The organism is Nocardioides silvaticus (assembly GCF_003160695.1).
Classification (GTDB): domain Bacteria; phylum Actinomycetota; class Actinomycetes; order Propionibacteriales; family Nocardioidaceae; genus Nocardioides; species Nocardioides silvaticus.
Genome location: NZ_QGDD01000001.1, coordinates 342908 through 454718, shown reverse-complemented (window position 1 = coordinate 454718; position 111811 = coordinate 342908). Strand labels below are relative to the sequence as shown.

The following is a 111811-nucleotide window of genomic DNA, read 5'->3' as shown; positions in this document are numbered from 1 at the left end:
TCGCCCCGGTCTCCGGCCGGAAGCTGAAGGTGGTCGTCGACGCCGGCAACGGCATGGCCGGCCACACCGCGCCGGCCGTCTTCGACCGGCTCGCCGACCAGGTCGAGCTGGTGCCGATGTACTTCGACCTCGACGGCACGTTCCCCAACCACGAGGCCAACCCGATCGACGAGACCAACCTGGCCGATCTCAAGCACCGGGTCGTGGCCGAGAAGGCCGACATCGGGCTCGCGTTCGACGGCGACGCCGACCGCTGCTTCCTCGTGGACGAGCGCGGCCGGGCCGTCTCCCCGTCGACGTTGACCGCCCTCATCGCGGCCCGCGAGCTCGCCAAGGAGCCGGGTGCCACGATCATCCACAACCTGATCACCAGCCGGGCAGTGCCGGAGATCGTCGAGGAGCTCGGCGGCAAGCCGGTGCGCACCCGTGTCGGCCACTCCTTCATCAAGGGGACGATGGCCGAGACCGACGCCGTCTTCGGCGGCGAGCACAGCGGCCACTTCTACTTCCGTGACTTCTGGCGTGCCGACTCCGGCATGCTCGCCGCGCTGCACGCGCTCGCGGCGCTGGCGGAGACCGACGGCACCCTGTCGGAGCTGCTCGCCGAGTACGAGCGCTACCCGATGAGCGGCGAGATCAACTCCGAGGTCGCCGACCAGGGCGCGGTGCTGGCCGAGCTCGAGACGACGTACGGCGCCCGCGACGGGGTCGAGGTCGACCACCTCGACGGTCTCAGCGTGACCAGCGCCGACTGGGCGTTCAACGTGCGTGCCTCCAACACCGAGCCGCTGCTGCGGCTCAACGCCGAGGGGAAGGACACCGAGACCATGGCTGCCATCCGCGACGAGGTCCTCAGCATCATCAGGAGCGGCAAGTGAGCGGCGCGGAGGTGTCGCCCGAGCTGCTCGCCATCATCGTCTGCCCCGCGTGCCACGGGGAGCTGGCGCTGACGGCCGGCGGCGACCGGTCCGAGCTGGTCTGCCAGGGCTGCGGACTGGCCTACCCCGTCCGTGACGGGATCCCCGTGCTCCTCGTCGACGAGGCGCGGTCCACCCGCTGAGAGCGAAGGCCGTTCGATGACCTGGTTCGACGAGTCCCGGCTCGACGACGAGATCGCGCTCGGCAGCGCCGACCTGCGGCTCCGCACGTTGGCCGAGTCCGGGTCGCGGGTACGACGCGAGGCCGGTGCCGCGACGGACGCGATCGCCGAGGCGGTCGCCCGGGCCTCCGACGCCCGTCCCCGCGCGGTGATCGCGGCGGGTCCCGACTCCCGGCTGCTCCGCGCGGTCCTCGAGCCCTGGTGCCCGGTGCCGTTCGTGGCCTGGCCGTCGGCGGGCCTGCCCGGCTGGGCCGGCAGCCTCGACCTGGTGGTGGTGCTCGCGCCCGACGGCTCCGACACCGGCACGGCATCGGCCGTCGCCGAGGCGGCGCGCCGCGGTTGCCAGGTGGTCGTCGCCTGCCCGGCCGAGTCCAGCGTCGCCGAGCACGCCGCGGGGCGGTACACCACGATCCTGCCCACGAGCACCGGCGACCAGCTCGCCACCGCGGTCGTCATGCTGTCCTTCCTCCACCAGATCGCGCTCGGGCCGTCCTGCGGTCCCGACTCCGTGGCCCACGCGCTCGACGAGGTCGCCATCGCGTGCTCCCCGCAGCGGGACATCTCGATCAATCCCGCCAAGATGCTCGCGATCTGCCTCGCCGACGCCGCGCCGCTGGTGTGGGGCGGGTCGGTGCTCGCGGCGCGCGCGGCGCGCCGGGTGGCAGAGTCGATCCGTCGTACGTCGGGACGCACCGCACTCGCCGGCGACGCCGAGCACCTGCTGCCCGTGATCGAGCTCGCGCGGCAGCGTGACGTCTTCGCCGACCCCTACGCCGACGGCAGCGGGGAGCGGCGGCCGGTGCTCATCGTCCTCGACGACGGCGCCGAGGACCCCGCCCTGCTGGAGCAGCGGGGCCGACTCGAGGACGCCGCCCGGACCCGCGAGGTCCGTGTGGAGACGGTCACGACCGACGCCGACGGCGAGGTGGCGCGGTACGCGTCGTTGCTGCTCAACGGCACCTATGCCGCCGAGTACCTCCGGCTCGGGCTCGTCGAGGATTGACAGACGATTCGGCTAGGCCGCCCCTGAACGGGTAGCACGAGAGGTGATGCCCGCGCCTTCTCCTCCTGCCCGTGACCCCTGGCTCGACAACGCCAAGATGGCGCTCGTCACCCTCGTCGTCGTCGGCCACGGGATCGCGCTGCTGCCCGCCGACGGCTGGGTCGGCCGCTTCTACGACTTCCTCTACGCCTGGCACATGCCGGCGTTCGTGCTGGTGACCGGCTACCTGTCCCGCGCGTTCACCTACGCCCCCGAGCGGCTCTGGCAGCTGGTCCGCACGGTCGCCGTGCCGTACCTGGTCTTCGAGTGCCTGATGGCGCTCTTCCGGCTCCACTTCGGCGGCGAGGAGCTGGTGGACCTGTTCACGGATCCGCACTGGCCGCTGTGGTTCCTCCCTGCGCTCATCTGCTGGCGGTTGGTCACCCCGCTGTTCCGCGCGCTCCCCGCGCTGACCGCCGTCGTGCTCGCGGCCGGCCTCAGCGTGTGGTCGGGGACGATCCAGGGTGACACCGCGGAGCTGTTCGACCTGACCCGGATGCTCGGCTTCCTGCCGTTCTTCGTGCTGGGGCTGCACCTGACGCCGGAGCGGCTCGAGCGCCTGCGCGCGCCCGGCGCCCGTTGGCTCGCGGCTGCCGCGCTCGGCGGGCTGTGGCTGCTCGCGGCTCACATCGACGACCTGGCCGCGACCCACTGGCTCTACTGGGCGACGCCGTACGCCGAGCTCGGCGCCTCCGACCTCCGCGGCACCGTCACCCGGCTGGTCCTCTTCGGCATCGGCGTCGTCGGCACGCTGGCGTTCCTCGCGCTGGTGCCGCGCCTGTCGGGCTGGTTCAGCAGGATGGGTGCGGCGACCCTCGTGGTCTACCTGTGCCACGGGTTCTTCGTCCGCGGCCTGGAGTTCTCCGGCTACGGCGAGTGGGCCGCCGACCACCCCGCCATGGCCCCGCTGCTGACCATCGGCGGCGGCGTGCTGCTCTCGCTCACACTGGCCGCGCCGCCGGTCTCGCGTCGGCTGATGATCCTCGTCGACCCGTTCGGGCGGGCCGAGCAGCAGGTGAAGGAGGCGGTCCAGCTCAGCGTCGTCGCGCAGGAGACCGGTAATCTTCCGGCCATGCAGACCCCGCTGGCCGAGAACGTGACCCGATGAGCGCTGGCCTCTTCGGGCTCCTCGACGACGTCGCCGCGATCGCCCGACTGGCCGCTGCGTCCGTCGACGACGTCGGTGCCGCCGCGGGCCGGGCGACCACCAAGGCCGCGGGCGTGGTCATCGACGACACCGCGGTGACGCCGCAGTACGTGCACGGCATCGCCGCCGAGCGCGAGCTGCCGATCGTCAAGCGGATCGCCATCGGCTCGATCCGCAACAAGCTGCTGATCATCCTGCCGGCGGCGCTGCTGCTCAACGCGGTCCTGCCCGACCTGCTGCCGGTCATCCTGATGGCCGGCGGTACCTTCCTCTGCTACGAGGGGGCGCACAAGGTCTGGGGCATGGTCGCGGGCCACCACGACCACGACCGCCCGGTCGCCGAGATCGGCCCGGAGGCCGAGAAGCAGATGGTGTCGGGCGCCGTCCGCACCGACCTGATCCTGTCGGCCGAGATCATGGTGATCGCCCTCAACGAGGTTGCGGAGGAGAGCTTCTGGTCGCAGCTCGCGATCCTGCTCGTCGTCGCCGTCGTCATCACGATCGCGGTGTACGGCGTCGTCGCGCTCATCGTGAAGATGGACGACGCCGGTCTGCTGCTCACCCAGCGGGAGTCGGGCTTCGCCCAGCGCGTCGGCCGCGCGCTCGTCGCGGGCATGCCGAAGCTGCTGACCGTCATCTCCCTGGTCGGCACCGTCGCCATGCTCTGGGTCGGCGGCCACATCCTGCTGGTGAACCTCGCCGAGGTCGACTGGTGGCACGCGCCGTACGACTGGGTCCACCACCGCGAGGAGGACGTCCACCACGCCGTCGACGTCGCGGTGCTCGGACCCACGCTGGCGTGGCTGACCAACACGTTCTTCTCCGCGCTGGTCGGGCTGCTGGTGGGTGCGGTCGTGCTGGCCGTCGTTACCGTGCTGCCGTTCGGGAAGAAGCACGGCGAGGACGCGGCCCCTGCCGTCACCGAGCCGGCGGACGACTCGTCGGCCCCGCCTGCCGATCCGCACTAGTCCTCCCGAGTTCTTCCGGGATTCCTCGGGCGTCCGGACCCGCTTGTAGGGTGGGTACCAGTCCTGTGCGGGAGATCCCGACGAAGCGCAGATGCGCCGCAGAGACAGCCTCCGGAAGTCATCGAGGAAGAACTTTCATGGACTACAAGGTTGCTGACCTGAGCCTGGCCGAATTCGGCCGCAAGGAGCTCACCCTGGCCGAGCACGAGATGCCCGGCCTGATGGAGATGCGGGCGCGCTACGGCGACTCCAAGCCGCTGGCCGGCGCGCGCATCGCGGGCTCGCTGCACATGACCATCCAGACCGGCGTGCTCATCGAGACGCTGACCGCGCTCGGCGCCGACGTGCGCTGGGCCACCTGCAACATCTTCTCCACGCAGGACCACGCCGCTGCCGCGGTCGTCGTCGGCCCGAACGGCACCGTCGACAACCCCTCCGGCACGCCCGTGTTCGCCTGGAAGGGCGAGACCCTCGCGGAGTACTGGGACGAGGCCGAGAAGGTCTTCGACTTCACCGACGCCGACGGCAACCGGGTCGGCCCCAACATGCTGCTCGACGACGGCGGCGACATCACGCTGCTCGTCCACAAGGGTGTCGAGTTCGAGAAGGCCGGCGCCGTGCCGAGCCAGGACTCGACCGACAACGAGGAGTACAAGGAGGTCCTCCGGGTCCTCGCGCGTTCCCTCGAGAACGACCCGCAGCGGTGGACCAACATCGCCAACGGCATCAAGGGCGTCACCGAGGAGACCACCACCGGTGTGCACCGCCTCTACGAGCGCTTCCGCGAGGGCTCGCTGCTCTTCCCGGCGATCAACGTCAACGACTCGGTCACCAAGTCGAAGTTCGACAACAAGTACGGCTGCCGCCACTCGCTCATCGACGGCATCAACCGCGCCACCGACGTGATGATCGCCGGCAAGACCGCGGTCGTCTGCGGCTACGGCGACGTGGGCAAGGGCTCCGCTGAGTCGCTGCGCGGCCAGGGCGCCAAGGTCGTCATCACCGAGATCGACCCGATCTGCGCGCTGCAGGCGGCGATGGACGGCTACGAGGTCAAGCGCCTCGAGTCGGTCGTCGACTACGCCGACATCTTCATCACCACGACGGGCAACTTCGACATCATCAAGGTCGAGCACTTCGAGCGGATGAAGAACCAGGCCATCGTCGGCAACATCGGCCACTTCGACAACGAGATCGACATGGCCGGCCTCGCCCGGATCCCGGGCATCGTCAAGGACGAGATCAAGCCCCAGGTCCACCAGTGGATCTTCCCCGACGGCAAGAAGGTCATCGTGCTGTCGGAGGGCCGCCTGCTCAACCTCGGCAACGCGACCGGCCACCCGTCGTTCGTGATGTCGAACTCCTTCACCAACCAGGTGCTGGCCCAGGTCGAGCTGTTCACCAAGACCGACGACTACGAGGTCGGCGTCTACGTCCTCCCCAAGCACCTCGACGAGGAGGTCGCCCGGCTGCACCTCGACGCCCTCGGCGTCGAGCTGACCGAGCTGACCAAGGAGCAGGCCGAGTACATCGGCGTCGACGTGGCGGGTCCGTTCAAGAGCGACCACTACCGCTACTGAGCCCTGCGGGGTCAGCCCCGAACGACATGGGGTCCGAGACCAGCCGGGCGCGAGCTTGCTCGCGCTCGGCGTCGGTCGAGGAGGTCGAGTAGCGACCGCGAGCGAGGAACGAGCTCGCGACGGCACGTATCGAGCCCCGGTGAGACGAAAACCCTCCGGCGAGTGGGCACAGTCGCGGGGTCTCGATACGCCCTCGCCTAGCGGCTCGGGCTACTCGACCACCGTAGGATTGCCCGTGTGAACGCAGTGGCCGGGGCGTCGTCGTACGCGACGAAGGGGCGGGTGCTCGTCGTCGACGACGACGCGCCGCTCGCCGAGATGCTCGGCATCGTGCTGCGCCAGGAGGGCTTCGACAGCCAGGTCTGCATGCGGGGCGACGCGGCGCTCAGCGCCTTCCGCGACTACCGTCCCGACGTCGTGCTGCTCGACGTGATGCTGCCCGGCCGTGACGGCATCGACGTGTGCAAGGAGATCCGGGCCGAGTCGGGAGTGCCGATCGTCATGCTCACGGCGAAGGGCGACACGGTCGACGTCGTCGTCGGCCTGGAGTCCGGCGCCGACGACTACGTGGTGAAGCCGTTCAAGCCCAAGGAGCTGATCGCGCGGATCCGGGCGCGGGTACGACGGACCGACTCGGTCACATCGGAGACGCTGACCCTCAAGGACCTCACCATCGACGTCGCCGGGCACAGCGTGACCCGCGACGGCGAGGAGATCGCGCTGACACCGCTGGAGTTCGACCTCCTGCTGTGCCTCGCGCGCCGGCCGTGGCAGGTCTTCACCCGGCAGGTGCTGCTCGAGGAGGTGTGGGGCTACCACCACGCCGCCGACACCCGCCTGGTCAACGTGCACGTCCAGCGGCTGCGGTCGAAGGTGGAGCACGACCCGGAGCACCCCGAGATCGTCCTGACCGTGCGCGGGGTTGGCTACAAGGCCGGCAGCTAGATGGTCGGCTGATCATGCGGATCGCGCTGCCGTACGGGCTGCGTCGGGCGCTCACCTTCTGGCGGCGGTCGATCCAGGCGCGGGTGGTCGTCAGCACGCTGCTGCTGTCGGCGATCGTCATCAGCGCGGTCGGGTGGCTGCTGCTGCAGCAGACCCGCGAGGGCCTGCTGCGGCACCGCGTCGACGTCGTGGTCGGGGAGGTCGACGCCACGGTCGCCTACCACCGGGACCGGCTGTCGGCGGCGCGGGGGACCGAGGTCAACGCCAGCACCCAGCGCGCCGACCTGATCGACCCGATCATCGAGACCGGCGACAGCCGCGGCTACAGCGTGGTGCTCGGCGGCCCGGAGGAGACGGACATCGGCCTGAGCGACGGTGGCGCGCACCGCACCAGCGGCCTCGAGCTCACCAGCGTGCCGGCCCGGCTGGAGGCGCACTTCGACGGGCGGAACCGTTCGACGGCGTGGACCTACACCGAGATCGAACGCACCCTCGCCGACGGCACCACCGTCTCGGAGCCGGGGATCGTGGTCGGCTCGCAGGTGCGGCTCCCGGCCGACGGCCAGACCTACACGATCTACTTCCTGTTCCCGCTGACCGAGGAGGAGGAGACGCTCGGCCTGGTGACCCGCGCCCTGCTCACCGCGGCCGGCCTGCTGCTCGCGCTCGTCGCCGGGATCACCTGGCTGGTGACGCGGCAGGTCGTGACGCCGGTGCGGATGGCGCGCCGGGTGGCCGAGCGGCTCGCGGCCGGGCGCCTCCAGGAGCGGCTGCGGGTGAGCGGCGAGGACGACCTGGCGCGGCTGGCGCACTCGTTCAACCAGATGGCATCGAACCTGCAGCGGCAGATCCGGCAGCTCGAGGAGCTCAGCTGGGTGCAGCGACGGTTCGTGTCCGACGTGTCGCACGAGCTGCGCACGCCGCTGACCACCGTGCGGATGGCCGGCGACGTGCTGCACGACGCCCGGCGCGAGTTCGACCCGGCCACGGCGCGCGCGGCCGAGCTGCTCCAGGCCGAGCTGGACCGGTTCGAGGGGCTGCTCGTCGACCTGCTGGAGATCAGCCGATTCGACGCGGGCGCGGCCCTGCTCGACGTCGACGACATCAACCTCCTCGACCTGGCGCACCGGGTGGTCGACGCGGCCCGGCCGCTGGCCGACCAGCGCGGCGTGCGCGTCGAGGTCGAGCAGCCCGACAAGCCGGTGCGGGCGCAGGTCGACGCGCGACGGGTCGAGCGGATCCTGCGCAACCTCGTCACCAACGCGATCGACCACGCCTACCCCGACGACGTGGACCGGCCGATCGTCGTCCGGATGGCCGCCGACGACCAGGCCGCGGCGGTCACCGTGCGCGACCACGGGGTCGGGCTGGCGCCGGGGGAGTCCGCGATGGTCTTCAACCGGTTCTGGCGCTCCGACCCGGCGCGCGCCCGCACCAGCGGCGGCACCGGGCTCGGCCTGGCGATCTCGCTGGAGGACGCCCACTTGCACGGCGGGTGGCTGCAGGCGTGGGGCCGCCCCGGGGAGGGGGCGCAGTTCCGCCTCACCCTGCCGCGGCGCGCCGGGGACGTGGTGCGGCACAGCCCGCTGCCGTTGGCGCCGGTCGAGGCCCTCGACCTGCTCGAGGGCAGGGCGGCGCAGCACGACGTCGAGGACGACGAGCCGGACGGTCGGTACCGCCGCGAGGACGCACGCCAGGGCAGCCGGGACGGTGGCCGTGAGCCCAGCCGGGGGGTGACGTCATGAGCAGGGCGGCGCGCGCTGCGGCCGCTCTCGTGCTGGTGGTGCTGCTGACCGGTTGCGTGGGCCTGCCGCGCAGCGGCCCGGTCATCGACGCGAACGTGCCCGGCGACCAGAGCGGCGACCCGGTGTCGTCGTTCGACGGCCGCTCGCCGCAGCCGGGTGACTCCCGGCTCGCGATCGTGAACGGGTTCCTCGAGGCGATGATGGCGTGGCCGATCTCGACGAGCGCTGCGAAGGAGTACCTCGCCGAGGACGCCGCCGAGGAGTGGGACCCCACCTCGACGGTCGTCTACAGCGACCTGGCGACGCCGCAGGAGCGGGGCAGCTCGGTCAGCATCCGGATGCGGGACGCGGCGCTGCTCGACGAGTCCGGGGGCTGGCGCGGCGCCGTGCCCGCTGATCGCAGCACCCTCACCTTCCAGCTGACGGTCGAGGACGGGGAGTTCCGGATCCTCAACCCGATGGACGCGCTGGTGGTGCGGACCTCGTGGTTCCACGACCGCTACCGGCAGGCATCCCTCTACTACTTCGACCCCACGGGTGAGGTGCTCGTGCCCGAGCCGGTGTTCGTGCCGGTCGGCGACACGTTCGCGACCAGCCTGGTCACCGCGCTGCTGGCGGGCCCGCCACCGCGGCTGCGGGACGTCGTGACGTCGTACCTCCCCGACAACCTGACCGTCGGGCTCTCGGTGCCGGTCATCGACGGCGTGGCCACGCTCGACCTCAGCGGCGACGCCCTCACGCCGTCCCCGGCCGTGGCCGAGCTGATCCTCGCCCAGCTCGCCGCCACCGTCCGGCAGGAGCCGACGATCCGGGCGCTGCGGGTGACGATCGGTGGCGAGCTGCTCGACCCGCCCGGGTCCGAGACGACGTACGACGTGCGGGCCACCGACGACTACGACGCGGCCGACACCGGGTCGGCCGGTGTCCTCTACGGGCTGCGGCGCGGCCGGGTCGTGGCGGGCTCCTTCGACGACCTCCGTGAGGTCGACGGACCGCTCGGTCGCGAGCCGCACGACTACCGGTCGATGGCGGTCTCCCCGGTCGGCGACCGGATCGCCGCGGTCTCCGCGGACGGACGAGAGGTCACCGTCGCGCCGCTCCGCTCGCCCAGGAACGAGGTCGACACGCTGCCGGCCGGTGGCACCGCGTTCGCGCGACCGGCGTGGGACGCCTCGGGGCGACTCTGGCTGCTCGATCGACGCCCCGGAGGAGCCCGGGTGCTGGTGTCCGAGGACGGCGTGCGGGTCCGTGAGGTCCAGGTGTTCGGCGTCTCCGGCAGCGCTGCGCGGCGGATCCTGGTCTCGCGCGACGGGACCAGGCTCGTTGCCCTGGTCTCGCGACCGGGGGGCGACCAGCTGGTCTCGGCACGGGTCGTCCTCGACCAGAGCGGTCGCATCGCGCGGATCGTGGAGTCGACCGTGATCCGCTCCTTCGAAGGCGACCAGCGGGCCATCGACGTCGCGTGGACCGGGCCCGCCGAGATCGCGCTGCTCCTCCCCGCCCGTCCCGGCGAGCTGTTCGAGGTCCAGGCCGTGTCCGTCGACGGGGCCACCGTCGAGGGCGGCACCCCCTCGACGTTCGTGCCCGGCCGTGCGATCGGGCTGGCGGGCGAGCCCGATCCCGAGACGCCCGTCTACGCAGTCGCGCGCGACGAGCTCGGCGACGTCCGGACAGGCGTGCGCTACCCCGTCAAACCGGTGCGCGAGCTCGACTACGGCGGTTGACCGGTGCGGCCGGCGGTCCGTCCACAGGTGGCGGGTGGCCGGCTTGGCGTAGCCCGTCGCGCGTGGTCGCATCGAGGGGTGTCCCTGCTGTCCGGCCTGCTCGACGCGGGCTCCGACCTGCTGCTCGGCTCGGCCTGCGTCGGGTGCTCCGCACCCGGCCGGGTCCTCTGCGAGCGGTGCCGACGGGCGCTGCCGACGACGGCGACCGCGTGCTGGCCGACGCCGACCCCGGCGGGACTGGTGCCGCCCTTCGCGACCGGGGTCTACGACGACACCCTCCGCGCGCTCGTGCTCGGGCACAAGGAGCATCGGCTGCTCGGCCTCACCCGCCCGCTCGGTGAGCTGCTCGCGGTCTCGGTGCTCGTCGCGGCTGGAGCGGCCGACCCGTTGTTGCTGGTGCCGGTGCCCTCCCGCCCCGCCGCGGTGCGCGCCCGCGGTCACGACCCGACCCGGGCGATGACCCGTCACGCCGCGAGGATGCTGCGCGCCGACGGGCGCGAGGTGGGTGTGGCGCGGCTGCTGCGCACCCGGCCCGGCGTGGCCGACCAGGCGGGGCTCGACGCGGGTCAGCGGCACGACAACCTCGCCGGCTCGATGGCCAGCCCGGCGCGCGCCGTACGACGTCAGGCGGGTCGGCGCGCCCACGTCGTCGTCTGCGACGACGTGATCACGACCGGCGCCACCGCCCGCGAGGCGCAACGCGCGCTGGAGGCCGCCGGCGTTCCCGTGCTCGCGATCGCAGCGGTCGCCGCCACGGTCCGGCGGGCGCCGACCGGGACCTGAGTCCCTTCTCGGCCGCAAACCCTTTCGTGCCCTTGATCGACGCACTAACGTCTCATCATGGAGTCCCACCGGATTCGAGGCGACGTCGTTCGGACGTCGAGCCCGCCGGTGAGGTGGCCGCTCGGCGGCCCTCCGCTCGGCGATCGCTGAAGAGTCGGTCGCGCCCACAGTTGAATACATGTCCCATCGACCAACACTGGAGGTACCTGATGGACGTCGTGGTCACCGGACGGCACTGCGAGATCTCTGATCGGTTTCGCGAGCACGCCGCCGAGAAGCTGGCGAAGCTGGAGAAGCACGATCATCGGATCATGCGGGTCCACGTCGAGGTGGATTGTGAACCCAACCCGCGCCAGCACGACCACTCCGTCCACGTGGAGCTCACGGCCTTCTCGAAGGGCCCGGTGATCCGCGCCGAGGCCGCCGCCGACGACAAGCACGCCGCCCTCGACCTCGCCCTCGACAAGATGGCCTCGCAGATGCGCAAGGCCGCCGACCGCCGCCGGGTGCACCGCGGCCGTCGCGCGCCGGTCTCGGTGGGGCAGGCACTGGCCGGTGTCCCGGTCGACGGGCTCGGCGCCACCGACACCGTCACCGAGGCCGGCGACACCGTCGAGGAGCGACGCGTGGGACCGATCGAGGTCACCGGCGACGGCCCGCTCGTCGTCCGCGAGAAGACCCACCCGGCGAGCCCGATGACGCTCGACCAGGCCCTCTACGAGATGGAGCTGGTCGGCCACGACTTCTACCTCTACGTCGACAAGGAGAGCGAGCGACCGGCCGTCGTCTACCGACGCCGCGGCTACGACTACGGCGTCATCTCCCTCGATCTGGGCGAGTAGCACGGGGCGCCGCGGCGCTTCCGTGCCATGATTCTCGGGTGGCGAATGGTAACGAGCCGGTACGGGTGCTGGTGGTCGACGACCATGAGCTGTTCCGACGAGGCCTGACCATGCTCCTCGGTGTCGAAGACGGCATCGAGGTGGTGGGCGAGGCCAGCGACGGGGCGGAGGGCACGGCGTTGGCCGTGAGCACCGCCCCCGACGTCGTGCTGCTCGACGTCCGGATGCCGAAACAGTCGGGCATCGAGGCGTGCGTCGCCATCAAAGCGGCCTCCCCGTCCACGAAGATCGTCATGCTGACGGTCTCCGACGAGGAGGCCGACCTGTACGAGGCGGTGAAGAACGGCGCCTCGGGCTACCTGCTCAAGGACTCCTCCATCGAGGAGGTGGCCCAGGGCATCCGCGTCGTCGCCGAGGGACAGTCGCTGATCAGCCCGTCGATGGCGGCCAAGCTCATCGACGAGTTCAAGACGATGTCCCGCCCCGACCGCTCGTCGGGCCCGGCCCTCAAGCTCACCGAGCGCGAGCTCGACGTGCTCCGCCTGGTCGCCAAGGGCCTCAGCAACCGCGACGTCGCCCACCGCCTCGCCATCAGCGAGAACACGGTGAAGAACCACGTCCGCAACATGCTGGAGAAGCTGCAGCTCCACTCCCGGATGGAGGCTGTCATGTACGCCGTCCGGGAGAAGCTGGTCGAGCTCGAGTAGGCACGCAGGGCTGTCGGTCCCCAGCCGTAGGGTCGGAACCGTGCAGTCGCTCAGCCTCGCGCAAGCCCGCCGGATCGCCCTCGCGGCCCAGGGTTTCGCCGACAAGCGGCACGAGGTGCCGACCATGCGGACCTTCCAGCGCACGCTCGCGCGGACGGGGGTGCTGCAGGTCGACTCGGTCAACGTGCTGCAGCGCGCGCACTACATGCCGCTGTACTCCCGGATGGGCCCGTACGACGTCGACCTGCTCCGGCGCGCGGCGGAGAGCCGGCCCCGACGAGTGGTGGAGTACTGGGCGCACGTCCAGGCGTTCATGCCGGTCGAGCTGTGGCCGGTGATGCGGTTCCGGATGCAGCACTACGCCGAGCGCGAGTTCAAGTGGTGGCCCGGCGTCGACCCCGTGCTCAAGGAGCGGGTCCTCCAGGAGGTGGCCGATCGCGGACCGGTGACGGCGCGTGACCTCGAGGACGGCGCCCCGCGCGAGAAGAAGCACTGGGGCTGGAACTGGTCGGAGGCCCGCAAGGCGCTCGACATCCTCTACATGACCGGCGACGTCGCGATCGCGGGCCGCACCAGCCAGTTCGAGGTGCGCTACGACCTCCCGGAGCGGGTGCTCCCGGCCGAGGTGCTCGCGGCGCCGGCGCTCACCGAGGACGAGGCCGTCCTCGAGCTGGTACGACGCTCCGCCCGCTCCCACGGCGTGGCCAGCGCGAACTGCCTGGCCGACTACTACCGGATCAAGGTCGGCCCGGCCCGCGCGGCCGCCGAGGAGCTGGTGGCCGCGGGCGAGCTCGAACGGGTGACGGTCGAGGGCTGGAAGCGCCCGGCGTACCTCCACCGCGACGCCCGGCTCCCGCGCCGGATCGGCGCCAGCACCCTGCTCAGCCCGTTCGACCCGGTCGTGTGGGAGCGGGCGCGCAGCGAGGCGATCTTCGACTTCCACTACCGCATCGAGATCTACACGCCCGCGGCCAAGCGGGTGCACGGCTACTACGTGCTGCCGTTCCTCCTCGGCGACCGGATCGTCGGCCGCGTCGACCTCAAGGCGGACCGCGCGACCCGGGTGCTCCTCGTTCAGGGGTCGTACGCCGAGCCCGGTGCTCCGGCCGGGACGGCGGCCGAGCTCGCGGGGGAGCTGTGGCGCCTCGCGGGCTGGCTCGGGCTCGACGACGTGGTGGTCGCGCCCCGGGGCGATCTCGCCGCCGCGGTCGCGGCCGAAGTCAGCCGCTCGCAGCCGGTCGCGGCGCCAGCGCCCGCAGGGTGACCGGGAACTCGTCGGTGGGCACCAGCAGCGCGGTGTGGTCCCACTCGATCTCGTAGTCGGGCGGCACCTCGAGCCGGTAGCGGGTGAGCACGGTGTGCATCAGCGTCTTGACCTCGTTGGTGCCGAACGCCATCCCGATGCACTTGTGGGCTCCGCCGCCGAACGGCACGTAGCCGAACCGGTGCGCCTTGTGCTCGGTGCGCGGGTCGGCGAACCGGGTCGGGTCGAAGTCGTCGCCGTTGACCCAGTGGTCGCCGAGCAGGTGCAGCCCGCCCGGCGCGACGTTGATGATCGTGCCTTTCGGGACGTAGTGCCCGTCCAGCGCGGTGTCGGCAGTCGTCCTCCGCACCAACGCCGGCACCGGCGCGACCAACCGCATCGCCTCCTTGAAGACCAGGTCCAGGGTGGCCAGCGACTCGAGCTGCTCGATCGTGGGCCGGTCGGTGCCGAGCGCGAACGACTCCTCGCGGGCCTGCTCCTGCCAATCGGGGTGCTTGGCGAAGTAGAACGCCATCGCGGTGGCGGTGATGGTCGAGGTGTCGTGGGCGGCCATCATCAGGAAGATCATGTGGTTCACGACGTCGTCGTCGGTGAACCGCACTCCCTCCTCGCTCTCGATGTGGCACAGCGCGGAGAACAGGTCGGTGTCCCGCGAAGCCCGCTTGGTGGGGATCAGCCGCCGGAAGTAGGCCTCCAGCTGCCGGCGGCCGGCGAGCCCGCGATTCCAGCGGGTGTTGAGCACCGGCACCTCGGCGCGGATGAGGCCGGTGCCGGCCCGCACGGTGTCGATGAACGCCTGGGTGAGCGCGTGGGTCTCCGCGCTCGGCTCGGCGCCCATGAACACCTCGGTGGCGACGTCGAGGGAGAGCTGCTTGATGGCGGGGTAGAGCCGCATCGGCCGGTCGGTCGGCCAGGCCGGCACCCCGCGGTCGATCACCGACTGCACCTTGGTCTGGTAGCCCTCGAGCCGCGGCCGGGTGAACGCCTCCTGCATGATCCGACGGTGCAGGTGGTGCTCCTCGCCGTCGAGCAGCATCAGGCCGCGGGTGAAGAACGGGCCGATGAAGAACTCCCAGCCCGACTGGGAGTAGACCTTGTCCTTGTTCTGGACGACCTCCTGGACGGCGTCGGGCCCCATCACCCACACCGACCGCGTGCCGAAGGCGCGGGTCCAGAAGACGTCGCCGTACTTCGCCCGGTAACGGCGCGCGGCCGCCTCCGCGTCACGGATCAGCTCCACCGTCTTGCCGAGGACGGGGAGCCCGACCTCGCCCAGCACGGGCCGCAGCCCGCTGCCCGCCGGCGGCTCGGCGAGGGGGACCGGTCGGGTGCCGACCCGCTCCTGGACCGCCTCGAGCAGCCGGTCGCCCGGGAAGTGCAGCAACGTCGGTCGCATCGCGTCCCTCGCCTCCGCGCTGAGGTGGTAGAAGCCGGCCCGAACCTACCAGCGCGCTCCGGCCGCAGGCGGTGCCTCGTGCTGCTGCTCGGGCCGTCGTCGGTAGAGTCCCGCGGGTGACCCAACGCACCCTGGTCCTCATCAAGCCCGATGCCGTCCGCCGCGGGCTGGTCGGCAACGTGCTCTCCCGGTTCGAGGCCAAGGGCCTCACGATCGTCGCGATGGAGCACCGGCACATCGACGCCGCGCAGGCCGAGGCGCACTACGCCGAGCACGTCGAGCGCGACTTCTACCCGCCGCTGCGCACGTTCGTCACCAGCGGGCCGCTGGTTGCGCTCGTCCTCGAGGGCGACGAGGCGATCGAGGTGGTCCGCCTCGTCAACGGCGCGACCGACGGCCGCAAGGCCGCCCCCGGCACCATCCGCGGCGACCTCTCGCTCTCCAACCGCGAGAACCTGGTCCATGGCTCCGACTCGCCCGAGTCCGCCGAGCGGGAGATCGCGCTCTGGTTCCCGTCGCTCGACTGAGGTCTCGACGGGCTCGACCACCACGATCACACCCGTAACATCCGCCTCACTTACCACGGCGTGCCTCCGTGGTAACAGGCTGACCCTTACCTACGCTCGCTGACGGAGGGTCCCGGATCGTGCGCTCGGGGCCCGCCCCGGCGTACCGCCTCCGCGGGGTGCGACGGCTTCCCCGTCGCGCACGGCTGGGCCGACCTGGCAGAGGCGGCCCGAGGGACGTCTGCGAGGGCATGCGTTGAGGGCGAACAGCATCATCGGCCGGGACCTGGCCGTCGACCTCGGCACGGCCAACACGCTGGTCTACGTCCGGCGCCGCGGGGTGCTGCTCGACGAGCCGAGCGTCGTCGCCCTCAACGACTCGACCGGCGAGGTGATCGCGGTCGGCCACGAGGCGAAGGCGATGATGGGCCGCACGCCCGACAACATCACCGCGCTGCGCCCGCTCCGCGACGGCGTCATCGCCGACTTCGAGGCGACCGAGCAGATGCTGCGCCAGTTCATCGCGCGCGTGCACCGGCGCCGCTACTTCGCCAAGCCGCGGATGGTGATCTGCGTGCCGAGCGCGATCACCCCCGTCGAGCAACGTGCGGTCAAGGAGGCGGGCTACCAGGCCGGCGCCCGCCGGGTCTACGTCGTCGAGGAGCCGATGGCGGCCGCGATCGGCGCCGGTCTCCCCGTCCACCAGCCGACCGGCAACATGGTCGTCGACGTCGGCGGGGGCACGACGGAGGTCGCGGTGATCTCGCTCGGCGGCATCGTCACCAGCCTCAGCATCCGCACCGCCGGCGACGAGCTCGACGCCGCGATCGTGGCGTGGATGAAGAAGGAGCACGGGCTCATGCTCGGCGAGCGCACCGCCGAGGAGGTCAAGCTGACCCTCGGCTCGGCGTTCCCGGCGCCGCGCGAGCCCGAGGGCGAGGTCCGCGGCCGCGACCTGGTCACCGGCCTGCCGCGCACCGTCACCGTCACCGCCGCCGACATCCGGCACGCGCTGGACGAGCCGCTGCACGCGATCGTCGACGCCGTCCGCGTCACCCTCGACCAGACGCCGCCCGAGCTCGCCGGCGACATCATGGACCGCGGCATCGTCCTCACCGGCGGGGGAGCGCTGCTGCACGGGCTCGACGAGCGGATCCGGCACGAGACCGGGATGCCGGTCCACGTCGCCGAGGACCCGCTGGTGTCCGTCGCCGTCGGCGCCGGCCGCTGCGTGGAGGAGTTCGAGGCGCTCCAGCAGGTCCTCGTGACCAACCCGAGGCGCTTCTGATGTCACTCGACACCCGGCCACCGCGGCAGACCCCGGTCCGCCACGTCGCGACGCCGCGGGAGCGCGACGAGCAGCGCGGGCTGCCGACCCGTTCGCTGCTGCTGGCGCTGGTCCTGGCCTGCATCACCCTCATGGTCGTCGACCGCACCAGCGGCGAGGACTCGCCCGTCGAGCCGGTGCGCCGGGTCGTCGGAGAGGTGCTCGGCCCGGCCGAGGCCGGCGTCAACGCCGTGCTCGGACCGGTCCTCGGCCTCCCCGAGATGCTGCGCACCAACGACGCGCTCCGCGAGGAGATCGCCGCCCAGGACGACGAGATCGCCGAGCTCCGGCGCGAGGCCCACCAGAACCCCTACGACGTCGCCCGCGCCGAGGACCTCCGCGCGCTGTGCGCGATGGCCACCAACACCGGCTACCTGCTCGCGCCGGCCCGGTTCAGCGGCTACAGCTCGGCCCAGTCGTTCTCCAGCACCATCAGCATCGACGCCGGCGCCGACGCGGGCATCCGTCCGGACATGACGGTCGTCAACGGCGACGGTCTGGTCGGCCGCGTGCTGGAGGTGACCTCGCACACCTCGACCGTGCTGCTCATCGTCGACGCCGACTCCACCGTCGGCGGCAAGCTCGGCGAGAGCCTCGAGAGCGGGTTCGTCGACGGCCGCGGCGGCCTCGCCGACGGCGACCCGTTGGACCTGCGGCTGGTCGACAACACCGTGCTTCCCGAGCAGGGCCAGCAGGTCGTCACCTGGGGCAGCGAGGGCACCGGCCCCTATGTCGCCGGCATCCCGATCGGCGAGGTGTCCAAGGTCTACGAGGACATTCGGGCCGGCACCTACCGCGCCGTGCTCGAGCCGTACGTCGACTTCACCTCGCTCGGTGACCTCGCGGTCGTGGTGCCCACGGGCGAGGACACCCGTGTGATCGAGCCGGAGGCGTGCTCATGAGGGGGAACTCGCGGCTGGTCGCCGCCCTGCTGATCGTCGTGACCGCCCTGCTCGTGCAGGTCACCGTGCTCCCGCACCTGGCCTGGAACGGCGTGGTGCCCGACCTGGTGCTGCTCTCCGTCGTCGGCGCTGCGCTGGTCACCGACCCCCGGTTCGCCACCCTCCTCGGCTTCGGCGCCGGCCTGCTGCTCGACGTCGCGCCCCCCGCCGACCACGCCGCCGGCCGCTGGGCGCTGGCGCTGCTCGTCGTGGGGTACGTCGTGGCCCGGCTTGCCCACGACTATCAGGCCGCGCAGCCCGGTCCGCAGCCAGCGAGCACCCCGCGGCCGCCGTACCTGCTGATGCTCGTGGCCGGTGCCGGCGGCGCGTTCGTCGGCACGTCGCTGTTCGCCCTCACCGGCCTGCTGCTGCAAGACCCCGCGGTCGGCGTCGGCGCCCTGCTCGAGGTGGTCCTCGCCGCGGTCGCGTACGACGCGCTGGTCGCTGCCGTGGCCGTTCCGCTCGTCGTGTGGGTCTTCCGCCGCGAGCCCGCACCCCGAGTGGCCCACGTCCTGCGATGACCTCGATGACCCCGACGACAGCGACCTCCTCCCACCGCAGCCGGCTGCGCCTCATCGTCATCCAGGCCCTCGTCTTCTCGCTGCTCGCGACCCTCGGCGCACGGCTCTACTACCTCCAGGTGGTGACGGGGGAGGAGTACCAGGGCAAGGCCGCGTCCCAGTCGGTGCGCGATATCGTCGTCCAGCCGCAGCGCGGTCTCATCGTCGACGCGGAGGGCCGCCCGCTGGTCACCAACCGGCTCACCTGGGTCGCCTCCGTCGACCGGACGCTGATCGGCCGGATGGAGCCGCGGCTGCGCAAGCGCCTGCTCGAGCGGGTCGGCCGCGTGATCGGCGTGGAGCCGCGCGAGATCGCCCGGAAGCTGGTGCTGTGCGGCACCGAGGGTGCGAAGGAGGGCGTGTGCTGGAACGGCTCGCCCTACCAGCCGGTCCCGGTCGCGCAGGACCTCGACGACGTCACCGCGCTGCGCATCAACGAGCAGCCGGAGGACTTCCCCGGGGTCGTGGTCGCGCAGCAGACGGTCCGCGACTACCCACAGCCCTACGGCATCAACGCCGCCCACCTGCTCGGCTACCTCAGCCCGATCACCGAGGACGAGCTGACCGCGGCCGAGGTCGGCGGTGACACGTCGGTCAACGGTGCGTCGGTCGTCGGCCGCGCCGGCGTCGAGAAGGAGTACGACGCGTGGTTGCGCGGCCAGCCCGGCTACGAGCGGGTGAAGGTCAACGCCAACGGCGAGGTGATCGGCGAGGAGGGTGACGTCCGGTCCCAGCCCGGCGACACGCTCGTCACCTCCATCGACGCGAAGGTGCAGAGCATCGTGGAGCGGCAGCTCCACCGGATGATCATGACCCAGCGGGCGACGGTCGACCCGGTCACCGGGCGGAGGTTCGAGGCCGACTCCGGCGCCGCCGTCGTGATGGACGTGCACACGGGCCGGATCGTCGCGATGGCCAGCCAGCCGACGTACGACCCCGAGATCTGGGCCGGCGGCATCACCCAGAAGCAGCTCAAGCACCTCTACTCCGAGGCCGCCGGCACGCCGCTCCTCGGCCGGGCGCTGCAGGGCCAGTTCGCGCCGGGGTCCACCTGGAAGCCGTTCATGACCGCCGGTGCGCTCACCCACGGCTACGGCCCCGACACCCGGCTCGACTGCTCCTCGGCGTTCCGGGTCGGCAACCGCGACTTCAAGAACTACGAGTCCGGCGCCTACGGCTACATCTCCTTCGCCGACGCGCTCCGGGTCTCCTGCAACACCTTCTTCTACCGGATCGGCTACGACTACTGGCAGCGCTTCGGCTCCGACGTCGCCGACGTCGACGCCAAGGACCCGCTGGTCGAGCAGGCGCTGGACTTCGGCTTCGGCAAGCCCACCGGGATCGACATCCCCGGGGAGTCGTCGGGACGGATCGCGGACCGGAAGTGGAAGCGCTCCTACTACAAGCAGATGAAGGACTACTACTGCGGCATCGCCGACAAGCCGCAGGACGCGAAGACCAGCGACTTCGTCTACAAGTTCGCCTACGAGTTCTGCGTCGAGGGCTACGCCTACCGCGCCGGCGACGCCGTCAACTTCGCGATCGGTCAGGGCGACACCATCGTCACTCCGCTCCAGCTCGCCCGCGCCTACGCCGCCCTCGCCAACGGGGGCACCCTCTGGGAGCCGCGGGTCGGCAAGGCGATCGTGTCGCCCGACGGCAGCGTGATCCGCAAGATCCCGCCGTCGAAGCAGGGCGAGGTCGACGTGCCGAAGGCGGTCCTCGACTACATCGACGAGGCACTCAAGGAGGTGCCGCGCACGGGCACCCTGGCGTGGAAGCTCGGCGGCTTCCCGCTCGACGACGTCGTGCTCCGCGCCAAGACCGGGTCCGCGGAGGTCTACGGCAAGCAGTCGACGGGCTGGGTGGCGTCGTACTCCGACGACTACGTGGTCGTGATGATGATCAGCCAGGGCGGCACCGGCTCCGGCTCGACAGGGGACGGGATCCGCAAGATCTGGGAAGCCCTGTACGGCGTCGACGGCGAGACCGTGCGCCCCGACCGCTCCGCGATCGAGGGCACGACGCCTCCCGAGCGGCTGCCGGTCTTTGGCCGCGACGGCTCGATCCTGCCGCCGACCCGCGAGGAGGACTGAGGCATGACTGGCATGACGGCGACCCGGACCTCGGCACGGTCGCGCCGCGTCGACAGCGGCGGGCTGCGCTGGCGTGAGCTCGACTGGGTGCTGCTGGGCGCGGTCGTCGTGCTCGGCGCGGTCGGCTGCGTGCTCGTCTGGTCAGCGACGGTCCACCGCGACGACCTCACCGGCGGTGACCCCAGGGCGTTCCTCGCCAAGCAGCTGGTCAACCTCGGCATCGGCGTGGGTCTGATGGCGCTGGTCGCCGCGACCGATCACCGGTGGGTGCGGATCCTCGCGCCGGTGGCGTACGGCGCCTCGGTGGTCGGCCTCGTGCTCGTGCTGGTGATGGGCACGACCATCAACGGCTCGCGGTCGTGGCTGATGCTGGGCGGCCTGTCGCTGCAGCCCGCCGAGCTGGCCAAGCTGGCCGTGATCGTCGGCATGGCGCTCGTCGTCGCCGAGCGGTCGGAGGGGAGGTGGCGTGACCGGGTCGGGACCGTCGACGTGGTGTTGATGCTCACCGTCGCCGCGGTGCCGGCCGTCCTGATCCTCGCGCAGCCCGACCTCGGCACCATGCTCGTGCTGAGCGCCACCGTCTTCGGCGTGATCGCCGCGTCCGGGGCGCACCGTCGGTGGCTGGTCGTCCTGGCCGGCTCCGGCGTGCTGGTGGCGGTCTTCGCGGTCGCGACCGGGTTCCTCGAGCAGTACCAGGTCGACCGGTTCCTCGCGTTCACCGACCCCGGCCGCGACCCGCGCGGCGCCGGCTACAACGTCGAGCAGGCCCGGATCGCCGTCGGGAACGGCGGCCTCTTCGGCCAAGGCCTCTTCGACGGCTCCCAGACCGGCTCCGGGTTCGTGCCCGAGCAGCACACCGACTTCGTCTTCACCGTCGCGGGGGAGGAGCTCGGCCTCGTCGGTGCCGCCTTCCTCATCGCGCTGCTCGGCATCGTGCTGTGGCGGGCGCTGCGGATCGCGACCCGCACCGACGACGTCTTCGGCCGGATCGCCGCCGCGGGCATCGCCTGCTGGTTCGGCTTCCAGGCCTTCCAGAACATCGGCATGTGCGTCGGCATCATGCCGGTCACGGGTGTGCCGCTCCCGTTCGTCTCCTACGGCGGCTCCTCGATGTTCGCCGGCATGCTCGCGGTCGGACTGCTGCAGAACATCCACCTGCGCACGCTCTCGGCGCCCGCCTCCCGGATGCAGCCCGCCCAGCGGGTGCTGGTCCGCGGCTGACGGCGCGGGCGGCTCATTGACACCATGACTGTGACAGTTCTACTGTCATAGTCATGCGCGACATCTTCGAAGCCGAGCACGAGGACTTCCGGCACACCGTCCGGACCTTCTTCGAGAAGGAGGTCACGCCCGACCACGAGCAGTGGGAGCGCGACGGCATCGTGCCGCGCGAGCTCTGGCTGAAGGCGGGCGAGGCCGGACTGCTCTGCTTCGACGTGCCCGAGGAGTACGGCGGCCCCGGCATCGACGACTTCCGGTTCAACCAGATCCTGTCCGAGGAGCAGACCCGGGCCGGCGCCAACGGCCCCGGCTTCTCGGTGCACACCGACATCATCGTCCCCTACCTGACCAGCCTCGCGACGGAGGAGCAGAAGCAGCGCTGGCTGCCGGGTTGCGTGTCCGGCGAGCTGATCACCGCGATCGCGATGACCGAGCCCGGCGCCGGTTCCGACCTGCAGGGGGTGCGGACGACCGCCGTCGACCAGGGCGACCACTACGTCCTCAACGGCTCCAAGACGTTCATCTCCAACGGCATCAACGCCGACCTCGTCATCGTCGTCGCGCGGACCGACCCGGAGGCCGGCCACAAGGGCATCAGCCTGCTCGTGGTGGAGCGCGGCATGGAGGGCTTCGAGCGCGGCCGCAACCTCGACAAGATCGGCCTGCACGCCCAGGACACCGCGGAGCTGTCGTTCACCGACGTCCGGGTGCCGAAGGAGAACCTGCTCGGCGAGGAGGGCTCCGGCTTCATCTCGCTGATGATGAACCTCCCGCAGGAGCGGCTGATCATCGCCTGCCAGGCCGCCGCCGCGTGCGAGGCGATCGTCGACATGTGCCTCGACTACGCCAAGACCCGGCAGGCCTTCGGCAAGCCGATCGGCAAGTTCCAGCACAACCGGTTCCTGATCGCGGAGATGCACACCGAGGCCACGATCACCCGCACCTTCGTCGACGACTGCGTGAAGAAGCACATCGACGGCAAGCTCGACGCGGTCGGCGCCTCGCAGGCGAAGTACTGGGCCACGGAGCTGCAGAACAAGCTGGTCAACCAGGCGGTCCAGCTCCACGGCGGCTACGGCTACATGATGGAGTACCCGATCGCGCGGGCCTACCTGGACAGCCGGATCTCGACGATCTACGGCGGCACGACCGAGATCCAGAAGGAGATCATCGGGCGTAGCCTCGGGCTCTAGACGATCAGGAGGACGCCATGGGGGCGACCCGCGAGCAGGTCACGTTCTGCCGGATCTGCGAACCGTTCTGCGGGATGGTCGCGACCGTCGAGGGCGACCGGCTGGTCGCCCTCCGGCCGGACAAGGACCACCCGTTGTCGCAGGGGTACGCCTGCCCGAAGGGGCTGGCCTACCCCGAGATCCAGAACGACCCCGACCGGGTCCGGCACCCGATGAAGCGACAGCCGGACGGCAGCTTCGCCCGGGTGTCCTGGGACGAGGCGATGGCCGACATCGTCAGCCGGCTGTCGACCATCCGGCGCGAGCAAGGCGGCAGCGCCATCGCGGCGTACCTCGGCAACCCCGGCGCGCTCAACTACTCCAACGGCCTGTGGCTCCAGTCGTTCATGAAGGCGGTCGGGTCGCCGCACGTCTTCACGGCGGGCTCGCAGGACACCAACAGCAGGTTCGCCGCGAGCCACCTGCTCTACGGGATCCCGACCGCGATCGCGATCCCCGACCTCGACGACATGGAGCTGTTCGTCGTCCTCGGCGCGAACCCGCTGGTCTCGCACGGCAGCCTGTTCAGCCTGCCGCGGATGAAGTACGCGATGGCCGACGTGGTCCGCCGCGGCGGGCGGGTGCTCGCGATCGACCCACGCCGCACCGAGACCGCCCGCAAGTTCGACTGGCTCCCGATCGTGCCCGACACCGACGCCTGGCTGCTGCTCTCGCTGCTCCAGGTGCTGTTCGCGGAGGGGCTCGAGGACACCGAGGCGCTGGCGACGGCGTCCGGCGTCGGGTTCCTCCGCGACCTGGTCGCCCCGTTCGCCCCGGAGCGGACCGAGGTGCACACCGGGATCGCCGCGGACGTCGTCCGTGACCTGGCGCGGGAGCTCGCCGCCCGCCGCTCGATGCTCTACGGCCGCACCGGCACCTGCCTCGGGTCCGCCTCCACGCTGACGAACTACCTGATGGACGCCGTCAACCTGGTCGCGGGCAACCTCGACGCGCGTGGCGGCGCGGTCTTCGGGGAGTCGCCGATGCCGATGCTCGAGGAGGTCACCCACCGGCTGGGCTTCCTGTCGTACGGCGCCACCCGGAGCCGGATCGGCGACTTCCCCGACATGCTGGGCAGCGAGCCGGCCGCCAACATGGCCGCCGAGATCGTCACGCCCGGTGACGGGCAGGTCCGCGCACTGATCGTGAGCGCCGGCAACCCGGTGCTCTCCACACCCAACGGGCCCGACCTCGAGAAGGCGCTCGACCAGCTCGACCTGATGGTCAGCCTCGACCTCTACGTCAACGAGACCAACGCGCACGCCCACTACGTGCTGCCGGCGACCGCGATGTACGAGCGCGAGGACGCTCCGATCTTCTCGCTCACGTTCTTCGGCCAGCCGTTCTTCCAGGTGACCGACGCGGTGGTCCCGCCGGCGGGCGAGGCCCGCCCGGAGTGGCAGGTCTTCGACGACCTGGCCCGCGGCCTCGGGACGCGTGCCGTGCCGATCGGAGTCGCCCGGCTGGGCGTGCGGGTCGGCGAGCTGGCCCGGGTCCGGCTCACCCCGTTGCGCATCCTCGACGCGATCATCCGCACCGGCCGCGGGGGCGACCGGTTCGGTCTGCGGCCGGGAGGGCTGAGCTTCAAGCGGCTGCTGCGCAAGCACCCGCACGGCTACGTGCACGCCGAGCGGCAGCCGGTCGGCCGGATCCACAAGGTGGTGCGTCACCGCGACCGGCTGGTCCACCTCGAGCACGACGCCATCCGGAGCGAGGTCCAGCGGGTCGCTGCGCGGACCCACGACCCGGCCTACCCGCTGCGCCTGATCGGGATGCGCGAGATGCGCTCGGAGAACTCGTGGTTCCACAACGCGATGGCGGGCAAGCGCGATCCGCAGACCGCGCGCCTGCACCCCGACGACGCGGCCGCGATCGGCATCGGTGACGGTGACCTGGTGCGGCTCAGCTCCAAGTCCGGCTGGATCGAGCTGCCGGTGACGCTGACCGACGACATCAAGGCCGGGGTGGTCGCGGTGCCGCACGGCTGGGGCCACAAGGGCACCGGGTCGTGGCGGCACGCCAACGCGATGCCGGGCGCCAACGTCAACGAGCTCGCGTCGTCGGACCCCGAGGACCTCGAGCCGTTGGTCGGCATGAGCCACCTGTCGGGCATCCCGATCCGCGCCGAGGCGGTCGAGGAGGTCGGATCCGAGCGCTCAGTCGCGGCTGCCGGGGCCGACGTGGTCGGGGTCGACTGACCGGACGATCGCCTGGTTGGACGCGCGCTGGAACGCCGCGACCAGCGCCTCGAGCGTGAGCTGGCGCAGCTTGCCGAGGCTGGTCTCGAACCGGGCCCGCTCCTCCTCGGTGCGCGGCCCGGCCCGGAACGGCGCCAGGACCTGGGTGCGGACGACCTCGGTCAGCTCGTCGACGAGCGAGTCCATGTGGCGGCGGATGGCGGCCTCGGCGGCCGTCGTGGCGTCCCGCGGGATGTCGAGGTCGAGCAGCTCGCTGGCGATGCCGAAGGTCATTTGCAGCTCGTAGCCGTCGTCGACGGCCCGGATCGCGCCCATCTGCTCGAGCCAGGCGAGGTCGTCGTCGGTGAGCCGGCGGCCGACCCGGCCGTCGAGCTCGGTCTGCGTCACGGTCTCGGTGCGCGCGTTGGCCCACGGCGTGAGCATCACCCGCTGGATGACGAGGTCCTCCGCGGAGGCGGCGTCGGGCACCCGCTCGACGTACTCCTGGATCGCGGCGAGGGAGAAGCCGTGCTCCTGCAGCGCCCGGACCAGCTGGAGCGCGGCGAGGTGCCGCTCGCTGTAGTAGGCGACCCGGCCGTGCCGCTCGGGCTGCGGGATGAGGCCGAGGCTGGCGTAGTAGCGGGCGGTGCGGACCGACGTCGCGGCGGCGTTGGCCAGCTCGTCGATCGTCAGCAGGCCCGTGCTGGTGGTGCTCATTGCGTCGCTCCTCTCCTCATCATGACAGTACTACTGTCACAGTGCGGGTGTCATTACCGCTGCGCGGGGCTTGATGCCTCGGATTCCGCTGCGCGGGGCGGTGCGTTCGGGCAGGGGCGGTCCGGGGTGGCCTGCGCGTGAGGGCACGCCGGCGGGGCAACCACATCCGTCCCCCAGCAGCGCGGTCGCTGCGCTCCCGCGGAGCTGGGCGCCGCAGCCAGACCCATCCACGCCCCACCGGCGTGCCCTCCCGCTCCGGCCGGGTGCGGGCCGCCCCGGACCCGGCTACGGAGTGGTCAACCTGTGCCGTGGGTCGTGCTCGTGTCGCTCAGCTGGCCTTCTTCTTGGCCGGTGCCTTCTTGGCGGTGGTCTTCTTCGCGGCCGTCTTCTTGGCCGGGGTCTTCTTGGTGGTGGTCTTCTTCGCCGCCGACTTCCTGGCGGGGGCCTTCTTCGGCGCGGCCTCCTCGGCCTCCTCGGCCTCGTCGGTCTCCTCGGTGCCGCTGTCCTCGCCGCGGGCGGTCTTGGCGGCGTCGACGGAGCGCTGGAGGGCGGCGAGCAGGTCGACGACCTCGCCGCCGGTCTTGGTGGAGGTCGGGGTGCGCTTGACCTCGCCTCCTTCGATCTTGGCCTTCACGACGGCCTCGACGGCCGCCGCGTAGTCGTCCTCGAACTCCTCGGGCTCGAAGTCGCCGGCCAGGGTCTCGACGAGCATCTGCGCCATCTTGACCTCAGCCTCCTTGACCTCGCCGGTCTCGATCTTGAAGTCGGGGGTGCGGATCTCGTCGGGCCACATCATCGTCTGCATGACGATGACGTCGCCGCGCACGCGCAGCACCGCGGTGGTGGTGCGCTGGCGGAGGGCGACAGTGACGACGGCCATCCGGTCGGCCTCGAGGAGGGCCTGGCGGAGCAGGGCGTAGGGCTTGGCGCCGGTCGACTCGGGCTCGAGGTAGTAGGACTTCTCGAACAGCATCGGGTCGATCTGGTCACTGGGCACGAACTTCTCGACAGCGATCTCGCGCGACGACGTCGACGGCAGCGCGGCCATGTCGTCGTCGGTGAGGACGACCATCTCGCCGTCCTCGGTCTCGTAGCCCTTCGCGATGTCGGCGTAGGGGACCTCCTCGCCGTCGATCGAGCACACCCGCTGGTACTTGATGCGGCCGCCGTCCTTGGCGTGGACCTGCCGGAACGACACGTCGTGGCTTTCGGTCGCCGAGTAGAGCTTCACGGGGACGCTCACGAGCCCGAACGAGACGGCACCCTTCCAGATCGCACGCATGATGACAGGGTACGGCCATGGACGGACACACCGTGGGCGTCGTCGGCGGCGGCATCCTCGGCCTGGCCGTCGCCCGCGAGCTGACCCGGCGGTTCGCCGACATCCGCGTGGTGGTCCTGGAGAAGGAGGACCGGATCGCCGCCCACCAGACCGGGCACAACTCCGGGGTGGTCCACGCCGGCATCTACTACCGCCCGGGCAGCCTCAAGGCCGAGCTCTGCGCACGCGGTCGCGCGCTGATGCGGGAGTTCTGCCGCGAGCACGACCTCCCGTACGACGAGTGCGGCAAGCTCGTGATCGCCGTCGACCGCGAGGAGATGGGGCGCTTCGACGCCCTCGAGCGCACGGCGACCGCCAACGGGGTGCCCGGGTTGCGCCGGATCGGTCCGGACGAGATCAAGGACGTGGAGCCGCACGCGCGGGGGATCGCGGCGCTCCACTCGCCCCGCACCGCGATCACCGACTACCCGGCCGTCGCGCGGCAGCTGGCGCGGGACGTCGAGTCGGCGGGCGGCGTCGTACGGCTCTCGACGGCGGTGACCGACGTCCACCGCGCCGGCCGCGGCAGCCGGATCCAGCTCGCCACCGGCGCCGGCGTCGAGCACGTCGACCACCTCGTGGTGTGCGCGGGGCTCCACGCCGACCGGCTCGGGCGGCGGGCGGACGGGCAGGAGGACCCGCGGATCGTGCCGTTCCGCGGCGAGTACCTCCGCGTCGCGGACGCCAAGCGCGACCTGGTGCGCGGCATGGTCTACCCGGTGCCGGACCCGCGCTACCCGTTCCTCGGCGTGCACTTCACCCGGCGGGTGGACGGCAGCCTCGAGATCGGCCCGAACGCGGTGCTGGCGCTCGACCGGGAGGGGTACGACGTGCGCCCCGGCCTCCGCCTCGCCGACGCGGCGGCCACGCTCGCCCATCCCGGCTTCTGGCGGATGGCGCGCACCCACTGGCGCACCGGGGCCCGCGAGCTGCGCGGGTCGCTGTCCAAGCGGGCCTACCTGCGGGCCGCTCGGCGCTACGTGCCCGACATCGGGCCGGCGGACGTGGTGCGCGCCGGCGCCGGGGTGCGGGCGCAGGCGGTGGCCCGGGACGGGTCGCTGGTCGACGACTTCGTCGTCGTCAGCCGGGACGGGGTGACCAGCGTGCGCAACGCGCCCTCGCCCGCCGCCACGTCCAGCCTCGCCATCGCCGAGCACGTCGTCGGGGCGATGGGGAGAATGTCCTGATGCTGCTCCCGATGCTCGCCACCTCCGGGTCCCACGTGCCGACGGGGGAGGACTGGGCGCACGAGGTGAAGTGGGACGGCGTGCGCGCGTTGGCGGCTGTCGACGGCGGTGGTGGGGGCGGCGTCCGGTTCACCAGCCGCAACGGCAACGACATCAGCGGCGCCTGGCCGGAGCTGCGGACCCCGCCCGCAGCGGCGGGCGACACCGTGGTCGACGGGGAGATCATCGCGCTCAACGAGCGCGGCCTCCCTGACTTCCGGGTGCTCGCCGAGCGGATCCACGTGCGCAAGGCGACCGCGGTCGCGCGGTTGGCCGAGCGGGTGCCGGCCACGTTCATGGTGTTCGACCTGCTCCGTCTCGACGGGGAGGACCTCACCCGCCGTCCGCTGTCCGAGCGCCGCGAGCTCCTGGTCGGGCTCGACCTGGCGCCGTCGGGCTGGCAGGTCCCGAGCACCTACGACGACGGCCCGATGCTCCACGACGCCACCAAGGCGCAGGGGCTGGAGGGCATCGTCAGCAAGCGGCTCGACTCGCGCTACCGCCCGGGGGAGCGGAGCCAGCACTGGCTCAAGTTCGCGCACCGCCACCGCGCGTCGTACGTCATCGGCGGGTGGCGGCCGCAGACCGGCGGCACCCACCTCGCGGCGCTGCTCGTGGGCGAGCCCACCGCGGACGGGCTGCTCTACCGCGGTCGCGTCGGCAGCGGGATCGGACCCAAGCAGTCGCGCGTCCTCGCCGCGATGGTGGAGCCGCTGACCCGCGCCGGCAGCCCGTTCGCCGACGAGGTGCCGCGGGTCGACGCGCAGGGGACGGTGTGGATCGAGCCGGTGCTGGTGGTCGACATCGACACCCACGGTGCGGGCTACGAACGGCTCCGGCAGCCGTCGTACCAGGGTGTCCGGAGTGACCTGACCCCCGACGATCTGCAAGGCTCGTAGCGTGGCCCGTCTGCTCCTGGTCGTCCTCCTCGCCGGGCTCGTGCTCGCGCCGGGCGAGGCGAGCGCGCGTCCTGCTCCGGCGCGCCCGGCCGAGCACGGGACGGTGGCGGCTCCGCAGGCGCGGACCGTGACCCTCGGCGGGGTCCGGGTGCGGCTGCGGGCGGGCACCGAGCAGGTCGTCACCGTCAACCACCGCGGCGGGCATGCGGCACGGGTGTCCTACTGGGTGCGGCGCGGCGGCGACTGGAAGCGGGTGCTGACCGCGGTCGACGGGCGGATCGGGTACGGCGGGCTCGTGGTCGGCCGCGAGCGCCGGCAGGGCACCGGCACCACCCCGCTGGGGACCTACGGCCTGGTCTCGGCGTTCGGCATGCATCGTGCGAACGACCGTTGGTCGGTCCGCTACCGGAAGGTCAAGCGCGGCGACTACTGGGTGCAGGACAACGCCTCGGACTTCTACAACCGCTACCGCAACAAGCGGCAGGGCGGGTTCCGGTGGTGGCTGCCGGCCGGCGACGCCAATTCCTCGGAGCGGCTGCTCGACTACCGCGACCAGTACGAGTGGGCGATCGTGCTGGACTTCAACGAGAACCAGGTGCGGCGCCGCGGCTCCGGGATCTTCCTCCACGTCAACGGCAGTGGTGCCACCGCCGGCTGCGTGAGCGCGCCGCGGCGCTTCATCCGCTCGCTGATGGTGCGGCTCGACCCGGACCGGGTGCCCGTGATCGCGGTGGGCCGGTGAGCCCCACGGGCAGCGCGGGCGACGTCCACGTCGACGTCGAGGGCCGCACCCTCAAGCTGAGCAACCTGCAGAAGGTCCTCTACCCCGCGACCGGTACGACGAAGGGCGAGGTGCTCGACTACTACGCCCGGATCGCGCCCGTGCTGCTCCCGCACCTCGCCGGCCGGCCCGTCACCCGGATCCGGTGGCCGCACGGCGTGCAGACGATGAGCTTCTTCGAGAAGAACGTGCCCGCGGGCACGCCCTCCTGGGTCCGCACCGCGGAGGTGCCGACGACCGGCTCCCGCGGTCCCAGCCGGCACGGCGACACCCTGGTCTTCCCCATCGTCGAGGACCTCGCCACGCTGATGTGGATGGTCAACCTGGCCGCCCTCGAGCTCCACGTGCACCAGTGGACCGTCGACGAGGGCGGCGAGCCGCTCGGTGCCGACCGGCTCGTGGTCGACCTCGACCCCGGTGAGCCGGCCGGCCTGCACGAGTGCTGCCAGGTGGCGCTCCACGCCCGGGAGGCCCTCAGCGCCCGCGGCCTCGACGCGCGCCCGGTCACCAGCGGCAGCAAGGGCCTCCACCTCTACGCCGACCTCTCGTCCTACCTGCCGTCCGAAGAGGTCACCAGCGTCGCCAAGGAGGTCGCCGAGGAGCTGGCCGAGGCCCACGGCTCGACGGTCACCGCGACCATGACCAAGGCGAAGCGACGCGGCAAGGTCTTCATCGACTGGTCCCAGAACGCCGGCTCGAAGACCACCATCGCGCCGTACTCCCTCCGCGGCCGCGACCGCCCCACCGTCGCCACCCCCGTCACCTGGGCGGAGGTCGAGGCGGGCGCCGAGGACGAGCTCGGCCTCGACCAGTTCGGCATGGCCGACGTCCTCCGCCGCGTCGACGACCAGGGCGACCTCTTCGCCACCGACTGACCGTCGAATCCCCCCTCGTGGCGGGTCGAATCGGGTCTCGTGGTGGGTTGAATCGGGTCTCGTGGTGGGTCGAGTCGTCTCTTGTGGCGCGTCGAGTCGTCTCTTGTGGCTGCTGATGGCGACGACCCACGAATCAACCCGCCACAACCCAGGAATCAACCCGCCACGAGACAGGAATCAACCCCCCATAAGACAGGGAGCGACGAGGGTCAGGCGAGCTGGCGGCGCATGCCGTAGACGTCGAACTCGTTGACGGCGCCGGCGTCGGCGTCGCTGAGGGAGCCGCCGTCGACCTCGTCGAGCGTGGCGTCGATGAGGAGCTGGAACTCGGGAGAGGGGGCGGTGACGCGGATCGGGGTGGTGTCGATGAGCCAGCCGTCACGGCCGAAGTCGTTGAGGATGCCGATGAGGGTGGTGTTCTTCTCAGCGACGATGCCCTCGAAGCCGTCGGCCGCCTCGATGAGGAAGACCGGGCGGGTGACGGAGAGCGTGGTGGCGTCGTAGAGCGGCACCCAGAGGCGCGCGTACTCGTACGACGTTGTACCCATGCCGTCCAGTCTAGGACCGAGGACGGACGTCGGCGCCAGACTTTCCGCTCAGGCGGAACGGAGCGGGCGCACCGCGGTCGGGTCGACGACGTTGCGCCGCATGTCGACGGCCGCTCCGAAAACCGACCCCGTGCCGATGACGGCAGGCTCGTCCACGACGTCGGCGACGATCGCGGTCACGTTGTCGCGGCTGCCGCCGTCGAGGGCAGCCTGGACCAGGTTGGTCGCGGCCAGCCGGAGCGAAGGCACGGTCAGGATCGTCGCCAGCGCCGCCTCGTGGAGCACGTCGCTCACCCCGTCGCTGCAGAGGAGCAGCCGGTCGCCGGGGCGCAGGTCCAGCCAGAGCAGGTCGGGCGTCGGGCTGCTGAGCGCGTCGACGGCTTGGAGCACGACGTTGCGGTGTGGCGAGGTCGCCGCCTCCGCGGGCGTGATCCGGCCGGCGTCGACCATCGCCTGCACCATCGTGTGGTCGTGGCTGAGCTGGGTGAACCCGCCGTCGCGCAGCAGGTAGGCGCGGGAGTCGCCGACGTGTGCGAGCGCCGTGCGGACGCCGTCGGTGAGGATCGCCGTCAGCGTGGTGGCCATGCCGAGCCGCCCCGGGTCGGCGTCCACGCCGAGCACCAGCTGCTGGTGCGCCTCCTCGGTCGCCGCGGCGAGCAGCCGCAGCGGGTCGCGGCCGGGGTGGGCGAGGGCGCGGGCGCTGACGACGTACGACGTCGTGGCCGATGCCACCTCGCCGGCGGCGGCGCCGCCGACCCCGTCGGCCACGCACAGCAGGTAGGGGCCGGCGAAACCGGCGTCCTCGTTGTTGTCCCGGACCCGTCCGGTGTCGCTCTCAGCGGCGAAGCGGAACTGCAGCATGACCCTCACCTCTCACGGGCAACTCACGGGCAACGCTGCCCGGGTTCCCTGAGGAACGTCTGGGAAGGGTCCGTGAGTTCCCCACGAGCGAGCTCGTCGGCTACGAGCGGAAGCCGACCTGGCCGACGACGCTGCGGCCGATGTGCACGTAGGCGAGCTTGTCGGCAGGTACGACGGTCCGCTGGCCCTTGGTGTCGGTCAGGGAGAGCACACCACCACCGGCGATCGCCTCGGTCACGAGCTTCTCGATCGCGTCGGTGCTCTCGTCGGTCTCGACGGTCAGCTCGCGGGCGGCATTCTGCACGCCGATCTTGACCTCCACGGCCCTCTCCTTCGTCTCGCTCGGGCGACCTCGGGGCCGCCTCTGCGAAAAGCCTAGTCGGTGAGCGGATAGCCCCGGATGCCGCGCCAGGCCAGACCGGAGACCAGGGCGACGGCCTGGTCGCGGTCGAGGCCGCCAGGGTCGGCCAGCCAGTAGCGCGCGCTGACCTGGCCGATGCCCACCAGCGACACGGCCAGCAGCCGCGACGCGGCAGTCGGGAGGCCGGTGTCCTCCTTGATCACCTCGGTGATCATGTCGGCGCACTCGTTGGTGACCCGGTCGATGTGGTCGCGGACCGCGGGCTCGCTGGTCAGGTCGGACTCGAACACCAGCCGGAACGCCTCGGCGTCGTGGGCAACGTAGCCGTAGAAGGCGTCCATGGTGGCGGCGACCCGCTGCTTGTTGTCGGTGGTCGACTCCAGCGCGGCCCTGCAGTTGGCGATGATCGTGTCGCACGCCTCGTCCAGCAGCGCGAGGTAGAGCTCGAGCTTGCCCGGGAAGTGCTGGTAGAGGACCGGCTTGGAGACCCCGGCCCGCTCCGCGATGTCGTCCATCGCGGCCGCGTGATAGCCCTGCGCCACGAAGACCTCGAGCGCGGAGGCGAGCAACTGGGCGCGGCGCTCACGGCGCGGCAACCGGATCCCGCGCGTGCGGCGCGGGTCCTCGACGTCGTACGACCTGCTGACCACGGCGCGAGCCTACTCCCCAGTAGCACGGCACGGCTGATGCCCGGGGTCCGGATGACGGGACGTGTCGGGAGTCCTCGGGCACGGCAGGAACCATGGACGGGGAACACTTGGGACCGGAGAGGCGTTCTTGTCCGCGTCCCCCATCCGACGAGGAGCACACCGTGAGCTTTCCGCCGCTGGTCGAGCCGGCCGCCGAGCTGACCATCGACGAGGTACGTCGTTACAGCCGCCACCTGATCATCCCCGACGTGGGCATGGCCGGGCAGAAGCGGCTCAAGAACGCCAAGGTGCTGGTCATCGGCGCGGGCGGCCTCGGCAGCCCGGCGCTGCTGTACCTGGCCGCGGCCGGTGTCGGCACGCTCGGCATCGTGGAGTTCGACACCGTCGACGAGTCGAACCTCCAGCGCCAGGTCATCCACGGCGTCAGCGACATCGACCGCCCCAAGGCGGAGTCCGCCAAGGAGTCGATCGCGGAGGTCAACCCCTACGTCGACGTGGTCGTCCACGGCGAGCGCCTCGACAACGACAACGTCTTCGAGATCTTCAAGGGCTACGACCTGATCGTCGACGGCACCGACAACTTCGCGACCCGCTACCTGGTCAACGACGCGGCGTACTTCCTCGGCATCCCCTACGTCTGGGGCTCGATCTACCGCTTCGACGGCCAGGCCTCGGTGTTCGCGCCGACGCTCGCCGACGACGCCCCGTGCTACCGCTGCCTCTACCCCGAGCCGCCGCCGCCGGGCATGGTCCCGAGCTGCGCCGAGGGCGGCGTGCTGGGCGTGCTGTGCGCCAGCATCGGCTCGATCCAGGTCAACGAGGCGATCAAGCTGCTCGCCGGCATCGGCGACCCGATCGTCGGCAAGCTGATGATCTACGACGCCCTGGAGATGGAGTACCGCAAGCTGAAGGTCCGCAAGGACCCCAACTGCGCGCTGTGCGGCGAGAACCCGACCGTCACCGAGCTCATCGACTACGAGTACTTCTGCGGCGCCGTCTCCGAGGAGGCTGCCGACGCGGCCGCCGACGCGACGATCTCCGTCACCACCCTCGAGCACATGCTCAAGGAGCGTGAGGAGGGCACCCGCGACTTCGTGCTGGTCGACGTGCGCGAGCCCAACGAGTACGAGATCAACAAGATCCCCGGCTCGGTGCTGATCCCCAAGGGCGAGTTCCTCAACGGCAACGCGCTCTCGCAGCTGCCGCCGGTCGACTCCGGCACCCAGGTCGTCATGCACTGCAAGACCGGTGTCCGGTCGGCGGAGACGCTGGCGATCGTGAAGGGCGCCGGGTACGACGACGCCGTCCACGTGGGCGGTGGCGTGGTCGCCTGGGTCAACCAGATCGACCCGAGCCAGCCGGCGTACTGACCGGATCGAGCACGTCACGGCAGTCACACCCGTAACCGCTCCCCGCGGAGGTCGTTGATCGACCTACAGAGGCTCCTCCGGGAGCCACTGCGCGAACCCAGAGCGTTTTTCGCCCCGAGGGAGCACCTGAGGGCCCCGTCGCCTCGCGACGGGGTCCTCTGGATTTCTACGGCCCCCCGGCCGAGCCTGCGAGCGACCGCGACCGTCGTGTCGAGACCTGGGGGTGGCGTGCGAGACGATGCCGTCGTGGACGCTGCCAAGGAGGAGTACGTCGAGCGGGTGCTGACGTGCGTGGAGTCGGTCCCGGCGGGCCGGGTGACGACGTACGGCGCCATCGCCGCCGTCGTCGGCGGCGGTCCCCGTCAGGTGGGGTCGGTGATGTCGCACCACGGCGGTCCGGTGCCGTGGTGGCGGGTGGTGCGGGCCGACGGGTCGCCGCCGCCGTGCCACGACGGCGAGGCGGCCGCGCACTACCGCGAGGAGGGAACGGCTCTCACCGGCGCCGGCCGGATCCACATGCGCGAGGCGTTCTGGGACCCGGCGGCGCCGGACGAGGACTGATCAGCCGATCAGACGATCAGTCGAGGGCCGCGACGGCCGCGTCGTAGTTCGGCTCGGTCGCGATCTCGGGCACCAGCTCGGTGTAGATCACGTTGCCGGCCCCGTCGACGACGACGATCGAGCGGGCCAGCAGCCCGGCCCACTTGCCATCGGTCATCTCGACGCCGTAGTCGTGGCCGAAGCTGGAGCGGAAGCCCGAGGCGGTGGTGACGTTCTCGATGCCCTCGGCGCCGCAGAACGACGCAAGCGCGAACGGCAGGTCGTTGGAGATGCACAGGACGGTGGTGTTCTCCAGGCCGGCCGCGAGCTCGTTGAACTTCCGGACGCTGCCGGAGCACACCCCGGTCGCGATGCTCGGGAAGATGTTGAGGATCGTGCGCGTGCCGGACGGCAGCGTCACGGTCTCGAACTCGTTGCCGACCAGCTCGAACGGCGGGGCGGGCGTGCCGACTGCCGGCAGCTCGCCGACGGTGGTGACGGGGTTGCCCCCGAGTGCGGTGGTAGCCATGTCGCATTCCTAGCAGGTCGGCGATGGCTCACCGCAGGCGGCCGAGCATGCCGACCGCGTTGCGGATCTCCAGCAGCCGGCGCTCCCAGGTGATGCCGACGGTGGTCAGCAACGCGCCGGCCAGGCCGATCCAGACCCACTGGGGGACGTCCGCGGCGTAGGGACCGATCTCGCGGACCACCACGACCGCGCCGACGACGGAGCCGACGAGCAGCGGAGCGCTCCAGCGCAGCGCCGCGCCGGCGATCGTGAGCACCAGGCAGGCGGCGCCGAGGAGCAGCGCGCGCAGCGACAGCGGGTCGCCGAGCACCCAGAGGAGGGACGGAACGGTGCCGAGCAGCAGGCCGGGCAGCAGTGCGAGCTCGGTGCCGGCGTCGGGGTTGCGACGCAGGTGGACCAGGCCGAGCATGGCCAGCGCGACGGCGATCGGCAGCGTGTAGGGCTCCGGGTCGGTCACGCCGCGGTCGCTGAACCACACCCACGAGGCCAGCGCGAACACCGGCACCGCCGCCCAGACCAGGTCGCGGCGCGACTCGTGGACGAGCGCAGACGCCGAGAGCAGGGCGCCGACGACGACCAGGTGGAGGGCGAGCGAGCCGCCCATGTCAGCGGCGGAGAGGATCGCCGGGGGCACGGCGAGCACGCCGACCACCAGCGCGGGCAGCTCGACCTCGAGCCGCGGCCGGACGATGGCGAGCAGGCCCAGCAGCGCGAGGACCGGGTAGCCGAGCCAGCGGGCGTCGATCTCGCCGGCCAGGCCGGCCGTCCACACCAGGGTCGCGAGGGCTGGGGAGAGGGTCACCGCGGCGACGGTCCGCACCGTGGTGGTCCGACCGGCCAGGTGCGCGACCAGCGCGATCGCGACCAGGATCGCGCTGCCGACGGCGAGGACCGCCAGGCTCGGCAGGGCCAGCACGACGGCGCCCGCCCCGAGTCCGAGCGCGACCAGGCCGAGGCCGGTCTGCCGCTCGCCGGAGGAGACCAGAGCGAGGACGAGCGTTCCGCCTGCCACGAGGCCGAGCGCGGCCACGACGACGACCAGCGCGACGTCGTACGACGCCAGCGTGGTGACGGCGGCGACACCGCCGGCCACGGCGCCGGCCTGCCACCACGGCGCGGCCGGGCAGTCGCCCCGCTTCGGCATCAGGAAGGCCAGGAACGCCAGAGGCACCAGCACGGACGGCACGACCAGGAGCGGCTCGGTCACCGGCTCGGGGTGGTCGAGCAGCACGCCGAACGAGCGCTCGCTGCCGAGGTCGGCGACACGGGCCAACGCCACCGAGCCGGCGACGGCGTCGAAGGCGAGCAGCGCCAGCGAGCCGATGGCGGCGGGCGCGGTCGCGACCAACCGGACCGTCGGCGGGAGCAGTCGGTAGGTGGCGACCCAAAGGGCGGTGGCCGCGAGCGTGACGATCCCGGCGACCCGCGCCGACTCGTCGACGGTCGGGGCCACCAGCGCGATCGTGACCAGCAGCGCGCCGAAGGAACCGCCACCGACGAGCAGCTCGCGCTTCCTCGTCACCAGGCCAGGCGCGAGCAACGCGGTGGCGGAGGCCAGCAGCGACCAGCCGGTGCCGCCGTCGACCCACAGGTCGCGGAGGGTGGGCTCGGAGAAGGCGAGCCCGAGCCCCGCGAGCGCGGTCACGACCCAGACGAGCGAGGTTGCGATGCCGACACTCCAGGCCCGGACCGGCAGCGCGGTGCGGGAGACCAGCGTGATGCCGGCGCCCAGGGCGACGAGCAGGTGGCCGACGAGCAGCTGGTGGTCCAGCGCGGCCAGCAGGCCGCCCCAGCCGATGAGGTAGCCGACCCCGACGAAGACCTGCGGCGCGACCAGGCGCGGACCGTCGGCGAACCGCGGCAGGGCCAGGCCGGTGCCGCCCAGCGCCATCACGGCACCACCCGCGGCGAACGCCCACCCCGTCGAGGAGTCTCCGAACCAGCCGGCGGCGTGGGCGCCGATCACGTCGAGGCCGAGCATGCCGAGGGCGACCACGCTCATCGACTCCGCGGCGATCCGCAGCCGGAACCGGTTGAGCAGCAGCGCACCGCCGGTCGCCGCCGCCGTCAGCGTCAGGAGCACCGCGGTGCGGCCGCCGACGCCGAGCACGGACCACGAGACGGCGAGGAAGACGATCGCGGCGATCAGCAGGCACAGCGCGCCGAGGCTGAGCAGGATCTTCGGCACCGCGGACACGCCGAAGCCCGACCGGACCGGGTCCGGCGCGGGCGCGGGGCCGGGAGCAGCCGAGGGCCGGGCGGCGCCCGGAGGGGGCGGAGGAGGCGGCGGCGCGGCCGGTCCGGCCGGCACGGGTGCGCCCGCCGTGCCCGCCATCGCCGGTGCACGCGTCGGAGTGGGCGCGGGAGCGGCCGCCGGAGGAGCCGGCGTCGGCGCCGTGGCCTGGTCCGACAGGGAACGGAGCCGGGCGACGAGCGCGTCGGCCCGGGTCAGCGTGGCGAACAACTCGATCGCGAGCGCGTGCCGCACAGGCAGGTCGCAGGTCGGGCAGGTGCGGACCCCGTGCGGGAGGTCGGAGCGGCAGTCGGGGCACAGGTCCGGGTCGGCGTAGCGCATGTCATCCATCTCCCCACGGATCCCCCGGGCCGCACATCGCGGCACTACTCGATCACTGCTGAGTACGGGTACTCATCGCGATCGGCGACGGCTTCATCATCCACAGGCCTGCCCACAGTTTGTGGATGAAGCGCCGCCCTCCTGTGGAGACTCACGCGCCTTGTTGTGGACGACACGCCGGAACGGGAAAACTCCCGGAAAAACCTCGGAGAAACCCTTGCGCCGCTCCTCTGAACGGGCATAGAACTTCTCCCACGTCCTCCTCCGGGAGGTCGGGATCAGCCGGAAGGCGAGGATCCAATCGGCAGACGGTCCCTCACGGGAACGCGCGCCGCACGGACCGGGTGACGAGGTCCGTGGGAGCCTGGCAGATCGGCCGGATCGATCGGGAGCGTCACCAGTACCGATCAACCTGAAGGGGCCGTTGCGACTCATACTCGCAACGGCCCCTTCGCCTATTTTCACCGCGCTCCGGCTGAGCTTGCGAAGCCGGAGGACACGCGGGGAGATCGAGTAGCCGCGCCGGAGCGCGAGGAACGAGCGCACCGGCGACCGGCGTATCGAGATCCGGTGAGCTGCCCGCCGACCTCTGGGCCGGCAGAGGCGGTCTGGTGGGTCGCTCGGTCTCGACACGCGCTTCACGGCTTCGCAGGCTCAGCCGTGGCGCTGCTCGACCTGGCGCCGGATCCGGATCCGTCCTCGTTCCTCGGACGGTTCCGGGGCGCGCAGATTCGGCGGACCCGCGGGTAACCCCTAGCGTCCGGTGCGTGCTCTACCAGGTGCTCCACGCCGTCGTGCCGCCGGTGGCGAAGGCCGTGTGGCGGCCGACGGTGCGCGGGCTGGACCGGGTGCCGGCGACGGGGCCGGTGATCATCGCGAGCAACCACCTCAGCTTCGCGGACTCGGTGGTGATCCCGATCGTCGTGCCGCGGAAGGTCGTCTTCCTGGCGAAGTCGGACTACTTCACCGGCACGGGGGTCAAGGGCGCGGCGTCGAGGGCGTGGTTCGGCGGCCTCGGCATGCTGCCGGTCGACCGGGAGGACTCGGCGGCCGCGATGGGGTCGCTCCAGACCGCGCTCGACGTGCTGGGCCGCGGCGAGGCGTTCGGCATCTACCCCGAGGGCACGCGGTCGCGCGACGGCCGGCTCTACCGCGGCCGCACCGGCGTGGCCCACCTCGCCCTCACCTCCGGCGCGCCGGTCGTGCCGGTGGGACTGACCGGCACCGAGCAGCTCCAGCCGATCGGCTCGAAGCTGCCCCGGCTCGCCAAGGTGACCGTCGCGTTCGGAGAGCCGATCACCGTCGGCACCGAGTACGACGGCGTCGCGCCCGGTCGCGCCCGACGCGACCTCACCGACCGGATCATGAGCGCGATCGCGGAGCTCTCCGGCCAGGTCGAGGCCGGCGTCTACAACGACCGGCCCGTGCTGGACTGACCCGCCCTCGACCGGGTTTCTGTCGGGCGCAGGTGGTTGGCTGTGCAGTGACATGACTGCTGCCCCCTCGACCGTGCGCTACCACCTCGCGCCGCCCCCTGCCGCCGCACCGCCGCCCGAGCTCGACGAGCACCAGCAGCGCGTCGTCGACCACGCCGGCGGGCCGCTGCTCGTGCTGGCCGGGCCGGGCACCGGCAAGACCACGACGATGGTCGAGGCCATCGTCGACCGCATCGAGCGGCGCGGGGCCGACCCCGACTCGGTGCTGGCGCTGACGTTCTCCCGCAAGGCCGCCGAGCAGCTGCGCGACCGGGTCACGGCGCGGCTGGGTCGCACGACCGCGACCCAGCTCAGCGCCACGTTCCACTCCTTCGCCTACGGGCTGGTGCGGCGGTTCGCGCCCAGTGGCCTCTACGAGGGGCCGTTGCGGCTGTTGTCGGCCCCGGAGCAGGACGTGGTGCTCCGCGAGCTGCTGACCGACCACCCGGAGTCGGTGGTCTGGCCCGACCGGCTGCGCCGCGCCCTGCGCACCCGCGGGTTCGCACGCGAGGTGCACGCGGTGCTGTCCCGGGCCCGCGAGCAGGGTCTCGACGGGGCCGACCTGCGGCGGCTGGGCGAGGAAGGGGCCATCGAGGAGTACGTCGCGGCCGGGCTGTTCCTCGAGCAGTACCTCGACTCCCTCGACAGCCAGGCGGCCACCGACTACTCCGACCTGATCCGCCGGGCGCGGATCGAGGCGGAGGTGCACCGCGACGAGCTGCGCGCGCAGTACCAGCACGTCTTCGTTGACGAGTACCAGGACACCGACCCCGGCCAGGTCGCGCTGCTGCGCGCGATCGCCGGCGACGGCCGCAACCTGGTGGTGGTCGGCGACCCGCACCAGTCCATCTACGGCTTCCGGGGAGCCGACGTGCGGGGGATCCTCGAGTTCCCGAGCGCCTTCCCGACGACCGAGGGCACCTCGGCGCCGGTCGTGGCGCTGCGCACGACCAGACGTTTCGGCCCGCGGGTGCTGGTGGCGGCCCAGCGGATCGCCGGGCGGATCGGTCTGCCGGGCGCGATCGACCCGGCCGCCCGGGAGGCGTTCCTGGCGCCGGTCGCCGTCGGCGGCGGCGCCGACGACCGGGTCAGCGTGCGGACCTTCGACACCGAGCGCGCCGAGGCCGAGCACCTCGCCGACGTCCTGCGGCGCGCTCATCTCGAGGACGGCGTCGCCTGGCACGACATGGCGGTCCTGGTGCGGTCCGGCCGCGCCAGCATCCCGCCGCTGCGCCGCGCGCTCAGCGCCGCCGGGGTGCCGGTGGAGGTGGCCAACGACGAGCTCCCGCTCGTCCGTGATCCGGCCGTGCTGCCGCTCCTCGACGCGTTGCGCGCGGTCGTCAACCTCGACAACGACGACCACGAGGACGTGGCATTCGTCGACCCCGGCCGCGCCGAGGCGCTGCTCACCGGCCCGTTGGGCGGTCTCGACGCCGGCGACATCCGCCGGCTGGCCCGGCTGCTCCGCAACCGCGAGAAGGCACGTGCCCAGGCCGAGGCCGACACCCCGCGCCCGTCCGCGGAGCTGGTGCGCCTCGCGGTGGTCGACGCCGCCTTCCTCGGCGGCATCGAGGGTCACGAGGCGGACCGGGCCCGGGCGCTGGCCGCTCTGCTCGCCGCCACCCGGGAGCAGCTCGACGCCGGTGGTGACGCCGAGGACCTGCTGTGGCACCTGTGGGCCGGCACGTCCTGGCCGCAGCGGCTCCGGCGGGGTGTCGACGCCGGCGGCGCGGCAGCCCGGCGCGCGCACCGCGACCTCGACGCCGTCTGCGCCCTGTTCGAGGTCGCCGGCCGGGCCGCCGACCGCCGTGAGCACCTCGGGGTGGCGCCGTTCCTCGAGAGCCTGGTCCAGCAGGAGATCCCCGCCGACACCCTCGCCGAGCGCGGGCTCCGGGGCAGCGCCGTCCGGCTGCTGACCGCCCACCGGAGCAAGGGCCTGGAGTGGCGGCTGGTCGTCGTCGCGCACGTCCAGGACGGCGGCTGGCCCGACCTGCGCCGCCGCACCACGCTGCTGCAGGCCGACCGGATCGGCCCCGGGGTGGTGAAGCCGCCCGTCACGCCGCGCGAGCTGCTGGCCGAGGAGCGGCGGCTGTTCTACGTCGCCTGCACCCGCGCCCGCGAGCGGCTCCTCGTCACCGCCGTGCGATCGCCCGACGACGACGGCGAGCAGCCGTCGCGGTTCCTCGAGGAGCTGGTGCCCGACGCCGACCACATCCGCCACGAGGTCGGCCGCCCGCCGCGCCCGCTGTCGATGACCGGCCTCGTCGCCGAGCTGCGCCGCACCGTGGCCGACCCCGAGCAGCCCGAAGCGCTCCGCGACGCCGCCGCCCGCCGACTGGCCCGGCTGGCGGCGGAGGTCGACGGCCGGCGGCAGCTGGTGCCCGCCGCCGACCCCGCCTCCTGGTGGGGCACCCGCGCGGCCAGCCGGTCCGAGCAGCCGATCCGCGATCTCGACGCCCCCGTCCCGATCTCCGCGACGGTGCTCGACGCGATCGCCGCGTGCCCGGCCCGCTGGTTCCTCGAGAGCGAGGCCGGCGGCGTCGCACGGTCCCACCAGTCGGCCAACCTCGGCCAGCTCGTCCACGCGCTGGCCGAGCGGGTCGCCGACGGGAGCGCACCGCCCGACCTCGACGTGCTGATGGCGGAGATCGACCAGGTCTGGGACCGGCTTGACTTCCGGACGCCGTGGTCGAAGGAGCGGGAGCACAAGCGGGTCCGCACGGCACTGACCCGGTTCCTGGAGTGGCACGCGCGCAACCCGCGCGAGCTCCTGGCGACCGAGGCCCGGTTCGCGACCGTCGTCACGATGGATGACGGCTCGCAGGTGCGGATCAACGGCTACGCCGACCGGGTCGAGCTCGACGGCGACGGCCGGGTGGTCGTCGTCGATCTCAAGACCAACCGCTCCAAGCCGAGCGGACCCCAGGTCAAGGAGCACGTCCAGCTGGCGCTCTACCAGTACGCCGTCGACGCCGGCGCCCTCGACGATCCCGAGGATGGCCGCACCGGCCTGGTCTCGGGCGGCGCCGAGCTGGTGCAGCTCGGCCTCGAGGATCCTTCGACGGGCTCAGGGACCGCGGTGAGTCCGGCCACCTGCCAGGAGCAGGAGCCCCACCTGCCCGACGGCCCGGAGCGCACGGCGCTGCGCGCGCGGATCGCCGCCACGGCCCGGCTGCTGCGCGAGGAGCGCTTCCCGGCCGTCGCCGGCGACCACTGCCGCGACTGCGGGTTCCTGCCGCTCTGCCCCGTGAAGAGCCCGGGGTCGGTGGTCGAGCGATGACGCACCCCACCGACCGGGGCGCGGTCGTGGAGATCCGCACGCCGGCAGACCTGCAGCGTCTGATGCAGGCCGACTTCCCGCCGAGCGAGGAGCAGTGGGCGGCGATCACCGCCCCGCTGTCGCCGGTCGTCGTCATCGCCGGCGCCGGGTCGGGCAAGACCACCCTGATGGCCGCGCGTGTGGTCTACATGGTGGCGACCGGCCAGGTGCGGCCGGAGGAGGTGCTCGGCCTCACGTTCACGACCAAGGCGGCCGCGGAGCTGCGGCGCCGGGTCCGGGCCGGGCTGACCGCGGCCGGCGTGCTCGACCTCAAGGCAGGTCCCGACGACGAGGAGGTGCTCGAGCCGACGGTCGCGACCTACAACGCCTACGCCGCGGGACTGCTCACCGACCACGGCCTGCGGATCGGTCACGAGCCGGACACCCGCGTGATCACCGACGCCGCGCGCTACCAGCTCGGCGCCCGCGCCGTCGCCCGCTACACCGGCCCGGTCGAGAAGCTCTCCGACCACCCGCCGACCGTGATCCAGAACCTGCTTGCCCTCGACGGAGCGATGAGCGAGCACCTCGTGGGTCCCGACGAGGTGCTCGCCTTCGACGCGACCGAGCGTCGCTCGTTCGAGCGCGAGCTCGCCGCCGAGCACGCCGGCAAGGCGCGCAAGACCTACCTCGACGCGATCCGGAAGCCGATGGACGTGATCGACCGGCGGGCGGAGCTGATGGGCCTGGTGGCGTCGTACCGCCGGCTCAAGCGGGACCTCGGACTGATGGACTTCAGCGACCAGATCGCGCTCGCTGCGCGGCTCGCCAAGGACCAGCCCGACGTCGGGCGGCTGGAGCGCGAGCGCTTCAAGGTGGTGCTGCTCGATGAGTACCAGGACACCTCGGTCGCGCAGGCCACGCTGCTGGCGCGGCTGTTCGGCGGCGGCCACCCGGTGATGGCCGTCGGCGACCCCAACCAGGCGATCTACGGCTGGCGGGGCGCGTCGGTGTCCAACATCGTCAACTTCCCCGAGGTCTTCCCGGCCCGTAGCGGCCCGGTGCCGGTGCTGCCGCTGACGATCAACCGCCGTTCCGACACCCGGATCCTCGACGTGGCCAACCGGCTGGCGGCGCCCCTGATGGAGAGGTACGGCGACAAGGTCGCCGAGCTGCGCCACGGCTCGTCCGAGCCGGGGTCGGTGGGGGTGAGGGTCTTCACCACCGACCTCGAGGAGCTGGCGTGGCTGGCCGAGGAGGTCCGCGCGCTGCACGACCGCGGCACGCCGTGGGCGGAGATCGCGGTCCTGAGCCGCGACAACGTCCACGCCGAGGCGGTGTTCGACGCGCTCACCGGCGCCGACGTGCCGGTCGAGATCGTCGGCCTGTCCGGCCTGGTCCGGCTGCCCGAGGTGGCCACCGTCGTCGCCGTTCTCAAGCTGATGCAGGACGTCACCGACAACGCCTCGCTGCTGACCCTGCTGGCCGGCCCGCGCTGGGCGATCGGCCCCCGTGACCTCAAGCTGCTGGGGGAGCGGGCGCTGGAGCTCGTCGGGCGCACCGGCCGCGGCGTCGACGCCGCGTCGGTGCACGAGCAGCTGGTGGCGATCGCCGACGGCATCGACCCCGCCGAGATCCCCTGCCTCGACGATGCGCTGGCCGACCCGGGCGAGGCGCCGTACTCGGCCGAGGCGCGCGAGCGGTTCGCGCTGCTGCGCGACGAGCTGCGCCAGCTGCGCGCGGCGGTGGGCGAGCCGCTGCTCGACCTGGTCCGCCGGATCATCGACGTGACCGGGGTCGACGTGGAGCTGGCCTCCTCGGTGAGCCGCGCGGCCACGGCCCGTCGCGAGAACCTCGACCTCTTCGTCAAGGCGGTCGCCGACTTCCAGGCCGTGGACGGCGACGTCACGCTGCCTGCGCTGGTGGCGTGGCTGACCGCCGAGGACGAGGCCGGCAACGGTCTCGAGGTGGCGACCCCGTCGGAGGCCGACTCGGTCAAGCTGCTGACGGTCCACCGGTCCAAGGGCCTGGAGTGGCACACGGTGTTCTGCGTGGGGGTGGGGGAGTCGCGGTTCCCGAGCACCCAGGGCCGGTCGCTGTGGACGTCCTCGCCGTCGGTGCTGCCGGCGCCGCTGCGCGGTGACGCGCCGGACCTGCCGCGGCTGACCGGTCACGACAAGGCGGCTCTCGACGCCTACCGGGTGGCGACCCGCGAGCACGAGGCGGAGGAGGAGCTGCGGCTGGGGTACGTCGCGTTCACCCGCCCCGCGCACGCGCTGTGGGTCACCTCGTTCCTGTGGGGCACCCGCAAGACGGCCTACGGGCCGTCGAGCTTCCAGGAGCTGATCCGCGAGCTGTGCGAGGAGTGGGGCGAGCCGGTGGAGTGGCAGGACAAGCCGGAGAAGGGCGAGCCCAACCCGATGGCCGCCGTCGACCAGTCCCGGCCGTGGCCGGTCGAGGGCGTGGGGGCCGAGACCGCTCGCCGGGTCGACGCGGCGGCGCGGGTGCGCGCGGCCGATCCGAGCGCCGACGACCCGCCGCTCGACCTGGTCGAGGCCGCCCGGCTCGCCGACTGGGACGCCGAGATCGAGCGGCTGCTCGCCGAGGCCCGGCGCGACCGCAGCGCGGAGGTCGTCGTACCCCTGCCGGAGGCGCTGTCCGCGACCGCTCTCGCCCGGCTCCGCGACGACCCTGCCGGGTTCGCCGCCGACCTGGCCCGGCCGATGCCGCGACAGCCGTCGCCCTCGGCCCGGTTCGGCACCCGCTTCCACGCCTGGGTCGAGGCGCGGTTCGGCCAGCAGGGCCTGTTCGACCCCGACGACATCGCCGGGCGGGCCGACGCCGGCATCGAGGACGACGCCGACCTGAAGGAGGTGATCGCGGCCTTCGAGGCCGGGCCGTTCGCGACCCGGCCGCCGCACGCCGTGGAGGCGCCGTTCGCCGTGGTGCTCGCCGGCCAGGTCGTGCGCGGCCGGATCGACGCCGTCTACGACGACACCGACGCGGGTCCCGACCACTACCTGGTCGTGGACTGGAAGACCAACACCCGCCAGGACGCCGACCCGCTCCAGCTCGCGATCTACCGGCTGGCGTGGGCCGAGCTGCGGGGCGTGCCGGTGGAGCAGGTCCGCGCGGGGTTCTTCTACGTGCGGTCCGGCGAGCTCGTCGAGCCGCCCGACCAACCCGACCGCCCCGAGGTCGAGCGGCTGCTCAGGCCCGGCGGACCCTGACCTCGGGCCCGAGGGCCACGGCCTACGCTCGGGATCGTGGACTTCGCGCACCTCGCTCTCGCCCGCGACCCGCACGATCGCCTCGGCCTGCACCGCACCGACGACGCGTGGCTCGACGAGCGGTGGGCCGACGACGCCGCCCGGGTCCTGGTCGTCTCGGGCACCCGGGTCCGGCCGCGCGACGGGGCGCTGGAGTGGGTGCCGACCGCGAAGGCTCCCGACGGTCTCCGCATCCTCCTCGGCGACCGCGACGGCACCACCTGGTGGGCCGTGGTCGTCGACCCGGCGCTCGCCAAGGCGGAGCCGGACCAGTGGTTCCCGCTGCGCGGGCTGCTGCCGTTCCTGACGGGGGAGGCGATGGCGACCGCGCCGCTCGTCTTCCACGCCCTCGGCCTCGCCGAGTGGCACTGGGCGACCCGTTTCTGCCCGCGCTGCGGCGGCACCCTCACCTCACGGGCGGCCGGCCACGAGCTGGCCTGCGAACAGTGCGGCAAGGTGCAGTTCCCCCGGACCGATCCCGCGGTGATCATGCTGGTCACGGCGGGGGAGCCGGGGAGCGACGACGAGCGGTGCCTGCTCGGGCGGGGCGCCGTCTGGCCGACCGGTCGGTTCTCGACGCTGGCGGGCTTCTGCGAACCGGGGGAGACCCTCGAGGACGCCGTACGCCGTGAGGTGCTGGAGGAGACCGGCGTGGTCGTCGGCGAGGTGACCTACTTCGGCAACCAGCCCTGGCCACTCCCCAGCAGCCTGATGCTCGGCTTCCACGGTCGCGCCGAGTCCGAGGAGATCCGGCTCGACGACGACGACGTCGAGGAGGCGCGCTGGTTCACCCGCGACCAGATGCGTGAGGAGACCGCCGCCGGCACCCTCGTGCTCCCCGGCGGGGTCTCGATCAGCCGCTCACTGATCGAGCACTGGTACGGCGGCCCGCTGCCCGGCAGCTGGTAGCCGACGCAACGGGGCAATTCGTCGCGATCTCGCCTGTGCCGCGACGAAATTCCCCGGTACGACGGCTCGCGTCAGTTGGAACGCTCGGCCAGCTGGGCCAGGTGGGCCTTGACCTGCGCCACGGACGGGTTGGTCATCGCGCTGCCGTCGGGGTAGACCAGCGTCGGGACGGTCTGGTTGCCGTTGTTGGCCGACTCCACGATCCGGGCGGCCTCGGGCTGCTGCTCGATGTCGACCACCTCGTAGCTGATGCCCTCGCGGTCGAGCTGGCTCTTGAGCCGGTGGCAGTAGCCGCACCAGGGCGTCGTGTACATCGTGAACGAGCTCATCGGGATGTGTCGCCTCCGCGTTCTAGGGTTACATCCCGCCAACCCGAAGCCCCGAGGAGATGTTCCCCATCGTGACGAGTCACGGGTCACAGCCCGAGGACCTGTTGAACGCGCTCGACCCCGAGCAGCGGCAGGTGGCGGAGGCGGTGCGCGGCCCGGTGCGGGTGCTCGCGGGGGCCGGCACCGGCAAGACGCGGGCGATCACCCACCGGATCGCCTACGGCGTCGCGACCGGCGTCTACGCACCGACCGAGGTGCTCGCGGTGACGTTCACGACCCGGGCGGCAGGAGAGCTGCGGCAGCGGCTGCGCCAGCTCGGCGCGCCGGGCGTGCAGGCCCGCACGTTCCACAGCGCGGCACTGCGCCAGCTGCGCTACTTCTGGCCCCACGTCCACGGCACCGAGCTGCCGACCCTCACCGAGTCCAAGCTCGCGATGCTCGCCGCGGCGACCCGGCGGCTCGGGCTGCGCGCCGACCAGGCGTTGCTCCGCGACCTGGCCTCGGAGATCGAGTGGGCCAAGGTCAGCAACGTCGGCCCCGACGACTACGCCCGCGTCGCCGGCCGGCACGGGCGCAGCATCGCCGACCAGCCCGCCGACACGGTCGGCAAGGTGTTCGCGCTCTACGAGGACGTCAAGCGGGAGCAGGGCCGGATGGACATGGAGGACGTCCTCCTCTTCACCGCCGGCGTGCTGGCCTCCGACGAGCGGGTGGCCGCCCAGGTGCGGCGGCAGTACAAGTGGTTCGTCGTCGACGAGTTCCAGGACGTCTCACCGCTCCAGTCGGCGCTGCTCGACCTGTGGCTCGGAGGACGCGACGAGCTCTGCGTGGTGGGCGACCCGGCGCAGACGATCTACTCGTTCGCCGGCGCGGACGCCTCCTACCTGCGCGAGTTCCCGAAGCGCCACGCCGGCACCACCTCGATCGAGCTGGTCCGCAACTACCGGTCGACACCGCAGGTGGTGGCCGCGGCGAACACCCTCCTCGCCGGCAGCCCGAGCGCCGGGGTCGAGCTGCGCTCGCAGCAGCAGGCGGGCGCCCCGGTGAAGTACGTCGGGCACCCCGACGAGGTCGTCGAGGCCTCGTACGTCGCCGACCAGGTCGCCGCCCTCCAGCGCAAGGGCACCCCGCCGGGCGAGATCGCGGTGCTGTTCCGCATCAACGCCCAGTCCGAGCACTTCGAGGACGCGCTCAGCGACCGCGGCATCCCCTACGTCGTGCGCGGGGCGGCCCGGTTCTTCGACCGGCCCGAGGTCCGCGAGGCCGTCGTCCGGCTGCGCGGGGCGGCCCGGTCCGGCGAGCTGTCGGGCATGCCGTGGCTCGAGGCGGTGCGGGGCGTGCTCGGCGGCATGGGCTGGTCACCCGAGGCGCCGACCAGCCGTGGGCAGGTCCGCGACCGCTGGGAGTCGTGGCAGGCGCTGATGACCCAGGCCGAGGAGCTCGACGCCGAGCTCGACACCCGGGACGACCCGACCGCGCTGACCCGGTTCGTCGAGGACCTCGACCGCCGCGCGGCCGAGCAGCACGCTCCGGCCGCCGACGGCGTCACCCTGGCCACCTTCCACGCCGCCAAGGGCCTGGAGTGGGACGCCGTCTTCTGCGCCGGCGTCCAGGACGGCACCGTCCCGATCACCTACGCCGACCGGGACGACACGGTCGAGGAGGAGCGCCGGCTGCTCTACGTCGGGATGACCCGGGCCCGTCGTGACCTCACGGTCACCTGGGCAGCCGCCCGCAACCCGGGGCAGGCGGCGCGTCGACAGCCGTCCCGGTTCCTGAGCCCGTTGCTGCCGGAGCGTGAGCAGGCCACGGCGGGCGGCCGAGCCCGCAGCAAGGTGGCGCGCTGCCGCGAGTGCAGCCAGCCGCTCGGCACCGCGGCCGAGAAGAAGCGGGGGAGGTGCGCGGACCACCCGGTGCGCTACGACGAGGGGCTGTTCGAGCGCCTCAAGGCATGGCGGCTGGAGCGGGCGCGCGACGACGAGGTGCCGGCGTACGTCGTGTTCACCGACGCCACCCTCGAGCTGATCGCCGAGCACAAGCCTTCCGACGAACGGGCCCTGCGCGCCATCAACGGGGTCGGTCCGAGCAAGATCGAGCGCTACGCCGACGACGTGCTCGCGCTCGTCACCGAGGCTTCCTGAGCCTCGCTGGCCGTCGAGATCCGGCCAGCCAGGAACAAATTTCAGAAATAGTCATAAAATGGTTTGCTCCTTACATCGAAGGACCGCTAGCGTGTCCGTCACGTACTGATCGACCCGCGCACAGAGCTCTGGCAAGGCTCGCGCCCTACCGCACCTGAGGAGGTGGACACAGTGGAGAACATGCGAATCAACATCGCAGCGCCGACGTCTGTCGACGCTCTCGCGCTCCTGTGCGCCACCCCGGCCACGGATCTCCGGACGTACTCCGTCCGGACTGACGTGCGTTCCGCCGCGGTGCAGCAGGCGGCCATTTGGGCCAAGCGCGTGCGCGTGACCGCACCGACCACCGGCATGGGACACGTCGACGCATTTGGCGCCGGCACCGTCCCGGGTTCTTCGACCTGGAGCCCACCGATCTGATCTCACCAGACTCAGCTCGGCAGCCTCCAGGCCGCGGAACCCGAAACCGGGATCCGCGGCCTTCGTGTTTCTCAGGGATCTGAGAACCCACGATCGCCGCAGACCCGGATCGAAGAAATCAACGCGATCAGGTCAGAAACGAGGAGGTGAAACATGACGACCAGTGTTCTCGAGCCCACGCTGAGCAACCTGCACGACGAGGCAGAGCTCGTCGCCGAGGTGGACGCCGACCGGCTGCCGTGCCGGGTCAACGACCCGGAGCTGTGGTTCGCGGAGCTGCCCAGCGACGTGGAGTTCGCCAAGGCGCTGTGCAAGGACTGCCCGGTCCAGCAGATGTGCCTGACCGGCGCGCTCGAGCGGCGTGAGCCCTGGGGTGTCTGGGGCGGTGAGCTGTTCCTGCAAGGAGCGGTGATCCCGCGCAAGCGGCCCCGTGGCCGGCCCCGCAAGGACGCCACCGCGGCCTGACCCGGCACTCGACCTCCGACCCGAAACAACTTCCTCAACACCGATGAATCAGACCTTGAACTGGAGCAATGAAATGAACGTCATGAACGAAGACCTGGCTCGCGCGCATATGTCCGCGCGCCTGGGAGAGGCGCAGCAGCTGCGCGAGGCCAAGATGGCCCGCGCCCGTCGCGTCAGCCGCAAGGCTGAGCGCGCAGCGCAGCAGGCTCGCCTCGCCCTCGCTCGCGCTCTCTGATCTGAGAGGCCGGATTTTCGGAGGACCTCCTCCGAACACCTGATCGCGGGTGAACTGAAGAACGAAGCGGAGCACGACGCAACCCGTCGTGCTCCGCTTCGTCGTTTTTCGTGACTAGCCTGGGTGCCGTGCCGGTGACCTGCGACCTCTGCGGCCGCGCCGCGCCCGACGACACGGTGCCGCTGACCTGGAGCACGTCGGTCGAGCGCGGCCGGACCAAGCGCTTCTGCGAGGAGTGCTCGCGCACCCATCTCCGGGCGATGGAGTCCAAGCTGGACTCCGAGTGGTGGTAGCCGCCACCGACGGCCGCTAGGGCAGGTCGAACAGCAGGTCCCAGGCGCAGCCGCAGTGCGGGTGCCGCAGCCAGCGCGCCGCCAGCGGCCCGTCGGTCGGGCCGATGTCGACGGTCGCCGACCACGTGCTCGGTTCGTCGCCCTCGAGGTAGCGGCACAGGTCGCGCACCGCCCAGGAGAGGGCCAGCCGGTCCAGCACGGGGTCGACCGGGTCGATCCGCTCACCCAGCGCCGCAGCCCGGGCGGCCTGCTCGACGAGGAACGGGCGCCGCGGGTCGGACTCCGCCTCGTGGGCGTCCACGCAGCGCAGGCACGCCGTGCGGCCCGGTTCGACGAACGGTCCGACCCGGCGACCACCGGCGTCGCCGCTCACGAGCAGGTGCGGCGCCCCGGCCCGGACCAGCGGGTCGATGCTCTCCCGGGTGACCGGCCCGGCGGTGACGACGAGCCAGACGGCAGGACGGGTGTCGTCGACCACCAGGCCGGCGAGACCCAGCAGCTCCTCGACGAGGCCCTCGGACGGCGGTTCGGCGCGGACGCCGACCGGGTGGGCGGAGCGGTTCGCGACCCGTGGTGGCCCGTCGGCCCCGAACTGGGCCTCCGCGACCAGCGCTGCCGGCGTCGCGTCGGAGCCGAGGGGCACGAGCAGGTCGGCCGCCGCGAGCCGGTGGAGCGAGGCGGCGGCGACGGGGGACAGGTCTGCGGCAGCGGACCCGTCCCGGAGCCCGCTGAGCAGGTCGCGCACCTCCGGCGCGTCCGGCAGGCGTACGGCGAGGGGCGGTCGCAGACCGACCTGGAGCGTGGCCGCGTCCCGTCGTACGACCGGGAGGCCGGGGCGGAGCCGCAGCTCGAGAGCCATGTGCGCAGGTTGGCACGGACCGGCGCGCGGTGTCGGCCGCCATCCACAGGCGTCGCCACGGGGACATGCGCGCGGGCGGCGCCACCGAGGTGGTCGCCGCCCGCTGCGGGTAGTCCTAGGGGATCAGGCCTTGCCGAGGATCCGGTTCAGGTTCGTGGAGCACACGGGGCAAACCGCCTTGGCCATGCGGGTGCCCTTGTCGTTGACCTTGACCTCTCCGCTGGCCTCACGCTTGGCCTTGCACTTCACGCAGTAGAACTCACCGCTCCAGGTCTCCGCCATGACGGCCTCCTTGCTCAATCTTCACTTCGGTCGTCGCGACGGGAGGTCAGGGGGAAGCCCGCCGGGGTCCGTGGCAACCGCCGTGGACCTCTCTGACCCTACGACACGCCGGTCTGCGGGAGCAGTAGCGTGCCCGGTATGTCTGAAATCAGTGGTCTGACGCACCTCCGGCTCGAACGGCCGGTCCCGGGCGTCGCGATGCTCGTCCTGGACGCTCCGGAGCTGCGCAACGCGATGAGCGACGAGATGACCACCTCATGGGTCCGCGCCATCGACGAGCTCGCCGCCGACACCGAGGTGCGGGCCGTCGTGGTCACCGGCGAGGGCAGCGCGTTCTCCTCCGGCGGCAACACCTCGTGGATCGCGAGCGAGCCGGACGCCACCGTCGACCGGCTCCGGTCGCGGATGCTGCCCTTCTACCGAGCGTGGCTGTCGATCCGCCGGCTCGAGGTGCCGACCATCGCCGCGATCAACGGCCCGGCCATCGGCGCCGGCCTGGCGATGGCGTTGGCGTGCGACCTCCGGTTCGCCGCTCGCGGAGCGCGGATGGGCGTGCCGTTCGTGAAGCTCGGGCTGCACCCCGGGATGGCGACGACCTACCTGCTGCCCGACGTGGTCGGACCGTCGGTTGCCCGCGACCTGCTGCTGACCGGCCGGCTCGTCGAGGCCGAGGAGGCACTCGCGCTGGGACTGGTCTCGCGGGTGCTGGAGCCCGAGGACTTCCGCGAGCAGGCAGTCGCCGGAGCCGCGGAGATCGCCGCGACCGCGCCGATCGCGAGCAGGCTCACCAAGATCGCGTTGCAGCGCGGCCACGCCAGCCTCGAGGCGTGCCTCGAGTGGGAGGCGCTGGCCCAGCCGATCACGCTGGCGACCGCCGACCTGCAGGAGGGGATCCGAGCGGCCCAGGAGAAGCGCGCGCCGGACTTCGACGGGCGATGACGTGTTCGCCCGAGTCGCCCGAGCGTGGAAATCAGAAGGAGCCCTCGGGCGCTCGTGCCGTTTGCCTTCCCCTTGCGAACGGCAGTTGCGACCCGGGGGCCCCATCTGCGCGCAACGCTAAGCAGCGGGTGGGAGCGCGGTCAACGTGGCGACGACACCGCCTGTGGATGACGCTGTGGACAAGGGTGTGGACGATGGGGAACGACCGTGGACAGCCGGAGGAAACGGTGGCTAGCGCTGTGGACGAGATGGGGAGATCGCGGCGCGGCCGGTCGCCGTACGGCGGGGTGACCAGCGGCGACGCTCTCCACCGCTCCTCCACCGGCTGTGGACAAAACTTTTCTGGCCCGATCCGGGCTGTCAGGGTGACCGGGTGACCGCAGCAGGCGACCCGTACGACGGCAGCCCGGTCGCCGCGCTGCGGCGGATCGCGTTCCTCCTCGAGCGCGGCCGGGCCGACACCTACAAGGTGCAGGCCTACCGCAAGGCCGCGGCCGCGATCCTGCCGCTCCCCGCGGACGAGGTCGCGGCGCGGGCCGAGGCCGGGACGCTGACCGAGCTGGCCGGCATCGGCGCGAGCACGGCGCGGGTGATCGGCGACGCGGTCGCCGGCAGGGTGCCCGAGCGGCTGGCCGAGGCCGAGGAGCAGTACGGCGCGCTGCCGGCCTCGGGCGGCGAGCAGCTGCGCGAGGCACTCCGCGGCGACCTGCACTCCCACTCCGACTGGTCCGACGGCGGCTCGCCCATCGAGGAGATGGCGATGACCGCGATGGAGCTCGGCCACGACTACCTGGTGCTCACCGACCACTCGCCGCGGCTGACCATCGCCCGCGGCCTGAGCGTGGAGCGGCTCACCCGCCAGCTCGACGTCGTCGACGCCGTCAACGAGCACCTCGGAGCGCTGCCAGGGGAGTTCCGGCTGCTCAAGGGCATCGAGGTGGACATCAACGAGGACGGCACGCTCGACCAGACCGAGGAGATGCTGAGCCGGCTCGAGGTGCGGGTCGCGAGTGTCCACTCCAAGCTGCGCGCCGAGAGCGGGCCGATGACGAAGCGGATGCTGACCGCGATCCGCAACCCGTGGATGAACGTGCTGGGCCACTGCACCGGCCGCCTGGTCACCGGCAACCGGGGCACCCGGCCGCCTTCGCAGTTCGACGCCCGCGCCGTCTTCGAAGCCTGCGCGGAGCACGACGTGGCGGTCGAGATCAACTCCCGCCCCGAGCGCCGGGACCCGCCGATGAAGCTCTTGGAGCTGGCCCGCGACATCGGCTGCCTGTTCTCGATCGACAGCGACGCCCATGCGCCGGGCCAGCTCGACTTCCTGCTCTACGGCTGCGAGCGCGCGGAGGAGGCCGGCATCGAGCCGGACCGGATCATCAACACCTGGCCTGTCGAGGCGCTGTTGGAGTGGGCGGCGAGTAGCGTCGAGTCATGAGCGACCCGACGCCGGAGGTCGAGGTCCGCCGTTCGAGGCGGCGGCGCCGGACGGTGTCGGCGTACGTCGAGGGCGACCGGATCGTCGTGCTGGTGCCGGACAACCTGTCCAAGGCCGAGGAGCGCGACTGGGTGCGCACGATGGTGGCCCGCCTCCAGCGGCGCGAGCAGCGCAGCCCGCGCACGGACGACGACCTGCTACGGCGTGCCCGCGAGCTCAACGACCGCTACCTCGGCGGCCTCGCCGAGCCGGTCTCGGTGAAGTGGGTGGCCAACCAGCGCGCGCGGTGGGGGTCGTGCACCCCGGGCGACCGCACGGTGCGGCTCAGCGAGCGGTTGCAGCGGATGCCCGACTGGGTCGTCGACTACGTGCTCGTCCACGAGCTCGCGCACCTGATCGAGCCCGGCCACAGCGAGGCGTTCTGGGGGTGGGTCGGTCACTACCCGCACACCGAGAAGGCCAAGGGCTACCTGCTCGGCTGGTCGGAGGCGGCGAAGATGGACCCGCCGCAGGCCGCCGGCTCGGTCGTCGAGTAGGCGCCGGCGTTCGGCTCGCTGCGTCTCGATACGTCGCTCGCTGCACTCGCCGTCGGTCGTCGAGTAGCCCGAGGGCGTATCGAGACGCCCCTCAGCCGACCCACGACCGTGCGCTCGTTCCTCCTCCACGACCGGCGCTCGTTCGGCTCGCTGCGTCTCGATACGTCGCTCGCTGCACTCGCTCCTACTCGACGACCGATTCGGCTCGCTGCGCTCGCTCCTACTCGACGACCGATTCGGTCGTCGAGTAGTCCGAGCCGCCAGGCGAGGACGTATCGAGACGCCCGTCAGCCGACCAGCGACCGCGCGATCCCGACCAGCTCGATCATGCTCGGCTCGAGCTCCGGCAGCCCGTCGACCGGCCACCAGCGGACGTCGAGCGACTCCTCGCTGATGATCTCCTGCGCGGCCGGGGGCGCCACCGCGACGTAGCGGACGTCGAGATGGCGGACCTCACCGCGCGGGTCGCAGAAGGGCACCGGGTGCACGTCGAGCTGGGCCGGTGCCGGCTCCAGCCGCAGGTCGCCGATCCCCGACTCCTCCCGTGCCTCCCGGGCGGCCACGTCGGCGAGGGTCGCATCCCCCGGCTCGGCGTGGCCGCCGAACGCGAACCAGCGCTTGGCCTTGCCGTGCAGGTTGAGCAGCACCCGGCCGCCGTCGGCGGAGATCACCAGCGCCCCCGCCGTGATGTGCTCGGGGTATGACGAACGCCACATGCCGTCCGGGGTGCGCTCCAGGTGCGCGACGAACCGCGCGCGCAGCGCCTCCTGGGCGGCATCGGGCGCGGTCCAGCCGCGCAACGACGCCAGCGCGTCGTCGTGGAGCGTCACTCCTCGCTCTCGCCGCCCTCGCCGCCCTCGCCGCCCTCGCCGTCGAGCAGCTTGCGCAGCTCCTCGTCGAACGCGTCCTCGGTGAGCTCCTCCGGCTGGGTCGCCTCGGCCCGGAACGTCAGCGGGTCGTCGAGGTCCGCGGCCGTCGGCAGCAGGTCGGGGTGCATCCACACGCCGTCCCGGGCCTCGGCCCCCGAGCGGGCTCGCAGCCCGCCCCACAGGGTGGAGGCGTCGCGCAGCCGGCGCGGCCGCAGCTCGAGGCCGACGAGTGCGGCGAAGGTCTGCTCGGCCGGGCCACCCGCGGCGCGGCGTCGCCGTACGGCCTCGCGCAGCTTGGCGGCCGCGGGCATCCGCTCCGCGGTGGCCTGCCCGACCACCTCGTCGACCCAGCCCTCGACCAGCGCCAGGGCGATCTCGAGCCGCGCGAGCGCGGCCTCCTGACGCGGGGAGACCGGGGGCTCGAACAGGCCGCCCTCCATCAGTCCCTGCATCGAGGAGGGGTCCATCGGGTTGATGTTGCGCATCTGCTCCTCGATGCGCTCCTGCATCTGCTGCACGTTGAGCTCGAGGCCCTGCGCGTAGTCGGTGACCGCCCCCACCAGGTGCTCCCGCAGCCACGGCACGTGCGCGAACAGTCGCTGGTGCGCGGCCTCGCGCAGCGCGAGGTAGAGCAGCACGTCGTCCTCGGTCACGTCGAGGCCCTCGGCGAACTCCTTGACGTTGCTCATCACCAGCGCCGCCTTGCCCGGCGCCCCCAGCGGCACGCCGATGTCGGAGGCGGTGAGCACCTCACCCGCGAGGCCGCCGAGCCCCTGGCCGACCTGGGAGGCGAGCATGCCGCCCACGGCCTGACCGATGATGCCGAGCAGCGGACCGGCGGTGGCCTGCATGCCCTCGGGCAGCGCCGAGCCGAGGCCGCTCACCGACTTGGCGGCGACCGGCTCGACGAGCACCTTCCAGACCGGCAGGGTCTCGACGATCCACTCCGCGCGGCTCCAGGCCGCGGTCGAAGTGACGCCCGACGAGAAGCCGGTGGCCGTGTCGAGCCAGTGGTCGGCGAGCTGCACGGCGTCCGCGACCCGGTCGCGGTCGCGCTGGCTGGGAGAGGGGTCGGCCTGCTGCGCGACGGTCGAGCGGGCCAGGTCGGTGGCGGCCTTCCAGTTCAGCGGCCCGTCGTGGGGCTCCATCATTGCCTTGACCTGGTTCATGATCTGGTTGAAGTCCATGCCGCCAAGGCCACCAAGGCCACCGGGGCCGCCCGCGCCACCGGCGCCGCCGAGGCCGCCGAGCGCGCCCAGCCCGCCCATGCCGGCCAGCGGACCGCCGGCGGCGAAGAGCTGCTCGAAGGGCGTGCCCTTGAACGGGTTGGGCTCCTCCGGCTCGGAGCCGGGATCGGGGTCGTTCGCCATGCTTCCAAAGTACTCTGCGACCTGTGAGCCCTGTGAACGACGACGTGGTGCGGCTGGTCGGCATCCAGGACACCCCGCTCTCGGTCGACGAGGTGCTGAAGAGCCTCGACGACGCGGGATCGGGCGGATTGGTGCTGTTCGTCGGGCGGGTCCGCGACCACGACAGCGGCAAAGGCGTGACCGGGCTGGCCTACTCGGCCCACCCGACCGCGCTCGACCGGCTGCGGGACGTGTGCGCCCGCGTCGCCGAGGAGTACGACGTCACCGGGCTCGCCGCGGTCCACCGGGTCGGCGACCTGGCGATCGGCGACCTGGCGGTCGTGGTGGCGACCACCGCCGCGCACCGGGGCAGCTCGTTCGACGCCAGCCGGGCGCTCATCGACACCCTCAAGGCCGAGGTGCCGATCTGGAAGCACCAGCTGTTCACCGACGGCACCGAGGAGTGGGTCGGCGCTCCCTGAGCTCGCCGGAGCCCCCTGGTGCCCGGCGCGCCGTGACCGGCAGCAGCCCGCGCGGACGTACCCTCGCGAAGTGGAGATCCTGCTCTGGCTCGTGCCCGCGGCCGTCGTCACGGTCGTGACGATGCTGTGGGTCGCCTGGTGGGGCCGCGAGGGTCGCGGCGAGGTCGACCGTGAGACCGCCGCCCGCCGGCTGGGCGAGGCCCTGGAGCGCGAGCACAGGAAGCGCCCGGGCTACGCCGTCGAGCGTCGTACGCCGGACCGGAGCACGGGCGTCGCGCTGCGCCCGTCGCGCCTGCGGCCCACCGTGCTGCCGCCGCTGAGCGCTCCGGAGCAACCGGTCGAGGCGCCCGCGGAGGCGCCGGTGGCCGACGACGGCCGTCGCGCATCCTGATATCCGGTCCTCGGCGCCTTGGCGCCGGGTGAGAAGGTAACGCCATGACCCAGCGCTGGATCGCGTTCTCCGTGGCCGCGCCGCTGACGTTCCTGCTCCTCGTGCTGGCGGCGTTCGCGCCGCTGCCGTACTCGATCTACACGCCCGGCCCGACCTTCGACATCCTGGCGAAGGACGCGAACGAGGCGGAGATCATCCAGGTCGCGGGTCACAAGACGTATCGCGACGACGGACAGATCCGGTTCACGACCGTCCAGTCCTCACCGCGCGGCCAGAAGAAGTCGTTGTTCGAGGCGCTCGGTGCCTGGCTGGACCCCGACGAGGCGGTCGTCCCCTACGACATCGCGCACCCGCCGAACCAGACCGCCGAGGACGAGGAGCGCGACGGCGCCGTCTCGATGATCGGGTCGCAGGACGCTGCCATCGCGGTCGCCCTGCGTGAGCTGGGGTACGAGGTCGACACGGGCATCCAGGTCGCGTTCGTCGACGAGGAGGGCGCCGCGTTCGGCGATCTGCGGGTGCGGGACAAGCTGCTCGAGGTCGACGGCGAGCCGGTCCGCGGCTCGCAGGACGTGGTCGACGCAGTCGAGCAGCACGGCCCCGGCGACCCGGTGTCGCTGTTGATCGAGCGCAACCGCAAGAAGATGACGGTCGAGATCGAGCCGGTCGAGACCACGGTCGAAGGGGTGAAGGCCCCCCGGATCGGCATCAGCCTCGGCATCGGCTACGACTTCCCGTTCGACGTGACGCTCCAGGTCGACCCGCAGATCGGCGGGCCCAGCGCCGGGCTGATGTTCTCGCTCGCCATCTACGACACCCTCACGCCCGGGCCGCTCACCGACGGCGAGACCGTCGCCGGCACCGGCGAGCTGTTCGACGACGGCACGGTCGGTCCGATCGGCGGGATCGAGCAGAAGATCGCCGGAGCCGAGGACGCGGGCGCGGAGCTGTTCTTCGTGCCGGAGGCCAATTGCGACGACGTCGAGGGGCTCGACACCGACCTGACCCTCGTCAAGGCGACCACCATGCACGAGTCGCTCGAGGCCCTCGAGGCCTGGGCCGACGACCGCGACGCCGACCTGCCGAGCTGCTGAGCGGGGAGCTGACCATGGACTTCGAGCTCGAGATCGACCCGGCGCTGGCGGCCGCGGTGCTGGAGATCGAGAAGCACCACAGCAGCACCGGCTGGGACCAGCCGGCGCGGCTCTACGCTCTCGTCGACACCGCCGACCTGATCGCGCACGAGCCCGCGCTGGCCGCGGCGCTCGGCCTCGACGACGCGCGGGAGCGCGGCTCGATCACGCCGATCGAGCAGGAGGAGGTCGCGGCCGGCCAGGAGCTCGAGGAGTTCCTGCCGACGATCAGCTGGCCCGACTCGGTCACCGGCTGCGCGGCCGTCGTGGAGCGGCTGGTGCTGCCGCCAGCGGCCGACGGTCAGGTCCCGGAGGACCCGGCCGCCGCGGCCGAGTTCGCCCGCGAGCACCCGGACCGCCAGGAGGTCCGGATCGTCGCGGGCGTGACCCGCCACGGTGCGTCGTACTGCGCCGTCCGGCTGCGAGCCCACGACGACGACGCATCGGTGATGGGCGGGCCGGACCTGGTGCCGAGCCTGCTCTCGCTGCTGCACGCCACACTCGAGGACGAGTCCGAGGAACCAGACGAGCCCGTGCAACCGTTGGACGAGGTACAGCCGGGCGGACCCGCCGACGCACAACCAGAGGATGAATCGTGAGCGACCTGTTCGACGACGAGCCCGGAGACGTCGACACCCGGAGGCCGGGGAGCCGCGCCCGCGCGCTGGTCATCACCGGTGTGGTGCTGGTGGTGGGCTTCTTCCTGCTGACGACGTTCGCGTCGATCTACACCGACCGGCTCTGGTACGACGAGGTCGGCTACGGCCAGGTCTTCAGCACGATGCTGTGGACGCGGATCGGCCTGTTCCTCGTCTTCGGCGTCTTCATGGGCGCGGCGGTCGCGGTCAACATGTACTTCGCCTACCGGTTCCGCCCGCTGTTCCGGATGCCCGGCGGTGACGGCAGCGTCGACCGCTACCGCGACGCCGTCACGCCGATCCGCACCTGGCTGCTGGCCGGCGTCTCGATCGTCATCGGCATCTTCGCCGGCACCTCCGCGATCGGGCACTGGCGCAGCTACCTGCTCTGGCGGCACGCCGAGCCGTTCGGCGAGAAGGACCCGTACTTCGACAAGGACATCAGCTTCTACGTCTTCAGCCTGCCGTGGTGGCACTACGTCGTCGACTTCGTGATGGCCGCCGCGATCGTCGCGATCATCGCGACCGCGGTGGTGCACTACCTGTACGGCGGGATCCGGCTGCAGGTGCAGCACGACCGGCTGTCCGGTGCGGCGCAGGTCCAGCTGTCCGTGCTGCTCGGCATCTTCGTGCTGGCCAAGGGGGTCGACTACTACCTCGACCGGTTCGACCTGGTCACCGACGACCACAACCTCTTCACCGGCATGAACTACACCGGGGAGAACGCGGTGCTCCCCGCGCGCAACATCCTGATGGGTGTCGCCCTGATCTGCGCGGTGCTGTTCTTCCTCAACATCTGGCGGCGCACCTGGCAGCTGCCGTCGGTGGGCCTCGCGCTGCTCGTCCTGTCCTCGATCCTGCTCGGCATGATCTGGCCGGCGATCGTCCAGAACTTCCAGGTCAAGCCGACCGAGGCGGACAAGGAAGAGAGCTACATCCAGCACAACATCGACGCCACGAGAACGGCCTACGACATCTCCGACGTCGAACCGACGAACGTCACCGCCGTGCCCGAGGGGGACGCCGACCCGAACGACCTCACCCAGGAGGTCGCCGCGGTGCCGGTGGTCGACCCGAAGCAGGTCTTCGAGACCTTCGAGCAGCGCCAGCAGCCGCGGCTCTACTACAGCGTCTCGCCGGTGCTCGACGTCGACCGCTACACGATCGAGGACCCGGTCACCAAGCAGAAGGTCGAGACGCCGTTGGTGCTGGGCGTCCGCGAGCTCGACCAGCAGGGCATCAACGACTCCGACCGCAACTGGTCGAACCTGCACACCGTCTACACCCACGGCGAGGGCGTCATCGCCGCCTACGCCAACCGGGTCTCCACCGACGAGGCCAACGGCCGGATGGTGTGGGCCGAGGGCATCCAGAACGCCTCCAACGTGCTGTCCGAGGACTTCGACTTCGAGGACCGCATCTACTTCGGCGAGCAGAGCCCCGACTACTCCGTGGTCGGCAAGGCCTCGGAGGACGCCGAGGACGTCGAGCTCGGCCTCGACGAGGTCGACGCCGAGCCGGTCCCGACCGAGGAGATCGACCCGACCGAGGAGGAGCCGACCGACGGCGCCACGGACGGCGCGACGGACGGCGCGACGGACGGCGCGACCGACGGCGCGACCGACGGCGCGACCGACGGCGCGACCGACGGGGCGAGCGACCAGACCACCGAGGAGGCCACGGACGGCGCGACCGACGAGGCCACCGACGAGACCACGGACGGCGCGACCGACGAGGAGACGGACTCGGCGGACGACGAGAGCGACCCAGCGGCCGAGGTCGGCGACACCGCGACGACGTACGACGGCGAGGGTGGTGTCGAGGTCGGCAGCACCTTCCGCCAGCTGATGTACGCCATCAAGTTCGGCGAGCCGAACTTCATCCTGTCCGGTCGTGTCAACGGCAACTCCAAGGTGCTCTACAACCGCGACCCGCAGACCCGGGTCGAGAAGGTCGCGCCGTGGCTCACGGTCGACAGCGACCCCTACCCGGCCATCGTCGACGGCCGGATCCAGTGGATCCTCGACGGCTACACGACGACCGACCGCTACCCGAACGCAGAGCGGGAGTCGTTCGAGTCGATGATCGACGACTCGCTGCAGACCGACACCGGGCTGCAGACGGTGCCGACCGACGAGATCAACTACATGCGGTCCGCGGTGAAGGCGACCGTCGACGCCTACGACGGCACCGTCAACCTGTACGCCTGGGACGAGGAGGACCCGATCCTCCGCACGTGGATGAGCGCCTTCCCCGACACGGTCCAGCCGAAGTCGGAGATCCCGGAGACGCTGATGGAGCACCTGCGCTACCCCGAGGACCTGTTCAAGGTGCAGCGCTATCAGCTAGCCCGTTACCACGTCACCGACGCGGGCGACTTCTACCAGGGCAACGACCGCTGGGAGGTCCCGACCGACCCGCAGTCGGGCAACAGCAAGCAGCCGCCCTACCGGTTCTTCGCCCAGAACGGAACCTCGACGGACTGGTCGCTGACCTCGGTCTTCGTGCCGCGCGGCCGCGGCAACCTGGCGGCGTTCGTCTCGGTGAACTCCGACGCCACGTCCGAGGACTTCGGCAAGATCGAGCTGCGCGAGACCAACGACGAGGGCGCGCTCGGCCCCGGTCAGGCAGCCAACGAGATGCAGCAGGACGAGGAGGTCCGCGACACGCTGCAGCCGTTCGTCGTCGCCAACACACCACCGGTGTTCGGCAACCTGCTGACGGTGCCCGTCAACGACGGGTTGATCTACGTGCAACCGGTCTACGCCGTGCGCACCAACGCCGACTCCAGCTACCCGATCCTGCAGTACGTCATCGTGCGCTACGGCGCTGCCGTCGGCATCGGCCGCACGATCCCGCTGGCCCTGGCCAACGCGCTGGGGATCGAGCTCGACAACAACGACCAGGGTGGCGGCAACAACGGCAACAACGAGGGACCCGGCGGCGGACCTGACGGCAACGGCGACGACCCGGGCCAGGAGGAGAAGCCGCTCGACGAGCAGATCGCCGACGCCCTGAGGGCGGCCCAGGACGCCTTCGACCGTGCCGACGCCGCCTACGCGAGAGGCGACTTCGCGGCCTGGGGACGGCTCCAGGAGGTGGCCCGCGAGGCCCTCGCCGACGCGCTCGACCTGGCCGAGCAGCGACCAGCCGGCGAAGCGCCCGACGAGTCGGCCACCGAGGAGACGCCCGAGGAGTGACGAGAGCGAGCCCTACCGATTTGGAACGGCTCCACCCCATGCCGTAACGTTGGTTTCACCGACGCGGGGTGGAGCAGCTCGGTAGCTCGCTGGGCTCATAACCCAGAGGTCGCAGGTTCAAATCCTGCCCCCGCTACAAGAGAGTGGCCCCTGACCTGCGGAAACGCAGATCGGGGGCCACTTGGTTTCTTGAGTCACATAGCCTTGTGTCGCGTTTATGTCCCGAAAACCTTCGCCTTGGCGGCCCATTGTGACCCGGGGTGAGGGGTCAGGGCTGCGCTCGAGGCGGCCGCCTGAGGACGTCAGGCGTCCGAGTTGGTCGACGTGGCTTTGCCGGCGAAGGACTGAAGGATGTGCGTCACGTCGGGTGTCGTCCTGTCCTTCTCGATGTAGAACTCTTTGGTGATCGCGTCTGAGGAGTGGCCGAGAACGCGGGCTGCGGTGTCCGAGTCAACTAGGCGGTCGATCAAGGTCGCGACGGTCTTGCGGAAGGTGTGTGGTGTCACCCAGTCGAAGCCTGTGTCTGCTCGGATCGTGCGCCACCGGCGCTCGATGTTGCCGACTTGGTGCCATGTGCCGTTGCGGGTGGCGAAGACCGCGTTGTAGTGGTTCGGTCGTTGCTCGATACGTCGCCTCATCAGAACATCGACTGCGAACGGCGGCAGGGCGATGGTGCGCTTTGAAGCGTCGGACTTCGGCTTGGGCTTGCGGTAGGTGCCCTTTCCCGTCTCCGTCTTGATCGTCCCGCTGATTGACACGGTCGGTGGTGTCGCACTCAAGTCGATGTCCGTCCATCGGATGGCGAGTACTTCTCCGATCCGGCAGCCCGTGGCGAGTAGCAGGTCAATGATGTCGGGCATGTCCTGGTTCGGCTTTGGGCCTGGCCGCTTCTTGGTCATCCAGGAGTCCACGGCAGATCGGACGGCGTTGAGGTCCTCCACCGAGAGCGCTTGGACGTCCTTCTTCTGGCCTCGAAGCCGTGATGTGGAGGAGACCGGGTTGGCTGGGAGTGCGTCGTCGATGACCGCGGCGTCGAACATCATCTTGAGCACCGTCTTGGTCTTCTTGCGGCGGCTGTGGGAGTCCTGCGACCTGATTAGCCGTTCCAGGCGCCCAGCTGTTGCCTCCCGCAGGCGGATGTTGCCGATGGCTGGATTGATGACGTTCTCGATGATGCGTTGGTATTCGTTTGCGGTAGTTGCTTCGGAGCGCTGCTCGGCGCGATACAGCGAGAGCCAGATGTCAGCCACCTGGCTGATTCGCATGTCGGGGCCGATGAGGTCGCCGGACGGGGCGCTTCGGTCGGCGATCTTGGTCTTGAGTTCTCGTACTGCGGCGGCGGCGCTTCGACCGGTCCCCTTGATCTCGCGCGTGACGCCGTCGAAGTCTCGGAAGCGGGTTCGCGCGCGGTACACGCCAGGGCGTACCTCTCTCGTTGTGATGCTCCCGAATGTTCCGATGGGGAGCGGGGGGCGAGCCATGTGCGTTCCTTCTTGACCTCTGAGCTGCTAGGGATGCCGCGGACGGGAGCGTCGTGACATGGAACCTAGTGTGCGGGACCTTGCTTGCTGGTCGCCCCCCGAGCGTCGACCGTCATCGTCGATGTCCGTTTCGGCCTGGAGGTCCAGCGTCTCAGCGTGGGCCTCGATCCATGCATCGAGATCGGAACGGCGGTACCGCAGTGCGCCGCCCGCCTTCACCGCGCGTGGTCCGAACCCCGGGCGTCGCGTGCGCCACGTATAGAGCGTCGACTTTGCGATCCCGATGTAGGCAGCCGCCTGGGCAATGTTCATTGTGGCAGGGGTGAGTACGAACCGGCCGCGTTCTGTCAGGCGTCGCTCGTCGGGGTCTGCGCCTGCGTCCTCGGGGATGCGTTCGCTCTCCTGGGCAGCGAGTGTCCGGTGACCGCCAACGGTGAGGGTCTCCTTCACGGTTTCCATCTCGTGTCCTCCGACCTGCTGTGGTGGGTCTCGGGTGGTTCCAAGCCCACGCTGGTGTCTGATGGTCACCTAAGTGGTCCACCGGGTGCCGAGCGATCAATGCTGGGCGGCTTTCTGGGTGGCACGCCGTGCTGCGGCGAAAAGGCCGAGGTGACGTCGGCGTCAGACTGCGCGTGGGCGGTCGTTGATCGCCCGTCGGGCCGATGGCTAGGGCAGTTGGAGTGCGCGAGCATCGCAGCGGCTGCCGCGGTGGATGCGGCGGCCGCGGTTGCGGTACTTGCCGAGCGCAGGGTCTCCCGTACCGGTTGCGGCACTCTGACGGCACGTCGGGCGAGGATGTCGGCCGGGGAGACCCAGACGACGTCGCCCTCGGCGGGCGGGGTGGCCAGCCCGGACTCGACGTCGTTGTGCGCTCGTCGGGACAGGGCACGCGCTGGGCCGGTCAGGTTGGGGATGTTGGCCTTCTCGGCGACGACGTGCGCGAGCTCGGAGCCGGCCTCGATCGCTCGGAGGGTCGCCACAGTGGCCTGGGGGAGCCCGGGCCGGGTGGCGATGACCTCTGGTGTCGCCAGCGTGGTGGTGTCGTGGGTGATCTGGCGGTAGGCGGCTCGGACTTCCGCGGCTGCGCGGGCCAGGGGCTCCGCGAGGCGGGCGCCTGGGGGAGCGAGGTCGCCCCAGCGGCTGGCCAGGTTGCTCCAGGATCGCCCTGCGTCGGCGATCGCGGGGACCAGCCGCTCCGAGGGCTCGAGGACGCCGGCGGTGGCGGCCGCGTCGACAAGGACCATGCTGGCGCCGGCGATGAGTCCTTGGGTGCGGGCGATGAGCAGGATGTTGGCCGGCGCGAGGTCGCGGGCCAGGGCACGGTGGGACTGGATGTCCCAGTTGCCGAGCGCCTGGGCCAGTCGACCCGGGTCGTCGACGGGCCGGATGGCCTCGCCGGTGAGGGCGTGCGGGAACCGGTCGGTCAGGTAGCTGCGGGCGGTGTTCTCGCACGCGGCCAGCCGGTCGACCCAGACCCCGATGGGTGCCACCGCGTAGGGGGAATGGTGCTGGGCCAGTTGGACGCGGCGGCCTGACTCGCGGGCGTCGGTGACGCGGTCGCGGCCGTTGTCGTGCAGGGCGACGTTGACGGCGTGGGCGGTCAAGTAGAGGCCATGCATGATCCTGGTGCGGGTCGCCTCGAGGTCGCGGTGAGCCTCGGTCTGCTCGTGGGGGATCTCGGCGCCGTACCGGCGGACCAGGGCGGCGGCGTTGAGGAGGGTCTGGGCCATCTGGTCGACGCGCGGGTTGGTCGGGCCCTGACCTGGCCAGGCCTTCCGGCCGGACAGGCTGGACTCGATGGTCGCGGCCTGGGCGGAGAGGCTGGTGATGGGGCGGTCGCGCTCGTCGACGCCTGGTCGCCGGCCGGGCAGGGAGGCCCACAGGTCCTCCGCGGCCGCGACCATGGTCGGCCAGCTGCGTAGCAGGGTGCCGGCGTCGTCGCCTCCGACGTCCATGAGCAGCTGGCGGGCCAGGTAGTCGACGTCGAAGAGCATCTCGCCGACGCTGCGCACGTCGCGCGAGGTCATCGGGATCTGGTCGACGTCGAACAGCTCCTCGTCGATGTCCGCGTACGCGGGGCGCAGGTCAGTAGCCAAGGCCGCGGGCTTCCCGGATGAGGTCGCACAGGTCGACGACCAGCTGCGAGCCGTGGACCAGGTCCGGCTGGTGCAGCGGCAGGGGGCGGGTCAACTCCTCTGCCTCGGTGAGCAGCTGCAGCGGGGTGCGCTCCTCGAGGTCGGCGAGCAGGTCGACGTCCTCGGGAAGCTCGTAGTCGTCCGGCAGCAGGGCGCTGGCCCGGGAGTGGGCGAGGTAGACACCCAGCCCGAGGTCGTGGAGCGGCGAGTCGGCGGCGGCCGCGTCGGCGTCGGTCCACACCTGGGTAGCGGCCTGGTGCAGCAGCTGGGCGATCGAGCCGAGGCGGTCCCAGGTGCCGTCAGCGTTGAGGGTGTCCACGGGCGTTCCTTTCGGGTGGGGGTCGGTCTGGCCCATGAACCCATGTCCCGGCCGCGGCCCGCTGCGCCGAGCGGCGGGCTGTGGATAACTCGGGGTGCTGTCGGCACCTGGGCACAAACTGGTCTCGTTCGCCTATGTCGTCCGGCGGGTGTCGGACGATCACCGCGAGCAAAGTCAAGAGATCCGCACTAGTGCTGAAAGATGGAGGAGGGTCGAGATGTGGTTCCCGATGACCGCGCTGAGGGTGGTGACGCTGGGGCCGGCACTGCTGGTGAGCTTCGTCCTCACCGTGGTCGTGTGCGCCCTGCTCCCGCCGGCACTTGGCCTGGTGGTGTTCATGGCTGCGGGCGGCCTGCTGGTCGCGCTCGCGCTCGGGCAGCTGCAGGAGCCGGCGATCGCCGCGCTGACCAGGTCGCGGCCGGCGACCGAGGCCGAGTACGGCGTGCTGGCACCGGTGCTGGCCGAGCTGGGCGGCCGCGGCGTCGACGTCGGCGCGCTGTTCGTACGCCGTGTACAGCGGCCGAGCACCCCGGTGGCGGTGGCGATCGGCCGGCACACCGTGGTGGTCAGTCCCGGGCTTGTCGAGGCGACGTACCGCGGCGGCGTGGCTGGCGCGGAGGCGGCCGCCGCGGTGGCTCATGCTGTCGGCCGACATCAGGCGCTCCGGCCGAAGCTGGAACTGGCTATGCTCGCAGCGACGACGCCGTGGCGGGTGATGGTGGCGACGTTCCGCGGCGTGGGCCGGGCGTTCGCCTGGCTTCCGTTCATGCGGCTGGCCTGGACACTGCGGGGCGTCGTGGGGGTCATCTGCGTGGTGCAGTCGCTCGCCGAGGGCCGGGCCGCGCCTGGGCTTCTCGGCGGCGCGGTCATCGCGCTGACCTACCTGGTGCCGGCGGCCAGCCGGCGCATCGAGCTCCGCATCGAGGCCGAGGCAGACCGGTTCGTGCTCGCACTCGGCCTCGGTCCCGTGCTGGCGGGCCTGCTGCGGCGCTTCGGGCACCCGATGACGCTCGAGCGGATGCGGCAGCTGGAGGCGCCCGCCGAGCAGCCTCGGCGGCCGCGGCTGCACCTGGTGCACGGCTGAGGCTGTTCGCGGGCGGGTCTCGCGGCGGCCGAGCAGTGGGCTACTCGTCGTCGGCGAAGCCGGACGTGGAGTGATGCACGCAGCCGCGGCCGTCGCCCTCGTGCGGCTTGTGGTTCATGCACGGCAGCGAACCCAGCTTGTGCTAGCAGTCGACCCAGCGGACGGTCGAAGGCCCGGTGGTCGGTGCGAGTGCGGTAGCCATCGCAGCCTCCTAGCGGCGCGGGCCGCGGCGGCGGCCAAGCTGGGGCCGCTGGTAGGCGGCGGTGTCGGTGTGGTCGTGCTGGCGGCCGGACCGGTGAACCTGCGCGATCTCGGCGTCGGGGGAGGGGCCGGTGTCGGCGGCCGCGGCCTGGGCGGCTGCCTCCTCGCTGGCCCTGATCTCCTCGGCGCGCTGTCGTGCCTCTTCCTCGAGCGCGGCTTCCTCGCGAGCGGCGTCACTCATGTGAACTCCCATGGATCCCGTGGACCGGCACCGGCTGCGCCGGTCCTCCTGGTCACCTATGTGCGGGGCGAGGGCCCGGGCGATCACCGCCGGCCGAACTCCTTGGAAGGCGTGTTGCCCCGGGTTCAGGCGGGCTGGGCCAGCAGCGTGGCGCCCAGCAGCTGCGCCGTGTGCTCGAGGACGGTGGGGGAACCGGTGGAGCTCGGGCGGTCGCAGCACGGATGGGTGTCGTAGCCCTCGTCGACGACGATGCTGTGCAGCTGGCCACCGCAGGCGCGACAGCGTCGACCGGCGTGGGTGGGGCACTGCTCGACCGCCACGGCGCAGGGAAGGCATGCCGCGGCCGGCGGGGGAGTGACCTGGTGGTCGCGGTCCCAGTCGCGCCGCTGGCGCAGCAGCGTGGCGGTCTGTTGCCACAGCGCGTGCTCGAGGTGCGCCGGCGGAGGCCGGCCGATCGCCTGGTCGACGGCCTTCCTGAGCAACTGGTCACCGCAGGTGAGGATCCGCTCGTCGACGCCGCGGCCGTAGCACCAGCGGGCCAGTGTCTTGGCGGCCGTCATCAGCTGCTCGTCCATGGGCGGCCCTCTCCCTCAGCAGGTGCCCCACAGGCCACTGGCGGCCTCCTGGGCATCGTCGGCGGCCGCGACGTAGGAGTCTTCCCGGGCGAGGTCCTGGCCTGCCTCGTAGCGGCGTGCGGCGCCGCGGGCCAGGAGCTCGTGCGCTACGTCGACGTCGTCGTGGTCGACGTAGCGCAGCAACCGGTCGTATCGGTCGCGGCCGGGCTGTCCGCTGTCGGTGACGAGCTGGACGGTGCTGCCGACCGGCGCGAGGTCCTCGAGCAGGTCGGTTGACTGGTCGGCGTAGCACTCGGCGGGCGTCGGCGGGTGGGCGACTTCGGGGGCGTCGATGCCGAGCAGTCGGACTCGGCCGAGCGGGCGGCCGCCCAGGTCCTCGACGCGGAGGGTGTCTCCGTCGACGACGGCCGTCACCCGCACTTGGGTGGCCGTGCCCTCCGATGGGTCGGCGCCCGTGGGGGTGCCGGGGCGGGCTGCGGTGATGCCGCCGGCGGTGAGCGCGGCGATGGCAGCGGCGGCCAGGCCGAGGAGGGCCTTCACCGGGCGACCCTCAGCTGCGGACGCTCGCCGGAGACGGGGACCGCGCGCGCCTGGGCCCGGGCGCCGGGGGAGCGGTGGCCGGCCGCGGTGATCTGCTCGTCGACGTCGGCCGAGCGGGTGCTGGCAGCGGCCGGCTCCTCGGGGAGCTCGGCTGCGATCTTCGCGGCCAGGTCGCGCAGCGGCGGGGTCTTCTCGATCTGCCGGGTGGCGTGGAGCACGGTCGTGTGGTCGCGTTCGAAGTGCCGCGCGATCGTCGGCAGGCTGTGCCCGTGGATGCGGGCCGCGGTCATGGCCACCGCTCGGGCGTCGGCGGCCGTCCGGGTCCGGTCGGCGCCCAAGAGGACCTCGGGTGTGGTGCCGAAGGCCTCGGCGGCCGCGACGACGGCGTGCTCGACCGGGCCATCGGGCTCGAAGGTCGACGCGGGCTGGTCCTGGTGGAGGCTGACGACGGTGGCCTCGGGGCGGGGGAGTTGGGCGGTGTAGCGGTCGTTGACGTGCTCGGTGACCCGGGCCGCGGCGTCGGCCAGACGGGGGCGTTCGGCGGCGCGGCGTACGGCGTGGATCACCGAGCCGTGGTCCTTGTTGAAGTGCTCGGCGATCGCCGGCAGGGACAGTCCGACCTCGCGGGCGGCGGTCATGGCCACGGCGCGGGCGTCGCTGACCGGGCGGCTGCGCTCGGCGCTCAGGATCGCCTCCGGGGTGGTGCCGAACATCGGCGCCGCGGCGTTGATGGCCAGCTCGCACACCGCTGCCGGGCCGGTTGCCGGTGCCGCCGGCAGGGTCTGGTCGACCTGGACAGCGAGGACGGCCACGAGTGACCGGAGCTGGTCGGCGTCCAGCGGCGCGACCAGGTCGGCGACCTGGTCATGCTGCCCGCGGCCGGCGGCATCGAGGATGAGGCCAGCCAGCTGGCGGCCGCCCTGATCGAGGTCCATGACCGTCCTCCCGCCTACCGTGCCGGGGACCCGACGACTGGCGACGCCTGGCGGGGCATCTGGCCCCGTCCCTGTTCGGCCATCCGCCGGCGGGCGTTGTCGGTGATGTCGCTGGCGATCCCGGCCGACTGCCGGGCGTTGGCCGCGGCGTGGTCGACGACGTTCTCGAGCAGGCGCACGTCCTCGTCGGCGCGGCCGAGCTCCTTGCCGGCGGTGGCGATGCTTCGCTCGAGAGTGACCGGCTCCAGCAGCGACGGCGGAGTCACCTGCTGTGCCGCCAGCTGCGCGCTGTCGACGTGATGGGCGGTCAGGCGCGCCATCGGCTTGGCCAGGTCGATCATCTCGCCCACCACGGCGAGGCGCGGCTTGAGCTGCGCGACCTCACTGGCGCTCTCGGGATCGGAGGTGTCTGCGTCCTGGAGGAGGTCATGGGCGTCCGCGATCGCCTGGGATGCCCGCTCCAAGTGGCCGGTGAGCTCGTCGGCGAGCTCGGCGTTGTCGCTGCAGCGCCGCTGCAGGCGGCTCAGGTGCTCGCCGGCGGCCTCGAGGTAGTAGTCACCGCGGTCGCTGAGCCGGGCCTTGGCCGAGTCGAGCTCGGCGTCATCGAGCACTCGGAGCGCGGAGTTGATCGTGGTGTGCAGCTCGTCGACGACCCGGCGGGCACGTCCCACGGCCTGCTCGGCCATGAAGACGGCGTCGGCGGCCTGCAGCGCGGTGTCGGTCCTCATGCAGACTCACCGCCTCCCGCTTTGGGTGGGGGCGTTCTGCTCGATGCGGGCAGGACGTCGCGGAGACGGTCGAGTGCGGCCAGCGCCTGCTCGAGGTGTTCGCGGGCCTCCTGAACCGGGTCACGGTCGGGTGCGCCGGCAGGGGATTCGGTGGGCGTGCTCACGGGCAGCTCCTTGGTTGACCGGGGTCATCTCTCAGTCACCAAAGGAAGGTCGCCCCGCGCGGGCGATCACCGAGCGCGAGAAATCTCGCCGCGAACAGTCAGGGCTGGTCCCAGGGCATCGACTCCTGCCCGTCGTCGACGCCTTGGCTGACTATGTGCGCGGTGGCGTTGCGGGCGGCGTTGAGGTGCTTGTGGAGGTCGACCGCCAGGCCGCGGGCCTCCTCCAGGTGGAGCCGCGCGACGCCGATCGCCATGGCGGGGTCGGACTCGTCGGTCATCGCATCCATGCTGAGCACCTGGTCGGCCAGTGCCCGCTCGAGAGTGCTCGACAGCTGCGAGAACGCCTGGGGGAGCGCGGCCGCGAGGTCGGCGAACTCCGCGAGCTCATCCGAGGTCTCGGCCGGGATCTGGTGACGCTCCCACATCGTGGCGCGGTTGAAGCCGTAGACGTGTTCACGGGCCGCCGTCGCGTGCCCGCTCGCCTCGAGCTCGTCGTTGTCGTCCACCAGGGCGCCCCTTCCTGCCGTCTCGTTGCGTTGAGTCTCGCGGATCTCGGCGGCGTACGCGCGGACGCTGCCTGCGGGCTGTGGATATCCGCCGGGGTTCCCTCATTCGGTTCCGGGCGGGAGATGATCGGCCATGGACGACCAGACGGCGTTGATCGCGCGACGCGTGGCCATGGCAGCGCCGCCTGGTTCAACGCTCCGGCCGACGTCGAGGCCTACCGTCGGCTCGCAGCCGCGGTGGGGGAGTGGAACGCCTACAGCGCACCGCAGCTGGAGAACGTCGACGTTGACGAGCTGCTCGACGACCTCGCGGACGTCGCGCCCTCGATGCCGCTGGGCGAGGGCGTTGCCGACCTTGAGGCCGTCCTGCGGCGGCAGGCGCGCCGGCAGCTTTAGCGGCGAGTGGTGCCGCGGCCGGGATCGGAGGCCGGCGGCAGTTCACGCCGTCGGCGCCCGGTAGTCAGCTGGTCGGGGTCCGCGGGTGCGCCGGCCAGGGTCTCCCGGATGTAGCGGTCGAAGCCGGGCATCGTGAATCGCACCTCGCCGCGGCCGGCGGGCTCGATGATCCCCTTGTCGATCAGCCGTTCGCGGGGAACGCCCAGGGCCTGCGTGGATCGGCCGAGCTGCTCGGCGATCTCAGCCCTCGTCACCGTGGGCGTGCCGACCTGCGCCATCACGGCCATGATCTGCCGCTCCAGGTCGGTCGCGGCCGCCCACCGGGCGGCGTACATGGAGGTCAGCTGGTCGTCGGCCAGTGGCAGGCCGGCCTGGACTTCGCCGACGTCGAGCAGGTCACCAGTTCCCGAAGGCTTGGCCACCTCCCACGTCGCGTGGGCGAGGACCTGCAGCAGATACGGGAACCCCTGGGCCTCGGCCGCGATCGCCTGCAGCCCGGCGGGTGTCCAGGTCACGCCCAGCTCGCCGGCCGGCCCGGCCACCGCGGCGGCCGCGGCGGACGGCTCGAGTCGGGGCAAGGTGAGGAAGGTGCTGCGCTCCCCGAAGGTGGCTGCGTTGACCAGGACTCCCGGAGTCGAGGGCAGGCCCGCGCCGATGATGGCCAGTGGGTTGTCCTCGCGCCGCCCAGCCAGGTTCTGCATCGCATTGAGCAGGACCGCGAGGTCATCACGGGCGGCCGCGTGCATCTCGTCGACGAAGACCACGAGGCCAGCGCCACCACGTGCGCGGACCTGGGAACTGGTCTCGTGCAGCAGGTCCTCCATCGCCGAGATCTGCGCCCCGCGGGGATGCGCGTCCGCCCCGGAATGGTCGGCGGCCGCGGTCGCACTCAACTTCACTCCGCTCGGCAGCCCGAACTCCAGGCCGATGCTCTCCAGGCGGAGCTTCCAGGAGCTCTTCTCAGCCCGGGGCAGGATGTCCGCGGTATCGATCGCCTTCCCGACCCGGCTGACCAGGTCGGGGAGGAAGGGTGCGTTGCGGCGGCAGGCCACCCACGCGGTGATGAAGCCGTGCTCCTCGGCGTCACGCTGTGCCTCGCGCAGCAGCGACGTCTTCCCCACGCCACGCGGGCCCTGGAACACCAGCAGGGGGCCGCCCATCTCGCCGTAGGTGCCTATCCGGCTCAGGTAGCCTCGGATCCGGTCCTGCTGCTGCTCGCGGCCGGCCAACACACGCGGGAGCTCGCCCGGGGCGTAGGGGTTGGGCAGCATCAGCGGTCTCCCATACATTCTGTTACACATCGGCCTTGTGTAACGAAGTGTATGCGGCGCGGGGGATCACCGGCCGACGTCGATGGTGCGTGTCTGCGGTGCCCCAGCAGCGCCCGGCATGCGCGCCCCCAGCCGGCGACGGGCGGCCTCGTCAGGGCCCTCCACAGCCGGGCCGACCTCGCCGACGGCGCGACCAGATAGGTGGGTGTCCGGCTGGGCCACCTCACCGAGAGTCTCGGCCAGGTCCTCAATGTCGGCTTCCAGGACCCGCCCGAGGAGGTCGGCGATGCTCGCAGGAGAGCCATCGCACGCGGCCACCAGGGCGTCGGCCAACTGGTCGAGGGCGGCGTTGCCGCGGGCGGTGAAGGTGACGACGCCGGGGACCGGGTTCTCGGCCGGGGAAGTGTTCATGGGTCCACCTCGCTTTCTGGTCCCCTACGTGCGCGGGGGATTGGTAAGCGATCAGCCCCAACGGCGATCCGAAGAAATCCGGGAGAGTCACTCCGTGGGGCTGGTCGTGCGTCGCCAGCAGGGCAGGTCGCCGACACGAGGGTCGGACCGAGGCTAGGCGACATCGCGCCCCCACTCCTTCGTCGTGCGCCAAGTTCTGCCCGACGGCGCGAATCGGTGCCCTCGCTGGCGCGGCATGCGGTTCAGCGGTGCCGTGTCGTCGGTCCGGGGCCGGGCGGACTGACCAGTCCTCCGATGATGGATCACCGCTAGTGTTCGTCGGCGATGACGTCCGGAATCGACCCCAATGCGTTGAGAGCAGCTCGCGAGGAAGCGGGGTTGACTCAGCATGAACTGGCGCACCTGGTGGGGGCCGCTGGAGGTGAGCGCATCTCTCGCTGGGAGCTAGGTATCTCAACCCCGCGCCCGGACTTCCTGGTCAGACTCGCGAAGGCCCTCGACATCCCGGCAATACGGCTAGTTCACCTCGATGGTGATGTCCCCGATCTCCGAGCGCTGCGCCTGCAGGCAGGGCTCACCGTTGCCGATCTCGTCACGTCCGTGAACGTGGCTGTGCCGACGTATTACGCCTGGGAGCAAGGGCGCTGGACCCGGCTCCCTGCGCCACAGTCGCTCGAAGCGCTTGCCCGGACGCTCGGGGAGTCGGTCGAAGTTGTTATCGCAGCCTTCCGCGAGGCGCAGCGACACCGCCGGCGCGACGAAACACCCTCAGTCCGGCCGAGTTTGTAAGTGCAAGCGGGTTCGACCGATATCCACAGGCGACAAATTCGTGGCGGGAGACCGGACGATTTTGTGGTCCCATGGACTCCGGATCGTTCTGAGGCGTTGATGCTCGGTCCCATCGGGGGGATTGAGCCGCGCGACCCTCTGGTCAGGACTGGCGATGGCATCTCGAAATCGGTCATCTGTGGATAGCGAGAACCCCGATAGAAATGCACTAGTGTCGTCCTGTCAAGTTGAGCTCGTACTGATCGCTCCGGGCCCGTCTTGACACGTAGGTGATCGAGACACGAGAGGACTCGGGATCCATGTCGCAGAACACCGCTCAAGGGCTGTCAGTCGAAACATCGACCAAGAGTCGGCCCATGCCTGACCTCAACCACACTCCGCGGCCACGACTCAGGCGGCGCCGCAGACCATGGGTGTTCGCACTCTGCGCGGCGCTTGTCGCTGCAGGAGCGCTGGGTACCGCCTTCGCGTTCACATCGGTCAACGACACGCAGGACGTGCTCGTGGTCAGCCGCGACGTCAAGCGCGGCGAGGCCATCGAGGCCGGGGACCTCGCCGTCGTGCGGGTGAGCGTCGATCCGGCGCTGACCCCGGTCGCCGGCAGTCAGAAGGCCGAACTCGAGGGCAGCCGCGCTGCGGTTGACCTGTGGGCCGGCACCCTGCTCACCAAGGAGGCCGTCACCGACAGTCTGGTGCCGGGGGAGGGGGAATCCCTTGTGGGCATCAGCCTCACGCCGGGCCAGATGCCCTCGGAGCAGCTCTACAGCGGCGACGTCGTCCGGATCGTCACCACTCCCGGTGATCAGGGCGAGGTCACCGAGAAGGACCCGGTCACTGTCGAGGCAGTCGTCGTTGGTGTTAGCCGAGTGGAGGAGACCGGGGAGACCGTAGTCGACGTCTCGGTGCCCGAGGCCGATGCCGCCGACCTGGCTGCGCGTGCCGCCACCGGACGTGTCGCGCTCGTCCTGGACGCCCGGGAGCGTTGACGCATGGCGTTGATCGTCCTGGCCTCCGCGAGCGGTTCGCCCGGCGTCTCGACCACGGCGCTCGGGCTCACCCTCAACTGGCATCGACCGGTGCTCCTGGTCGACGCAGACCCGACCGGCTCGTCCTCGGTCTTCGCCGGCTACTTCCACGGCACCCAGGAGCCGACCGGCGGGCTGATCAACCTCGCCCTCTCCCTGCGCGAGGGAACGCTGGCCGACGCCCTGCCGCGCGAGACGCTGCTGCTGGACCCCGAGGCCCCGGCCGAGCGGTCGGCGTGGTTCCTGCCCGGTATCCGGGCTCACGAGCAGGCGCCCAGCCTGCTGCCGCTGTGGGATCCGCTCACCGAACAGCTGCGTGCGCTGGAGCGCAACGGCCAAGACGTCATCGTCGACGCCGGCCGGCTCGGCCTCGCCGGCTGGCCCCAGCCGCTCATTGCCGCCTCCGACCTGACCCTGCTGGTCACCCGCAGCTCGCTGCCGGCCTTGGCCGGCGCCACCAGCTGGGCCAAGACCCTGCGGACGCAGTTTGCTGGAGTCGGTGGCCTGTCTCGACTCGGGGTCCTCCTCGTCGACGAGGAGCGACGCTGGCCCGCGATGCCGACCGGCGCCCGAGTCCGGCCCTACACCGCCCGCCACATCGCGAAGGCCCTGCAGGTCCCCGTCGTCGCGTCGGTGGAGTGGGATCCCGATGTGGCCGAGGTCTACTCCCACGGCGCGCGCAAGCCGCGCAAGTTCGAGTCCTCTGGGCTGCTGCGCGGCTACCGGGCCAGCGCCGCGGCCATCGAGTCCGTCCTCGGCGCCAACAGGGCCGCCCTCGCTCCCACGAACGGAGGCCATACATGAGCACCAACGGACACCACCCGGACGCCAACGGTCGCGACCCGCTGCGCGCCGACGAGTGGCTCGAGGCACGTCACGCCGCGAGCCGGGGACAGACCTCGCCCTTCGCCCGCGGCCGCACCAATGGCACCCCGCCGCCCCCGCCCCCGGTCGTTGAGGACCACGACCCGACCTCGCTGCCGATCTTCGCCGGCGCCTGGACCAGCGAGCAGGAGCTGCCGGGCCGCGCACGCTCGGAGTTCAGCCTGCGCCCGCTCGTGGGGCCTGCGCCGGAGGAGCACCACAGCCACGGCTCGGACGGCCGGGTCGAGCTGGACTGGGAGATGGTGGCGCAGTACCGCGCGGAGATCTCCTCGCGGCTGACCGCACGGCTCGACAAGGAAGGCGGCCGGGTCACCGAAGAGGACCGCGAGCAGATGGGGCTCGACGTCATCGAGGAGCTCATCAAGTCCGAGGCCGAGGCGCTGGTCTCCACCGGCCGGCCCCCGTGGACCAAGGACCAGGAGAAGGCGCTCAAGTCCGCCCTCCACGCCGCCCTGTTCGGTCTGGGCCGCCTCCAGCCCCTGGTCGAGCGCGAGGACGTCGAGAACATCATCGTCATCGCCCGCGGCCCGGTTTGCTCGGTGTGGCTGGAGCTGGTCGACGGCACCCTGGTCGAGGCCGACCCGATCGCCGATTCCGAAGACGAGCTGCGCGAGTTCCTCGCCGACCTCGGTGCTCGACAGAACCGGCCCTTCACCGAGGCCCGTCCGCACCTGGACCTCCGGCTGCCCGGGGGAGCGCGACTCGCGGCCGGCGCCTGGGTGATGGCCTACACCTCGGTCGTGATCCGCCGGCACGGCATGCGCGAGGTGTCGATGGACGAGATGGTCTACGACCGCAAGGCGTGCAGCCCGGTCCTGGCCGATTTCCTCGCGGCCTGCGTGCGCGCAGGCAAGAGCATCGTCGTCTCCGGCGTCCAGGGCTCGGGCAAGACCACCTGGGTCCGCGCCCTGTGCTCGTGCATCCCGCCCTGGGAAATGATCGGCACCTTCGAGACCGAGTTCGAGCTGCACCTGCACGAGCTGGTCGACCGGCACAAGATCGTCCACGCCTGGGAACACCGCCCCGGATCCGGCGAGGTCGGCATCGACGGCCGCCAGGCCGGCGAGTTCAGCCTCGAAGAGGCCATCCACCACTCCTTCCGGTTCAACCTCGCCCGCCAGATCGTCGGCGAGGTCCGCGGCCCGGAGGTCTGGAACATGCTCAAGGCCATGGAGTCCGGCCCCGGGTCGATCAGCACCACCCACGCCCGCAGCGCCGAGCACACCATCGAGAAACTCGTCTCCTGCGCCATGGAGAAGGGCCCCCAGGTCACCCGCGAGCTGGCGATCAGCAAGCTGGCCGCTGCGATCGACATCGTGATGTACCTGCGCTCCGAGGTCGTCCCCAACGACGACGGGACCTTCCGCAAGCAGCGCTGGGTCGAGGAGGTCCTGGTCGTCCAGCCGAGCATCGACGCAGCCCGCGGGTACGCCACCACCCCGATCTTCGCGCCCAACCAGCTCGGCCAGGCCGTCGCGACCGGCAAGCTCGACAACTTCCTCGCCCAGGAACTAGCACGCCACGGCTTCGACCTCGAGGCGTACACGGCCGAGTCCCAGGCCAACCCGGGGGTGGCCACCTCATGAGCACAGCGTTCCTGCCCGCCGTCTTCGGCGCCCTGATCCTCATCGGCCTGATAGGCATGGTCTACGCGATGATCCCGGCGCCACCCAAGCAGCCGAAGCCGGCCCGGACCACCACCCCGTTCGGACGGCTGGGGAACTGGTTCGTCCGGCTCGACCGTCGTACCCGGATGCTCATGCTCGGCGGCGCCGTGGCCGGCCTTCTGGTCGCGCTGGTGACCGGGTGGGTGATCGCGATCGTCCTCGTCCCGGCCGCGATCGTGGGCCTCCCGCTGCTACTGACGCCGCCGCCGGCCGCCGCCAGCATCGAGAAGCTCGAAGCGCTCGAGGAGTGGACCCGGTCCCTGTCCGGCAAGCTGACCGCCGGACAGTCCCTGCGCTCGGCGCTCATCAAGTCGCTGCAGTCGACACCTGAGGCGATCCAGCGCGAGGTCGGGCTGATGGTTTCCCGCCTGTGGAACAACACCTCCTCCACCGAGGACGTCTTGCGCGCCTTCGCCGAGGACCTCAACGACTCCACCGGCGACGTCGTGGCCAGCCAGCTGATCCTCGCCGCCAGCGGCCGCGGACAGGCCGGACTGTCGAAGGCACTGGACGCCCTCGCCGAGACCGTCGCCGCCGACGTCCGCGCCCGACGCCAGATCGCCGCCGACCAGGCCAAGCCCCGCACCACCGCCCGCACCGTCACCGTCATCACCCTCGGCGTGCTCGGCATCCTCGCCTTCACCGGCGACTACATCGAGCCCTACGGCACCCCACTGGGCCAGGTCGTCCTCGCCGTCCTGCTCACCGCCTACGTGGCCACCCTGCTCTGGATGCGCCGGATGGCCGTCGCCAAGCCGCTTCCGCGCTTCCTCGACCTCCAGGCCCGAAACGCCCACCGCGCCGCCCAGCGCAGAGCACCGGCGGAGAAGGAAGGGGTACTGGCATGACCGGCCTGCAGCTCGCGCTCGCCAGCGGCACCCTCCTCGGTCTGGCCCTCGCCGTGCTCGTGTGGCGCCTCGCGCCCTCCGACCCCGACCTGGTCGACGCGCTGGACCGGCTCTCGCCCGACCGCGTCGTGCCCCGCCGCGGCACCCCCGGCCTCGACGACACGGGCGCCGACAGCGGCTCGGCCGTGGACCGGATCGGCCTGTGGGCGATGAAGAACCTCCCCGGCGGTGCGTGGGCACACACGCCCCGCAAGGACCTGGCCATCCTGCAGATCAGTGAGACCCGGTTCTATGGTGAGAAGGTCGTCTGGGCTCTGCTCGGCCTCGTCATGCCGCCGCTGCTGGCCGCGTTCTTCACCCTCATCGGGCTGCCACTGCCATTCGCGATCCCCACCCTCGGCTCAGTGGCCCTGGCTGCCCTGTTCTGGTTCATGCCCAACTACAACGCCGCCGATGACGCCAAGAGGGCCCGCATCGAGTTCAACCGGGCACTCGGCGCCTACATCGACATGGTCGCCACCGGTGTCCGTGACGGATCCAGCGGGCAGCAGGCGCTGCGTTCGGCGGCCGAGGTCGGCGACAAGTGGGTGTTCAAGCGGATCGAGAGCGAGCTGCGCCGCGCCCGTTACATGACCCGCGCACCGTGGGACTCCCTGCACGGGCTGGCCGACGAGCTGGGCGTCCCCGAGCTCGACGACCTCGCCGACATCATGCAGCAGTCCGGCCAGGACGGAGCCCAGATCTACAACAACCTCCGGGCCCGCGCCGCCGCGCTCCGCTCGGCGATGCTCAGCGCCGAGCTCGGCAAGGCCAACGCCGCCTCCGAGCGCATGTACATCCCGGCCAGCCTCCTCGGCATCGTCTTCATGGCGATCCTCGTCGCCCCATCGATGCTCCGCTTCGCCACCTGACCGACCTAACACCCACCCCCCTAAGGATCCCCTAGACCGCACCCAAACAACCAAGGAAGGAAGACCCCGATGTTGAAGCTCTTCATCGCCCTCCAGCTGGCGGCCATGGCGGCGCTCGCATCCGTCGAGAATCGCGTCACCAGACGGCGCGACGACCGCGGCTCGGTCACCATTCAGGAGGTGCTCTGGGCGGTGGCCGCCATCGCCATCGTCGGCATCGTCGTCGCAGCCATCAGGGCCTTCGTGACCAGCGAGTCCGGGAAGATCAAGTAGGCAGGACCGGCTTCTCGTCATGTTCGCCAGCTCTCAGCGCCGCAGCCGGGACGAGCGCGGATCAGTGACCATACAGATGGTGTTCCTGATGCCCGCGCTGTTCCTGCTGATGTTCCTCGGCCTCCAGGGAGCCCTGTACTACCACGCGAAGCAGGTAGCGCTCGCGGCCGCGCAGGAGGGCGCCCGCGAGGCAGGCAGCGAGACCGGAACCCGCGAGTCCGGCGTCTCCACGGCGAACACCTTCCTCAACCACGCCGGTGGCTCCGACGTGATGACCTCCACCAGCGTCTCCGGATCACGAACCACGACAACGGCAACGATCATCGTCACCGGCAAGTCGCTGAGCGTGATCCCCGGCTGGCACGTGACCGTCAGGCAGAGCGCCAGCGTCCCGGTCGAAAGGCTGACCGAATGACCTGGCGAGTTCATGATTCCCGACGCCGCCGGGACGAACGCGGATCCGTGGCCATCGAGGCCGCGATCGGCGTCCCGGCCTTCGGCCTGTTCATCGCGATGATCATCCTCGGCGGACGCGTCGAGATCGCCAAGCAGTCGGTGGAGGCCGCCGCCTACGAGGCAGCTCGAGCAGCGTCCATCGAGCGGACCCAGAGCGAGGCGATCAGCTCGGGCAAGGCCGCGGCCACCAGCAGCCTGAACGACCAGGGCCTGCAGTGCGCGACCATCAGCATCACGGTCAACGCCGCGGCGTTCAACGCCCCGCTGGGCACCACAGCCCAGGTGACCGCCACGGTGACCTGCAAGGTCGACGTCGCCGACCTGGCCATCCCCGGTCTGCCCGGCACCAGGACGATCATCGCGACCGCCAGCAGCCCCGTCGACGCCTACCGGGAGCGCCGATGATCAGCCGCCTGCGCCGCCTGCGCCGCCTGCGCCGCCTCGGAACGCGTGGTGTGCGCGATGAGCGCGGCTCCATCAGCGTCTGGTTCGCCACCGCGTCCTTCGTGATGATCATCCTCGTCGGGATGGCCGTCGACCTCGGCGGCAAGGTCCACACCCAGCAGCAGGCGCGCAGTGCCGCCGCCCAGGCCGCCCGCACCGGCGCCCAGGAGGTCCAGGGCTCCACCGCGGTGCGCGGTGAGGACCTCCGGGTCGACATCAACGCCGCCAAGGCCGCCGCCCAGGACTACCTCCACGCCGCCGGCGTGGAAGGAACCGCGCGCGTCGTCAACGGCGACACCCTGATCGTCACCACCACCGACACCTACACCAGCAAGTTCCTCGGGATCATCGGCCTGGACTCCATGCAGGTCACCGGGGAGGCGTCCGCGCGGCTCATCCGCGCCGAAGGAGGCATCGAGAGATGACTACGCCCACCCATCCCACCATCGGCCAGCGACTCACCGGCCTCGCCGCCTCGCTCGCCGTGCTGGGCATCGTCCTCGGCCTGCCCGCTCTCTTCCTCGCGATCGGCGCCAGCCCGATCCCCGACCAGATGCCCACCCTGGGTGGCGTCAAGAACGCGCTCCTGGCGCCCGACGACGGCACGCTCGTTCTCGGCCTGTTCAAGGTGATCGGCTGGGTCGCCTGGGCGTTCATGGCCCTGAGCCTTGTTGTGGAGGCCATCGCAGCGCTCCGCAAGGTCCAGGCACCTCAACTGCCAGGTCTGGGTAGGCCCCAGGCCGCAGCGCGCGGCCTCATCGGTCTGGCCGCACTGCTGTTCATCGCCGCCCCCATCGCCACGCAGGCGGCAACGATCAGTTCGGCCGCCGCGGCCCCGGCGACGGTGGGGCACGTCACCGCCGGCGCCGACCACGCCTCACAGCAGGGACCCGCCCGCCAGGACGTCAAGGCCGAGACGACGCAGGAGCGCCAGGGCCCCAAGACCGTCGACCACGTCGTGAAGCCGGGGGAGAGCCTTTGGTCGATCGCCGAGGACCACTTCGGTGACGGAGCCCGCTACAAGGACATCGCCGAGCTCAACCGCGACCTGCTCGGCACCCAGCCGAGCTTCCTCGAGCCCGGATGGGTGCTCAAGCTGCCGGCGCCCACCGACCCAGTCCCGGCGCACGTCTACACCGTGCAGCCCAGCGACACCCTCAGCGACATCGCGCAGGACAAGCTCGGAGATGCCGACCGTTGGCCGGAGATCTACAAGGCCTCCACCGCGATCACCCAGCCCGGCGGGGTCCAGCTGACCGACCCCGACGTGATCGACGTGGGCTGGAAGCTCAACATCCCCGCCACCGAGACGCCGGTCGACGACCGGCAGGACCAGCCGCAGCCGCGAGGGGACAAGCCGCAGACCCCAGCGGAGCCCAAGGACGAGCAGCCGCCGGTCGACTCGCCGGCCGAGGAGACCCCGCCGGCCACCCAGGAGACCCCGGCGCCGGAGACCGCCGCCCCCGAGGTCCCGCAGACCGAAGAGCCGGCGGCGCCGGTCGCCGACGTCGACCAGGTCGACGACACGGACGACTCGATCCTCGAGGCACCCTGGGTCCTCGCCGGCCTCACCGGCGGGGGCGTCCTGCTGTCCGGAGCCCTGCTCATGGCCCTGCGGTCGCGCCGGCGCTCCGCCTTTCGGAACCGGCCGCCCGGGCGCGCGATCGCCGCCCCGCCGCCCGAGCTCGCGCCGGTGGAGATGACCCTGAACGCGACCGGTTCCGCCGCGGCCGCCACCGTGGAGTTCGCCGACGAGGCCCTGCGACGCCTCGCGGCCGCGGTCGGTGCCCAGGGCACCACGATGCCGCCGCTGGCAGCGGTGGAGCTCGGTCACGGCAAGCTGACGCTGCATCTGAGCGCTCCGGCCGCCGTTCCCGCTCCCTGGGTGGGCAGTCCCGACCAGACCCACTGGCAGGTCACCACCGACACCGCGTTCGAGGACCTCGGTCCCGACACCGGCAACGTCGAGCCGCCCTACCCGCTGCTGGCCACCATCGGCATGAGCGACACCGGCGAGACCTGGCTGCTGAACTGCGAGGAGCTCTCCACGCTGACCATCAGCGGTGACCCCACCTACGCGCGTGACTTCGCCCGCCACCTCGCCGCCCAGCTGGCCGTCAACCCGTGGTCGCGTCGCGTCCAGGTCGACTGCATCGGCGTGGCAGAGGAGACCGTCGCTATGGACGAGCGGATCAGCTACTACCCGACCGGCGCGGCCGGGACGCCCGCGACCGCGGAGATCCTCGCCGCGGCGGTGACTACCGTTGATCGGGCGAAGCGACACGACACCGATGTGTCCACGGGCCGCACCGGCAGCGTTGACGACGACACCTGGCCCGCGCGGATGCTGCTGCTGGACGCGGCGGCCGGCGACCCCGACGACCTCGAGCAGCTGCTGCAGCTGGTCAACGACCACGTCGGTCAGTCCGCGACCTCCATCGTGGTCGCCGGCGAGCGCCCCAACACTCCCGGTGCGGCGCTGCACATGACCAACACCGGCCGCGTGATCCTTGAGCACGCCGACCTCAACCTGATCGCGGTCGGGCTCACCAGCGACGAGGCCCGCGGCTGCGCCCTGGTCTATGCCCAGAGTGAGACCCCGGAGTACGTCGACACCCCGGTGGACGAGACCGCCACCGACGGCTGGGAGGCCTACACCGACTCCTCCGGGGCCCTGCGCCGCGAGTACACCCTGCCGCGCAACACCCCCGAGGATGCCGTCGACGAGCCGATGTCCTCCCTGCTCGAGGGCGAGGACGAGGAGTACATCCGCGAGAGCGCGATCGTGCAGGAGGACCTCGAGGCCCTGGCCCCCAAGGTGCCCGCGCACGTCCGCGCCGAGGTCGAGGAGAAGGACCCCACCCTCGACCAGGACATCGCCGACTGGTTCTCAACCGACTGCGACCGTCCGCGGCTCACCCTGCTCGGCCCGGTCGCCGCGCGCACCCACGGCAAGGCGCTGGCCAAGCGCAGGCCGTACTTCACCGAGCTGCTGGCCTTCCTCGCCCTGCACCGCAAGCACGGCGCCACCCGCGAGCAGATCCGCGACGCGTTCTCGATCTCCGACGGCAAGGTCCGCGACTACACAAACATCGTGCGCGACTGGCTCGGCCCGAACCCCCGCACCGGCGAGGACCACCTGCCCTACGCGGACAAGGCACCGGCGGCCAAGGTCACCGGGGTCAACGTCTACCAGGTCGACGACGGACTGCTCGTCGACCTCGACCTCTTCCTCCGCCTCCGCAAGCGCGGACAGGCCCGCGGCGGAGCCGAAGGTGTCGCGGACCTGTGCACCGCGCTCGAGCTGGTCGGAGAGGCGCAGCCGTTCAGCCAACTGCGTGAGGAAGGGTGGGCTTGGCTCGCCAACGAGCCCGACCGCGTCGACCTCATGGCGGGTGGCTGGATCGCCGACGTCGCCCTCATCGTCGTCACGGAGGCCCTCGCCGCCGGCGACCTGGTGAAGGCCCGCTCCGCGGCGTACGTCGCCAACCGGGCCGACCCCGACGGCGAGAGCACCCGCCTGTGCCTGGCCCACGTCATGAAGGCCGAGGGCGACCAGCTCGAGGCCGACCGGATCCTGCGCGAGGAGATCTGCAACCGGTCCGACGACGGCGACGCGCCCATGGAACTGTCGGAGCGCACGAAGACAATCATCCGTACGCACGGCTGGCTCGCGAGCTGACTCGGGGAAGGGAGCACCAGCACGTGGCAACGTTCGACCAGGAGATCACCGGCCGCTACGCCGCGGCCGGCGCCGACCACGCCGACCTTGACGCCCGCCGCGTCGCCCGGGCCGTGTTCGTGCGCGACACCATCCGAACCCTCTACAACGCCGACAAGAAGTTCGGGTTCGACCCGGCGGACAACGGCTCGCTGGCCGAGCTCGTCGACGCCGCCGAGGAACACCTCGAGCACATCGCCAACGACGTCAGCCAGCGATCCGTCATGGCCCCGCCCACCCACAGGAGGAGACACCGCATGAGGAAGCACCACTCCGCACTCGGGGGAGTGGCCCTCGCCCTCGCCCTGGCTCTCACGGGCTGCGGCGGCGACGACAACGAGCCCACGGTCCAGGAGACCCCGAGCCAGTCCCCGTCACCGACGCCGCCCACCGCCTCGCCGACTCCGAAGACAGATGAGGAGAAGGCGGCCGCACAGCTGACGAAGTACCTCGAGGCGCGCGACGACTTCTACCGTGCCGTCACGATCGACTTCAAGCGCCTCAACCCGGTGGCAACGGGGGACGAGTTCCTCAAGATCCAAGAAGCTGTTGTCACCCTCAAGCGGTACGACATCAAGGTCACGGGGGAGTACGTGCACACGCTCGCCGAGCCGCGCCGCCGATCGGACTCGATGATCCTCATCATCGACTGCGAGGATCGAACGGATGTCGTGGAGCGCAACAAGGACGGCAAGAAGATCAAGCACACCGATCCGAACGGTGACCCGCTGCGCAACCCTGTCCCGATTGAGTACACGGTCGTTCGCGACAAGGGCGCGTGGAAGGTCTCCAACTCCGACGTCAAGTGGGATCAGTCATGCTGAGGCGAATACTCGCGCTCGTGCTGGCGGTTCCCGCGGCGTTCGTAGTCGTCGTCTTGACCGCCACGAGCGCGAGCGCGGACTGCCAGGAGATCTACAACCCGGAGACGGGTCAGTTCGAGCTCGACTGCTCGGATGGGGGCGGTGACCCAGGGGGTGGCGGCGAGGAACCTGGTGGGGGCTCTTCGACCTGCAACTACAACGGTCGGGAGATCCCGTGCACCGGCCCGATGGGGTCCGTGTGGAGCAGCGTCCACGAGTGCTGGATCGGGCCGTCGGCTGAGGAGATCGGCGACAAGCTTGAGCCGCCTCCTGGTCAGACGAACGAGGACGGTGCGTGGCGTATGTGCTTCTTCCCGCCGCCGGGATCATCGTGGGAGTACACATGGGTGCAGACCGGCGAAGTAGGAATCGATCCGGTGGTGCTCGTCAACCGGGCGATCGCCTCAATGGATCTGGACCCCATCAAGATCGGCATCGTCCCCGAATCTGCACCGAACCGCGCTGGTCTGGTTGGGCTGCCGGTGTGGATGTGGGTCGACAGCCCGACCGACGACACGTTCGGCCCGATCACTGCATCGGCCAGCGAGGGATCGGTCTCGGTCAGTGCCACCGCCAGCGTCTCCAGCATCGTGTGGGACATGGGGGACGGGACGAAGGTGAACTGCACCGGCAAGGGCACCCCGTACGCCGATCACTACGGCAAGCAGGACTCGCCGACCTGCGGGCACCGCTACGCGAAGATGTCGACGGACCAGCCCGAGGGCGCCTACCAGGTCACTGCCACGAGCCACTGGGTTGTCGAGTGGACCGGTGGTGGCCAGTCCGGAACCATCGAGTTCGACCTGACCACCAACCCGCTGCCGATCCGCATCGGCGAGGCACAGGTGCTGACCCAATGACGTGGCAAGGGCATGAAGAACGTCTGGGGTCGCCTCACCGAGCTCCCGAGGGTGTGAGTTCGTCGCCGAGCCGGCGGTGGTCGTGGAGGGCGAGCTCGACGACCACCCGGCCGAGTGGATCGCACGTATGGCCCGCGACGGTGAGGCGATCGTGGCCGCGGAGAAGCAGGGGCCGGGCGGCTTCCTCGACCTTCGCTGAGTGGAGCGCCACCTGGCACCTGAGCGGCGTTCCGGTCGCGACCTACATGAGCCCACGCGGCGTCGGCGTCACCCCCTAGCTCCGCGTCAGAATCAGGTCCCCCATCCTCGAGTATGGACGGGGGCCTGTTCTCGTTTCTCCGGCGGCATAGCGGCGGGACGGCTCGGGCGATAGCCGGCCCGATGGGGTGCCCGATGCAAGGGGAAAGCCCCAGGCGTCTCGGGTCATGACGGGCTGCGCTCCGACATCGCGGCGAGCGAGCTCGCCGACTACTGCCTCCACGCCCTCAGCGCGGCGGCGAAGGCACCAGATGATTCCGCGGCGACGCGCTTGGTCGAGCTGACCATGCGTTCGCTCCGTGCCGATCCAGAGGTCTCGTAGCGCACCCGACGAGACGGTTAAACCTGGTCGAGGAGCGCTGCGAGTTGCCGGCGCGCTGCCGTCGTGCGCGCGACCTCGAAGCAGACTCGGACGACTGCCGGTTCGGTACGGGCGACCGCGTCTAGGGCAACATCCAGGAGCTCGCATGCTTCGGGATCCAGTGCAGCGGCCTCGAGGTGCTCGAGCTCCTCGGCGGTGACGGCACGCGTCCGTGCCGCTCGGACAGCAGCCGCCGCCTGGGAGACGACGTCGTGAACGGCGTCGCTCGCGAGGCTTGTGATGACGTCGTCGAAGTGTTGCCAGTCGCTGGGCGGGTCGGGCGTGACCGAGCGTCCTTGAGCCCGCTTGGCTTCGGCCAGCATGCGTACGTCGGGGCTGGTCGGCGTCTTCTTCGCGGCATCTCGGATGTGGGCCTGCATGGCTCCGGCGTTGGTCCGGCTGCTCGTGTCTCCGCCGAGGGCTTCGCGAAGATGGTCGCGAACTTGGCAGCGCAGGTCGTCGTCGATTTCGCTGAGTCGCATGACGAGCGGAACGAGGTCAGGTATCGCCTGGGGTGCGGGATACTCCACCACCTTCATTGCCAGGCCCATGAGCTGTTTGAGACGCCGCGGCCGAGAAGCAGCCATGCCGTCATCGAGCATGTCCCAGGCGAGGTAGGGCCCGACGGGGGCGATCGAGGAAAACCTGTCGGCGACGCCGTCGTCGAGGCTCGCCACTAGTTCGAGCAGGGCGTCGTGCTGGTGGGTCTGTGGCTCGGCGAACAGGCGGCCGGCTGCGAACAACCAGGTGTTGCGCCAGTGCGGGCTGGGGGCCAGGGCTCGCAGGCGATCCAGAACGACGTCGAGTTCGCCCGTCGTGATGCGCCGAGCTGCCATGAGTTCTTGAAGCGAGCGCACGTCGAAGCCGTAACCGTCTCCTCGTGGGACTAGCAGGACCAGGCGATGTGTTGCGGCGCGAACGATCCGTTCGAGGAGCTGCGCATCCTTGCCTGACGGCGAGTAGCCCTCATCGGCAAGAACGTGCCAGGCGATCGCGGAGAGGTCTTCCTCCGACATGAATGCTGTTCCTCCGTCTGCGGATTCGCTGCGGCGTTGGAGCTCGAGGCCGACGCGTTCGTGAAGGTCGAGGACCTGCGGAGCGTGCTCGCGCAAGAGCTCGGCGAATCGTGTGTTCTCCTTGGTCTGTTCGCGCCGAGCAACGACGTCGTAGTACCGCCAGAAGAGGTTGAATCGGTCCGGGTCGAAGGGGCCGGCGCCCTCGGCGATGATCGACATGATCTGCACCTGGAGCGGGGTGCGCAGCAGGTGCCGCAATGCGTCGTTGTTGGCGGCGTCCTTCAAGATGCCGTCCACGCGCGCGATCCTGGCGCTGTCGTTGCGTAGGCGGATCTGGGTGACCAGATGCCCGTAGGCGAGCGCTTCGGCGGTCTGTAGATCGGTGAGGTCGATGCGGTCAAACTGCTCAGCCGACATCTCGTCGACGTAGCCACTCGGGCGAGTCGTGACCAGGACGAACACGTCGGAGTCGTCCGCTTCTGCATCCGCGACGAACTCGTGCACTGCGCCGATGACCCACTTGCGCACGGCCGGTTCGGAAACCTCGTCGAGCCCGTCGAGGGCGACGAACCATGGCCAGGTGTTCATCCACTCCTTGAGCAACCACGGCTCGAGCTTGCGGGTGTAACCCTGCGCAGTGAGGTCCTCGGCGATCCAAGCGAGCAGCGACTGTCGGCCGCCGGCGACGAAGCGTTTGGCGAACTCGGCCAGGTCGACCCGCACGGCCCACCGCCGGTGGCTGGGCAACGCGCGTTTGAGAAGCCGGAGCTTTTCGGCGGTTCCGTCGATGACGGCGCGGTGGTCGTCGCCGAGGTTGTTGGCGTCGGCGAGCATGGCGGCTCGGTAGGCCTGGACGAGGAAACGGGTAATAGTCGTCTTGCCGTTGCCCGGCGCGCCGGTCAGGACGATGTGGCGAGGCTTGGGGAGGGTGGCGATCGACGGCTTGAGCGCGTGCTCCCCTCGGTCGAGCACGTACTGAACGGCACGCGCAGCTTCATTGGTCGAGCGCACGCGGACCGGTAGGTCAACCGCGATCCGATCCAGCGGCACCCCGCCCCCGTCACCGCCGGCTTCATCGAAATAGATGTTGCGGTCTCGGACCAGCGAGTTCCGTGCATGGATCTGCAGAGCGGGTTCGAGGTCCTTGGCGGGCAGGTCAGCGCGCAGTGCCACCAAGTCTGCGAGGACGTCACCGGTGGTGAGGAAGCCGTCATAGGCGCGCCGGACACCGTCGTGGATGTCGAACCAAGAGTCGACCTGGTTCCCGTCGATAAGGCGCCACTTCTTGAGTGGCTGCAGACGCTGCCTGCGAGTCTGGCGCTCGTAGCGTCCGGGACCGTCGTCGAGACTGCGGTCATTGAGTTCGGTGAAGAAGCCGGAGATCTTCTCCTCGACGTAGGCGAGGCCCCCGTCCACAGGGTCGGGTGAGAGCCGTACGTTGGAGACGAAGACGAGATATTTCGGCACTTCCAGACGGTTCGAGTCCGGGTTGGCCCACTCGTTGAGCTCGTTGCGGATCTGGTCCCACAGCCATTGCGCGTCGGCCTTGGTGCCCAGCGGCCGCTCCCTGTGCTTGACCTGGAAGACCGTATGGCCATCCCAAGCTTCGCCAGGCTTCTCTGGAGTCCCGGACCAGACGACAACTCCGCGCGCCTCCATGTCGCGGCCGCCGTCCTTGCCGCGCCCGAGTCGGCGCACGACAGGGCCGAATTGGGCGATTACGAGAGCTGCTGCGGCATCCTGAAACCCCAGCGGTCCGAGGCGCTGCAGGTCATAGGTCACTTACGCAAACTCCGTTCTGGTCTCGTGCAACCTAGCCGCTGCGTCCGACATCCAGGCGCCTGATCGGCCAGGTTCCAGCGGGTCCACGATGCTGCCATCCGGCAGCGGTCAAGTCCGGTGAACCGGCCCTACTGGCCAGAATGTCTACCGAACCAGTGTTCTTGAGGCGAAAGTTCGATCGCCTCGCTTTGGCTGCATCTCGACAATCGGGGCTGCGCAAGGGGTTGGCCAGAAACTTCTTCAACTTTCGGGGGGACGCCTCTGACCTGCGCAAACGCGCGTCCCCCTCAGTGTCCCCCCTCGAAATCAGGGGTCTGGGGGGACGGATGCGGGGACGCCCGCTCGCGACCTTTCTGCCGTGCACAGCCACGGACCAAAGGAGCGAGTGCGATGAGTGTGGGCGACCAGCTCGGCCTCGACGACAACAGCGAGCTGCTCGACCAGGCCCGCCAGAAGTGGCCGGCCTGGGTGGCCATCGATCCGCGCCTCGGTGTGGTCGACAACTTCGACGACATCCGCTCCTGGCTGCCGACGGTGGACCACGAAGAATCCGACCAGGTCCTCCTGGCGCTGGCCATGCTGGCGGCCCCCGACGGTGGTGACGACATCGCGGCTGCGGCCGCGCTCGCCAAGTGCCTGCTGCCCGGCGCCTGCCGGCTCGCTGGCTGGCTGAGCACCCTCCCGCCGCGCGAGGTCTTCCGCGACAGCCAGCCAGTCATGGCGGGCACCTGGTCGGCGGTCGAGCGTGTCGACGAGCTCGTGGCTTCGCAGCTGTGGATCGAGGTCCGCACGTTCAAGTGGCGCCGGCTCCGGAAGGTCGCGTCCAACATCTTGATCAACACCCGAGTCGGCGTGCTCCGCGAGGTCGGCGACTTCTTCTACGTCTCCCGGGCCGACCGCACTTGGGCGAACACGACCCTCGTGGAGTCCTTCTCGGCCGGCGACATTACGAGCGCCGACGACGGCGCCGGCTACTCGGCCGAGATGCGGACCGAGCGGGTCACAGGCGCGCTCTTCCACCGCCCCGAGATCCTCGCCGACGCCGGCCCCGAGCAGGAGGAGCCGTCGGCCACCGAGGAGCTCCTGGAGCTGCTCGCGTGGGCGTGCGACCACGAGGTCATCAGCCCCGCGGACCGGTACCTGCTGCTGTGCCTGGTCGAGGAGGCCGACCGGGTCGAGACCCGGCGTCTGGCGCGCGGGTACGGCGGCCTGCTCAGCAACGAGGTGTCCAGCCGGGTCGCGCCCCGCATCGGGGTCTCTGAGGCAACCGTCCGTCGCCACGGCTCGCGCACCGTGCGCGCCCTCGCCGCGGCCGCCCCGAGGAAGTTCGGCCATGACGAATAGGCCCGGAAGTGATCGCTCGAACCGCCCCGCGACACATAGGCGAGTGGAGGTGGTGAAGCCAATGACAAACACCCACGACGGCGAGACCGCTACGCCGGAGCAGGTCGCCGAGCTGTTCGCGATCGCCGGCCGCGAGATCGAGGCGATCGAGCAGCTGACCGGCTGCGTCGCCCAGCTGCACGAAGTCCAGGCCGCGAAGGCGCAGCTGGCGACCCTGACCCCGGCCGAGGTCCGCGCCGCGCTCGAGTTCCGCCGCGGCACCCTCGGGGAGGCCCAGTGAGCACCCAGACCTCGAGCCGCCCGGTCGGCGTCGACGAGCTCAAGCGCGCCTGGCAGGCACTGAACGCCGGCGAGTTCCGCACCGGCCCCGGTGCCGGCAAGGGTCCCCGCGGCCGCGGCACCGCCGCCGAGGACGACTGGTCACCGGCCGCCGGCGAGCACACCATCGCCGTGATCGGGTCCGCAGGCTCGGTCGGCGCGAGCACCGTCGCCCTGGCGACCGGCCTGGCGGCAGCCGCCCCGGTCCGAGTCATCGAGTGCTGCTCGGTCACCGCCTCCGGACTCGCCGCGGCGAGCACCGCCGAGCTCGGCCTGCACCCGACCGACTGGCGCCAGGGCAAGCGCGACCACGTCCTGCTCGAGCGCGCCAGCGAGGTCCTCGCCGGCGTCGACGAGGTCCCGCTGCCCACCGAGGCACAGAACGAGACCCAGCTGACCATCCTCGACATCGGCTGGGAGACCGGTCAGCTGCTGGCCACCGACTGCTGGCTAGCTGATGCCGTCCGCACCGCCGACCAGGTCGTCCTGGTCACCACCGCCACCGTCCCCGGGATGCGCCGCGCCGGAGTCGCCATGGACCTGCTGGCGGGCCACTGGCAGCCCGAGCAGATCGCCCTCGCCGTCCGCGGGCCCCGCCGCAAGAAGTGGCCCCGCGGCCTCGAGCACGCCGGCGGCCCCGCCGTACGCCGCGCCCTGGACGCGGACTGGCGCGTGGAGATCCCCGAGGACCGCGAACTCGCGGTCAACGGCCTGGACTCCCGACCCGTCCCGGCCCCCCTGATCTCGGCAGCACGTCAGCTGCTCGAGCCCGCACATCTGCCCACCGACACCAGCGAAAGCGCCTGACCCGCCCGGGGTCAGCAACCCAGAAAGGAAGACCACCCATGGACGTCATGACCGCAACCGCAACCACCGTGATGGCTGTCTGCCCGAAGGCGCCCCCGGGTGCTGTCGGCCCCACCAACGAGATCACCAGCTACGTGCTGTGGGGCGTCATCGTCCTGTTCGGTCTCGGCATCATCATCGCCATCGGCGCGATCATCGCCGGCCGAGTGTTCTCCCTGCCGCACGCCTCCAAGGTCGGCGTGATCTCGGTGGTGGTCGTGTTCGCCTGCGCGATCGCCTACCTGGTGCTGCCCGGCATGCTCAACGGGATCCTTGGCAAGGGCTGCATCTGATGCGGCGCGCAGCCACGAAAAAGGCAAAAGGCACCAGCGAGTGGAGCCGGCGCCGGCTGCTCGGCATCCTGGCCGCCGCCGTCGCCGTGGCTGTGCTCCTGCTCGGCGGCCTCGCGTACGCGGTCTACCTGGCGATCGACGGCATCGGTGACGAGGCCAGCGCGAACACCGGCGTGGCGACCGGCGAAACCGAGCGCTCGACGGTGGTCCGCGGTGCCGCGCATCGCGATGAGATCGCGGCCGAGCCGATGCTGACCGTGCCCGAGAGCGCCGCCTTCCCTGCCGAGACCACCAGCGCCAAGGCGCCGGAGATCAAGATCCCGACCGGGACCGGAGTCAACGGGCCCGCGTTCGTGATGACCGGGTTCCCGCACACCCCGGAGGGCGCGATCGGCCAGCTCGCCCAGATCGACCTCGCGGTGCTGCAGTCGATGAGCCTGAGCACCGCCGAGGAGGTCTACAACGCCTGGGCGCTGCCCGGTGGGGTCCGTGCGGAGGACTGGTGGATCACCGCCAGCGTCCGCGCGTTCCTCTCCAGCACCGGGATGGGCGAGGTCAAGGACCCCAGCGCCTCGGTGTCCCTGGAGCCGGCCGCCGCGCTGGTCAAGGGAACCGACGGCCCCGACTGGGCGACGGTCTGCGTGCTGATGAAGGTCAGCGCCACCTACAAGTCCGAAGGCCAGATCGCCTTCGCGCACTGCGAGCGCATGCAGTGGGTCGGTGGCCGCTGGATGGTCGCCCCCGGCACCCCGCCGGCACCCGCACCGGCGACCTGGCCAGGCACCCAGCTGGCACACGAGGCCGGCTGGCGCACCTGGTCCACCGACCACACCATCGAACCCGCCCACCCCGGCGACACGGAAGGGGAGCACTGAGATGAGCAACCGGATCAACGACTCGATGAGGGAGTCCCGCACCACCCTGCTGCGCGCAGGAGTCCTGGTGGCGATCGCCACCCTGGTGGCCACCGCCGTCTGGCTAGGAGCGCGCGGCCGCACCGATGACAACACCGGCACCGACAAGACCACCGGGGACTCCTCGAGCCAGACCGGGCAGCAGGGGCAGAACGTCTCGGTCGACCAGGTCGCCCCGGACACCGCACCCGCAGACGGAGTCGTGATCCCGACCGGCGCCGACCAGATCGACGGCTACCCGACCCGGTTCCCCCAGACCGACCTGGGCGCGGTCGCGCTGCAGGTCGAGGTCGCCAAGGCGCAGGTCGGGTTCGACTACGACCAGGCCGCCGCCGTCGCCGGCCTGTACGCCAACCCCGAGGACAAGGCCGTCTTCGAGCAGCGCGCCCGCGACGCTGTCGCGCTGCGCCGCCAACAGGCCGGCGTCCCGAAGGAGGGGGACGTCCCCCCACCCGCGTCGTACGCCGTGACACCGATCGCCTACACCCTCGAGGAGCTCTACACCGGCTACTACGCGGTGAACCTGCTCAGCTACGTCACCCTCACCACCGCCAACGGCAAGGTCAGCGACGGCCTCTACGCCGGCACCCAGCTCATGCGGTGGCTCGAGGTCGACGGCGTGCGCGACTGGCGACTGGTCCAGGGCAGCACCGCAGACATCGAGCACCTGGTCTCCACCGAACAGCCCAAGGCAGTCGCGCCGGGCACCCCGGAGTACAAGCAGGCCGGCTGGATCCCGATCAACGGAGCACCCCAGTGAGCACCACCGCCGACCTCTTCACCCGGGTGACCAGGCTGGGCATCGCCGCCCTGGCGATCCTGGTCCTCACCACGCTCCTCGGCGCCGCCACAGCTCTCCAGCCGCCCGCCGCCGCGGCCGAGCCGGCGACCAGCACGGCAGCCAGCACAGCGCAGGTCGCCACGGTCGAGACCACCAGCCAATTGCCGGCCCGCCCCCTCAAGATGGGCTGCCTTGGTCCCGACGAACTGTGCGACCTCGGCGGCGACGCCCTCGACTGTGCCAAGGACCCGGTGGAGTGCGGCAAAGACGCGGCCGGTGGCGTCAAGGACGAGATCGAGGGCCAGGTCGAGGGCATCCAGGAGTGCCTCGAAAACCCTAGCCTCACCGGCTGCGCCAAGGGAGTCGGGGGAGTGGTGCCGGGAGTCGGCGGGTGTGGGCTGCTCGACGCGATCTGCGACGCCGGGCTCCCGGGGATCGGACTCCCTGGCGTCCCGGGGGTGCCCGGGATCCTCGGACTCCCGAACGTGGGGGACCTCTTCGGCGCCGGCATCCCCGGCCTCCGTGACATCCCGAACCCGTTCGAGGCCATCGGCGACGTCATCGCCAAGGCGGCGGCTGATGCCTGGACCGCGGCCATGCTCGCGGTCTGGAACTCCGGCCTGTTCGTGCTGCGCATCGTGCTCACGTTCAGCGAGCTGTTCTTGACCCCCGACCTGCGCGAGGACGGACCCGGCAAGGACGTCTACGCGTTCACCCTCTGGCTCGCGCTCGCCCTGGTGGTCATCTTGGCGATGATCCAGCTCGGTGCCGCGGCCTTCAAACGAGAGGGTAAGGGCCTCGCGCGGGCGTTCATCGGCGCCGGCCAGTTCGTCCTGGTCTGCGCCTGCTGGTTCGGCTACTGCGTCTTGATCGTCGCGGCCTGCGGCGCCATCACCAAGGCGCTGATGAAGTCGCTGCTCAAGGTGCAGACCTGGCCCGACTGGGATCCCCTGGGCGGCCTCGGCATCGACGACATCACTGACGCCGGCGTGGCCACCGCGCTGGCCTTCCTCGGCATCTTCTTGTGGCTGGCCGCGATCGGGCACGTCCTGGTCTACCTCGCCCGGGCGGCCTCGCTGCTGGTCCTGGTCGCCACCGGCCCGCTCTCCGCGGCCGGGCTGGTCTCCGACTTCACCCGCTCCTGGTTCTGGAAGTCGCTGCGCTGGTTCCACGCGGCGGCGTTCACCCCGGTGCTGATGGTGATGGTGCTGGGCATCGGCGTGCAGTTCGCCAACGGCGTTGCCGCCCACCTCGCCGACGGCACCGCCAAGGCGTTCGGCACGGCCCTGCCGGCGGTCATGACGATCCTGATCAGCGTCGTCGCGCCGCTGGCGCTGTTCAAGCTTCTGGCCTTCGTCGACCCTGGCACCCCCAGCGGCGCGTCGTTCCGGCAGGGCATGGCTATCCAGGGCGGCCTCCAGGGGCTGCTGAGCGGCGGCGGTGCCGGCGGATCGTCGGCCGCGTCGACCACCGACGGCAACGGTCGGTCCTCGGGTGAGCAGAGCGCCGAGGCATCGACCGGCGATCGGTTCAACAGGTCCACCCAGGGCGTCCTCGGCAGCTTCGGCACGGTCGGACAGGCGTTCGCTGCCGGGCTCGGGATGGTCAGCAGCGCCGGAGGGAAGGCCACGTCCCTGATGTCGGACGAGACCAATCAGGCCGGCGTCGGGCAGAGCACCTACGGCCCCGACTTCAGCAACATGGGCGGCCGCCAGGCCGGTAGCCAGTCGGGCGACCAGAGCAGCGGCACGCACCCCGGCTCGCAGAACAGCGGGGACGGCGACTCGCCGTTGCCTGCCCCGCCTGCCCCGCCTGCTCCGCCCACCCCGCCGACGCTGCCCACCGGCGGCGGACCCGGCGGTGGCTCGGGTGGCGGCTCTGGCGGGCAGGGCGGCGGCTCTGGCAGACAGGGCGCCGGCGGTGCCGGAGCAGCGCCCAAGACACCGGCCGCAGGCGGCGGCGGGGGAGCGGCCGGAGGTGCCGGTGGAGCCGGTGCAGCTGGCGGCGCGATCCCCCCGGTGGCGGTGTAGCCGATGCGCCGCACGACCTGCCCCCAGCCCCGATCGACATGCAGTGACCCGGAGGGAAACCGACGATGACCATCTACGCCGACTACCAGCGAGACCGCATCGGCTGGTTCTTCGGCCTCTCCGGAGGCCAGCTGATGTTCCTGGCGCTGGCCAGCCTGCCGGCGTTCTGGGCGATCAGCCGCGGAGCGTGGTTCTCCGCGTTCCTGTTCGCCCTGGTCTGGCTGTTCCTGCTGGCCATCACCGTCATTCCGGTCCGGGGCCGCTCGGCCACCGGCTGGGTGTTCGCCTCGACGATGTACGCCGTCGGCGGGCTGCTCGGCTGGACCTCGTTCCGTGCCAAGGCCATCGAGGGCCGCGCCGAGGACCTCGACACCCCCGACCTTCCCGGGGTGCTGCAGGGCATCAAGATCCACGACGGCCCGCCGCACGGCTCGCAGCTCCAGCGGGTCGGAGTGATCCACGATGACGCCACGAAGACCTGGGCAGTCACCGCCTCGATCGTCCACCCCGGCATCGGCATGAAGGACACCGAGGAGCGCAGCCGCTACGGCGAGGCGCTGGCCGGGCTGCTCGACGTCGCCGGCCTCACCGAGAGGATCGACGAGATCCTGTTCATGGTCCGCACCGTCTCCGAGGACGGCGCCGAGCGCGATCTGTGGGTCAACAAGCACCGCCGCGACAACGCCCCCCAGCTGTCCGAGGTCGTCAACAGCGACCTCGCAGTGGGCCTCACCCAGGCGTCGGTTCGCACCGAGCAGTTCGTGACAATCGTCGTCCCGGAGACCCGTATCGCCCGGTCGGCCAAGGAGTCCGGCGGTGGCTTCGAGGGCCGCTGCCGCGAGCTCTACCTGCTCATGGCCGAGATCGAGGCCCAGCTGCGGGGCCCGATGGGGATGACGTCGGTCCGCTGGCTCACCTCACCCGAGCTCGCCCTGGCGTCCCGGACCGGGTTCGCCCCAGGCGATCGCGCCGGCATCGTTGAGGCCCTCGCCATGCGGGAGAAGGACCTGAGCGTGAACGCCGACGTCCCGTGGGCGCTGGCCGGGCCCTCGGGCGCCGACGCGACGGTGCGGCACTACAGCCACGACGCGTGGAACTCGATCAGCGCCACCATCAAGCTCCCGACCCGCGGCGTGGCGATGGGCGCCCTGGCGCCGATCCTCACCCCGAGCGAGTCCGGTGAGCGACGCTCGTTCGTCGTCGCCTTCCCGATCGTGTCCCAGTCCAAGGCCGACCGGCAGTCCGGCAACGCCGAGTGGGCCGCAGACCTGGCTGAGGGAATGAACGAGAAGCTCGGCCGCAAGACCCGTGCCAAGCAGCGCGACGAGGCCCACAAGGCCCGCGGCCTGGACGCCAAGCTGGCCCACGGCAACGCGCTGGTCCGGCCTTACGCAGTCTGCACGGTCACGGTTCCCAAGACACTGCGGGTCACCGAGTTCGGCCGCCGCCTGGACGCCTCGATCCGACGCGCCGGATTTGCCCCCCTGCGGCTCGACCTGGCCCAGGACGTCGGTTTCGCCGCCTCGACCATCCCCGTCGGGATGAGCCTGACCCGGAGCGGAGACGCCTGATGCCCACCACGACCCGCCGGAACCGCGGCGGCGGCCGCGACATGGCCGCCCTGCTCTCCGACTTCGGCCACGACCTCCCCACGATTCCCACGCTCGCCCCGGAGGCCAAGGAGCCCCGGATCTTCAAGTACGCACCGCGCCGCGGTGCAGCTCGTCGCGGCCGCGGCTGGTCCCCCGCCACGGCCCCGGCGCAGGCCTGGCGGATGACCAGCGACCAGGCGCCGGTGTTCTGGCCTTTCGTGTCCGCGCCGGCCCTGCCTCCGACCGGGGCGCAGATGGGTGTCGACCAGCTCTCCGGCGGATCGTTCTACTGCGACCCGTTCGGCTGGGTGCTGCGTGACGACGTGCCGGCAACCAACCCGAACATCTTCCAGTTCGCCAAGCCGGGCACCGGCAAGTCCGGCACCACCAAGGCGTTCTGCACCCGGATGATGCCCTTCGGCTACCGGACCCTGGTCCTGGGCGACCCCAAGGACGAGTACGAGTCGTTGTGCCGCGCGCTCGGTGTCGAGCCGTTCGTGATCGGACCCGGCCTGCCCGCCCGGATCAACCCCTTGGCCATGGGCCCGCTCGGCCACGGCTGGGAGAAGCTCTCGGCCGAGGAGGCCCGCCGGCGCACGACGATCATCTTCAAGCGGTGGCTGGTCCTGGTCCGCGGCCTTGTCGGCAGCATGAAGATCGACGACGAGCGCCGAGTGCCGTTCGGGCCCGACGAGAGCGACGTCGTCCGCAGCGCCTTGGCGATCCTCACCGGCTACGCCGCCGGCAACTCGATCCTCGAGGAGACGACCATCCCGCGGCTGTGGGACCTGCTGCGTAACCCCACCGAGGAGCTCGTCCGGGCGTGCGAGTACGGGAACACCCGCCAGTTCCTCGACGAGACCCGGCTGCTGCGCAACGCGCTCGGCGAGCTTGTCACCGGCACCCTGGCCGGCCTCTTCGACGACTTCACCAACATCGAGGTCGACTGGCGGGCGCCGATCCAGTCGTTCAGCCTCTCCCGGCTCGACGGCCTCGGCGATGAGGCGGTCGGCATCGCGCTGCTGTGCATGAACTCCTGGGGCCGCGGGCTGCGCGAGATCGCCGAGCTCGGCGACCTGCGCATCGTCGTACGCGACGAGGTCTGGAAGCAGATGCGCCTTGGCGTCTCCGCGGTGATGAGCTTCGACGCCGACCTGCGGCTCTCGCGTGGCATGGCCGGCAAGGGCGGCGACATCCAGTTCGCCAACCTCCACAAGCCCTCCGACCTGCTCTCGGTCGGCGATGCCGACTCCCAGGCCGCGATGATCGCCAAGGACCTGCTCGAGCTGGCCGACATCAAGATCCTCGGCGGGCAGAAGCCGCGCGTCGCGCGCGAGCTGGACTCGATGCTCGGCTTCGGCCCGATCGCCCAGGACCTCGTCTCGGGCTGGGCGATGCAGGACAAGGGCCGCGCGCTGTGGTGCGTCGGAGACGCGACCTACAAGGTCCAGACGGTGCTCCACCCGCTGGAGAAGAAGCTCTACTACACCAACGAGGCCATCGAGGCTGCCCTTTAGAAGTTCGCGCGAATATTGACGCTTCTGCGCGGAACCTGAGCATCCGTCGGCGTGTCAGCCGTTGCGGACGCTCACGTTCACGGAACCCGCGCTCACCTGCTATGCCCCGGACGATGCCTCAACTGGTCGCCTCCTGTCGAGATGCAGTGACGGTTGGCCGTCGCCCCGAATGAAGCCCGTCCGGTCTGGAGGTTGCGAGGTCCGCGAAGGTGCCAATTCGCCCCATGGCACACAGGCTTTGGGGCGGCGGTCAGTGGGATGGCGGGCGCAGGTCCACACGGCTTGGCCAGGGGTTCGGCTGGCAGCCGTCGAGCCCGATCGTCTGTTGGAGCATGACGGGCGCAGGCCCGTTGGCTTCTGGGCAGTCAGCGTGTGGATAGCCCAGTGCGTGGCCGGTTTCGTGGTTGACGACATAGCGCCGGTAGGCGGTGAGCGCGTTGTTGTAGCTCTCGGCGCCGTGGCGCCAGCGCCACGCGTTGATGACGACGTTGGCTCCGTTGCGGCAGGAGAGTCTGCCCTCGGTTTCCAGTGGCGCGCAGAGTTCGTCGGCTGTCTCGGGACTAGCAAGGACGATCCGGAGGTCTGCGTCGTGGTCGACGCGCACCAATCGGTGTTCGCCGGTACTACCCCAGCCGCGCGTGTCGGAGAGCGTCTCCTCCACGAAGGTTGCTACCTCGGTGGGCGCGAAGGGCAGGCCGTCTTCGACTTCCACGCGGTAGGTGGTGGCGGTCCCGGCTTCCTGGGGATCTGCGGGTGCGACCCGGAAGGTGCCGGGGCCTGACTCGGGGATGGGGTCGGGTACGGGGACGGCGCCTTCTGCGTGGCGTGGTGATCCATTGCGAGGAGTCAGCGAGGGGGGCGCCTCAGCCGCTGCAGTGGGCGACGGCGTTGGAAGCGCCTGGGTGGTCTGCGGCGATCTCTCCGCGGTCGGCGCGGAGCTCGATCCGGGAGTGTCGAGATCGACGATGAATGCGGTGGGTACGCCGATCAGGGTTGCTGTCATCAGCGCGACGAGCCCGAAGACCCTTGTCGGATGAGGGGCTCGGTGGGCAAGTCGGCGGCTCCCGCGAGGCGCTGCGTGGCGCGCAGCGGCACGCGAGTCGAGTCGGTGTTTGGACATGGATCCGCCTAGAGGACCTTCGTCCAGGTGTCGCCGTCGTCGACGGAGCGGATGACCTGGTCCTGGGTCGCGGCGTACCACTCCGTGCCGGTGATGCTGAACGCCGCTGGTTGGCCACCGATCGAGCCGTGTCGCGTCCACGTCTCGCCGGAGTCGTCACTGACCTGGATGGTTCCCGCCGGGTCGATGCCGACAACGTCGCCTTCGGACGTGGTTTCGAAGAGGACGAGGGGCGGCCCGGGGCGTTCTGCCGTGGCACCCGTGGTCGCATCGATCTCTATGAGCTGGCCTTGGTTTGTTGTGCCGATCAGGCTGTTCGAATCCTCGGGATCCGCGGTGATGCTGAGCAGGGGAAGCTGCGCCACCTCTGTGAACGACTTCTGGTCCTGTGTGACGAGGAGGCGGCCGCTGGTGGCGTCGTAGGCGTAGAGGTCGTCGCCGACCTGCTCGAGGATGTGGAAGTCCGCTTCACCTTGCAGGGCGAGCGGTTGCCAGGTTTCGCCGGCGTCGGTCGATTCGATCAGCCCGAGGTGTGGCGGCAGGTCCTCGCGGAGGTCGGGGTGTCCGCTGGCGAGGAAGCGGCCGGGCCCCGCGACGGTGAAGGCCATGGTGTCCTGCCAGCGGTCGGCGACGCGGCGCGGTTCGCCGGATCGGTCGACGTGGAATAGGCCGTGGTGGGTGGCCACGTAGAGGGTGCCGTCCGCTGGGTCGACTCCCAGACCGTGGATGTGACCGACGGAGCGGTCGTCGCTGGTCGAGGGGACCGGCCTGTCCGGCTCCTCGGCTCTACAACCAGCGAGAAGTAGAGCAGTGGCCAGCAGACTGATGGGGAGGGTTCGTCGCACTAGTTTCACGCTTCCTTGGCTCCAGATCCGTTGCGGGCAGACCTGGGTCTGCCCGCAACCCAACGGGTCGTGAAGGGATCAGGAGCCGAGGAGCTCGTTCATCGTGGTGATCTCGGCAGTCTGCGACTTTTCGATCTCTTCGGCCAAGGCGATGGCGTCGGGATACTCGCCGTCTGCCTGCTCGGTCTTGGCCATCTCGATCGCGCCCTCGTGGTGCTCGACCATCATGGTGAGGAACATCTGCTCGAACTCAGCGCCGGACGCCGCTTCAAGCTCGTCCATCTGCTCCTGGCTCATCATGCCGGGCATGTCGGAGTCCATCTCCATCTCACCGTCGCCGTGCGCATTGGCATGGTCACGCATCGTCTCGGGGACCGGCTGGTCCCACTCGTTGAGCCAGTCGACCATGGTCTCGATCTCGGGGCCTTGGGCCATCCGGATCTGCTCGGCCAGAGTGGCCAGTTCGGGCGAGAGGTCGCGGCCGTCGGTGAGGTCGACCATCGACAGTGCCTGGGCATGATGCTGGATCATGTCGGTTGCGAAGTCGACATCGGTCTGGTTGAACTCCTCGCTCGCGGGGATGTTGGAAGCGTTGTGGCCATCGTGCCCGCCGTCGTTGCCGCAGGCGGCGAGGGTCAGCAGTGAGGCCGCGAGCAGGGCGGCGGTCAGGGTCTTGCGCATGGGAGGTTCTCCTTGGGCTGGTGATCTGGTTGCGGACAGGGGCGTACGCGAGACACCACGGGGTGTCTCGTCGTCTGCGACTGTCAGCAGCGGATCACGCAGAGGCGGAGAAGGTCGGGTGGATCGCGCTCGCGGCTCAGCAGGATCGGATGTTGGAGGGCGGGCAGCATTGTTCGCATCAGCGGGATGCAGCGACGGAGGAGCAGCAGCGCAAGGCCCAGGACGAGTCCGCCGAGGACCGCCATGCACAGCCCGATCATGCCCATGCCGCCGCCCGACCCGGAACCGTCACAGCCGTCGTCGCAACTGACCGCGTCGGCGTCCATCGCGGCAGCGTCGCCCGGAACCTGGCCCGAGTGAGAGGTCGCGAGCACAGACACATGGTCGTCGCCGTGCAGCAGCGCGACGTGGGCCGGCGAGTGGCTCGATTCGGCGTGCATGCCCGCATGGGTGCCCCACCCGTGCATGGAGAGCAGCCCGAAGAGCGCCAGTGCGGCCACCACGAGCGCGTAGCGCGCCCGGGAGCTCCCGGCGATGCTTCGGAGGTCCTTCACGAACTCGATACTAGGCAATGCCGCTACCGCCTCATTGTTGGCGTCCTCGCCTGGTCACAGGCAAGGGGCACCCATGGGATCTCAGCGGCCGCTGGTGCGCTGCTCCTGCTGCTTGCGCCAGCCGTAGCGCGTCAGCCCTCGGGGCTTGTAGATGTTCAGCACCAACGGCACGAGGAGTACGACGAGTCCCCCGATCGAGTGGAACAGGTCGCCATGGAGGCTGTCGGCATCCGCCGCGGGGTCGGCTGCGCGCGCCGCCAAGGCGTCGACGTCTCCCATGTGGAGTAGCAGGATCACGGTCGCGAACACGGTCAGGAACAGGCTGATCAGCACCCAGTAGTGGCGGAACAGCCCCCATGGGGTGCCCAACGAGTGCACGATCCCGGTCACGAGCGAGGTGACCGCGAGCGGCACCACGGCGTACCAGGCAACCGGCTTCATCATCAGGTGGGCCGCGCGCACCAGCTGCTCATCAGCGCCCGCGACGACAGGGACGTTGAGCGCGATGTAGGCCGCGATCGCGCCGAGCCAGCCCACCGACGAGGCGATGTGGACCGCGAGCACGGCCTTGCGTACGCGCGGAGGCATCGTCATCCGTGCATGCCGGGGCCATGCTGGCCGCCGCTCAGCACCATCACCAGGATGACCAGCGCGACGACGACTACGAGGCCGATCGCGAGGCCCTTGACCCAGCCCGGAATGCCCGGCGGCTCGACAGTGGGGCGGCCTTCGGACTGCGGGTGCTCTTCAGTCATGGGTGGGTCCTCCGCGGATCGGCGTACGAGAAGGTCAGTTTACGAGACACCTTGTATTGTTCAATACATCTTGTCGTACAACCGACGAGACGTATCCTTCCGGCATGCCGAAGTTGTGGAATGAGACCATCGAGTCCCACCGCAACGCGGTGCGCGAGGCCATCCTCGAAACGACCTGGAGGCTGGTCAACGAGCGGGGCCTGCTGTCAGTGACCATGACGCAGGTCGCCGAAGGGGTGGGCATCGGGCGCGCCACGCTCTACAAGTACTTTCCCGACGTCGAGTCGATCCTGCGCGCCCACCACCAGCGGCACGTTGACCAGCACCTCGAGGAGCTCACTAAGTTCGCCGGAAGCTCTGGCCCGGCTGACGAGCGTCTCCACGCCGCGCTCTCCCATTACGCCCTGATCTGCCACTACCGCGCCCGACACGGATCCGCCGACTTGTCAGCGCTACTGCACCGGAGCGCCGACGTCGCCGACGCTGAAGAGCGCATCCACGGGCTGTTCACACAATTGCTCGACGAGGTTTCAGCCTCGGGCGGGGTGCGTACCGACATTGCGGCGAGCGAGCTCGCCGACTACTGCCTGCACGCCCTCGGTGCGGCAGCGAAGGCGCCAGACGAGGCGGCGACATCGCGCCTGGTCGAGCTGTGCTTGCGGTCGCTCCAGTCCGACTAGCGCTGCTAGAAGAAGGCCCGGGACGAGACGGCCGGGAGAGCTCTTGATCTATCCGCGGCGCTGGTTCGAGCAGGTAGGTGAAGTGCTGGTGGCGATCGCGGGGGATGCGCTCGTCTTGGTGATCGCGGCGACGGTGCAGCGAAGCAGGCAGGTTGCGATGGCTTGAGCGGTTGGGCTCTGTGCTGTTGCTCTGAGTGCGGTCGTCATGGGCATGGTGGTCAGTCCCGGAGGGTCTGGTGGTTGCTGGATCCGTGGCTGGGGGCAGGGTTGTCGTCGGTCTCGAGCTCGGCGGCGATCGAGACGGTGAGTCCGCCGAGGAGGAAGCCGATCACGGCGGCGGCGAGGGTGTTGGTGTTCATGGGCGTGCTCCAGATCAGTGCTGATGGGTGTGGTCGTCAGAGGTGCCCGGCGAGTGGTCGCCAGTGTGCGGATCGGCCGGCGCGTGGGCTCCATGGCCTGCCTGCGACCCAGGTGAACCGTGACCAGCGTGATCTGCGTGCGAACCGGCGCTTGAGTGGTTCTCGTGCTCGGGGCCGTGGTGGTACTGGTGGGTGAGGGCGTGACCCTTGCCCTTGTCGATGAGGTACCGGTTGACCGGGAAGGCAGCGAGGAAGGCGACAGAAAGAGCGATCATCATGCCGATCCAGAAGATCGGGTTGACCAGGCCGGAGTCCATGGCTCCGGGGATGAGGGCCATGACGACGTTGTCGACGAGCTCCATGACGGCGATCGACAGAGTGTCGGCGGCGAAGACGACGCTGAGCGCGGCGCCGAAGCCGAGGCCGGCCTTGATCAGTGGCAGCGTGGACAGGGCGTAGCCGAACAGGAAGGCCAGTCCGACGGCGAGCGCGATCGTGGCGCCGGTGCTCAGGCCGAGGGCTGTTCCGATCATCAGGCCGAGGATCTCGCCGATGGCGCATCCGGTGAGGCAGTGCAGGGTGGCGCTGGCGGCCATGGCGTTGCGGGGGTTCATCGCGGTGTGCCTCTCGTCGTAGATACCCCCCCACCGTATACGGGCGGTTGTGCGAACGCAAGCAGCGCAGTGATCATCCTTGGAAGTGCGACAGCGTCGCCACCGGGTTTCGGTGGCGACGCTGTCGGCCGGAGGGCGCTGGTGGTCAGCTGATCTGGTAGCCGGCGTTGGTGATGGCGGTGCGGACCGCGGTGTCCTCGACGTCGGGGCCGGTGACCTTCAGGGTCCCGGTGGCGAGGTCGACGTCGGTGGCGATGACTCCGGGGACCTGGGTGACGGCGGCGCTGACCTTGGTCGCGCAGCTGGAGCAGGTCATGCCCTGGACGGTGTACTCGTTGATGTCGCTCATGGGAGGACGTTCCTTTCGGTGGTGTGGTGAGCCGAGGGTCGGCTCGGTGTGGTCCGGCGCCGCGGGCGGAGCCGGAGGTGGTGCCGTCAGGCGGCGAGCTGCTGGGCCTGGTCCTCGGCTCCTGCCTGTCCCCCCGTGGCGCTGCGGAAGAGAGCGAGGGTGGCCAGGGCGCCGACGCCCGCGACGATGGCGGCGCCGATGAAGGCGGCGGAGAAGCCGTCGGTGAGGGCGGCCTTGTCGCCGAGCTGGTCGGCGCCGTTGGCTGCGGCGATGGCGGTCATCACGGCCAGGCCGAGCGCGGAGCCGATCTGGTAGCTGGTGTTGACGATGCCGGAGGCCAGGCCCCCCTCCTCGGGCCGGGCGGCGCCGATCGCGGTGCCCAGCGTGGGGATGAATGCCAGTGACATGCCCAGTGCGGCCACGAGGGAGGCCGGGAGTACGTCGACCGCGTACGAGCCGTCGGGGTCGATGAGTGCGAGCCACGACAGCCCGGCAGCGAGCAGGACGAGACCTGTCACGGTCGCGGCCTTGGGGCCGATGGCGGCCAGCACCCGCGGTGCGAGGGCGATCATCCCGATCATGATCAGCAGGGTCATCGGGAGCAGGGCCGCGCCACTGGGGAACGCGGTGTAGCCGAGGACCTGCTGCAGGTAGAGGTTCAGGAAGAACCACATCGGGATCCAGGCCGCGCCCAGCAGCAGCTGGGCGAGGTTCGCCGCAGCGAGGTTGGGCGCCCGGAAGATGCCGAGCCGCACCAGCGGGTCGCGTCCCTTGGCCTGGCCGACGACGAATCCGGCGAGCAGGACCGCAGCGACGGCGAGGACGCCCCAGGTCTGGCCGGAGTCCCAGCCCACCTCGGGCGCCTGGACGACGGCGTACACGGCGGCGCCGAGGCCGGCGGTGACGGTGAGGGCGCCGAGAAGGTCGACGCGACGGCCCGAGGCGGCGCCACCGGCCGGCATCACGCTGGGGACGAGGGCGAGGATGGCCACGGCGATCGGGACGTTGATGTAGAACACCCACGGCCAGGAGAGGTACTCGGTGATCACGCCGCCGAGGAAAACCCCGGCGGTTCCACCGGCAGGTGCGGCGGCGCCGTACAGGGCGAGGGCCTTCGGCAGCTCCTTCGGGTTCGCCCCGAACAGCATGAAGAGCAGCGTGAGGGCGGCCGGCGCGATCAGTGCCGATCCGGCGCCCTGGATGGCGCGGCCGAGCAGCTCGACCTCGACGTTGCCGGCAAGGCCCGCGACCAGGGAGCCGCCCAGCAGGACGACCCATCCGGTCGAGAAGACCCGACGGGCGCCGAGGACGTCGGAGAGCTTGCCGCCGAGTAGCAGCAGCCCGCCGAGGGCGACGACGTAGGCGTTGAAGACCCAGGACAGGTTCTCCTGAGTGAAGCCGAGCTCGGCCTGCATCTTCGGCAGGGCGACCCCGATGATCGAGGTGTCCATGATGACCATGAACTGGGCGGCGGCGATCACCGCGAGCCCGAGCCAGCGGCGGTTTGCCGCTGGCGAGGTTGTGGCTGACATCTGATTCTCCTTCGACGGGTGCCCGGCTCGGTGGCGGGACTTCGTGGTTGTGTGGAATACCGTAGGGGGGTAATGTATTCCAACAGGAGCGGACGCTACCACGAAATACCGGAGGGGGGTACCATGGGAATGACCCACACGCTCACCGCGAAGGACAGCCCGATGGCAGAGACACACGAGGCGCACCAGCACAGCTACATCGCCAACAACAACAAGGACGCCTACCTGAAGCGGCTGCGGCGCATCGAGGGCCAGGCCCGCGGCCTGCAGCGGATGGTCGAGGAGGAGCAGTACTGCATCGACATCCTCACCCAGATCTCGGCGATGACGAAGGCCCTCGAGGCCGTCGCCCTGGGGCTCCTCGACGAGCACATGGCGCACTGCGTCGTGAACGCGGTCGCTGCCGGCGGCGAGGACGCGCAGATCAAGCTCAAGGAAGCCTCCGACGCCATCGCGCGGCTCGTCCGCTCCTGAACACCCCTCGATCCACCACCTGAAACCCGGAAGGAAACAGCCATGAGCCAGACCAGCACCTACATCGTCACCGGCATGACCTGCGGCCACTGCGTCGCCTCGGTCACCGAAGAGGTCCAGGAGATCCCCGGCGTCGAGGACGTCGCGGTCGACCTGCCCACCGGAGCCGTCACCATCACCAGCACCGAGCCCCTCGATGACGCCGCCGTTAAGGCCGCCGTCGAGGAAGCCGGCTACCACCTCGCATGAGCACCCCGGTCAAGCTCATCGGGTTCCTGGCCGCGATCGCCGCGATCTTCGGCCTCGCGCTCGTCGTCGGCCGAGTCGTCGGTCCGGTCGATGACGAGCCGGCCGCGGCCCACGACACCGCCCACGACGGCGACCAACGCGCGGCAGAAGAAGGCGAGCACGCCGGCGGCCACGGCGACGAGTCGCAGGCCTCATCCCCAGTACAAGAGGTCCCAGGAGGACTCATGGTCTCCCAGAACGGCTACACCCTGACCCTGGCCGAACCCCGCAGCCAGGCCGGGCAGGACCGACCCGTGGCGTTCACCATTACCGGCCCCGACGGCGCCCCGGTCACCGCCTACGACGTCGAGCACGAGAAGGACCTGCACCTGATCGCGGTGCGCCGTGACTTCGCCGGCTTCCAGCACGTCCACCCCGTCCTCGACGAGGACAGCGGGGTCTGGTCGATCGACCTCGACCTCACCCCCGGCACGTGGCGACTCTTCGCCGACTTCAAGGCCACCGGCGCCGACGCGCTCACCCTGGGTACCGACCTGGCCGTCGACGGCAACTACCAGCCCGCCGCGCCGCCCCAGGAGAACCGCACCGCGACCGTCGGCGACTACCAAGTCACCCTCGACGGCGACCTCACCGCCGGCAAGGACGCGAAGCTCACCCTGAACGTCACCAAAGCAGGCAAGCCGGTCACCGACCTCCAGCCCTACCTCGGCGCCTACGGCCACCTCGTCGCGCTCCGCGGCGGAGACCTGGCCTACCTCCACGTCCACCCCGACGGGGAGCCCGGCGACGGCACCACGAAGCCCGGACCCGAGGTGGTCTTCTACGCCGCCGTTCCCAGCGCCGGGACCTACCACCTCTACCTGGACTTCCAGCACGACGGCGTGGTCCGCACCGCGGCGTTCACCGTCACCGCCCGCGGGGTCATGGACACCGAGTCCGGCTCCGATCCGACCGACGACAGCACACCCGCCGAGCACGGCGACCACTCCGGTCACTGACCGGCCAATTCCACCAGGAGACAACGATGACAACGCAGAGTCAGTCAGGCACCCCAGCCGCCGGTTCGATCGAGCTGGCGATCACCGGGATGACCTGCGCCTCCTGCGCCAACCGGATCGAGCGCAAGCTCAACAAGCTCGACGGCGTCAGCGCCACGGTCAACTACGCCACCGAGAAGGCAAAGGTCACCTTCGATCCCGACGTGGCGCCCGAGGCCCTGGTCGCGGCCGTCGAGCAGGCCGGGTACGGCGCCTCCCTGCCCCGACCGCCGAAGACCGACAACGCCGGCACAGACGGCAACAACGGCGCGGCAGAGGAAGCCGACCCGCTCCGCACTCTGCGGCAGCGGCTCCTGATCTCGGCGGTCCTCACCGTCCCGGTGATCGCGATGGCGATGATCCCCGCCCTGCAGTTCACCAACTGGCAGTGGCTCTCCCTGACACTCGCCGCACCCGTCGTGGCCTGGGGCGCCTGGCCCTTCCACAAGGCGGCCTGGACCAACCTTCGCCACGGCACCTCGACCATGGACACGCTGATCTCGCTCGGCACCCTGGCCGCACTGGGCTGGTCGCTCTACGCCCTGTTCTGGGGCACGGCCGGCACCCCCGGCATGACCCACCCGTTCGAGCTCACCATCCAGCGCAGCGACGGCAGCGGCAACATCTACCTCGAAGCCGCGGCCGGCGTCACCACCTTCATCCTCGCCGGTCGCTACTTCGAGCAGCGCTCCAAGCGCCGCGCCGGCGCAGCTCTCCGTGCTCTGCTCGAGCTCGGCGCGAAGGAGGTCGCCGTCCTCGGACCCGACGGCGTCACCGAGACCAAGATCCCGGTCGACCAGCTCGCGGTCGGCAACCGGTTCGTCGTACGCCCCGGCGAGAAGATCGCCACCGACGGCGTCATCGAGCGCGGTACGTCGGCCGTGGACGCCTCGATGCTGACCGGCGAGTCCGTGCCGGTCGAGGTCGGCGAGGGTGACGCCGTCGTCGGCGCCACCGTCAACGCCGGCGGGCGCCTCGTCGTGCGCGCGACGAGAGTCGGCGGCGACACCCAGCTGGCGCAGATGGCGCGCCTGATCGAGGACGCCCAGAACGGCAAGGCCCAGGTCCAGCGCCTGGCCGACCGGATCTCGGGCATCTTCGTCCCGATCGTCATCCTCCTCGCCGCCGGCACCCTCGGCTTCTGGCTCGGCACCGGCAACGGCCTCGCCGCCGCCTTCACCGCAGCGGTCGCGGTCCTGATCATCGCCTGCCCCTGCGCCCTCGGGCTGGCCACGCCGACCGCCCTCATGGTCGGCACCGGCCGCGGCGCCCAGCTCGGCATCCTGATCAAAGGCCCCGAGGTCCTGGAGTCGACCCGCAGCGTCGACACCGTCGTCCTGGACAAGACCGGCACCGTCACCACCGGCAAGATGACCCTGCGCGACGTCATCGCCGCCGACGGCGAGGACGCAACCGTGGTCCTGCGCTACGCCGGTGCCCTCGAGAACGCCTCCGAGCACCCCATCGCCCGGGCAATCGCCGACGCCGCCCGGGACCAGCAGAGTCCCCTCCCCGAGGTCGAGGACTTCGCCAACATCGAAGGCCTCGGCATCCAGGGAGTCCTCGCCGACGGGGCAGCCAGCCACGCCGTGCTCGTCGGCCGTCCCCAACTGCTGGCCGAGTGGTCCCAGCACCTGACGCCCGCGCTGCAGCAGGCGCTGGAGGAGGCCCAGTCCACGGGCGGCACCGCCGTCGCAGTCGGGTGGGACGGCAAGGCACGCGGCGTCGTGGTGGTCGCGGACGCGATCAAGCCGACATCGGCAGCCGCGATTCGCGAGCTGCGCGAGCTCGGACTGCGGCCCGTGCTGCTCACCGGCGACAACGCGGTCGTCGCCCGGCAGGTCGCCGCGGAGGTCGGTATCGACGAGGCCGACGTCATCGCCGACGTACTCCCCGCAGACAAGGTCGACGTCGTCAAGCGGCTCCAGGCCGAGGGGAATGTCGTCGCCATGGTCGGCGACGGCGTCAACGACGCAGCCGCGCTGGCCCAGGCCGACCTCGGCCTGGCGATGGGCACCGGCACCGACGTGGCGATCGAGGCCAGCGACCTCACCCTCGTCCGCGGCGACCTGCGGGTGGCGGTCGACGCGATCCGGCTCTCGCGCCGCACTCTCGGCACGATCAAGGGCAACCTGTTCTGGGCCTTCGCCTACAACGTCGCCGCCCTGCCACTGGCCGCCGCCGGCCTGCTCAACCCGATGCTCGCCGGCGCCGCCATGGCGTTCTCCTCGGTGTTCGTGGTCTCCAACAGCCTGCGCCTGCGCGGGTTCAAGGCCCACTCCGCCGCCGCGACCGAAGCACCGGGGACCGTGTCA

General features: G+C 71.0%; 112 protein-coding genes and 1 tRNA gene (3 of these 113 running past the window's edge). 76 read left to right on the top strand and 37 right to left on the bottom strand.

All coding sequences use genetic code 11. The features are described 5' to 3' along the window. The 13 genes from DJ010_RS02055 to DJ010_RS01995 all read left to right on the top strand — a co-directional run. Window positions 1-878, top strand: partial view of a phosphomannomutase/phosphoglucomutase gene (locus DJ010_RS02055; RefSeq protein ID WP_109691948.1) — the 3' portion only. It extends 499 nt beyond the left edge of the window; 878 of the gene's 1377 nt are visible here — the last part of the coding sequence; its start codon lies beyond the left edge, outside the window; its stop codon occupies window positions 876-878. Further along, a complete protein-coding gene (locus DJ010_RS02050; protein WP_245927139.1) occupies window positions 875-1060 on the top strand; it encodes a Trm112 family protein in 186 nt (61 codons plus the stop codon). Before DJ010_RS02055 ends, DJ010_RS02050 begins: the two co-directional genes overlap by 4 nt. 16 nt (window positions 1061-1076) lie before the next feature. Beyond that, complete coding sequence (locus DJ010_RS02045; RefSeq protein ID WP_109691947.1) at window positions 1077-2102, top strand: SIS domain-containing protein; 1026 nt, start codon at window positions 1077-1079, stop codon at window positions 2100-2102. A 46-nt stretch (window positions 2103-2148) separates the two neighbouring features. Then, window positions 2149-3249 carry an acyltransferase family protein gene (locus DJ010_RS02040; RefSeq protein ID WP_109691946.1) on the top strand — a complete coding sequence of 367 codons (1101 nt, stop codon included), beginning with the start codon at window positions 2149-2151 and terminating at the stop codon, window positions 3247-3249. Next, entirely contained in the window at window positions 3246-4256 is a 1011-nt protein-coding gene (locus DJ010_RS02035; protein ID WP_109691945.1) for a DUF808 domain-containing protein, read from the top strand. Before DJ010_RS02040 ends, DJ010_RS02035 begins: the two co-directional genes overlap by 4 nt. A 137-nt stretch (window positions 4257-4393) precedes the next feature. Then, window positions 4394-5836 carry an adenosylhomocysteinase gene (ahcY, locus tag DJ010_RS02030; protein WP_109691944.1) on the top strand — a complete coding sequence of 481 codons (1443 nt, stop codon included), beginning with the start codon at window positions 4394-4396 and terminating at the stop codon, window positions 5834-5836. A gap of 237 nt (window positions 5837-6073) precedes the next feature. Continuing rightward, the gene (mtrA, locus tag DJ010_RS02025) at window positions 6074-6781 is read left to right on the top strand and encodes an MtrAB system response regulator MtrA (RefSeq protein WP_439331681.1); all 708 of its coding nucleotides are present in this window, start codon (window positions 6074-6076) and stop codon (window positions 6779-6781) included. A 14-nt stretch (window positions 6782-6795) separates the two neighbouring features. Further along, complete coding sequence (gene mtrB, locus DJ010_RS02020) at window positions 6796-8526, top strand: MtrAB system histidine kinase MtrB (protein ID WP_109691943.1); 1731 nt, start codon at window positions 6796-6798, stop codon at window positions 8524-8526. Continuing rightward, entirely contained in the window at window positions 8523-10250 is a 1728-nt protein-coding gene (locus DJ010_RS02015) for an LpqB family beta-propeller domain-containing protein (protein ID WP_109691942.1), read from the top strand. Before mtrB ends, DJ010_RS02015 begins: the two co-directional genes overlap by 4 nt. A 78-nt stretch (window positions 10251-10328) precedes the next feature. Further along, entirely contained in the window at window positions 10329-11033 is a 705-nt protein-coding gene (locus tag DJ010_RS02010) for a ComF family protein (protein WP_109691941.1), read from the top strand. A 209-nt stretch (window positions 11034-11242) separates the two neighbouring features. Continuing rightward, entirely contained in the window at window positions 11243-11875 is a 633-nt protein-coding gene (gene hpf / locus DJ010_RS02005) for a ribosome hibernation-promoting factor, HPF/YfiA family (protein ID WP_109691940.1), read from the top strand. A gap of 38 nt (window positions 11876-11913) precedes the next feature. Beyond that, the gene (locus tag DJ010_RS02000; protein ID WP_245927138.1) at window positions 11914-12582 is read left to right on the top strand and encodes a response regulator; all 669 of its coding nucleotides are present in this window, start codon (window positions 11914-11916) and stop codon (window positions 12580-12582) included. Between the two features lie 40 nt (window positions 12583-12622). Beyond that, window positions 12623-13846 (top strand): winged helix-turn-helix domain-containing protein, encoded by a 1224-nt coding sequence (locus DJ010_RS01995; protein WP_109691938.1) that lies wholly within the window; start codon window positions 12623-12625, stop codon window positions 13844-13846. On the opposite strand, the gene DJ010_RS01990 is transcribed toward DJ010_RS01995, so the two are convergent. Continuing rightward, window positions 13803-15242 carry a cytochrome P450 gene (locus DJ010_RS01990; RefSeq protein ID WP_109691937.1) on the bottom strand — a complete coding sequence of 480 codons (1440 nt, stop codon included), beginning with the start codon at window positions 15240-15242 and terminating at the stop codon, window positions 13803-13805. The two genes, DJ010_RS01995 and DJ010_RS01990, sit on opposite strands and share 44 nt — an antisense overlap. 116 nt (window positions 15243-15358) lie before the next feature. On the opposite strand from DJ010_RS01990, the gene ndk reads away from it, so the two are divergent. From ndk to DJ010_RS01950, 8 genes are all read left to right on the top strand, one after another. Beyond that, window positions 15359-15769, top strand: a complete 411-nt coding sequence (ndk, locus tag DJ010_RS01985) for a nucleoside-diphosphate kinase (protein WP_109691936.1) — start codon at window positions 15359-15361, stop codon at window positions 15767-15769. A gap of 235 nt (window positions 15770-16004) precedes the next feature. Then, the gene (locus DJ010_RS01980) at window positions 16005-17036 is read left to right on the top strand and encodes a rod shape-determining protein (protein ID WP_281271108.1); all 1032 of its coding nucleotides are present in this window, start codon (window positions 16005-16007) and stop codon (window positions 17034-17036) included. Then, window positions 17036-17977, top strand: coding sequence for a rod shape-determining protein MreC (gene mreC / locus DJ010_RS01975; RefSeq protein WP_109691935.1), 942 nt, complete (start codon window positions 17036-17038; stop codon window positions 17975-17977). The genes DJ010_RS01980 and mreC overlap by 1 nt, the downstream gene beginning before the upstream one ends. Continuing rightward, a complete protein-coding gene (gene mreD / locus DJ010_RS01970) occupies window positions 17974-18537 on the top strand; it encodes a rod shape-determining protein MreD (protein WP_109691934.1) in 564 nt (187 codons plus the stop codon). The genes mreC and mreD overlap by 4 nt, the downstream gene beginning before the upstream one ends. Window positions 18538-18542: 5 nt before the next feature. Beyond that, complete coding sequence (gene mrdA / locus DJ010_RS01965; protein WP_109692473.1) at window positions 18543-20672, top strand: penicillin-binding protein 2; 2130 nt, start codon at window positions 18543-18545, stop codon at window positions 20670-20672. A 3-nt stretch (window positions 20673-20675) separates the two neighbouring features. Further along, window positions 20676-21893 carry a rod shape-determining protein RodA gene (gene rodA, locus DJ010_RS01960; RefSeq protein WP_245927137.1) on the top strand — a complete coding sequence of 406 codons (1218 nt, stop codon included), beginning with the start codon at window positions 20676-20678 and terminating at the stop codon, window positions 21891-21893. Window positions 21894-21946: 53 nt separating this feature from the next. Further along, window positions 21947-23086, top strand: coding sequence for an acyl-CoA dehydrogenase family protein (locus DJ010_RS01955; protein ID WP_109691932.1), 1140 nt, complete (start codon window positions 21947-21949; stop codon window positions 23084-23086). Window positions 23087-23103: 17 nt separating this feature from the next. Continuing rightward, window positions 23104-25323, top strand: a complete 2220-nt coding sequence (locus DJ010_RS01950) for a molybdopterin-containing oxidoreductase family protein (protein ID WP_109691931.1) — start codon at window positions 23104-23106, stop codon at window positions 25321-25323. Here the strand turns inward: DJ010_RS01950 and DJ010_RS01945 are convergent. Beyond that, window positions 25282-26019, bottom strand: a complete 738-nt coding sequence (locus tag DJ010_RS01945; protein WP_109691930.1) for a MerR family transcriptional regulator — start codon at window positions 26017-26019, stop codon at window positions 25282-25284. The two genes, DJ010_RS01950 and DJ010_RS01945, sit on opposite strands and share 42 nt — an antisense overlap. Before the next feature lie 328 nt (window positions 26020-26347). Next, on the bottom strand, window positions 26348-27301 hold the full coding sequence (ku, locus tag DJ010_RS01940) for a non-homologous end joining protein Ku (RefSeq protein WP_109691929.1): 954 nt from the start codon (window positions 27299-27301) through the stop codon (window positions 26348-26350). 17 nt (window positions 27302-27318) lie between these two features. Between ku and lhgD the strand changes: the two genes are divergently transcribed. Genes lhgD through ligD (DJ010_RS01920) form a run of 4 tightly spaced genes read left to right on the top strand, consistent with a single transcriptional unit; the run spans window position 27319 to window position 31121 of the window. Beyond that, window positions 27319-28527 carry an L-2-hydroxyglutarate dehydrogenase gene (gene lhgD, locus DJ010_RS01935; RefSeq protein ID WP_109691928.1) on the top strand — a complete coding sequence of 403 codons (1209 nt, stop codon included), beginning with the start codon at window positions 27319-27321 and terminating at the stop codon, window positions 28525-28527. Then, on the top strand, window positions 28527-29465 hold the full coding sequence (gene ligD, locus DJ010_RS01930; RefSeq protein ID WP_211318616.1) for a non-homologous end-joining DNA ligase: 939 nt from the start codon (window positions 28527-28529) through the stop codon (window positions 29463-29465). Before lhgD ends, ligD (DJ010_RS01930) begins: the two co-directional genes overlap by 1 nt. A 1-nt stretch (window position 29466) precedes the next feature. Beyond that, window positions 29467-30207: a L,D-transpeptidase family protein gene (locus DJ010_RS01925; RefSeq protein WP_211318615.1), complete on the top strand. Its 741-nt coding sequence runs from the start codon at window positions 29467-29469 to the stop codon at window positions 30205-30207. Further along, window positions 30204-31121, top strand: coding sequence for a non-homologous end-joining DNA ligase (gene ligD / locus DJ010_RS01920; protein WP_109691927.1), 918 nt, complete (start codon window positions 30204-30206; stop codon window positions 31119-31121). The genes DJ010_RS01925 and ligD (DJ010_RS01920) overlap by 4 nt, the downstream gene beginning before the upstream one ends. Before the next feature lie 209 nt (window positions 31122-31330). Here the strand turns inward: ligD (DJ010_RS01920) and DJ010_RS01915 are convergent, their stop codons facing one another. From DJ010_RS01915 to DJ010_RS01900, 4 genes are all read right to left on the bottom strand, one after another. Beyond that, window positions 31331-31669, bottom strand: coding sequence for a hypothetical protein (locus DJ010_RS01915; RefSeq protein WP_109691926.1), 339 nt, complete (start codon window positions 31667-31669; stop codon window positions 31331-31333). A gap of 48 nt (window positions 31670-31717) precedes the next feature. Further along, a complete protein-coding gene (locus DJ010_RS01910; RefSeq protein WP_109691925.1) occupies window positions 31718-32530 on the bottom strand; it encodes a PP2C family protein-serine/threonine phosphatase in 813 nt (270 codons plus the stop codon). A gap of 100 nt (window positions 32531-32630) precedes the next feature. Then, entirely contained in the window at window positions 32631-32852 is a 222-nt protein-coding gene (locus DJ010_RS01905) for a DUF3107 domain-containing protein (protein WP_109691924.1), read from the bottom strand. A 53-nt stretch (window positions 32853-32905) separates the two neighbouring features. Beyond that, on the bottom strand, window positions 32906-33541 hold the full coding sequence (locus DJ010_RS01900) for a TetR/AcrR family transcriptional regulator (protein ID WP_245927136.1): 636 nt from the start codon (window positions 33539-33541) through the stop codon (window positions 32906-32908). Between the two features lie 161 nt (window positions 33542-33702). Here DJ010_RS01900 and moeZ point away from each other — a divergent pair, with 161 nt between their 5' ends. Both moeZ and DJ010_RS01890 read left to right on the top strand, forming a co-directional pair. Further along, window positions 33703-34911 carry an adenylyltransferase/sulfurtransferase MoeZ gene (gene moeZ / locus DJ010_RS01895; RefSeq protein WP_109691923.1) on the top strand — a complete coding sequence of 403 codons (1209 nt, stop codon included), beginning with the start codon at window positions 33703-33705 and terminating at the stop codon, window positions 34909-34911. Between the two features lie 246 nt (window positions 34912-35157). Next, window positions 35158-35472, top strand: a complete 315-nt coding sequence (locus DJ010_RS01890) for an MGMT family protein (RefSeq protein WP_109691922.1) — start codon at window positions 35158-35160, stop codon at window positions 35470-35472. A 16-nt stretch (window positions 35473-35488) separates the two neighbouring features. Here DJ010_RS01890 and tpx read toward each other — a convergent pair whose 3' ends face one another. Both tpx and DJ010_RS01880 read right to left on the bottom strand, forming a co-directional pair. Beyond that, entirely contained in the window at window positions 35489-35980 is a 492-nt protein-coding gene (gene tpx / locus DJ010_RS01885) for a thiol peroxidase (protein WP_109691921.1), read from the bottom strand. Window positions 35981-36008: 28 nt separating this feature from the next. Next, window positions 36009-38564, bottom strand: coding sequence for an SCO7613 C-terminal domain-containing membrane protein (locus DJ010_RS01880; protein ID WP_211318613.1), 2556 nt, complete (start codon window positions 38562-38564; stop codon window positions 36009-36011). Between the two features lie 758 nt (window positions 38565-39322). Here DJ010_RS01880 and DJ010_RS01875 point away from each other — a divergent pair. From DJ010_RS01875 to nudC, 4 genes are read left to right on the top strand one after another with little or no spacing between them, the layout of a single operon-like run. Continuing rightward, window positions 39323-39991 (top strand): lysophospholipid acyltransferase family protein, encoded by a 669-nt coding sequence (locus DJ010_RS01875; RefSeq protein WP_109691919.1) that lies wholly within the window; start codon window positions 39323-39325, stop codon window positions 39989-39991. Window positions 39992-40043: 52 nt separating this feature from the next. Beyond that, a complete protein-coding gene (locus tag DJ010_RS01870) occupies window positions 40044-43310 on the top strand; it encodes an ATP-dependent helicase (protein ID WP_109691918.1) in 3267 nt (1088 codons plus the stop codon). Then, window positions 43307-46519 (top strand): ATP-dependent helicase, encoded by a 3213-nt coding sequence (locus tag DJ010_RS01865; RefSeq protein ID WP_109691917.1) that lies wholly within the window; start codon window positions 43307-43309, stop codon window positions 46517-46519. The genes DJ010_RS01870 and DJ010_RS01865 overlap by 4 nt, the downstream gene beginning before the upstream one ends. A 36-nt stretch (window positions 46520-46555) precedes the next feature. After that, window positions 46556-47467 (top strand): NAD(+) diphosphatase, encoded by a 912-nt coding sequence (gene nudC / locus DJ010_RS01860; protein ID WP_109691916.1) that lies wholly within the window; start codon window positions 46556-46558, stop codon window positions 47465-47467. Window positions 47468-47538: 71 nt separating this feature from the next. On the opposite strand, the gene DJ010_RS01855 is transcribed toward nudC, so the two are convergent. Further along, complete coding sequence (locus tag DJ010_RS01855) at window positions 47539-47796, bottom strand: mycoredoxin (protein ID WP_109691915.1); 258 nt, start codon at window positions 47794-47796, stop codon at window positions 47539-47541. 71 nt (window positions 47797-47867) lie between these two features. On the opposite strand from DJ010_RS01855, the gene DJ010_RS01850 reads away from it, so the two are divergent. From DJ010_RS01850 to DJ010_RS22240, 5 genes are all read left to right on the top strand, one after another. Continuing rightward, window positions 47868-49937: an ATP-dependent helicase gene (locus DJ010_RS01850; protein ID WP_342769460.1), complete on the top strand. Its 2070-nt coding sequence runs from the start codon at window positions 47868-47870 to the stop codon at window positions 49935-49937. Window positions 49938-50117: 180 nt separating this feature from the next. Then, window positions 50118-50357: a hypothetical protein gene (locus tag DJ010_RS01845; RefSeq protein ID WP_146207231.1), complete on the top strand. Its 240-nt coding sequence runs from the start codon at window positions 50118-50120 to the stop codon at window positions 50355-50357. A 153-nt stretch (window positions 50358-50510) separates the two neighbouring features. Then, window positions 50511-50822, top strand: coding sequence for a WhiB family transcriptional regulator (locus tag DJ010_RS01840; protein WP_109691912.1), 312 nt, complete (start codon window positions 50511-50513; stop codon window positions 50820-50822). 43 nt (window positions 50823-50865) lie between these two features. Then, on the top strand, window positions 50866-51057 hold the full coding sequence (locus DJ010_RS01835) for a putative WhiB-interacting protein (protein ID WP_109691911.1): 192 nt from the start codon (window positions 50866-50868) through the stop codon (window positions 51055-51057). A 128-nt stretch (window positions 51058-51185) separates the two neighbouring features. Next, window positions 51186-51350 (top strand): hypothetical protein, encoded by a 165-nt coding sequence (locus DJ010_RS22240; protein ID WP_170124599.1) that lies wholly within the window; start codon window positions 51186-51188, stop codon window positions 51348-51350. 16 nt (window positions 51351-51366) lie between these two features. Here DJ010_RS22240 and DJ010_RS01830 read toward each other — a convergent pair whose 3' ends face one another. Both DJ010_RS01830 and DJ010_RS22235 read right to left on the bottom strand, forming a co-directional pair. Then, window positions 51367-52209, bottom strand: coding sequence for a serine/threonine-protein kinase (locus tag DJ010_RS01830; protein WP_109691910.1), 843 nt, complete (start codon window positions 52207-52209; stop codon window positions 51367-51369). A 123-nt stretch (window positions 52210-52332) separates the two neighbouring features. Next, window positions 52333-52491 (bottom strand): DUF5679 domain-containing protein, encoded by a 159-nt coding sequence (locus DJ010_RS22235; RefSeq protein WP_170124598.1) that lies wholly within the window; start codon window positions 52489-52491, stop codon window positions 52333-52335. A gap of 138 nt (window positions 52492-52629) precedes the next feature. Between DJ010_RS22235 and DJ010_RS01825 the strand changes: the two genes are divergently transcribed. From DJ010_RS01825 to DJ010_RS01815, 3 genes are all read left to right on the top strand, one after another. Next, window positions 52630-53430 carry an enoyl-CoA hydratase/isomerase family protein gene (locus DJ010_RS01825; RefSeq protein ID WP_109691909.1) on the top strand — a complete coding sequence of 267 codons (801 nt, stop codon included), beginning with the start codon at window positions 52630-52632 and terminating at the stop codon, window positions 53428-53430. A gap of 373 nt (window positions 53431-53803) precedes the next feature. After that, the gene (locus DJ010_RS01820; RefSeq protein ID WP_109691908.1) at window positions 53804-54868 is read left to right on the top strand and encodes a PHP domain-containing protein; all 1065 of its coding nucleotides are present in this window, start codon (window positions 53804-53806) and stop codon (window positions 54866-54868) included. After that, window positions 54865-55404 carry a M48 metallopeptidase family protein gene (locus tag DJ010_RS01815; RefSeq protein ID WP_109691907.1) on the top strand — a complete coding sequence of 180 codons (540 nt, stop codon included), beginning with the start codon at window positions 54865-54867 and terminating at the stop codon, window positions 55402-55404. The genes DJ010_RS01820 and DJ010_RS01815 overlap by 4 nt, the downstream gene beginning before the upstream one ends. Before the next feature lie 287 nt (window positions 55405-55691). On the opposite strand, the gene DJ010_RS01810 is transcribed toward DJ010_RS01815, so the two are convergent. Then, complete coding sequence (locus tag DJ010_RS01810) at window positions 55692-56234, bottom strand: NUDIX hydrolase (protein ID WP_109691906.1); 543 nt, start codon at window positions 56232-56234, stop codon at window positions 55692-55694. Continuing rightward, on the bottom strand, window positions 56231-57643 hold the full coding sequence (locus DJ010_RS01805; RefSeq protein WP_109691905.1) for a zinc-dependent metalloprotease: 1413 nt from the start codon (window positions 57641-57643) through the stop codon (window positions 56231-56233). The genes DJ010_RS01810 and DJ010_RS01805 overlap by 4 nt, the downstream gene beginning before the upstream one ends. 23 nt (window positions 57644-57666) lie before the next feature. Between DJ010_RS01805 and DJ010_RS01800 the strand changes: the two genes are divergently transcribed. From DJ010_RS01800 to DJ010_RS01775, 6 genes are all read left to right on the top strand, one after another. Beyond that, window positions 57667-58104, top strand: a complete 438-nt coding sequence (locus tag DJ010_RS01800; protein ID WP_211318612.1) for a molybdenum cofactor biosynthesis protein MoaE — start codon at window positions 57667-57669, stop codon at window positions 58102-58104. Window positions 58105-58174: 70 nt separating this feature from the next. After that, entirely contained in the window at window positions 58175-58495 is a 321-nt protein-coding gene (locus DJ010_RS01795) for a hypothetical protein (protein WP_109691903.1), read from the top strand. 44 nt (window positions 58496-58539) lie between these two features. Next, window positions 58540-59589 carry a YlbL family protein gene (locus DJ010_RS01790; RefSeq protein ID WP_109691902.1) on the top strand — a complete coding sequence of 350 codons (1050 nt, stop codon included), beginning with the start codon at window positions 58540-58542 and terminating at the stop codon, window positions 59587-59589. 14 nt (window positions 59590-59603) lie between these two features. Further along, window positions 59604-60227, top strand: a complete 624-nt coding sequence (locus DJ010_RS01785) for a PPA1309 family protein (RefSeq protein ID WP_245927134.1) — start codon at window positions 59604-59606, stop codon at window positions 60225-60227. Further along, window positions 60224-63466 (top strand): UPF0182 family membrane protein, encoded by a 3243-nt coding sequence (locus tag DJ010_RS01780; RefSeq protein WP_109691901.1) that lies wholly within the window; start codon window positions 60224-60226, stop codon window positions 63464-63466. Before DJ010_RS01785 ends, DJ010_RS01780 begins: the two co-directional genes overlap by 4 nt. Before the next feature lie 62 nt (window positions 63467-63528). Continuing rightward, window positions 63529-63602 (top strand) — tRNA-Met (locus DJ010_RS01775). Window positions 63603-63768: 166 nt separating this feature from the next. Here DJ010_RS01775 and DJ010_RS01770 read toward each other — a convergent pair. The 4 genes from DJ010_RS01770 to DJ010_RS01755 all read right to left on the bottom strand — a co-directional run bounded on the left by DJ010_RS01770 (window position 63769) and on the right by DJ010_RS01755 (window position 67401). Continuing rightward, on the bottom strand, window positions 63769-64881 hold the full coding sequence (locus tag DJ010_RS01770) for a tyrosine-type recombinase/integrase (protein ID WP_158282898.1): 1113 nt from the start codon (window positions 64879-64881) through the stop codon (window positions 63769-63771). A gap of 93 nt (window positions 64882-64974) precedes the next feature. After that, a complete protein-coding gene (locus DJ010_RS01765; protein ID WP_211318611.1) occupies window positions 64975-65406 on the bottom strand; it encodes a helix-turn-helix transcriptional regulator in 432 nt (143 codons plus the stop codon). Window positions 65407-65471: 65 nt separating this feature from the next. Continuing rightward, the gene (locus tag DJ010_RS01760; RefSeq protein ID WP_109691899.1) at window positions 65472-67043 is read right to left on the bottom strand and encodes a hypothetical protein; all 1572 of its coding nucleotides are present in this window, start codon (window positions 67041-67043) and stop codon (window positions 65472-65474) included. Beyond that, entirely contained in the window at window positions 67033-67401 is a 369-nt protein-coding gene (locus DJ010_RS01755; RefSeq protein ID WP_109691898.1) for a hypothetical protein, read from the bottom strand. The genes DJ010_RS01760 and DJ010_RS01755 overlap by 11 nt, the downstream gene beginning before the upstream one ends. 217 nt (window positions 67402-67618) lie before the next feature. On the opposite strand from DJ010_RS01755, the gene DJ010_RS01750 reads away from it, so the two are divergent. Further along, entirely contained in the window at window positions 67619-68485 is an 867-nt protein-coding gene (locus DJ010_RS01750; protein ID WP_109691897.1) for a hypothetical protein, read from the top strand. A 211-nt stretch (window positions 68486-68696) separates the two neighbouring features. On the opposite strand, the gene DJ010_RS01745 is transcribed toward DJ010_RS01750, so the two are convergent. The 6 genes from DJ010_RS01745 to DJ010_RS01720 form a co-directional block, all read right to left on the bottom strand. After that, the gene (locus DJ010_RS01745; protein WP_141003383.1) at window positions 68697-68927 is read right to left on the bottom strand and encodes a hypothetical protein; all 231 of its coding nucleotides are present in this window, start codon (window positions 68925-68927) and stop codon (window positions 68697-68699) included. Between the two features lie 125 nt (window positions 68928-69052). Beyond that, on the bottom strand, window positions 69053-69502 hold the full coding sequence (locus DJ010_RS01740) for a hypothetical protein (protein WP_109691895.1): 450 nt from the start codon (window positions 69500-69502) through the stop codon (window positions 69053-69055). 15 nt (window positions 69503-69517) lie between these two features. Then, window positions 69518-70042 (bottom strand): thermonuclease family protein, encoded by a 525-nt coding sequence (locus tag DJ010_RS01735; protein WP_109691894.1) that lies wholly within the window; start codon window positions 70040-70042, stop codon window positions 69518-69520. Then, complete coding sequence (locus DJ010_RS01730) at window positions 70039-70977, bottom strand: helix-turn-helix domain-containing protein (RefSeq protein ID WP_109691893.1); 939 nt, start codon at window positions 70975-70977, stop codon at window positions 70039-70041. Before DJ010_RS01730 ends, DJ010_RS01735 begins: the two co-directional genes overlap by 4 nt. Before the next feature lie 14 nt (window positions 70978-70991). Next, window positions 70992-71705 carry a hypothetical protein gene (locus tag DJ010_RS01725; protein ID WP_109691892.1) on the bottom strand — a complete coding sequence of 238 codons (714 nt, stop codon included), beginning with the start codon at window positions 71703-71705 and terminating at the stop codon, window positions 70992-70994. Window positions 71706-71967: 262 nt separating this feature from the next. Then, the gene (locus tag DJ010_RS01720) at window positions 71968-72375 is read right to left on the bottom strand and encodes a hypothetical protein (protein ID WP_109691891.1); all 408 of its coding nucleotides are present in this window, start codon (window positions 72373-72375) and stop codon (window positions 71968-71970) included. A 30-nt stretch (window positions 72376-72405) separates the two neighbouring features. Between DJ010_RS01720 and DJ010_RS01715 the strand changes: the two genes are divergently transcribed. Next, a complete protein-coding gene (locus DJ010_RS01715; RefSeq protein WP_146207230.1) occupies window positions 72406-72771 on the top strand; it encodes a hypothetical protein in 366 nt (121 codons plus the stop codon). Here the strand turns inward: DJ010_RS01715 and DJ010_RS01710 are convergent. Together DJ010_RS01710 and DJ010_RS01705 are read right to left on the bottom strand one after the other, a co-directional pair. Then, the gene (locus DJ010_RS01710; protein WP_158282897.1) at window positions 72768-74042 is read right to left on the bottom strand and encodes a DUF8462 domain-containing protein; all 1275 of its coding nucleotides are present in this window, start codon (window positions 74040-74042) and stop codon (window positions 72768-72770) included. The genes DJ010_RS01715 and DJ010_RS01710 overlap by 4 nt on opposite strands. A gap of 66 nt (window positions 74043-74108) precedes the next feature. After that, window positions 74109-74453: a hypothetical protein gene (locus DJ010_RS01705; RefSeq protein ID WP_109691888.1), complete on the bottom strand. Its 345-nt coding sequence runs from the start codon at window positions 74451-74453 to the stop codon at window positions 74109-74111. Window positions 74454-74777: 324 nt separating this feature from the next. On the opposite strand from DJ010_RS01705, the gene DJ010_RS23010 reads away from it, so the two are divergent. From DJ010_RS23010 to DJ010_RS22875, 14 genes are all read left to right on the top strand, one after another. After that, window positions 74778-75242, top strand: a complete 465-nt coding sequence (locus DJ010_RS23010) for a helix-turn-helix transcriptional regulator (protein WP_109691887.1) — start codon at window positions 74778-74780, stop codon at window positions 75240-75242. 356 nt (window positions 75243-75598) lie between these two features. Continuing rightward, window positions 75599-76228, top strand: a complete 630-nt coding sequence (locus tag DJ010_RS01695) for an SAF domain-containing protein (protein WP_109691886.1) — start codon at window positions 75599-75601, stop codon at window positions 76226-76228. A gap of 3 nt (window positions 76229-76231) precedes the next feature. Beyond that, window positions 76232-77071 (top strand): MinD/ParA family ATP-binding protein, encoded by an 840-nt coding sequence (locus DJ010_RS01690; RefSeq protein WP_109691885.1) that lies wholly within the window; start codon window positions 76232-76234, stop codon window positions 77069-77071. Continuing rightward, window positions 77068-78738 carry a TadA family conjugal transfer-associated ATPase gene (locus DJ010_RS01685; protein WP_109691884.1) on the top strand — a complete coding sequence of 557 codons (1671 nt, stop codon included), beginning with the start codon at window positions 77068-77070 and terminating at the stop codon, window positions 78736-78738. Before DJ010_RS01690 ends, DJ010_RS01685 begins: the two co-directional genes overlap by 4 nt. After that, window positions 78735-79667 carry a type II secretion system F family protein gene (locus DJ010_RS01680; protein ID WP_109691883.1) on the top strand — a complete coding sequence of 311 codons (933 nt, stop codon included), beginning with the start codon at window positions 78735-78737 and terminating at the stop codon, window positions 79665-79667. The genes DJ010_RS01685 and DJ010_RS01680 overlap by 4 nt, the downstream gene beginning before the upstream one ends. Then, on the top strand, window positions 79664-80578 hold the full coding sequence (locus tag DJ010_RS01675) for a type II secretion system F family protein (protein ID WP_109691882.1): 915 nt from the start codon (window positions 79664-79666) through the stop codon (window positions 80576-80578). Before DJ010_RS01680 ends, DJ010_RS01675 begins: the two co-directional genes overlap by 4 nt. 69 nt (window positions 80579-80647) lie before the next feature. Next, entirely contained in the window at window positions 80648-80851 is a 204-nt protein-coding gene (locus DJ010_RS01670; protein ID WP_109691881.1) for a hypothetical protein, read from the top strand. Between the two features lie 64 nt (window positions 80852-80915). Next, on the top strand, window positions 80916-81266 hold the full coding sequence (locus DJ010_RS01665; RefSeq protein ID WP_245927132.1) for a TadE family protein: 351 nt from the start codon (window positions 80916-80918) through the stop codon (window positions 81264-81266). A gap of 47 nt (window positions 81267-81313) precedes the next feature. Then, a complete protein-coding gene (locus DJ010_RS01660) occupies window positions 81314-81712 on the top strand; it encodes a TadE/TadG family type IV pilus assembly protein (RefSeq protein WP_245927131.1) in 399 nt (132 codons plus the stop codon). Continuing rightward, a complete protein-coding gene (locus tag DJ010_RS01655; protein ID WP_109691878.1) occupies window positions 81709-82176 on the top strand; it encodes a TadE/TadG family type IV pilus assembly protein in 468 nt (155 codons plus the stop codon). Before DJ010_RS01660 ends, DJ010_RS01655 begins: the two co-directional genes overlap by 4 nt. Further along, the gene (locus DJ010_RS01650; protein WP_109691877.1) at window positions 82173-85433 is read left to right on the top strand and encodes a LysM peptidoglycan-binding domain-containing protein; all 3261 of its coding nucleotides are present in this window, start codon (window positions 82173-82175) and stop codon (window positions 85431-85433) included. The genes DJ010_RS01655 and DJ010_RS01650 overlap by 4 nt, the downstream gene beginning before the upstream one ends. A 23-nt stretch (window positions 85434-85456) precedes the next feature. Then, window positions 85457-86296 (top strand): hypothetical protein, encoded by an 840-nt coding sequence (locus DJ010_RS01645; RefSeq protein ID WP_109691876.1) that lies wholly within the window; start codon window positions 85457-85459, stop codon window positions 86294-86296. Between the two features lie 236 nt (window positions 86297-86532). Next, a complete protein-coding gene (locus DJ010_RS01640) occupies window positions 86533-87195 on the top strand; it encodes an ATP/GTP-binding protein (protein ID WP_146207229.1) in 663 nt (220 codons plus the stop codon). A gap of 76 nt (window positions 87196-87271) precedes the next feature. Continuing rightward, a complete protein-coding gene (locus DJ010_RS22875; protein ID WP_281271107.1) occupies window positions 87272-87394 on the top strand; it encodes a hypothetical protein in 123 nt (40 codons plus the stop codon). Window positions 87395-87792: 398 nt separating this feature from the next. Here the strand turns inward: DJ010_RS22875 and DJ010_RS01635 are convergent, their stop codons facing one another. Further along, window positions 87793-90612, bottom strand: coding sequence for an NACHT domain-containing protein (locus tag DJ010_RS01635; RefSeq protein WP_109691874.1), 2820 nt, complete (start codon window positions 90610-90612; stop codon window positions 87793-87795). Window positions 90613-91002: 390 nt separating this feature from the next. Here DJ010_RS01635 and DJ010_RS01630 point away from each other — a divergent pair, with 390 nt between their 5' ends. The 9 genes from DJ010_RS01630 to DJ010_RS01585 all read left to right on the top strand — a co-directional run bounded on the left by DJ010_RS01630 (window position 91003) and on the right by DJ010_RS01585 (window position 100247). Then, window positions 91003-91956: a hypothetical protein gene (locus DJ010_RS01630; RefSeq protein WP_146207228.1), complete on the top strand. Its 954-nt coding sequence runs from the start codon at window positions 91003-91005 to the stop codon at window positions 91954-91956. A 61-nt stretch (window positions 91957-92017) separates the two neighbouring features. After that, entirely contained in the window at window positions 92018-92236 is a 219-nt protein-coding gene (locus tag DJ010_RS01625) for a hypothetical protein (protein WP_109691872.1), read from the top strand. Continuing rightward, window positions 92233-93081 (top strand): hypothetical protein, encoded by an 849-nt coding sequence (locus DJ010_RS01620; protein WP_109691871.1) that lies wholly within the window; start codon window positions 92233-92235, stop codon window positions 93079-93081. Before DJ010_RS01625 ends, DJ010_RS01620 begins: the two co-directional genes overlap by 4 nt. A gap of 38 nt (window positions 93082-93119) precedes the next feature. After that, window positions 93120-93413, top strand: a complete 294-nt coding sequence (locus tag DJ010_RS01615) for a hypothetical protein (RefSeq protein ID WP_109691870.1) — start codon at window positions 93120-93122, stop codon at window positions 93411-93413. Next, window positions 93413-94288 (top strand): hypothetical protein, encoded by an 876-nt coding sequence (locus DJ010_RS01610; protein ID WP_109691869.1) that lies wholly within the window; start codon window positions 93413-93415, stop codon window positions 94286-94288. Before DJ010_RS01615 ends, DJ010_RS01610 begins: the two co-directional genes overlap by 1 nt. Window position 94289: 1 nt before the next feature. Then, window positions 94290-95087 carry a hypothetical protein gene (locus DJ010_RS01605; protein WP_109691868.1) on the top strand — a complete coding sequence of 266 codons (798 nt, stop codon included), beginning with the start codon at window positions 94290-94292 and terminating at the stop codon, window positions 95085-95087. Then, a complete protein-coding gene (locus tag DJ010_RS22870; RefSeq protein ID WP_158282896.1) occupies window positions 95084-97138 on the top strand; it encodes a type IV secretion system protein in 2055 nt (684 codons plus the stop codon). Before DJ010_RS01605 ends, DJ010_RS22870 begins: the two co-directional genes overlap by 4 nt. Window positions 97139-97203: 65 nt before the next feature. Continuing rightward, window positions 97204-98709, top strand: a complete 1506-nt coding sequence (locus DJ010_RS01590; protein WP_109691867.1) for an SCO6880 family protein — start codon at window positions 97204-97206, stop codon at window positions 98707-98709. After that, window positions 98709-100247, top strand: a complete 1539-nt coding sequence (locus tag DJ010_RS01585) for a putative type IV secretion/conjugal transfer ATPase (protein ID WP_109691866.1) — start codon at window positions 98709-98711, stop codon at window positions 100245-100247. Before DJ010_RS01590 ends, DJ010_RS01585 begins: the two co-directional genes overlap by 1 nt. A 250-nt stretch (window positions 100248-100497) precedes the next feature. Here the strand turns inward: DJ010_RS01585 and DJ010_RS01580 are convergent, their stop codons facing one another. From DJ010_RS01580 to DJ010_RS21925, 6 genes are all read right to left on the bottom strand, one after another. Further along, window positions 100498-101250 (bottom strand): DUF3152 domain-containing protein, encoded by a 753-nt coding sequence (locus DJ010_RS01580; RefSeq protein ID WP_158282895.1) that lies wholly within the window; start codon window positions 101248-101250, stop codon window positions 100498-100500. Window positions 101251-101375: 125 nt separating this feature from the next. Beyond that, a complete protein-coding gene (locus tag DJ010_RS01575; protein WP_109691864.1) occupies window positions 101376-102212 on the bottom strand; it encodes a F510_1955 family glycosylhydrolase in 837 nt (278 codons plus the stop codon). Window positions 102213-102290: 78 nt separating this feature from the next. After that, a complete protein-coding gene (locus DJ010_RS01570; RefSeq protein ID WP_109691863.1) occupies window positions 102291-102893 on the bottom strand; it encodes a DUF305 domain-containing protein in 603 nt (200 codons plus the stop codon). Between the two features lie 83 nt (window positions 102894-102976). After that, the gene (locus tag DJ010_RS01565; protein ID WP_109692469.1) at window positions 102977-103447 is read right to left on the bottom strand and encodes a DUF6153 family protein; all 471 of its coding nucleotides are present in this window, start codon (window positions 103445-103447) and stop codon (window positions 102977-102979) included. A gap of 81 nt (window positions 103448-103528) precedes the next feature. Beyond that, a complete protein-coding gene (locus DJ010_RS01560; protein WP_211318610.1) occupies window positions 103529-104041 on the bottom strand; it encodes a DUF2269 domain-containing protein in 513 nt (170 codons plus the stop codon). Beyond that, window positions 104038-104202, bottom strand: coding sequence for a hypothetical protein (locus tag DJ010_RS21925; RefSeq protein WP_158282894.1), 165 nt, complete (start codon window positions 104200-104202; stop codon window positions 104038-104040). The genes DJ010_RS01560 and DJ010_RS21925 overlap by 4 nt, the downstream gene beginning before the upstream one ends. A 104-nt stretch (window positions 104203-104306) precedes the next feature. On the opposite strand from DJ010_RS21925, the gene DJ010_RS01555 reads away from it, so the two are divergent. Continuing rightward, the gene (locus DJ010_RS01555; protein ID WP_109691861.1) at window positions 104307-104882 is read left to right on the top strand and encodes a TetR/AcrR family transcriptional regulator; all 576 of its coding nucleotides are present in this window, start codon (window positions 104307-104309) and stop codon (window positions 104880-104882) included. A 218-nt stretch (window positions 104883-105100) separates the two neighbouring features. Here DJ010_RS01555 and DJ010_RS21920 read toward each other — a convergent pair whose 3' ends face one another. The 4 genes from DJ010_RS21920 to DJ010_RS01540 form a co-directional block, all read right to left on the bottom strand. After that, on the bottom strand, window positions 105101-105241 hold the full coding sequence (locus DJ010_RS21920) for a hypothetical protein (RefSeq protein ID WP_158282893.1): 141 nt from the start codon (window positions 105239-105241) through the stop codon (window positions 105101-105103). A gap of 14 nt (window positions 105242-105255) precedes the next feature. Next, a complete protein-coding gene (locus tag DJ010_RS01550) occupies window positions 105256-105855 on the bottom strand; it encodes a DUF4396 domain-containing protein (RefSeq protein ID WP_245927129.1) in 600 nt (199 codons plus the stop codon). Window positions 105856-106000: 145 nt separating this feature from the next. Continuing rightward, window positions 106001-106204: a heavy-metal-associated domain-containing protein gene (locus tag DJ010_RS01545; RefSeq protein ID WP_109691860.1), complete on the bottom strand. Its 204-nt coding sequence runs from the start codon at window positions 106202-106204 to the stop codon at window positions 106001-106003. Between the two features lie 86 nt (window positions 106205-106290). Further along, entirely contained in the window at window positions 106291-107736 is a 1446-nt protein-coding gene (locus tag DJ010_RS01540) for an MFS transporter (protein ID WP_109691859.1), read from the bottom strand. A gap of 162 nt (window positions 107737-107898) precedes the next feature. Between DJ010_RS01540 and DJ010_RS01535 the strand changes: the two genes are divergently transcribed. Further along, on the top strand, window positions 107899-108210 hold the full coding sequence (locus DJ010_RS01535) for a metal-sensitive transcriptional regulator (RefSeq protein ID WP_192904043.1): 312 nt from the start codon (window positions 107899-107901) through the stop codon (window positions 108208-108210). Window positions 108211-108252: 42 nt separating this feature from the next. Next, the gene (locus DJ010_RS01530) at window positions 108253-108459 is read left to right on the top strand and encodes a heavy-metal-associated domain-containing protein (RefSeq protein ID WP_109691857.1); all 207 of its coding nucleotides are present in this window, start codon (window positions 108253-108255) and stop codon (window positions 108457-108459) included. Further along, entirely contained in the window at window positions 108456-109457 is a 1002-nt protein-coding gene (locus DJ010_RS01525) for a DUF8832 domain-containing protein (protein ID WP_109691856.1), read from the top strand. The genes DJ010_RS01530 and DJ010_RS01525 overlap by 4 nt, the downstream gene beginning before the upstream one ends. Window positions 109458-109483: 26 nt before the next feature. Further along, window positions 109484-111811: the 5' portion of a heavy metal translocating P-type ATPase gene (locus DJ010_RS01520; protein ID WP_109691855.1), read on the top strand. Its footprint extends 3 nt past the window's final position; only the first 2328 of its 2331 coding nucleotides appear in the window; the start codon lies at window positions 109484-109486; its stop codon lies beyond the right edge, outside the window. Continuing rightward, on the top strand, window position 111811 holds a 1-nt sliver of the coding sequence (locus DJ010_RS01515) for a carboxymuconolactone decarboxylase family protein (protein WP_109691854.1). Its footprint extends 536 nt past the window's final position; just 1 of its 537 coding nucleotides falls inside the window; the start codon is cut by the window's right edge — 1 of its three bases falls inside, at window position 111811; its stop codon lies off the right edge, out of view. The genes DJ010_RS01520 and DJ010_RS01515 overlap by 4 nt, the downstream gene beginning before the upstream one ends.

What these genes read in the sequence shown, in the direction of transcription:
- DJ010_RS02045 (WP_109691947.1), top strand. Translation starts at nt 1,077, where the DNA reads ATGACCTGGTTCGACGAGTCCCGGCTCGACGACGAGATCGCGCTCGGC.
- DJ010_RS02040 (WP_109691946.1), top strand. Translation starts at nt 2,149, where the DNA reads ATGCCCGCGCCTTCTCCTCCTGCCCGTGACCCCTGGCTCGACAACGCC.
- DJ010_RS02035 (WP_109691945.1), top strand. Translation starts at nt 3,246, where the DNA reads ATGAGCGCTGGCCTCTTCGGGCTCCTCGACGACGTCGCCGCGATCGCC.
- ahcY (WP_109691944.1), top strand. Translation starts at nt 4,394, where the DNA reads ATGGACTACAAGGTTGCTGACCTGAGCCTGGCCGAATTCGGCCGCAAG.
- mtrB (WP_109691943.1), top strand. Translation starts at nt 6,796, where the DNA reads ATGCGGATCGCGCTGCCGTACGGGCTGCGTCGGGCGCTCACCTTCTGG.
- DJ010_RS02015 (WP_109691942.1), top strand. Translation starts at nt 8,523, where the DNA reads ATGAGCAGGGCGGCGCGCGCTGCGGCCGCTCTCGTGCTGGTGGTGCTG.
- hpf (WP_109691940.1), top strand. Translation starts at nt 11,243, where the DNA reads ATGGACGTCGTGGTCACCGGACGGCACTGCGAGATCTCTGATCGGTTT.
- DJ010_RS01990 (WP_109691937.1), bottom strand. Translation starts at nt 15,242, where the DNA reads ATGCGACCGACGTTGCTGCACTTCCCGGGCGACCGGCTGCTCGAGGCG.
- mreC (WP_109691935.1), top strand. Translation starts at nt 17,036, where the DNA reads ATGTCACTCGACACCCGGCCACCGCGGCAGACCCCGGTCCGCCACGTC.
- mreD (WP_109691934.1), top strand. Translation starts at nt 17,974, where the DNA reads ATGAGGGGGAACTCGCGGCTGGTCGCCGCCCTGCTGATCGTCGTGACC.
- mrdA (WP_109692473.1), top strand. Translation starts at nt 18,543, where the DNA reads ATGACCCCGACGACAGCGACCTCCTCCCACCGCAGCCGGCTGCGCCTC.
- rodA (WP_245927137.1), top strand. Translation starts at nt 20,676, where the DNA reads ATGACTGGCATGACGGCGACCCGGACCTCGGCACGGTCGCGCCGCGTC.
- DJ010_RS01955 (WP_109691932.1), top strand. Translation starts at nt 21,947, where the DNA reads ATGCGCGACATCTTCGAAGCCGAGCACGAGGACTTCCGGCACACCGTC.
- DJ010_RS01950 (WP_109691931.1), top strand. Translation starts at nt 23,104, where the DNA reads ATGGGGGCGACCCGCGAGCAGGTCACGTTCTGCCGGATCTGCGAACCG.
- DJ010_RS01945 (WP_109691930.1), bottom strand. Translation starts at nt 26,019, where the DNA reads ATGAGCACCACCAGCACGGGCCTGCTGACGATCGACGAGCTGGCCAAC.
- ku (WP_109691929.1), bottom strand. Translation starts at nt 27,301, where the DNA reads ATGCGTGCGATCTGGAAGGGTGCCGTCTCGTTCGGGCTCGTGAGCGTC.
- lhgD (WP_109691928.1), top strand. Translation starts at nt 27,319, where the DNA reads ATGGACGGACACACCGTGGGCGTCGTCGGCGGCGGCATCCTCGGCCTG.
- ligD (WP_211318616.1), top strand. Translation starts at nt 28,527, where the DNA reads ATGCTGCTCCCGATGCTCGCCACCTCCGGGTCCCACGTGCCGACGGGG.
- DJ010_RS01915 (WP_109691926.1), bottom strand. Translation starts at nt 31,669, where the DNA reads ATGGGTACAACGTCGTACGAGTACGCGCGCCTCTGGGTGCCGCTCTAC.
- DJ010_RS01910 (WP_109691925.1), bottom strand. Translation starts at nt 32,530, where the DNA reads ATGCTGCAGTTCCGCTTCGCCGCTGAGAGCGACACCGGACGGGTCCGG.
- tpx (WP_109691921.1), bottom strand. Translation starts at nt 35,980, where the DNA reads ATGGCTACCACCGCACTCGGGGGCAACCCCGTCACCACCGTCGGCGAG.
- DJ010_RS01880 (WP_211318613.1), bottom strand. Translation starts at nt 38,564, where the DNA reads ATGGATGACATGCGCTACGCCGACCCGGACCTGTGCCCCGACTGCCGC.
- DJ010_RS01870 (WP_109691918.1), top strand. Translation starts at nt 40,044, where the DNA reads ATGACTGCTGCCCCCTCGACCGTGCGCTACCACCTCGCGCCGCCCCCT.
- DJ010_RS01865 (WP_109691917.1), top strand. Translation starts at nt 43,307, where the DNA reads ATGACGCACCCCACCGACCGGGGCGCGGTCGTGGAGATCCGCACGCCG.
- DJ010_RS01855 (WP_109691915.1), bottom strand. Translation starts at nt 47,796, where the DNA reads ATGAGCTCGTTCACGATGTACACGACGCCCTGGTGCGGCTACTGCCAC.
- DJ010_RS01845 (WP_146207231.1), top strand. Translation starts at nt 50,118, where the DNA reads ATGCGAATCAACATCGCAGCGCCGACGTCTGTCGACGCTCTCGCGCTC.
- DJ010_RS01840 (WP_109691912.1), top strand. Translation starts at nt 50,511, where the DNA reads ATGACGACCAGTGTTCTCGAGCCCACGCTGAGCAACCTGCACGACGAG.
- DJ010_RS01835 (WP_109691911.1), top strand. Translation starts at nt 50,866, where the DNA reads ATGAATCAGACCTTGAACTGGAGCAATGAAATGAACGTCATGAACGAA.
- DJ010_RS01830 (WP_109691910.1), bottom strand. Translation starts at nt 52,209, where the DNA reads ATGGCTCTCGAGCTGCGGCTCCGCCCCGGCCTCCCGGTCGTACGACGG.
- DJ010_RS22235 (WP_170124598.1), bottom strand. Translation starts at nt 52,491, where the DNA reads ATGGCGGAGACCTGGAGCGGTGAGTTCTACTGCGTGAAGTGCAAGGCC.
- DJ010_RS01825 (WP_109691909.1), top strand. Translation starts at nt 52,630, where the DNA reads ATGTCTGAAATCAGTGGTCTGACGCACCTCCGGCTCGAACGGCCGGTC.
- DJ010_RS01815 (WP_109691907.1), top strand. Translation starts at nt 54,865, where the DNA reads ATGAGCGACCCGACGCCGGAGGTCGAGGTCCGCCGTTCGAGGCGGCGG.
- DJ010_RS01805 (WP_109691905.1), bottom strand. Translation starts at nt 57,643, where the DNA reads ATGGCGAACGACCCCGATCCCGGCTCCGAGCCGGAGGAGCCCAACCCG.
- DJ010_RS01790 (WP_109691902.1), top strand. Translation starts at nt 58,540, where the DNA reads ATGACCCAGCGCTGGATCGCGTTCTCCGTGGCCGCGCCGCTGACGTTC.
- DJ010_RS01785 (WP_245927134.1), top strand. Translation starts at nt 59,604, where the DNA reads ATGGACTTCGAGCTCGAGATCGACCCGGCGCTGGCGGCCGCGGTGCTG.
- DJ010_RS01765 (WP_211318611.1), bottom strand. Translation starts at nt 65,406, where the DNA reads ATGGAAACCGTGAAGGAGACCCTCACCGTTGGCGGTCACCGGACACTC.
- DJ010_RS01750 (WP_109691897.1), top strand. Translation starts at nt 67,619, where the DNA reads ATGTGGTTCCCGATGACCGCGCTGAGGGTGGTGACGCTGGGGCCGGCA.
- DJ010_RS01745 (WP_141003383.1), bottom strand. Translation starts at nt 68,927, where the DNA reads ATGAGTGACGCCGCTCGCGAGGAAGCCGCGCTCGAGGAAGAGGCACGA.
- DJ010_RS01740 (WP_109691895.1), bottom strand. Translation starts at nt 69,502, where the DNA reads ATGGACGAGCAGCTGATGACGGCCGCCAAGACACTGGCCCGCTGGTGC.
- DJ010_RS01730 (WP_109691893.1), bottom strand. Translation starts at nt 70,977, where the DNA reads ATGGACCTCGATCAGGGCGGCCGCCAGCTGGCTGGCCTCATCCTCGAT.
- DJ010_RS01725 (WP_109691892.1), bottom strand. Translation starts at nt 71,705, where the DNA reads ATGAGGACCGACACCGCGCTGCAGGCCGCCGACGCCGTCTTCATGGCC.
- DJ010_RS01710 (WP_158282897.1), bottom strand. Translation starts at nt 74,042, where the DNA reads ATGCTGCCCAACCCCTACGCCCCGGGCGAGCTCCCGCGTGTGTTGGCC.
- DJ010_RS01705 (WP_109691888.1), bottom strand. Translation starts at nt 74,453, where the DNA reads ATGAACACTTCCCCGGCCGAGAACCCGGTCCCCGGCGTCGTCACCTTC.
- DJ010_RS23010 (WP_109691887.1), top strand. Translation starts at nt 74,778, where the DNA reads ATGACGTCCGGAATCGACCCCAATGCGTTGAGAGCAGCTCGCGAGGAA.
- DJ010_RS01695 (WP_109691886.1), top strand. Translation starts at nt 75,599, where the DNA reads ATGCCTGACCTCAACCACACTCCGCGGCCACGACTCAGGCGGCGCCGC.
- DJ010_RS01690 (WP_109691885.1), top strand. Translation starts at nt 76,232, where the DNA reads ATGGCGTTGATCGTCCTGGCCTCCGCGAGCGGTTCGCCCGGCGTCTCG.
- DJ010_RS01685 (WP_109691884.1), top strand. Translation starts at nt 77,068, where the DNA reads ATGAGCACCAACGGACACCACCCGGACGCCAACGGTCGCGACCCGCTG.
- DJ010_RS01680 (WP_109691883.1), top strand. Translation starts at nt 78,735, where the DNA reads ATGAGCACAGCGTTCCTGCCCGCCGTCTTCGGCGCCCTGATCCTCATC.
- DJ010_RS01675 (WP_109691882.1), top strand. Translation starts at nt 79,664, where the DNA reads ATGACCGGCCTGCAGCTCGCGCTCGCCAGCGGCACCCTCCTCGGTCTG.
- DJ010_RS01670 (WP_109691881.1), top strand. Translation starts at nt 80,648, where the DNA reads ATGTTGAAGCTCTTCATCGCCCTCCAGCTGGCGGCCATGGCGGCGCTC.
- DJ010_RS01655 (WP_109691878.1), top strand. Translation starts at nt 81,709, where the DNA reads ATGATCAGCCGCCTGCGCCGCCTGCGCCGCCTGCGCCGCCTCGGAACG.
- DJ010_RS01650 (WP_109691877.1), top strand. Translation starts at nt 82,173, where the DNA reads ATGACTACGCCCACCCATCCCACCATCGGCCAGCGACTCACCGGCCTC.
- DJ010_RS01630 (WP_146207228.1), top strand. Translation starts at nt 91,003, where the DNA reads ATGAGTGTGGGCGACCAGCTCGGCCTCGACGACAACAGCGAGCTGCTC.
- DJ010_RS01625 (WP_109691872.1), top strand. Translation starts at nt 92,018, where the DNA reads ATGACAAACACCCACGACGGCGAGACCGCTACGCCGGAGCAGGTCGCC.
- DJ010_RS01615 (WP_109691870.1), top strand. Translation starts at nt 93,120, where the DNA reads ATGGACGTCATGACCGCAACCGCAACCACCGTGATGGCTGTCTGCCCG.
- DJ010_RS01610 (WP_109691869.1), top strand. Translation starts at nt 93,413, where the DNA reads ATGCGGCGCGCAGCCACGAAAAAGGCAAAAGGCACCAGCGAGTGGAGC.
- DJ010_RS01605 (WP_109691868.1), top strand. Translation starts at nt 94,290, where the DNA reads ATGAGCAACCGGATCAACGACTCGATGAGGGAGTCCCGCACCACCCTG.
- DJ010_RS01590 (WP_109691867.1), top strand. Translation starts at nt 97,204, where the DNA reads ATGACCATCTACGCCGACTACCAGCGAGACCGCATCGGCTGGTTCTTC.
- DJ010_RS01585 (WP_109691866.1), top strand. Translation starts at nt 98,709, where the DNA reads ATGCCCACCACGACCCGCCGGAACCGCGGCGGCGGCCGCGACATGGCC.
- DJ010_RS01580 (WP_158282895.1), bottom strand. Translation starts at nt 101,250, where the DNA reads ATGACAGCAACCCTGATCGGCGTACCCACCGCATTCATCGTCGATCTC.
- DJ010_RS01570 (WP_109691863.1), bottom strand. Translation starts at nt 102,893, where the DNA reads ATGCGCAAGACCCTGACCGCCGCCCTGCTCGCGGCCTCACTGCTGACC.
- DJ010_RS01560 (WP_211318610.1), bottom strand. Translation starts at nt 104,041, where the DNA reads ATGACGATGCCTCCGCGCGTACGCAAGGCCGTGCTCGCGGTCCACATC.
- DJ010_RS21925 (WP_158282894.1), bottom strand. Translation starts at nt 104,202, where the DNA reads ATGACTGAAGAGCACCCGCAGTCCGAAGGCCGCCCCACTGTCGAGCCG.
- DJ010_RS01555 (WP_109691861.1), top strand. Translation starts at nt 104,307, where the DNA reads ATGCCGAAGTTGTGGAATGAGACCATCGAGTCCCACCGCAACGCGGTG.
- DJ010_RS21920 (WP_158282893.1), bottom strand. Translation starts at nt 105,241, where the DNA reads ATGAACACCAACACCCTCGCCGCCGCCGTGATCGGCTTCCTCCTCGGC.
- DJ010_RS01550 (WP_245927129.1), bottom strand. Translation starts at nt 105,855, where the DNA reads ATGAACCCCCGCAACGCCATGGCCGCCAGCGCCACCCTGCACTGCCTC.
- DJ010_RS01545 (WP_109691860.1), bottom strand. Translation starts at nt 106,204, where the DNA reads ATGAGCGACATCAACGAGTACACCGTCCAGGGCATGACCTGCTCCAGC.
- DJ010_RS01540 (WP_109691859.1), bottom strand. Translation starts at nt 107,736, where the DNA reads ATGTCAGCCACAACCTCGCCAGCGGCAAACCGCCGCTGGCTCGGGCTC.
- DJ010_RS01535 (WP_192904043.1), top strand. Translation starts at nt 107,899, where the DNA reads ATGGCAGAGACACACGAGGCGCACCAGCACAGCTACATCGCCAACAAC.
- DJ010_RS01530 (WP_109691857.1), top strand. Translation starts at nt 108,253, where the DNA reads ATGAGCCAGACCAGCACCTACATCGTCACCGGCATGACCTGCGGCCAC.
- DJ010_RS01525 (WP_109691856.1), top strand. Translation starts at nt 108,456, where the DNA reads ATGAGCACCCCGGTCAAGCTCATCGGGTTCCTGGCCGCGATCGCCGCG.